This is a genomic window from Pseudomonas frederiksbergensis, from assembly GCF_900105495.1.
GTDB classification, from domain to species: domain Bacteria; phylum Pseudomonadota; class Gammaproteobacteria; order Pseudomonadales; family Pseudomonadaceae; genus Aquipseudomonas; species Aquipseudomonas frederiksbergensis.
The window spans coordinates 689,396-801,714 of the sequence record NZ_FNTF01000002.1 but is presented as its reverse complement, the minus strand read 5'-3'; the positions used below and the strand labels follow the sequence as shown (position 1 = coordinate 801,714).

General features: G+C 59.7%; 106 protein-coding genes, 1 other RNA gene and 2 pseudogenes (1 of these 109 cut by a window edge). 59 read left to right on the top strand and 50 right to left on the bottom strand.

The features are described from left to right. Window positions 1-330 precede the first annotated feature (330 nt). The gene (gene rpmB, locus BLW70_RS04365) at window positions 331-564 is read left to right on the top strand and encodes a 50S ribosomal protein L28 (protein ID WP_007894701.1); all 234 of its coding nucleotides are present in this window, start codon (window positions 331-333) and stop codon (window positions 562-564) included. 11 nt (window positions 565-575) lie between these two features. Continuing rightward, window positions 576-731, top strand: a complete 156-nt coding sequence (gene rpmG, locus BLW70_RS04360) for a 50S ribosomal protein L33 (RefSeq protein WP_008150173.1) — start codon at window positions 576-578, stop codon at window positions 729-731. Between the two features lie 84 nt (window positions 732-815). On the opposite strand, the gene BLW70_RS04355 is transcribed toward rpmG, so the two are convergent. Beyond that, window positions 816-1,100 (bottom strand): hypothetical protein, encoded by a 285-nt coding sequence (locus BLW70_RS04355; protein WP_074871946.1) that lies wholly within the window; start codon window positions 1,098-1,100, stop codon window positions 816-818. A 185-nt stretch (window positions 1,101-1,285) separates the two neighbouring features. Continuing rightward, entirely contained in the window at window positions 1,286-1,648 is a 363-nt protein-coding gene (locus BLW70_RS04350) for a cupin domain-containing protein (RefSeq protein ID WP_074871944.1), read from the bottom strand. Window positions 1,649-1,885: 237 nt separating this feature from the next. Between BLW70_RS04350 and BLW70_RS04345 the strand changes: the two genes are divergently transcribed. Together BLW70_RS04345 and BLW70_RS04340 are read left to right on the top strand one after the other, a co-directional pair. After that, window positions 1,886-3,379 (top strand): aldehyde dehydrogenase, encoded by a 1,494-nt coding sequence (locus BLW70_RS04345; protein ID WP_074871942.1) that lies wholly within the window; start codon window positions 1,886-1,888, stop codon window positions 3,377-3,379. Window positions 3,380-3,539: 160 nt separating this feature from the next. After that, window positions 3,540-4,685, top strand: coding sequence for an MFS transporter (locus BLW70_RS04340; protein WP_074871940.1), 1,146 nt, complete (start codon window positions 3,540-3,542; stop codon window positions 4,683-4,685). A 130-nt stretch (window positions 4,686-4,815) separates the two neighbouring features. On the opposite strand, the gene BLW70_RS04335 is transcribed toward BLW70_RS04340, so the two are convergent. Then, window positions 4,816-6,384 (bottom strand): phospholipase D family protein, encoded by a 1,569-nt coding sequence (locus BLW70_RS04335; protein WP_074871938.1) that lies wholly within the window; start codon window positions 6,382-6,384, stop codon window positions 4,816-4,818. Window positions 6,385-6,444: 60 nt separating this feature from the next. Then, window positions 6,445-7,878 (bottom strand): aminotransferase-like domain-containing protein, encoded by a 1,434-nt coding sequence (locus tag BLW70_RS04330; protein ID WP_074871937.1) that lies wholly within the window; start codon window positions 7,876-7,878, stop codon window positions 6,445-6,447. A 179-nt stretch (window positions 7,879-8,057) separates the two neighbouring features. On the opposite strand from BLW70_RS04330, the gene BLW70_RS04325 reads away from it, so the two are divergent. Next, window positions 8,058-8,303: a DUF1127 domain-containing protein gene (locus tag BLW70_RS04325; RefSeq protein WP_074871935.1), complete on the top strand. Its 246-nt coding sequence runs from the start codon at window positions 8,058-8,060 to the stop codon at window positions 8,301-8,303. Window positions 8,304-8,486: 183 nt separating this feature from the next. Here the strand turns inward: BLW70_RS04325 and BLW70_RS04320 are convergent, their stop codons facing one another. Then, window positions 8,487-9,800 (bottom strand): NAD(P)/FAD-dependent oxidoreductase, encoded by a 1,314-nt coding sequence (locus tag BLW70_RS04320; protein ID WP_074871933.1) that lies wholly within the window; start codon window positions 9,798-9,800, stop codon window positions 8,487-8,489. 147 nt (window positions 9,801-9,947) lie between these two features. Between BLW70_RS04320 and BLW70_RS04315 the strand changes: the two genes are divergently transcribed. Then, window positions 9,948-10,301: a YkgJ family cysteine cluster protein gene (locus BLW70_RS04315; RefSeq protein ID WP_007947437.1), complete on the top strand. Its 354-nt coding sequence runs from the start codon at window positions 9,948-9,950 to the stop codon at window positions 10,299-10,301. A 52-nt stretch (window positions 10,302-10,353) separates the two neighbouring features. Here the strand turns inward: BLW70_RS04315 and BLW70_RS04310 are convergent, their stop codons facing one another. Next, window positions 10,354-10,842 carry an Lrp/AsnC ligand binding domain-containing protein gene (locus BLW70_RS04310; RefSeq protein ID WP_003176896.1) on the bottom strand — a complete coding sequence of 163 codons (489 nt, stop codon included), beginning with the start codon at window positions 10,840-10,842 and terminating at the stop codon, window positions 10,354-10,356. 157 nt (window positions 10,843-10,999) lie between these two features. Between BLW70_RS04310 and dadA the strand changes: the two genes are divergently transcribed. The 6 genes from dadA (at window position 11,000) to BLW70_RS04280 (ending at window position 17,123) form a co-directional block, all read left to right on the top strand. Next, window positions 11,000-12,304: a D-amino acid dehydrogenase gene (dadA, locus tag BLW70_RS04305; protein ID WP_074880408.1), complete on the top strand. Its 1,305-nt coding sequence runs from the start codon at window positions 11,000-11,002 to the stop codon at window positions 12,302-12,304. After that, entirely contained in the window at window positions 12,276-12,629 is a 354-nt protein-coding gene (locus BLW70_RS04300; protein ID WP_008150191.1) for a RidA family protein, read from the top strand. Before dadA ends, BLW70_RS04300 begins: the two co-directional genes overlap by 29 nt. Before the next feature lie 95 nt (window positions 12,630-12,724). Next, a complete protein-coding gene (gene alr / locus BLW70_RS04295) occupies window positions 12,725-13,798 on the top strand; it encodes an alanine racemase (protein ID WP_074871932.1) in 1,074 nt (357 codons plus the stop codon). 125 nt (window positions 13,799-13,923) lie between these two features. Next, window positions 13,924-14,472 (top strand): cupin domain-containing protein, encoded by a 549-nt coding sequence (locus tag BLW70_RS04290; protein ID WP_064680419.1) that lies wholly within the window; start codon window positions 13,924-13,926, stop codon window positions 14,470-14,472. A gap of 168 nt (window positions 14,473-14,640) precedes the next feature. Beyond that, complete coding sequence (locus BLW70_RS04285) at window positions 14,641-15,066, top strand: c-type cytochrome (RefSeq protein ID WP_074871930.1); 426 nt, start codon at window positions 14,641-14,643, stop codon at window positions 15,064-15,066. Window positions 15,067-15,200: 134 nt separating this feature from the next. Next, on the top strand, window positions 15,201-17,123 hold the full coding sequence (locus BLW70_RS04280; RefSeq protein ID WP_074871928.1) for an acetyl-CoA hydrolase/transferase C-terminal domain-containing protein: 1,923 nt from the start codon (window positions 15,201-15,203) through the stop codon (window positions 17,121-17,123). Between the two features lie 127 nt (window positions 17,124-17,250). Here BLW70_RS04280 and BLW70_RS04275 read toward each other — a convergent pair whose 3' ends face one another. Further along, a complete protein-coding gene (locus tag BLW70_RS04275) occupies window positions 17,251-17,823 on the bottom strand; it encodes a xanthine phosphoribosyltransferase (protein WP_008150200.1) in 573 nt (190 codons plus the stop codon). Window positions 17,824-17,879: 56 nt separating this feature from the next. Then, window positions 17,880-19,889: a DNA helicase Rep gene (gene rep, locus BLW70_RS04270; RefSeq protein WP_074871927.1), complete on the bottom strand. Its 2,010-nt coding sequence runs from the start codon at window positions 19,887-19,889 to the stop codon at window positions 17,880-17,882. 263 nt (window positions 19,890-20,152) lie between these two features. On the opposite strand from rep, the gene BLW70_RS04265 reads away from it, so the two are divergent. Beyond that, complete coding sequence (locus BLW70_RS04265) at window positions 20,153-21,826, top strand: putative bifunctional diguanylate cyclase/phosphodiesterase (protein WP_074871925.1); 1,674 nt, start codon at window positions 20,153-20,155, stop codon at window positions 21,824-21,826. A 127-nt stretch (window positions 21,827-21,953) separates the two neighbouring features. Here the strand turns inward: BLW70_RS04265 and BLW70_RS04260 are convergent, their stop codons facing one another. Beyond that, the gene (locus BLW70_RS04260; RefSeq protein WP_074880405.1) at window positions 21,954-23,351 is read right to left on the bottom strand and encodes a NorM family multidrug efflux MATE transporter; all 1,398 of its coding nucleotides are present in this window, start codon (window positions 23,349-23,351) and stop codon (window positions 21,954-21,956) included. A gap of 158 nt (window positions 23,352-23,509) precedes the next feature. Here BLW70_RS04260 and BLW70_RS04255 point away from each other — a divergent pair, with 158 nt between their 5' ends. Further along, window positions 23,510-24,430: a LysR substrate-binding domain-containing protein gene (locus BLW70_RS04255; protein WP_046045061.1), complete on the top strand. Its 921-nt coding sequence runs from the start codon at window positions 23,510-23,512 to the stop codon at window positions 24,428-24,430. A gap of 82 nt (window positions 24,431-24,512) precedes the next feature. Here the strand turns inward: BLW70_RS04255 and BLW70_RS04250 are convergent, their stop codons facing one another. The 4 genes from BLW70_RS04250 to BLW70_RS04235 form a co-directional block, all read right to left on the bottom strand. Then, a complete protein-coding gene (locus BLW70_RS04250) occupies window positions 24,513-25,073 on the bottom strand; it encodes a lipid-binding SYLF domain-containing protein (protein WP_074871923.1) in 561 nt (186 codons plus the stop codon). Between the two features lie 258 nt (window positions 25,074-25,331). Further along, a complete protein-coding gene (locus BLW70_RS04245) occupies window positions 25,332-27,137 on the bottom strand; it encodes a DAHL domain-containing protein (protein WP_074871921.1) in 1,806 nt (601 codons plus the stop codon). Window positions 27,138-27,365: 228 nt separating this feature from the next. Beyond that, window positions 27,366-29,192, bottom strand: a complete 1,827-nt coding sequence (ftsH, locus tag BLW70_RS04240) for an ATP-dependent zinc metalloprotease FtsH (RefSeq protein WP_074871919.1) — start codon at window positions 29,190-29,192, stop codon at window positions 27,366-27,368. Between the two features lie 236 nt (window positions 29,193-29,428). Then, entirely contained in the window at window positions 29,429-29,977 is a 549-nt protein-coding gene (locus tag BLW70_RS04235) for an Hsp20/alpha crystallin family protein (protein ID WP_074871917.1), read from the bottom strand. 385 nt (window positions 29,978-30,362) lie between these two features. Between BLW70_RS04235 and BLW70_RS04225 the strand changes: the two genes are divergently transcribed. Together BLW70_RS04225 and BLW70_RS04220 are read left to right on the top strand one after the other, a co-directional pair. Further along, window positions 30,363-32,339, top strand: coding sequence for a methyl-accepting chemotaxis protein (locus tag BLW70_RS04225; RefSeq protein ID WP_074871915.1), 1,977 nt, complete (start codon window positions 30,363-30,365; stop codon window positions 32,337-32,339). Between the two features lie 267 nt (window positions 32,340-32,606). Continuing rightward, window positions 32,607-33,821 carry an aldose 1-epimerase family protein gene (locus tag BLW70_RS04220; RefSeq protein ID WP_038980773.1) on the top strand — a complete coding sequence of 405 codons (1,215 nt, stop codon included), beginning with the start codon at window positions 32,607-32,609 and terminating at the stop codon, window positions 33,819-33,821. A 6-nt stretch (window positions 33,822-33,827) separates the two neighbouring features. Here the strand turns inward: BLW70_RS04220 and BLW70_RS04215 are convergent, their stop codons facing one another. Further along, a complete protein-coding gene (locus BLW70_RS04215) occupies window positions 33,828-35,321 on the bottom strand; it encodes a YifB family Mg chelatase-like AAA ATPase (protein WP_074871913.1) in 1,494 nt (497 codons plus the stop codon). Window positions 35,322-35,768: 447 nt separating this feature from the next. On the opposite strand from BLW70_RS04215, the gene BLW70_RS04210 reads away from it, so the two are divergent. Next, window positions 35,769-36,032, top strand: coding sequence for a HigA family addiction module antitoxin (locus BLW70_RS04210; RefSeq protein ID WP_074871912.1), 264 nt, complete (start codon window positions 35,769-35,771; stop codon window positions 36,030-36,032). Between the two features lie 11 nt (window positions 36,033-36,043). Here the strand turns inward: BLW70_RS04210 and BLW70_RS04205 are convergent, their stop codons facing one another. Next, entirely contained in the window at window positions 36,044-36,565 is a 522-nt protein-coding gene (locus BLW70_RS04205) for a BRO-N domain-containing protein (RefSeq protein WP_074880402.1), read from the bottom strand. 433 nt (window positions 36,566-36,998) lie between these two features. Next, window positions 36,999-37,265: an accessory factor UbiK family protein gene (locus BLW70_RS04200; RefSeq protein ID WP_007894783.1), complete on the bottom strand. Its 267-nt coding sequence runs from the start codon at window positions 37,263-37,265 to the stop codon at window positions 36,999-37,001. A gap of 421 nt (window positions 37,266-37,686) precedes the next feature. On the opposite strand from BLW70_RS04200, the gene glnK reads away from it, so the two are divergent. The 4 genes from glnK to sutA all read left to right on the top strand — a co-directional run bounded on the left by glnK (window position 37,687) and on the right by sutA (window position 40,464). Then, window positions 37,687-38,025 carry a P-II family nitrogen regulator gene (glnK, locus tag BLW70_RS04195; RefSeq protein WP_002555808.1) on the top strand — a complete coding sequence of 113 codons (339 nt, stop codon included), beginning with the start codon at window positions 37,687-37,689 and terminating at the stop codon, window positions 38,023-38,025. A 35-nt stretch (window positions 38,026-38,060) separates the two neighbouring features. After that, complete coding sequence (locus tag BLW70_RS04190) at window positions 38,061-39,398, top strand: ammonium transporter (RefSeq protein WP_074871910.1); 1,338 nt, start codon at window positions 38,061-38,063, stop codon at window positions 39,396-39,398. A gap of 214 nt (window positions 39,399-39,612) precedes the next feature. Beyond that, window positions 39,613-40,062, top strand: coding sequence for a secondary thiamine-phosphate synthase enzyme YjbQ (locus BLW70_RS04185; RefSeq protein WP_074871909.1), 450 nt, complete (start codon window positions 39,613-39,615; stop codon window positions 40,060-40,062). Between the two features lie 78 nt (window positions 40,063-40,140). Beyond that, complete coding sequence (gene sutA, locus BLW70_RS04180; RefSeq protein WP_046045079.1) at window positions 40,141-40,464, top strand: transcriptional regulator SutA; 324 nt, start codon at window positions 40,141-40,143, stop codon at window positions 40,462-40,464. A 201-nt stretch (window positions 40,465-40,665) separates the two neighbouring features. Here sutA and BLW70_RS04175 read toward each other — a convergent pair whose 3' ends face one another. From BLW70_RS04175 to lptM, 6 genes are read right to left on the bottom strand one after another with little or no spacing between them, the layout of a single operon-like run. Continuing rightward, window positions 40,666-41,370, bottom strand: coding sequence for an HAD family hydrolase (locus tag BLW70_RS04175; RefSeq protein ID WP_074871907.1), 705 nt, complete (start codon window positions 41,368-41,370; stop codon window positions 40,666-40,668). Beyond that, window positions 41,367-42,266 (bottom strand): tyrosine recombinase XerC, encoded by a 900-nt coding sequence (gene xerC, locus BLW70_RS04170; protein ID WP_008150257.1) that lies wholly within the window; start codon window positions 42,264-42,266, stop codon window positions 41,367-41,369. The genes BLW70_RS04175 and xerC overlap by 4 nt, the downstream gene beginning before the upstream one ends. Before the next feature lie 2 nt (window positions 42,267-42,268). Continuing rightward, window positions 42,269-42,994, bottom strand: a complete 726-nt coding sequence (locus tag BLW70_RS04165) for a DUF484 family protein (protein ID WP_074871905.1) — start codon at window positions 42,992-42,994, stop codon at window positions 42,269-42,271. Window positions 42,995-43,007: 13 nt separating this feature from the next. Continuing rightward, window positions 43,008-43,838, bottom strand: coding sequence for a diaminopimelate epimerase (gene dapF / locus BLW70_RS04160; protein ID WP_074871904.1), 831 nt, complete (start codon window positions 43,836-43,838; stop codon window positions 43,008-43,010). A 4-nt stretch (window positions 43,839-43,842) separates the two neighbouring features. After that, window positions 43,843-45,090 (bottom strand): diaminopimelate decarboxylase, encoded by a 1,248-nt coding sequence (gene lysA / locus BLW70_RS04155; RefSeq protein WP_074871902.1) that lies wholly within the window; start codon window positions 45,088-45,090, stop codon window positions 43,843-43,845. Between the two features lie 9 nt (window positions 45,091-45,099). Beyond that, window positions 45,100-45,270 carry an LPS translocon maturation chaperone LptM gene (lptM, locus tag BLW70_RS04150; protein WP_074871901.1) on the bottom strand — a complete coding sequence of 57 codons (171 nt, stop codon included), beginning with the start codon at window positions 45,268-45,270 and terminating at the stop codon, window positions 45,100-45,102. Between the two features lie 325 nt (window positions 45,271-45,595). On the opposite strand from lptM, the gene cyaY reads away from it, so the two are divergent. The 3 genes from cyaY (at window position 45,596) to rnk (ending at window position 46,856) form a co-directional block, all read left to right on the top strand. After that, a complete protein-coding gene (cyaY, locus tag BLW70_RS04145) occupies window positions 45,596-45,928 on the top strand; it encodes an iron donor protein CyaY (protein WP_046053810.1) in 333 nt (110 codons plus the stop codon). 4 nt (window positions 45,929-45,932) lie between these two features. Further along, on the top strand, window positions 45,933-46,151 hold the full coding sequence (locus BLW70_RS04140) for a DUF1289 domain-containing protein (RefSeq protein ID WP_074871899.1): 219 nt from the start codon (window positions 45,933-45,935) through the stop codon (window positions 46,149-46,151). Window positions 46,152-46,445: 294 nt separating this feature from the next. After that, the gene (gene rnk, locus BLW70_RS04130; RefSeq protein ID WP_074871896.1) at window positions 46,446-46,856 is read left to right on the top strand and encodes a nucleoside diphosphate kinase regulator; all 411 of its coding nucleotides are present in this window, start codon (window positions 46,446-46,448) and stop codon (window positions 46,854-46,856) included. A gap of 4 nt (window positions 46,857-46,860) precedes the next feature. On the opposite strand, the gene BLW70_RS04125 is transcribed toward rnk, so the two are convergent. The 3 genes from BLW70_RS04125 to BLW70_RS04115 all read right to left on the bottom strand — a co-directional run bounded on the left by BLW70_RS04125 (window position 46,861) and on the right by BLW70_RS04115 (window position 50,813). After that, the gene (locus BLW70_RS04125; protein ID WP_074871895.1) at window positions 46,861-49,707 is read right to left on the bottom strand and encodes a class I adenylate cyclase; all 2,847 of its coding nucleotides are present in this window, start codon (window positions 49,705-49,707) and stop codon (window positions 46,861-46,863) included. Window positions 49,708-49,912: 205 nt separating this feature from the next. After that, window positions 49,913-50,158 (bottom strand): TIGR02647 family protein, encoded by a 246-nt coding sequence (locus BLW70_RS04120; RefSeq protein WP_008150272.1) that lies wholly within the window; start codon window positions 50,156-50,158, stop codon window positions 49,913-49,915. 358 nt (window positions 50,159-50,516) lie between these two features. Then, window positions 50,517-50,813 (bottom strand): hypothetical protein, encoded by a 297-nt coding sequence (locus BLW70_RS04115; protein ID WP_074871893.1) that lies wholly within the window; start codon window positions 50,811-50,813, stop codon window positions 50,517-50,519. Window positions 50,814-50,937: 124 nt separating this feature from the next. On the opposite strand from BLW70_RS04115, the gene BLW70_RS04110 reads away from it, so the two are divergent. Next, window positions 50,938-51,597 (top strand): glutathione S-transferase family protein, encoded by a 660-nt coding sequence (locus tag BLW70_RS04110; protein WP_074871892.1) that lies wholly within the window; start codon window positions 50,938-50,940, stop codon window positions 51,595-51,597. A gap of 101 nt (window positions 51,598-51,698) precedes the next feature. Here the strand turns inward: BLW70_RS04110 and argH are convergent, their stop codons facing one another. Then, on the bottom strand, window positions 51,699-53,093 hold the full coding sequence (gene argH / locus BLW70_RS04105) for an argininosuccinate lyase (RefSeq protein ID WP_033060676.1): 1,395 nt from the start codon (window positions 53,091-53,093) through the stop codon (window positions 51,699-51,701). A 143-nt stretch (window positions 53,094-53,236) separates the two neighbouring features. Here argH and BLW70_RS31410 point away from each other — a divergent pair. From BLW70_RS31410 to BLW70_RS04070, 8 genes and pseudogenes are all read left to right on the top strand, one after another. Continuing rightward, window positions 53,237-53,556: pseudogene (locus BLW70_RS31410) on the top strand (sensor histidine kinase); the annotation flags it as partial. Continuing rightward, window positions 53,553-54,299, top strand: a complete 747-nt coding sequence (locus BLW70_RS04100) for a LytR/AlgR family response regulator transcription factor (protein WP_046045093.1) — start codon at window positions 53,553-53,555, stop codon at window positions 54,297-54,299. The pseudogene BLW70_RS31410 and the gene BLW70_RS04100, both read left to right, overlap by 4 nt. A 138-nt stretch (window positions 54,300-54,437) precedes the next feature. Further along, on the top strand, window positions 54,438-55,379 hold the full coding sequence (gene hemC / locus BLW70_RS04095) for a hydroxymethylbilane synthase (RefSeq protein ID WP_074871890.1): 942 nt from the start codon (window positions 54,438-54,440) through the stop codon (window positions 55,377-55,379). Next, a complete protein-coding gene (locus BLW70_RS04090) occupies window positions 55,376-56,143 on the top strand; it encodes a uroporphyrinogen-III synthase (protein WP_074871889.1) in 768 nt (255 codons plus the stop codon). The genes hemC and BLW70_RS04090 overlap by 4 nt, the downstream gene beginning before the upstream one ends. Window positions 56,144-56,159: 16 nt before the next feature. Then, window positions 56,160-57,314, top strand: coding sequence for a uroporphyrinogen-III C-methyltransferase (locus tag BLW70_RS04085; RefSeq protein WP_074871887.1), 1,155 nt, complete (start codon window positions 56,160-56,162; stop codon window positions 57,312-57,314). Then, on the top strand, window positions 57,311-58,549 hold the full coding sequence (locus BLW70_RS04080; RefSeq protein WP_074871886.1) for a heme biosynthesis protein HemY: 1,239 nt from the start codon (window positions 57,311-57,313) through the stop codon (window positions 58,547-58,549). Before BLW70_RS04085 ends, BLW70_RS04080 begins: the two co-directional genes overlap by 4 nt. A gap of 229 nt (window positions 58,550-58,778) precedes the next feature. Beyond that, the gene (locus tag BLW70_RS04075; protein ID WP_074871884.1) at window positions 58,779-59,330 is read left to right on the top strand and encodes a disulfide bond formation protein B; all 552 of its coding nucleotides are present in this window, start codon (window positions 58,779-58,781) and stop codon (window positions 59,328-59,330) included. Between the two features lie 178 nt (window positions 59,331-59,508). Next, window positions 59,509-59,967, top strand: coding sequence for an Rsd/AlgQ family anti-sigma factor (locus tag BLW70_RS04070; protein ID WP_033053386.1), 459 nt, complete (start codon window positions 59,509-59,511; stop codon window positions 59,965-59,967). Between the two features lie 63 nt (window positions 59,968-60,030). On the opposite strand, the gene BLW70_RS04065 is transcribed toward BLW70_RS04070, so the two are convergent. Next, a complete protein-coding gene (locus BLW70_RS04065; protein WP_074871882.1) occupies window positions 60,031-60,696 on the bottom strand; it encodes an FKBP-type peptidyl-prolyl cis-trans isomerase in 666 nt (221 codons plus the stop codon). A 192-nt stretch (window positions 60,697-60,888) separates the two neighbouring features. Between BLW70_RS04065 and BLW70_RS04060 the strand changes: the two genes are divergently transcribed. After that, entirely contained in the window at window positions 60,889-61,998 is a 1,110-nt protein-coding gene (locus tag BLW70_RS04060; protein WP_074871880.1) for an AlgP family protein, read from the top strand. On the opposite strand, the gene BLW70_RS04055 is transcribed toward BLW70_RS04060, so the two are convergent. Further along, entirely contained in the window at window positions 61,995-62,459 is a 465-nt protein-coding gene (locus BLW70_RS04055; RefSeq protein ID WP_074871878.1) for a TIGR02444 family protein, read from the bottom strand. The two genes, BLW70_RS04060 and BLW70_RS04055, sit on opposite strands and share 4 nt — an antisense overlap. A 50-nt stretch (window positions 62,460-62,509) precedes the next feature. On the opposite strand from BLW70_RS04055, the gene BLW70_RS04050 reads away from it, so the two are divergent. From BLW70_RS04050 to BLW70_RS04040, 3 genes are all read left to right on the top strand, one after another. After that, window positions 62,510-64,420 carry an ATP-binding cassette domain-containing protein gene (locus BLW70_RS04050; RefSeq protein WP_074871876.1) on the top strand — a complete coding sequence of 637 codons (1,911 nt, stop codon included), beginning with the start codon at window positions 62,510-62,512 and terminating at the stop codon, window positions 64,418-64,420. Beyond that, a complete protein-coding gene (locus BLW70_RS04045; RefSeq protein ID WP_007899338.1) occupies window positions 64,420-65,001 on the top strand; it encodes a mechanosensitive ion channel family protein in 582 nt (193 codons plus the stop codon). The genes BLW70_RS04050 and BLW70_RS04045 overlap by 1 nt, the downstream gene beginning before the upstream one ends. Before the next feature lie 232 nt (window positions 65,002-65,233). Continuing rightward, window positions 65,234-65,866 carry a LysE family transporter gene (locus tag BLW70_RS04040; RefSeq protein WP_074871874.1) on the top strand — a complete coding sequence of 211 codons (633 nt, stop codon included), beginning with the start codon at window positions 65,234-65,236 and terminating at the stop codon, window positions 65,864-65,866. A 54-nt stretch (window positions 65,867-65,920) separates the two neighbouring features. Here BLW70_RS04040 and BLW70_RS04035 read toward each other — a convergent pair whose 3' ends face one another. The 4 genes from BLW70_RS04035 to BLW70_RS04020 are packed head-to-tail and all read right to left on the bottom strand — an operon-like array spanning window position 65,921 to window position 69,076. After that, a complete protein-coding gene (locus BLW70_RS04035) occupies window positions 65,921-66,664 on the bottom strand; it encodes a penicillin-binding protein activator LpoB (RefSeq protein ID WP_074871872.1) in 744 nt (247 codons plus the stop codon). Between the two features lie 3 nt (window positions 66,665-66,667). Continuing rightward, entirely contained in the window at window positions 66,668-67,255 is a 588-nt protein-coding gene (gene lpoB, locus BLW70_RS04030; protein ID WP_074871871.1) for a penicillin-binding protein activator LpoB, read from the bottom strand. 39 nt (window positions 67,256-67,294) lie between these two features. Then, window positions 67,295-67,666, bottom strand: a complete 372-nt coding sequence (locus BLW70_RS04025; RefSeq protein WP_074871869.1) for a YcfL family putative periplasmic lipoprotein — start codon at window positions 67,664-67,666, stop codon at window positions 67,295-67,297. Window positions 67,667-67,681: 15 nt separating this feature from the next. Further along, window positions 67,682-69,076: a COG3014 family protein gene (locus BLW70_RS04020; protein ID WP_074871867.1), complete on the bottom strand. Its 1,395-nt coding sequence runs from the start codon at window positions 69,074-69,076 to the stop codon at window positions 67,682-67,684. Between the two features lie 317 nt (window positions 69,077-69,393). Between BLW70_RS04020 and BLW70_RS04015 the strand changes: the two genes are divergently transcribed. Next, window positions 69,394-71,292 (top strand): FTR1 family protein, encoded by a 1,899-nt coding sequence (locus tag BLW70_RS04015; RefSeq protein WP_074871865.1) that lies wholly within the window; start codon window positions 69,394-69,396, stop codon window positions 71,290-71,292. A 110-nt stretch (window positions 71,293-71,402) separates the two neighbouring features. After that, window positions 71,403-71,858, top strand: a complete 456-nt coding sequence (locus BLW70_RS04010; RefSeq protein ID WP_074871863.1) for a YaiI/YqxD family protein — start codon at window positions 71,403-71,405, stop codon at window positions 71,856-71,858. A gap of 107 nt (window positions 71,859-71,965) precedes the next feature. Here the strand turns inward: BLW70_RS04010 and elbB are convergent, their stop codons facing one another. Beyond that, a complete protein-coding gene (gene elbB / locus BLW70_RS04005; protein ID WP_074871861.1) occupies window positions 71,966-72,634 on the bottom strand; it encodes an isoprenoid biosynthesis glyoxalase ElbB in 669 nt (222 codons plus the stop codon). Window positions 72,635-72,749: 115 nt separating this feature from the next. On the opposite strand from elbB, the gene BLW70_RS04000 reads away from it, so the two are divergent. Next, a complete protein-coding gene (locus tag BLW70_RS04000; protein WP_074871859.1) occupies window positions 72,750-73,985 on the top strand; it encodes a sterol desaturase family protein in 1,236 nt (411 codons plus the stop codon). On the opposite strand, the gene BLW70_RS03995 is transcribed toward BLW70_RS04000, so the two are convergent. Continuing rightward, a complete protein-coding gene (locus BLW70_RS03995; protein ID WP_074871857.1) occupies window positions 73,966-74,589 on the bottom strand; it encodes a DedA family protein in 624 nt (207 codons plus the stop codon). The two genes, BLW70_RS04000 and BLW70_RS03995, sit on opposite strands and share 20 nt — an antisense overlap. 208 nt (window positions 74,590-74,797) lie before the next feature. Between BLW70_RS03995 and hemB the strand changes: the two genes are divergently transcribed. Both hemB and ppk1 read left to right on the top strand, forming a co-directional pair. Beyond that, the gene (hemB, locus tag BLW70_RS03990; RefSeq protein ID WP_007899362.1) at window positions 74,798-75,811 is read left to right on the top strand and encodes a porphobilinogen synthase; all 1,014 of its coding nucleotides are present in this window, start codon (window positions 74,798-74,800) and stop codon (window positions 75,809-75,811) included. A gap of 18 nt (window positions 75,812-75,829) precedes the next feature. Beyond that, window positions 75,830-78,052, top strand: coding sequence for a polyphosphate kinase 1 (gene ppk1, locus BLW70_RS03985; protein WP_074871855.1), 2,223 nt, complete (start codon window positions 75,830-75,832; stop codon window positions 78,050-78,052). 245 nt (window positions 78,053-78,297) lie between these two features. On the opposite strand, the gene ppx is transcribed toward ppk1, so the two are convergent. From ppx to BLW70_RS03960, 5 genes are all read right to left on the bottom strand, one after another. Then, window positions 78,298-79,800: an exopolyphosphatase gene (gene ppx, locus BLW70_RS03980; protein ID WP_074871853.1), complete on the bottom strand. Its 1,503-nt coding sequence runs from the start codon at window positions 79,798-79,800 to the stop codon at window positions 78,298-78,300. 243 nt (window positions 79,801-80,043) lie between these two features. Next, on the bottom strand, window positions 80,044-80,781 hold the full coding sequence (locus BLW70_RS03975; protein ID WP_056738775.1) for an amino acid ABC transporter ATP-binding protein: 738 nt from the start codon (window positions 80,779-80,781) through the stop codon (window positions 80,044-80,046). Beyond that, complete coding sequence (locus BLW70_RS03970) at window positions 80,768-81,418, bottom strand: amino acid ABC transporter permease (RefSeq protein ID WP_033060645.1); 651 nt, start codon at window positions 81,416-81,418, stop codon at window positions 80,768-80,770. Before BLW70_RS03970 ends, BLW70_RS03975 begins: the two co-directional genes overlap by 14 nt. Continuing rightward, window positions 81,415-82,083 (bottom strand): amino acid ABC transporter permease, encoded by a 669-nt coding sequence (locus BLW70_RS03965; protein ID WP_074871851.1) that lies wholly within the window; start codon window positions 82,081-82,083, stop codon window positions 81,415-81,417. The genes BLW70_RS03970 and BLW70_RS03965 overlap by 4 nt, the downstream gene beginning before the upstream one ends. 21 nt (window positions 82,084-82,104) lie before the next feature. Continuing rightward, a complete protein-coding gene (locus tag BLW70_RS03960) occupies window positions 82,105-82,890 on the bottom strand; it encodes a transporter substrate-binding domain-containing protein (protein WP_033060641.1) in 786 nt (261 codons plus the stop codon). A gap of 256 nt (window positions 82,891-83,146) precedes the next feature. Here BLW70_RS03960 and BLW70_RS03955 point away from each other — a divergent pair, with 256 nt between their 5' ends. The 6 genes from BLW70_RS03955 to BLW70_RS03930 all read left to right on the top strand — a co-directional run bounded on the left by BLW70_RS03955 (window position 83,147) and on the right by BLW70_RS03930 (window position 89,277). After that, window positions 83,147-83,854 (top strand): FadR/GntR family transcriptional regulator, encoded by a 708-nt coding sequence (locus BLW70_RS03955; RefSeq protein ID WP_074871849.1) that lies wholly within the window; start codon window positions 83,147-83,149, stop codon window positions 83,852-83,854. Window positions 83,855-83,974: 120 nt separating this feature from the next. Further along, the gene (trxA, locus tag BLW70_RS03950) at window positions 83,975-84,304 is read left to right on the top strand and encodes a thioredoxin TrxA (RefSeq protein WP_008150340.1); all 330 of its coding nucleotides are present in this window, start codon (window positions 83,975-83,977) and stop codon (window positions 84,302-84,304) included. Window positions 84,305-84,552: 248 nt separating this feature from the next. After that, window positions 84,553-85,812, top strand: coding sequence for a transcription termination factor Rho (gene rho / locus BLW70_RS03945; protein ID WP_007942421.1), 1,260 nt, complete (start codon window positions 84,553-84,555; stop codon window positions 85,810-85,812). Window positions 85,813-85,951: 139 nt separating this feature from the next. Next, window positions 85,952-87,418, top strand: coding sequence for a 4-hydroxy-3-polyprenylbenzoate decarboxylase (ubiD, locus tag BLW70_RS03940; RefSeq protein WP_074871848.1), 1,467 nt, complete (start codon window positions 85,952-85,954; stop codon window positions 87,416-87,418). Beyond that, a complete protein-coding gene (locus BLW70_RS03935; protein ID WP_074871847.1) occupies window positions 87,418-88,386 on the top strand; it encodes a CDP-6-deoxy-delta-3,4-glucoseen reductase in 969 nt (322 codons plus the stop codon). The genes ubiD and BLW70_RS03935 overlap by 1 nt, the downstream gene beginning before the upstream one ends. Before the next feature lie 222 nt (window positions 88,387-88,608). Further along, entirely contained in the window at window positions 88,609-89,277 is a 669-nt protein-coding gene (locus BLW70_RS03930) for a gamma-glutamylcyclotransferase (RefSeq protein ID WP_074871845.1), read from the top strand. Here BLW70_RS03930 and glpT read toward each other — a convergent pair. Both glpT and BLW70_RS03920 read right to left on the bottom strand, forming a co-directional pair. Beyond that, window positions 89,253-90,602, bottom strand: a complete 1,350-nt coding sequence (gene glpT, locus BLW70_RS03925; RefSeq protein WP_074871843.1) for a glycerol-3-phosphate transporter — start codon at window positions 90,600-90,602, stop codon at window positions 89,253-89,255. The genes BLW70_RS03930 and glpT overlap by 25 nt on opposite strands. Window positions 90,603-90,921: 319 nt before the next feature. Then, a complete protein-coding gene (locus BLW70_RS03920; protein WP_074871841.1) occupies window positions 90,922-91,899 on the bottom strand; it encodes an NADPH:quinone oxidoreductase family protein in 978 nt (325 codons plus the stop codon). Window positions 91,900-92,049: 150 nt separating this feature from the next. On the opposite strand from BLW70_RS03920, the gene BLW70_RS03915 reads away from it, so the two are divergent. Continuing rightward, window positions 92,050-92,457 (top strand): flagellar basal body-associated protein FliL, encoded by a 408-nt coding sequence (locus BLW70_RS03915; RefSeq protein ID WP_074871839.1) that lies wholly within the window; start codon window positions 92,050-92,052, stop codon window positions 92,455-92,457. A gap of 78 nt (window positions 92,458-92,535) precedes the next feature. Here BLW70_RS03915 and BLW70_RS03910 read toward each other — a convergent pair whose 3' ends face one another. From BLW70_RS03910 to BLW70_RS03895, 4 genes are all read right to left on the bottom strand, one after another. Then, window positions 92,536-93,654, bottom strand: a complete 1,119-nt coding sequence (locus tag BLW70_RS03910; RefSeq protein ID WP_074871837.1) for an ABC transporter permease — start codon at window positions 93,652-93,654, stop codon at window positions 92,536-92,538. Continuing rightward, a complete protein-coding gene (gene rbbA, locus BLW70_RS03905) occupies window positions 93,654-96,377 on the bottom strand; it encodes a ribosome-associated ATPase/putative transporter RbbA (protein ID WP_074871835.1) in 2,724 nt (907 codons plus the stop codon). Before rbbA ends, BLW70_RS03910 begins: the two co-directional genes overlap by 1 nt. After that, a complete protein-coding gene (locus BLW70_RS03900; RefSeq protein ID WP_074871834.1) occupies window positions 96,374-97,339 on the bottom strand; it encodes an HlyD family secretion protein in 966 nt (321 codons plus the stop codon). Before BLW70_RS03900 ends, rbbA begins: the two co-directional genes overlap by 4 nt. 132 nt (window positions 97,340-97,471) lie before the next feature. Next, entirely contained in the window at window positions 97,472-97,921 is a 450-nt protein-coding gene (locus tag BLW70_RS03895; RefSeq protein WP_074871832.1) for an EVE domain-containing protein, read from the bottom strand. A gap of 200 nt (window positions 97,922-98,121) precedes the next feature. On the opposite strand from BLW70_RS03895, the gene BLW70_RS30770 reads away from it, so the two are divergent. After that, the gene (locus BLW70_RS30770) at window positions 98,122-98,274 is read left to right on the top strand and encodes a hypothetical protein (RefSeq protein ID WP_008024268.1); all 153 of its coding nucleotides are present in this window, start codon (window positions 98,122-98,124) and stop codon (window positions 98,272-98,274) included. Window positions 98,275-98,308: 34 nt separating this feature from the next. Here BLW70_RS30770 and BLW70_RS03890 read toward each other — a convergent pair whose 3' ends face one another. The 4 genes from BLW70_RS03890 to BLW70_RS03875 form a co-directional block, all read right to left on the bottom strand. Further along, window positions 98,309-98,914 carry a 5-formyltetrahydrofolate cyclo-ligase gene (locus BLW70_RS03890; protein WP_074871830.1) on the bottom strand — a complete coding sequence of 202 codons (606 nt, stop codon included), beginning with the start codon at window positions 98,912-98,914 and terminating at the stop codon, window positions 98,309-98,311. 85 nt (window positions 98,915-98,999) lie between these two features. Next, window positions 99,000-99,178: non-coding RNA, 6S RNA (gene ssrS / locus BLW70_RS03885), on the bottom strand. A gap of 30 nt (window positions 99,179-99,208) precedes the next feature. After that, window positions 99,209-99,526 (bottom strand): cell division protein ZapA, encoded by a 318-nt coding sequence (locus BLW70_RS03880; protein WP_007942435.1) that lies wholly within the window; start codon window positions 99,524-99,526, stop codon window positions 99,209-99,211. Beyond that, window positions 99,523-99,732, bottom strand: a complete 210-nt coding sequence (locus BLW70_RS03875) for a TIGR02449 family protein (RefSeq protein ID WP_007942437.1) — start codon at window positions 99,730-99,732, stop codon at window positions 99,523-99,525. The genes BLW70_RS03880 and BLW70_RS03875 overlap by 4 nt, the downstream gene beginning before the upstream one ends. Before the next feature lie 128 nt (window positions 99,733-99,860). Here BLW70_RS03875 and BLW70_RS03870 point away from each other — a divergent pair, with 128 nt between their 5' ends. From BLW70_RS03870 to gcvP, 9 genes and pseudogenes are all read left to right on the top strand, one after another. After that, window positions 99,861-100,421 carry a YecA/YgfB family protein gene (locus BLW70_RS03870; RefSeq protein WP_074871828.1) on the top strand — a complete coding sequence of 187 codons (561 nt, stop codon included), beginning with the start codon at window positions 99,861-99,863 and terminating at the stop codon, window positions 100,419-100,421. A gap of 27 nt (window positions 100,422-100,448) precedes the next feature. Continuing rightward, complete coding sequence (pepP, locus tag BLW70_RS03865; protein WP_074871826.1) at window positions 100,449-101,783, top strand: Xaa-Pro aminopeptidase; 1,335 nt, start codon at window positions 100,449-100,451, stop codon at window positions 101,781-101,783. After that, complete coding sequence (ubiH, locus tag BLW70_RS03860) at window positions 101,780-102,967, top strand: 2-octaprenyl-6-methoxyphenyl hydroxylase (RefSeq protein ID WP_074871825.1); 1,188 nt, start codon at window positions 101,780-101,782, stop codon at window positions 102,965-102,967. The genes pepP and ubiH overlap by 4 nt, the downstream gene beginning before the upstream one ends. A 97-nt stretch (window positions 102,968-103,064) precedes the next feature. Continuing rightward, complete coding sequence (locus tag BLW70_RS03855) at window positions 103,065-104,282, top strand: 2-octaprenyl-3-methyl-6-methoxy-1,4-benzoquinol hydroxylase (RefSeq protein WP_162842867.1); 1,218 nt, start codon at window positions 103,065-103,067, stop codon at window positions 104,280-104,282. Window positions 104,283-104,516: 234 nt separating this feature from the next. After that, window positions 104,517-105,521 (top strand): extracellular solute-binding protein, encoded by a 1,005-nt coding sequence (locus BLW70_RS03850; protein WP_074871821.1) that lies wholly within the window; start codon window positions 104,517-104,519, stop codon window positions 105,519-105,521. A 213-nt stretch (window positions 105,522-105,734) separates the two neighbouring features. Beyond that, window positions 105,735-107,350 (top strand): annotated as a pseudogene (locus BLW70_RS03845) (ABC transporter permease). Window positions 107,351-107,506: 156 nt separating this feature from the next. Further along, complete coding sequence (gcvT, locus tag BLW70_RS03840; RefSeq protein WP_074871819.1) at window positions 107,507-108,589, top strand: glycine cleavage system aminomethyltransferase GcvT; 1,083 nt, start codon at window positions 107,507-107,509, stop codon at window positions 108,587-108,589. A 50-nt stretch (window positions 108,590-108,639) separates the two neighbouring features. Beyond that, window positions 108,640-109,023, top strand: a complete 384-nt coding sequence (gene gcvH, locus BLW70_RS03835; RefSeq protein ID WP_074871817.1) for a glycine cleavage system protein GcvH — start codon at window positions 108,640-108,642, stop codon at window positions 109,021-109,023. A 236-nt stretch (window positions 109,024-109,259) separates the two neighbouring features. Further along, the gene (gcvP, locus tag BLW70_RS03830) at window positions 109,260-112,133 is read left to right on the top strand and encodes an aminomethyl-transferring glycine dehydrogenase (RefSeq protein ID WP_074871815.1); all 2,874 of its coding nucleotides are present in this window, start codon (window positions 109,260-109,262) and stop codon (window positions 112,131-112,133) included. Between the two features lie 177 nt (window positions 112,134-112,310). Here gcvP and BLW70_RS03825 read toward each other — a convergent pair whose 3' ends face one another. Next, a protein-coding gene (locus tag BLW70_RS03825) for a DUF2388 domain-containing protein (protein ID WP_074871813.1) crosses the window boundary here: on the bottom strand, window positions 112,311-112,319 show its final stretch. 309 nt of this gene lie beyond the right edge of the window; 9 of the gene's 318 nt are visible here — the last part of the coding sequence; its start codon lies beyond the right edge, outside the window; it ends in the stop codon at window positions 112,311-112,313.

The window sequence follows — 112,319 nt, the reverse complement described above, 5'->3', positions numbered from 1 at the left end:
GCGCTTGTTTTCGGTGATGCGGGCCGAGGAAAACCCGGAATCGGTCGGTTGGCCGATTCTCTGCGACGAGCGGTCTTAATCGACGACAGCCTTTATCCAAGGCGCTCTGCGCGTGAAAAATGGGGAATTTACCAAGTCCGCGCACACGGAATGTTGTTGCTCTCCAGTCTTTCTGGTATAAAGCAGCGCTCTTTTCTAGGGGCCCGGTTCCTTCACTGTAGGTGTAGCCGGTAAGACCTCTAAAGAAACGCGGCGCCTGGCGCCAAATGACTGAGAGATTAAGCGGCCAACCCATGCCGGGTTGGGCATGTGGTTTTAGAGGGCTGAGGCATGTCGAGAGTATGTCAAGTTACCGGTAAGGGTCCGGTGACTGGGAATAACATTTCCCACGCAAACAACAAAACCCGTCGTCGTTTCCTGCCGAACCTGCAGCATCACCGCTTCTGGGTTGAAGAAGAGAAACGTTTCGTGCGTCTGCGCGTATCTGCCAAAGGCATGCGTATCATCGACAAGCGTGGCATTACTGTCGTGCTGGCCGAAATTCGCAAAGCTGGCAAGATCTAAGGGAGCTAATCATGCGTGAATTGATTCGAATGATTTCTAGCGCCGGTACTGGTCACTTCTACACTACCGACAAGAACAAGCGTACTACTCCGGACAAGCTCGAAAAGCGCATGTTCGATCCGCGCGTTCGCAAGCACGTGATGTACAAAGAAGGCAAAATCAAGTAATTGATTTTTCCCTCTTACGAAAAAGGCCCGTATCGCGAGATACGGGCCTTTTTTGTTGCCCCCAATAGTGGGGCCTGCGAATGATCAACCGCAGTAAATGGCAATAATATCCAGGTTTATATCGGTCCTGATTTGCAGGCGATTGTTGTCAGGGTCCAGGTCGCGAGAGTTGACTTTAATGCTGGTCGCCCGTGACTCCCTGAAGGCCTCATCGCGAACGGACCGAGACAGGTATTCGCCGATGAGGTACGTGACCCTCCGTGCATCGCATCGCTGCGCTGACTGTTCCGGTTCGTTCGCATGCGCCGACGTCAGCGTGACGGCCAGGAAAAGACCTGCCAGCAGGCCAGTGGTGAGAAAATTTTTCATGTTGATTCACTTCCTTGTGAGTGATGACGGTGAGGCTCCTTTATTCGGGAGCGAGAACAGCATCCGGCAAGATCAGTGATTGAGTGCGGTAATTACCTATTTCACTTGGCATCTGGCCGTGCAGCCAAGCAAAAAAAAGGCCCATATCTTGCGATATGGGCCTTTTTGATGCCTTAACAAATTGCTCAGGTCTTTTGTTCAAACGCCACATAGATCTTGCGGCACGTCTCCAGCACTTCCCAGGTGCCTCGGAACCCGGCCGGGATGACGAAGCGGTCGCCCGCCCGAACGGTCTTGCTGTTGCCGTCATTGTCGCGTAGCACGGACACGCCCTGGACTATTTCGCAGTATTCATGCTCGGTAAAGTTCACCAGCCACTGACCAATCGCACCTTCCCACACGCCGGCGTTCAACTGACCGCAAGGGCTGTTGTAGTGGTTGTACACTGCTTGCTCGGGGTTGCCCTTGAGGATTTTCGCCTGGTCTGGCCGATAGCGTTCGGGCTGGGTGGTGGCCTGGCTGAAATCGACGATGTCCTGGATGCTCATTGTTGTAATCCCCCGTAATTGCGGCGCAAGTGACTGGAAAGCCCAAAGTCTATGTTTATTAAAATGAACATCGCAAGGCCGTTTGCCAGCCTTTTGTCAAATATATTGAAACTTCACCTGCCGCTGGTTTAGGGTGGCAGTTGCCTCGGGCCGAAAAAACAGGCTGGCTGGGCAGAATTCCTGAGACCGTCCGCGAAGACCGCGGGCGCTCGTATTCAATAAGAGGAGGACACTCGTATGACCACCCTGACTCGTGCCGATTGGGAACAACGGGCTCGCGATTTGAAGATCGAAGGCCGCGCCTACCTCAATGGCGAATATACCGATGCCGTCTCCAGCGAGACCTTCGAGTGCATCAGCCCGGTCGATGGCCGTCTGCTGGGCAAGATCGCCAGCTGTGACGCCGCCGATGCCCAACGTGCTGTTGAAAACGCCCGCGCCACTTTCAATTCCGGCGTCTGGTCGCGCCTGGCGCCGACCAAACGTAAAGCCACCATGATCCGTTTCGCCGGCCTGCTGAAACAGCACGCCGAAGAGTTGGCCCTGCTTGAAACCCTGGACATGGGCAAGCCGATCAGCGATTCCCTGTACATCGACGTTCCTGGCGCGGCGCAAGCCCTGAGCTGGAGCGGTGAAGCCATCGACAAGATCTACGACGAAGTGGCCGCGACGCCCCATGACCAGTTGGGTCTGGTAACCCGCGAGCCGGTCGGCGTCGTCGCCGCGATCGTGCCGTGGAACTTCCCGTTGATGATGGCCTGCTGGAAACTCGGGCCGGCGCTGTCCACCGGTAACTCGGTGATCCTCAAGCCGTCCGAAAAATCCCCGCTGACCGCCATCCGCATCGCTGCGCTGGCCGTTGAAGCCGGTATTCCGAAAGGCGTGCTGAACGTATTGCCAGGCTACGGCCACACCGTCGGCAAGGCCCTGGCCCTGCATAACGACGTGGACACCCTGGTGTTCACCGGCTCGACCAAAATCGCCAAGCAACTGCTGATCTACTCCGGCGAATCGAACATGAAACGCGTCTGGCTCGAAGCCGGCGGCAAGAGCCCGAACATCGTGTTCGCCGATGCGCCGGACCTGCAAGCTGCCGCTGAATCGGCGGCTGGCGCCATCGCCTTCAACCAGGGCGAAGTCTGCACGGCCGGCTCGCGCCTGCTGGTGGAGCGTTCGATCAAGGACAAGTTCCTGCCGCTGGTGATCGAGGCGCTGAAAACCTGGAAACCGGGCAACCCACTGGACCCGGCGACCAACGTCGGCGCGTTGGTGGATACCCAGCAGATGAACACGGTGCTGTCCTACATCGAGTCCGGCCACACCGACGGCGCCAAACTGGTGGCGGGCGGCAAACGCATTCTTCAGGAAACTGGTGGCACTTACGTCGAGCCAACGATTTTTGACGGTGTCAGCAACGCGATGAAAATCGCTCAGGAAGAAATCTTCGGCCCAGTGCTGTCGGTGATCACGTTCGATACCGCCGAAGAAGCCATTGCGATTGCCAACGACACCCCTTACGGCTTGGCCGCGGCGGTGTGGACCAAGGATATTTCCAAGGCCCACCTGACCGCCAAGGCACTTCGCGCGGGTAGCGTGTGGGTCAACCAGTATGACGGCGGCGACATGACGGCACCGTTCGGTGGCTTCAAACAGTCCGGCAACGGTCGCGACAAGTCGCTGCATGCGTTCGACAAGTACACCGAGCTGAAGGCGACCTGGATCAAGTTGTAAGTACCACACAACGACGATCCCCTGTGGGAGCGGGCTTGCTCGCGAAGGCGCCGTGACAGCCAACGATGATGTTGGATGTGATGGCCTCTTCGCGAGCAAGCCCGCTCCCACATTTGTTTTGTGCGGTGTCTGAAAAATAATATCCACAGGAGCGTGGGAAATGCGTTGGGCGACTTATTTCGCCGTGTTGGCGTCTGTCTTGAGTGTCGGCCTGGCCTTGGGCGTCAGCATGCCGCTGGTGTCGTTTCGTCTGGAAGGCTGGGGTTACGGCTCGTTCGCCATCGGTGTGATGGCAGCGATGCCCGCCATAGGCGTGCTGTTGGGTGCGAAGGTCTCCAGCCATCTGGCCGCGCGTCTGGGCACGGCCAATCTGATGCGTTTGTGCCTGTGGGCCGGGGCGTTGTCCATCGGTTTGCTGGCGCTGTTGCCGAGCTATCCGATCTGGCTGGCGTTGCGCTTGATGATCGGGGTGATCCTGACCCTCGTGTTCATCCTCGGCGAAAGCTGGATCAACCAGCTTGTGGTGGAAGAGTGGCGCGGACGATTGGTGGCGTTGTATGGCAGCAGCTACGCGCTGAGTCAGCTGGCCGGGCCGTTGCTGCTTGGCGTACTGGGCACTGAGCACGATTACGGATTCTGGGTCGGCGTCGGTTTGCTGATGGCGGCACCGCTCCTGTTGCTGGGCCGCAGCGGCGCGCCGACCAGTGAAGCCTGCAGCGTGACCTTCAGCGACTTGCTGGGTTTCTGCCGTGGCCTGCCGGCGATTGCCTGGGCGGTGTCGCTGTTCGCTGCGTTCGAAGCGATGATCCTGACGTTGTTGCCGGTTTATTGCCTGCGTCAGGGCTTTACGACCGAAATTGCGTTGGCGATGGTCAGCACGGTGGTAGTGGGTGATGCCTTGCTGCAGTTGCCGATTGGCGCGCTGGCCGATCGCTTGTCACGACGTACGCTGTTCACCGGGTGTGCGGTGGTCCTGCTGATATCGAGCCTGGCCATCCCGTTGTTGATCGACACATTGCTGATCTGGCCGTTGTGGGTGTTGTTCGGTGCCAGTGCCGGCGGCTTGTTCACCTTGTCACTGATCCTGATCGGCGAGCGCTACCGCGATGATGCACTGGTGCGCGCCAATGCGCATATCGCGCAACTGTGGGGGATCGGTTGTCTGGTCGGACCATTGGCGGCCGGCGCCGGCAGCCAGTGGATCAGCGGACATGCGTTGCCGCTGCTGATGGCGGCGGGTGCGCTGGGGTTGGTGATTCTGCTGTCGCGGCAAGGCGCGTTCGGCACGGTTGTCGAGCCTGCCTGACGCCAACCAGGTAGCCACATCCCTGTGGGAGTGAGCCTGCTCGCGATAGCGTCATGCCAGCCAGTACAAAGGGTGACTGACACACCGCCTTCGCGAGCAGGCTCACTCCCACAGGGCTCTTTATCGCCTGCTAAAGCATCCGCTCCAGGCCGACCGCCGTGCTGAACCAGGAATTGAACCGGCGCCACAAGCTGCCCGGTTCCTTGGTCAACACATGCATCTTGCCGTCGTCTTCCGTCTCCCAGACGATCCGGTCATTTTCCAGTTTCACCTGATAACTCAAGGGCGGCGCCATACCTTCCATGGCCGCTTTGCGCACATGCGCGGCGAGTTCGGGGCTGTCCACCAGCACCCCGACTTCGGTGTTCCACAGCACCGAGCGCGGATCGAAATTGAACGAGCCGATGAAGGATTTCTGCTGGTCGAAGATCATCGCTTTGCTGTGCAAACTGGAATCAGAACCCCGGTAGGACTTGCTGTAGAAAATATGCGGCCCGCTGCCACCACCTTCACCGGGCTGGCGGCGCAATTCGTACAGCTTCACACCATGTTCCAGCAGCGCTCGCCGATAAGGTGCGTAACCGCCATGCACGGCCGGCACGTCCGTGGCTTCCAGGGCGTTGGTCAACAAACTCACTGATACCCCGGCGTCAGCCCGGCCGGTGAGGTACACCAGTCCCGGCTGCCCCGGCACGAAGTAAGCCGAAATCATGATTAATTCTTTACTGACGCCCGTGAGCTCGGGCTCCAGTTGCGTGGTCAGCAGCAAGTGCGGGTCAGGCTCGCCGTCTGACAGGACCTTGCTCGGGGCGTCCCACAAGGCCTGGTTCCAGGCCCAGATCAGCTCCCGGCGCCAGATGTCCAGGCGTGGCTTGGTGGTGTAGATCATCAACTGCTGATACAGCGCGTGATTCTGCTTGCGGGTCTCTTCCAGCGATTCTTCCAGTCGGGTCCGGGTGTTTTCCAGGTCCATGGCCGTCGGTTTGCTCGAGAGGAACTCGTCGATCGGCTTGCTCAGCGCACTGTTCCAGTATTGGTCGAAACTGTGCCCCAACTGTTCGGCGACCGGGCCGACGCCGAGCATGTCGATGTCGGTGAAGTTCAGGTTGGGTTCGGCATCGAAGTACTCATCCCCCAGATTGCGTCCACCGACGATGGCCATGCTGTTGTCGGCCAGCCATAGCTTGTTGTGCATGCGCCGGTGTTGCTGCGACAGGTTGAGCAAACGTCCCGCGGTTCGAGTCACGCCGGTACTGCGGCCAAGGTGCAATGGGTTGAATACGCGGATCTGGATCTGCGGATGTGCCGCCAGTGTGGCGATGATGCGGTCCAGGCCATCGCTGGTGGTGTCGTCGAGCAGAATGCGCACGCGTACGCCACGGTCGGCAGCCTTGAGCAGTTCGTCCACCAGCATCCGTGTGCTGATGCCGTCGTGAACGATGTAGTACTGCAAATCCACGCTGCTTTGGGCGTTGCGGATCAGCTCGGCGCGGGCCGTGAAGGCTTCGGTGCTGTCGGACAGCAGGCGAAAGCCGGATTGCCCTCCGTGGGGGGCCGCCTGAGCCTGGACCGAGCGACCGAACGCCGAGTCACTGGCGGGCAGCGCCTGGCTCGGTTCGCGCGGAACGTTGAATGTCGCACAGCCGTTGAGGAACGAGGCGAGAAACAGTAGAGCGAGCAGGGGCTGTCTGACTCTCACGTAGGATCGTTCCGATTGGCGGCAGGTGTCGGCATATGGACGCTGGATTCCCGAGAAAGGTCAGTCGGTGGCGCAGTCACTTTGCGCGAGCAGTTTGATTGCCGCGGCACCGACCTTGCGCACCGCTTCTTCAATTTGCGGCGTTGGCTTGGCAGCGTAGTTCATCCGCAGGCAATTGCGGTATTTGCCCGAGGCGGAAAAGATACTGCCGACGGCAATCTGTACGCCTTGGTCGTGCAGCGCACGATTCAGTTTCAGGGTGTCGAAACCCTCCGGCAGCTCGACCCAAAGCATAAAGCTGCCCTGAGGGCGACTGGCGCGGGTGCCGGCCGGAAAATAGCGGCTGACCCAGTCGATCATCACGTCGCGATTGCGTTGGTATTGGCTGCGCATCCGCCGCAAATGCGGTTCGAAATGTCCGGCCTTGAGAAATTCGGCAATCGCGATCTGCGGTTGCGGCGCGGTAGAGCCGGTGCTGATGTATTTCATGTGCAGCACCCGTTCCAGATACCGTCCTGGCGCCACCCAACCGATACGCAACCCCGGCGCCAGGGTCTTGGAAAAGGAACTGCATAGGAGGACGCGGCCGTCTTCGTCGAAGGATTTGATCGTGCGCGGGCGCGGGTAGGTGTAGGCCAGTTCGCCATACACATCGTCCTCGATGATCGCCACGTCGAAGCGCTGTGCGAGTGTCAACAACGCGCGTTTGCGCGACTCCGGCATGATGTAGCCCAGCGGGTTGTTGCAGTTGGGGGTCAACTGTATGGCCTTGATCGGCCATTGTTCCAAGGCCAGTTCCAACGCATCGAGGCTGATCCCGGTGAGCGGATCGGTGGGGATTTCCAGGGCTTTCATGCCCAGGCCCTTGAGGGTCTGCATGGCGCCGTGAAAGCTGGGCGAGTCCACGGCCACAATGTCGCCCGGCTCGCAGATGGAGCGGATGCTGGTGGACAGCGCTTCGTGACAACCGGTGGTGATCACCAGGTCGTGAGCCGTCAACTGGCAACCGGAATCGAGCAGCAGGCGGGCGATCTGTTCGCGCAGTTCGAGGGTGCCGTAGATGTTGTCGTAATACAGGCCGGGCATGTCCTGTCGCCGGCTGATTCGCGCCAGGTTGCGCAGCAGCGGTTTCATGGTCGGCGTGGTGATGTCCGGCATGCCGCGACCCAGTTGCACCACGTCCTTGCGTGGCACCGCGCGGATCAGTTCCAGCACCTGATCCCACTGGGAAATTTCCACCGGCCGCTGCGCCGGGCGGCCAATGGCCGGAAGCTCCGGCAGTTCACGACCCACCGGTACAAAGTAGCCCGACTTGGGTTTGGGGGTGGCCAGGCCGCTGTCTTCCAGCACGCGATACGCCTGCTGCACCGTGCTCAGGCTGACGCCATGTTCAACACTCAACGCCCGCACCGACGGCAGCCGGTCACCGGGGCGATAGAAGCCCTGTTCGATACGCGTGCCGAGCAGTTCGGCGAGGTTGACGTAAAGGGTCATGGTGCAGTCTCGGTGTGGGTGATTCGGTTGACCAGTACAGATGGGGCGAAAATAGGGGATTCAGACGCTGAAATGCAAAATCTGTATGGAGTTAATACAGTCTCGTTGAATCTGTAATGCTTTTGGCCGTCGACGCATCATGAAAGCTCTGGCTACCCAAGTAAACAGGAGCAATCAAAATGAACGGCTTGAGCGATGTGCGGCTGACGTTACACAGTCAGGAACTGGCGGCAGGGCAAAACCACGGCGCACGCGAGGCGGTCATGCGCAACGCACCGTCCGGCCTGAGTCGCTGGGGCCTGTTCTGGCATCGCCGGCACACGCGCAAGGCATTGCTGGAACTCACGACCGAGCAGCTCAAGGACATCGGGTTGAGTCCGGAGCAGGCGCGGGAGGAGGGGCTTAAACCGTTCTGGCGGATTTGAGATGAAATGCGATTCCTTGTAGCAGCTGCCGAAGGCTGCGTCCGACTGCGAAGCAGTCGTAAATCAGACACCGCGGTTTGCCTGAAAGAGCGCGGTTGCAGGATTTGCGACGGCTTCGCCGCCGAACGCTGCCTCGCGGTGCTCGTCAGCTGCTACAAGGGTGGATATGTCGCTTAATCAGGTTCAGACCAACTCTTTAAGCCGATGCCACAACATCCCCAACGCCAACAACGGCGAGCGCAAATGCTTACCGCCAGGAAAGGTGATATGCGGCACCTTGGCGAACAGATCGAACCCTCCGCTGTGCTGACCACTGATAGCCTCAGCCAACAATTTCCCAGCCAGGTGCGTGGCATTCACGCCATGACCGGAATAAGCCTGGGCGTAATACACGTTCGGCTGATCCTTTAACCGCCCGATCTGCGGCAGGCGATTAGCGCCGATGCCAATCATCCCGCCCCATTGATAGTCGATCTTGACCCCGGCCAGTTGCGGGAAAACTTCCAGCATCTTCGGCCGCATGTACGCGGCGATGTCCTTCGGGTCGCGACCTGAATAGTGACAGGCGCCGCCAAACAGCAAGCGTCGGTCCGCCGAGAGCCGGTAGTAATCCAGCGCGACCCGCTGATCACAGACCGCCATGTTCTGCGGCAGTAGCGCGTGAGCCAGTTCTTCGCTCAAGGGTTCGGTGGCGATGATATAGCTGCCGGCGGGCAGCACCTTGCCGCTGAGTTCGGGATTGAGTTCATTGAGGTAGGCGTTGCAGCCCAGCACCAGCGTTTTGGCGCGGACCGAACCTTGGGCGGTGTAGACCTTGACCTCGGGGCCATAATCGATGCGGGTGACTGCCGATCGTTCGAACAGCTTCACCCCCAACTGTTGGGCGGCGGCCGCTTCACCCAGCGCCAGGTTCAGCGGATGCATGTGCCCCGAGCCCATGTCGATCAAACCGCCGACGTAACGGTCGGAACCCACTACCGAATGCATTTCACTGGCTTGCAGCAGACGGGTTTCGTAACGATAACCGAGGCTGCGCAGCTCTTCGGCGTCTTCGGCAAAACCTTCGAGGTCTCGGGGTTTGTTGGCCAGGTCGCAATAACCCCACGTCAGGTCGCAAGGAATCTGAAAACGCTCGACGCGCTGTCGGACGATTTCCACCGCTTCCAGGCCCATGAGTTTCATCTGACGCACGCCGTCCGCACCGACCACGTTGGCGAACTGATCGAGGCCATGGCCGACGCCACGAATCAACTGTCCACCGTTGCGTCCGCTGGCGCCCCAACCGATTTTGTGGGCTTCGAGCAGAATTACACTCAAGCCGCGATCGGCCAGTTCGAGTGCCGTGTTCAACCCGGAGAACCCGCCACCGACCACGCACACGTCAGCCACCAGATCGCCTGTGAGCACCGGATGATCGGGCTGCGGCAGGCTGCTGGCGGCGTAGTAAGAAGCAGGGTGCTGGTGGTTCGGGGCCGGTTGCTGGGCACGGGCATTCATGTGCGTGTTCCTGATTCTTGCGTTTAGAAAATTTGACGGAGCATAAGCCGGACCTTCGGACACGGGCAACACTGGTCGGTTGGTGCTGTCTGGATCGGGGCATTTGCGTCAGAATCGCGCTCTATTTCGCTTTTGGTCACCGCTTCGATGAGCTGCAACAGTCAGAAAATTCGTACGCTACGGCAGCAAATTCCCTCGTTCGAGTGCGTGCCCGGCTGCCATGACTGTTGTGGGCCGGTGACCACCTCACCGGAAGAAATGTCCCGCCTGCCACGCAAGACCCGGGCCGAGCAGGATGCGGCAATGGATGAACTCAATTGTGTACACCTCGGACCCAACGGCTGCACCGTGTATGACGAGCGGCCACTGATTTGCCGGTTGTTCGGCACCACCAAGACCTTGCCATGCCCGAATGGGCGGGGGCCGGTGGAGCTGATTCATCCGCGGGTCGAGAAGCAGATTCATGAGTACATGGCCAGCACCCGGCAAGTTCTCGTTTGATTGATCGTTCCCACGCGGAGTGTGGGAACGATCTGTGACGATCTGTGTGGGCTCAATCCGGTATCGGCAGGTTCAAGCTCTCTTTCACTTCTTCCATCACGATGTAGCTCTTGGATTCGCGCACATGCGGCAGCTTGAGCAGGATGTCGCCCAGCAACTTGCGGTACGAGGCCATCTCGGAAATCCGCGCTTTCACCAGATAGTCGAAATCCCCTGACACCAAATGGCACTCCAGCACGTGGGGAAGCTTCAGGACCGCGCGTCGGAACTCTTCGAAAGTATCGCCGGACTTGTAGTCGAGGCTGATCTCGACGAATACCAGAAGACTGCCCTTGAGGTGCTGCGGATTGAGCCGGGCGTTGTAGCCCATGATGATCCCTTCGCGCTCCAGCCGCCGGACCCGCTCCGTACAAGGCGTGGTCGAGAGCCCGACCTTTTCACCCAGTTCGGTGAAAGAGATGCGCCCGTCCGTTTGTAGGATCCGCAGGATGTTGCGGTCGATCTTGTCCAGCTCACGTTTGGTCTGAGTGTTGGTACGCATAGGGGATGCGCCTCCGTGAAAAGCGTTTTTGCCGAGAATTCTCGCCAAATATAGGCACTTATATAGTGAAAAGCACTGCCTGATCTTTTTTACACTGCGCACATCAATGCTCGACAACTACAAACGTCAGCGGCAAGCCGCGATGAGGGATATGAAAATGCGCGTTATGGTCTTGGGTAGCGGCGTCATCGGTACCACCAGTGCTTACTACCTGGCGCGTGCCGGGTTTGAAGTGGTGGTGGTGGACCGTCAGCCGGCCGCTGCCATGGAGACCAGCTTCGCCAACGCCGGGCAGGTTTCGCCGGGTTATGCCTCGCCGTGGGCTGCGCCGGGCGTTCCGCTCAAGGCCATCAAGTGGCTGTTGCAGCGCCACGCACCGCTGGCGATCAAGGCCACCGCCGACATCGACCAATACTTGTGGATGGCGCAAATGCTGCGCAACTGCACCGCCAGCCGTTATGCGGTGAACAAGGAGCGCATGGTCCGCCTGTCCGAGTACAGCCGTGACTGCCTCGATGAATTGCGCGCCGAAACCGGCATTGCCTACGAAGGCCGCAGCCTCGGCACTACCCAACTGTTCCGCACCCAGGCCCAACTCGACGGCGCCTGGAAAGACATCGCCGTGCTGAAAGAATCTGGCGTGCCATTCGAACTGCTCGACCGCGCCGGCATTGCCCGCGTTGAGCCGGCGCTGGCCAGCGTCACCGACATCCTCGCCGGTGCCCTGCGCCTGCCGAATGACCAGACGGGCGACTGCCAGATGTTCACCACCCGCCTGGTCGAAATGGCGACCAAACTGGGTGTGGAATTCCGCTTCGACCAGGACATTCAGCGCCTCGATTACGCCGGTGACCGCATCAACGGCGTATGGATCGACGGCAAGCTGGAAACTGCTGATCGCTACGTGCTGGCCCTGGGCAGCTACTCGCCGCAACTGCTCAAGCCGCTGGGGATCAAGGCGCCGGTGTATCCGCTCAAGGGTTATTCCTTGACTGTGCCGATCACCAACCCGGCGATGGCCCCGACTTCGACTATTCTCGACGAGACCTACAAGGTCGCGATCACCCGTTTCGACAACCGCATCCGCGTCGGTGGCATGGCTGAAATTGCCGGTTTTGACCTGTCGCTGAATCCGCGTCGGCGCGAAACCCTGGAGATGATCGTCAACGACCTCTATCCTCAGGGCGGCGACCTGGCCCAGGCGAGTTTCTGGACCGGCCTGCGTCCGACCACCCCGGACGGTACGCCGATCGTGGGTGCTACGCCGTTCAGCAATCTGTTTTTGAACACGGGTCACGGCACGCTTGGTTGGACCATGGCGTGCGGTTCCGGTCGCTTGCTGGCCGATTTGATGGCGAAGAAAACGCCGCAGATCAGCGCCGAAGGCCTCGATATTTCCCGTTATGGAAAAAAACTTCAGGAGTCTGCAAAACATGTCAATCCAGCGCCAGCTCACCAATGAGCGCATGAGCCAGATCGTAGTCCACAGCGGTACCGTGTATCTGGCAGGGCAGGTCGGCGACGATATGAACGCCGGGATTGAACAGCAGACCCGTGAAACGCTTGCCAACATCGAGCGTTTGCTGGATCTGGCCGGGACCGACAAGAGCCGTTTGCTGTCGGTAACGATTTACTTGAAAGACATTGATGCACACTTCGAAGGCATGAACGCGGTCTGGGACAAGTGGCTGCCAAAAGGCGTCGCACCGGCCCGTGCCACCGTTGAATCGAAGTTGTGCGAGCCGGAAATCTTGGTTGAGCTGTCGGTTGTCGCCGCTCTGCCATAACCCGTCTGAAAAATCCCTCTCCCGGTGCTAGTGGTGGTGTATGCCGTCAGCCAGCACCGGTTTTTCTTCCCATGACCGCCTAGAAGTCTGCCGCCATGCGTCCAGCCCGTGCCCTGATCGACCTTCAAGCCCTGCGTCACAACTACCAAATCGCCCGTGAAGTCACGGGGGCCAAGGCCCTCGCGGTGATCAAGGCCGATGCCTACGGCCATGGCGCGGTGCGTTGCGCCCAGGCGCTGGAAGCCGAAGCAGACGGTTTCGCCGTAGCCTGTATCGAAGAAGCGTTGGAGCTGCGAGCCGCGGGCATTCGTGCGCCGGTGTTGTTGCTGGAAGGTTTTTTCGAGGCCGATGAACTGTCGCTGATCGTCGAGCATGACTTCTGGTGTGTGGTGCATTCGCTGTGGCAGCTCGAAGCCATCGAGAACGCTGCACTGAGCAAGCCGATCACGGTCTGGCTCAAGCTCGATTCGGGCATGCATCGGGTGGGCTTGCATCCAAAGGATTATCAGGCGGGCTATCAACGGCTGCTGGCCAGCGGCAAGGTGGCGAAGATTGTTCTGATGAGCCACTTCGCCCGGGCCGATGAGCTGCACAGTCAGGCCAGTATCGAGCAGGTCGCGGTGTTCGAAGCGGCGCGTCAGGGCTTGTCGGCCGAGATCAGCCTGGGCAATTCGCCGGCAGTACTCGGTTGGCCGCAGATTCCAAGTGACTGGGTTCGCCCGGGCATCATGCTCTACGGCGCGACTCCGTTTGAAGAAGCCAACGCCGTGGCATCGCGCCTGCAACCGGTGATGACGCTCGAATCGAAAGTGATTTGCGTGCGTGAACTGCCGGCCGGCGAACCGATCGGCTACGGCGCCAAATTCATCACCCAGAAACCGATGCGCGTGGGCGTGGTGGCCATGGGTTATGCCGACGGCTACCCGCGTCAGGCACCGACCGGTACGCCGGTGCTGGTTGCCGGACAGCGCAGCCAGTTGATTGGCCGGGTGTCGATGGACATGCTCTGCATCGACCTGACCGATGTGCCGCAAGCCGGCCTCGGTTCGACTGTCGAGTTGTGGGGCAAAAATATCCTCGCCAGTGACGTAGCGGCCGCCGCGGGCACGATTCCCTACCAGATCTTCTGCAACCTGCGCCGGGTGCCAATGCTCTATTCCGGGGCTTAGGTTAAAGCGCCCCGACCGAAAGTCGCTTCACCGAACAGGATTCAGGCCCAAGTGTTGTAAATACTGAACGCTGTCGCCATGATAACGCTCATATTCCAACAACCTGAATCCCGGAGGCTCCAGCATTGGACGTCGGTGAACGACTGCAATCGATCCGTAAGCTCAAAGGACTTTCCCAGCGTGAACTCGCCAAACGCGCGGGCGTCACCAACAGCACCATTTCGATGATCGAGAAGAACAGCGTCAGCCCCTCGATCAGTTCGCTGAGGAAGGTACTGGGCGGGATTCCCATGTCCATGGTCGAGTTCTTTTCCGAAGAGATCCTGCAGGAAAAACCGACTCAGATCGTCTACAAAGCCAACGAGCTGATCGATATTTCCGATGGTGCAGTGACCATGAAGCTGGTCGGCAGGGCTCACCCAAGCCGGGCCATCGCGTTCCTTAACGAAATCTACCCGCCAGGCGCCGACACCGGCGAAGAGATGCTCACCCATGAGGGCGAGGAAACCGGGATTTTGCTCGAAGGTCGACTCGAACTGGTGGTAGGGCTTGAAACTTTTGTGCTCGAAGCAGGCGACAGCTACTACTTTGAAAGTACAAAACCGCACCGTTTCCGTAATCCGTTCGATGCGCCAGCGCGACTAATCAGCGCAGCTACTCCAGCGAATTTCTAAGAAAGAGGCGTCCGGCAAGCATTGCGCAGGGGCCCGAGTCGTTTTTCCGCCACGTATAAGACCCCTCCGACTTTAGGGTTGTTTCAGTGTGGCGGGCTTATCGTTATACTTGCGCCCGCCTGCGAACCGTGGCCGTGGGCGTGACTAGCCACCATTGAGGGTGAACGCGTGAATCTAATTATGAAAATGCTGGCCGTACCAGCAACCGTATTGGCCCTTTGGGCAGTCAGCGCACAAGCTGCGACCAACGACGATATTGCCAAACGCCTTGAGCCAGTCGGCCAGGTTTGCGTTCAGGGTAAAGAGTGCAAGGGGATGGAAGTTGCTGCGTCTGCGGGTGGTGGAGATGCCAAGACCCCTGACTCAGTGATTGCAAAACATTGCAACGCTTGCCACAGCACTGGCCTGTTGGGCGCGCCGAAAATCGGTGATGCCGCAGCGTGGGGCGAGCGCGCCAAGAAAGAAGGCGGCCTCGATGGTCTGCTGGCGAAAGCCATCTCCGGCATCAATGCAATGCCTCCAAAAGGCACCTGCGCCGATTGCTCTGATGCCGACCTCAAGGGCGCCATCCAGAAGATGTCCGGCCTGAAATAAGCCTTCATCTTCATCAAAAAGCCGCTTTCGAGCGGCTTTTTTGTAGCTGCGATTTACGCCCGAGGCTGTTCATTGCAGCAAAGACCCGGCAAGCTCGGTCCAACCCCAATTCACGGAATGTAAGGGAGGATCAGATGGTGCAGCTGTGTTCTATCGAGCAAGCGGTCGATGATGTCTTGGCACGGTTGCCGGCGCATATCCACATGGGCCTGCCCCTCGGTCTGGGCAAACCCAACCACTTCGTCAACGCGCTGTTCCAACGCATCGCGCAATTGCCCGAGCGGCAGCTGACGATCTACACAGCCCTGTGCCTGGGCCGTCCTCCCTTGGGCGACGGTTTGCAAAAGCGCTTTCTCGAACCCTTCATCGAGCGGGTTTTTGGCGATTATCCTGAACTGGACTTCCTCGCCGACCTGCATCGTGACAGCCTGCCGCCCAACATTCATATTCAGCAATTCTTCATGCAGCCCGGCAGCCTGCTCCACAGCGCCCAGGCCCAGCAGGATTACGTGAGCAGCAATTACAGCCACGCTGCTCGGGATATCAACGCCGCCGGGTTGAACCTGGTGGCGCAATTGGTCGCCAGCCACAGTGAGCACCCCGACCGCCTGAGCCTGAGCTGCAACCCGGACATCACCCTCGACCTGTTCCCCATGATCGCCAAGCGTCGGGCGGCGGGGGAGACAATCCTGTTGGTGGGCCAGGTGCACAACGATTTGCCGTACATGCCGGGCGATGCCGAAATCGCTATCGACACGTTCGACCTGCTGATCGACAAGAAGGACAGCACCACGCTGTTCTCCACGCCGAACATGCCGGTGGGGTTTCAGGATCACTTCATTGGGCTGCACGCCAGCACGTTGGTGCGCGACGGCGGCACCTTGCAGATCGGCATCGGCGCCATGGGTGATGCCCTGACCGCTGCGTTGCTGGCGCGGCAGGCCGACAATGACGGTTACAAGGCGTTGCTGGCGGAGGTGAATCTCAGTCAGTGGGCGCAACTCATCGACCGCGAAGGCGGCGTCGAGCCTTTCGCCAAGGGCCTTTACGGTTGCAGCGAAATGTTCGTCAACGGCTTGCTGGTGCTGGCTGACGCCGGGATCGTGCGGCGCAAGGTCTACCCCGATGTACCGACCCAGCAACAGGCGAATGCCGGCACGCTGGATGAAGCCGCGCAGACTGACGGCATTTCGGTGCATGGCGGTTTCTTCCTTGGGCCGCGCAGTTTCTATGAACGCCTGCGCGAGTTGCCGCAGAGCAAGCGGCTCGAATTCAACATGACCCGTATCAGCTACATCAACGAGCTTTTCGGCCAGGAAGAACTCAAACGCCTGCAGCGCCTCGATGCGCGTTTCATCAACACCGTGTTCACCATGACCCTGCTGGGTGCCGGCGTCGCCGATCAGCTCGAAGACGGGCGAGTACTCAGCGGTGTCGGCGGGCAGTACAACTTCGTTGCGCAAGGCCATGCACTGGAAGGGGCGCGCTCGGTGTTGCTGCTGCGCAGTTGGCGCGAATCGGGCGGTGAGGTCAGTTCGAACATCGTCTGGGAGTACGGCCATTGCACGATCCCGCGACACCTGCGAGACATTGTGGTCACCGAGTACGGCATCGCCGACCTGCGGGGCAAGACCGATGCGGCGGTGATCGAGGCGTTGCTGAATATCAGTGACTCACGTTTCCAGCCGGGATTGATCGAACAGGCTCAGGCAGTCGGCAAGTTGCCGAAGAATTTCCGCCTTGATCCACGCTTTGCTGACAACAGCCCGCAGCGCTTGCAGGCCATTCAGGCGCGGCATCCGCAGTTGTTCCCGGAATATCCGTTGGGCTGTGATTTCACCGCTGAGGAGAAGGATCTGTTGCGGGCGCTGAACTGGCTGAAGAGCAAGTTCAAGCTCACGGAAATTCTGGAACTGGGCAAGGCAGCGCTGGATGCGCCGGAGCCTTCATCGTTTCCCGAACATCTGGAGCGCATGCAGCTGACCAACCCGCAAGGGCTGAAAGAGGATTTGTTTCAACGGCTACTGCTCACCGGCCTGAAGGCCACTGCGCAGTAACAGTCACCACAAAAAACTGTGGGAGCGGGCTTGCCCGCGATGGCGGTGGAACAGCCAACATCAATGTTGAATGTTATGACCTCATCGCGGGCAAGCCCGCTCCCACAGGTTCGGTGATGCAGAGGGCTTATTCGATGAAGGTCACGACGCCGCCAGCCAGCGACTGAACGCGGGCCAGGGATTCAACGCGATAACCCTGGGCATCCAGTTCCGCACGGCCGCCCTGGAACGACTTCTCGATCACGATACCCAAACCAGCAACCGTCGCGCCGGCCTGTTTGATGATCGAGATCAGCGCTTGCGACGCCTTACCGTTGGCCAAAAAGTCATCAATGATCAGCACGCGGTCGCTGCTGGTCAGGTGGCGCGGGGAGATCGCCACGGTGCTTTCGGTCTGCTTGGTGAACGAGTAAACGGTCGCCGACAGCAGGTTTTCGGTCAGGGTCAGGGATTGATGCTTGCGCGCAAAAATCACCGGCACGCCAAGGTTCAGACCGGTCATGATTGCCGGCGCGATGCCCGAGGCTTCGATGGTGACGATCTTGGTGATGCCCGAATCCTTGAACAGCGAGGCGAATTCGTCGCCGATCAGCTTCATCAGGGCCGGGTCGATCTGGTGGTTCAGAAAGGCGTCGACTTTCAGGACTTGGTCGGAAAGCACGATGCCTTCTTCGCGAATTTTCTTGTGCAGTGCTTCCATGAAGCTTTCCTCTAAGGACGGCTATGCGCCTAAGGCTGGTTAAAAAGTAGTCGATTTTAGCGCTTTAACATCGCGCGTATGTCCGCCAATGCGGTATTGCCGCGAACGGCTTTGACTTCAACGGGTGTGTCGTCGGTGCCTTCCCAGGCCAGGTCGTCCGGTGGCAGCTCATCGAGGAAGCGGCTCGGCGCGCAATCGATGATCTCGCCGTATTGCTTACGCTTGGCGGCGAAGGTGAAGGCCAGCGTCTGACGCGCCCGGGTAATTCCGACGTAGGCCAGGCGGCGTTCTTCTTCGATGGTGTCGGCTTCGATGCTGGAGCGGTGCGGAAGGATTTCCTCTTCCATGCCCATGATGAACACGTAGGGGAATTCCAGGCCCTTGGAGGCGTGAAGGGTCATCATCTGCACACCTTCGGCGCCGTCTTCCTCTTCCTGCTGACGTTCCAGCATGTCGCGCAGGACGAGTTTGCCGATGGCGTCTTCGACGGTCATCTCGCCTTCTTCGTCTTTTTCGAGGGTGTTCTTCAGCGCCTCGATCAGGAACCAGACGTTACCCATGCGGTAATCGGCGGCCTTGTCGCTGGAGCTGTTGGTGCGCAGCCAGTTCTCGTAGTCGATGTCCATGACCATGCTGCGTAGCGCCGAGATCGGGTCTTCGCCGGCGCATTGCTCGCGGACCTTGTCCATGAAGCGCTTGAAGCGCGACAGGCGATCGGTGAAGCGCGTGTCCAGATGCTCGCCCAGACCGATTTCGTCGGTGGCGGCGTACATCGAGATTTTGCGTTCGGTGGCGTAGTTGCCCAGCTTTTCCAAGGTGGTCGAACCGATCTCCCGGCGTGGGACGTTGATCACCCGCAGGAAGGCGTTGTCGTCGTCCGGGTTCACGATCAGGCGGAAGTAGGCCATCAGGTCTTTCACTTCCTGACGTCCGAAAAAGCTGTTGCCGCCGGACAGGCGATACGGAATCTGGTGGTGTTGCAGCTTCAGCTCGATCAGCTTGGCCTGGTAGTTGCCGCGATACAGGATCGCGAAATCACTGTAAGGCCGGTCCGTGCGCAAGTGCAGGGTCAGCAATTCCACGGCCACACGCTCGGCTTCGGCGTCTTCGTTGCGGCAACGGATTACGCGAATCTCGTCGCCGTGGCCCATCTCGCTCCACAACTGCTTTTCGAATTCGTGCGGGTTGTTCGAGATCAACACGTTGGCACAGCGCAAAATGCGGCTGGTGGAGCGGTAGTTTTGCTCCAGCATCACCACTTTCAGGGACGGGTAATCGTCCTTGAGCAGCATCAGGTTTTCCGGTCGCGCGCCGCGCCAGGCGTAGATCGACTGGTCGTCATCGCCGACCACGGTGAACTGGTTGCGCGTACCGATCAGCAACTTCACCAGCAAATACTGGCTGGCGTTCGTGTCCTGGTATTCGTCCACCAGCAGGTAGCGGACTTTGTTCTGCCATTTTTCGAGGATGTCGGCGTGTTCCTGGAACAGCTTCACCGGCAGCAGGATCAGGTCGTCGAAGTCCACCGCGTTGAACGCCTTGAGCGTGCGCTGATAGTGGGTGTAGACGATGGCGGCGGTCTGTTCCTTGGGGTTGCGCGCGTTTTCCAGGGCTTCGGGCGGCAGGATCAGGTCGTTTTTCCACGAGCCGATCATGTTCTTGATCTCGTCGACGCCGTCGTCGCCCGAGTATTCCTTCTGCATGATGTCGGTCATCAAGGCTTTGACATCGGTCTCGTCGAAGATCGAGAACCCCGGCTTGTAGCCCAGCCGCACGTGTTCCTTGCGGATGATGTTCAGGCCCAGATTGTGGAAGGTGCAGACCGTCAGGCCGCGGCCTTCGCCGCCCTTGAGCAAGGTGCCGACCCGTTCCTTCATTTCGCGCGCAGCCTTGTTGGTAAAGGTCATGGCGACGATGTACTGGGCGCGGATGCCGCAATTCTGGATCAAGTGGGCGATCTTGCGGGTGATCACGCTGGTCTTGCCGGAGCCTGCACCGGCGAGCACCAAAAGAGGGCCGCCGACGTAGTTCACGGCTTCTTGCTGCCGGGGATTGAGTCGGGACATACGAAATCAGGGAGTCGTTTGCGAAATGGGCCGGCATTTTAACAGGCTCAGCGAATTGTGCTGCTCTCTCCGACTTGTGACGCAGCACGCTATCTATATTTGCCGGTTTTGATACTTTCACGCAGGATGCGCGTTGAATGTGCGTCTATTGTTCGTTATTCAAGATACAAAGCCGCGTTTGATAACCGGGGTCATTTGGTCATTGGTTACCGGCGCTGCATAATGCCCGCCGCCTACATCTTTGCAGAGTCTAGGGAGCTAGCTTGTCTACGCCTGTCGAACCCTTGCGTTTGCTGCTACTGGCCGAAGAGCCAGCGTGGGCAGCGTTGTTGCGCGAGTGTCTGGCTCCGATGGGGAGCTCGACCGTGCTCATCAGCGCTCCGGGCTGGGAGTCAGTCAGCAGTCTGTTCGATGACAACCGCAACGCGGTGTTGTTGACGATTCCAGCGCTTCAACCTTTACCTGGCCGTTGCAGCCTGCCGACGGTATTGCTACTCGAACATGAGCCGCTGTTGCCGCCCGATGGTGTGAGTGACTGGCTGGTGCGCGATTTGCTCGATCCCGGCATGTTGCGCCGGTGCCTGCGGCATGTGCGCGAACGTGGCCTGCTGGAAAACACCCTGCAGCGCCTGGCCGAGCAAGACCCGCTGACCGGCATCGCCAACCGCCAGGGTTTCCAGACCTTGCTGGCGGCACGCCTGGCGGAAAACGACGGTCGCGGCCTGGCCCTCGGTCACCTCGACCTCGACAACTTTCGCCACGCCAACGACGCCCTCGGCCACCAGGCCGGTGACCGGCTGATCCTGCAAGTGGTCGCGCGGCTGAAAAGCCAGCTTGAGGCCAGCGATCAGTTGGCCCGACTGGGCAGCGATGAGTTCGCCCTGCTGATCGACACCCGTCGCGCGCCTCAGCGCGCCGAATGGATGGCCGAACGGATCACCGAAGCGCTGGCCGAGCCTTACTGGGTCGACGGCGAAAGCCTGTTGATCGGCTCCAGCCTCGGCATTGCCCACGCCCGAGCCCAGGCCGGCGCCGACCCGCTGATGTGGCACGCACACATCGCCATGCAACAGGCCAAAAGCACTCAAGGCTGTACCTTTCACATCTTCAACGAACGCATCAATCGCAATGCCCGCAGCATGGCCGACCTCGAAAGCGAGCTGCGCCGGGCGTTGCGCCGGGATGAGCTGGAACTGCATTACCAGCCTCGCCTGAACCTTGATGACGGGCAGATCGTCGGCCTCGAAGCCTTGGTGCGCTGGCGTCATGGCGAGCGCGGCTTGCTGCCACCCAGCGAGTTCGTGCCGCTGGCCGAGCAAAGCGGCTTGATTGTGCCGCTGGGTTACTGGGTTATTTCCCGGGCCTTGCGCGACATGCAAGCGTTGCGCGAACGGGGTTTGCCGGCGTTGCACATGGCGATCAACCTGTCGTTCCGGCAGTTTCAGGACAGCCAGTTACTCTCGACACTGAGTCGGCTGATTGCCGAGCGCGGTGTCGAGGCGCAATGGCTGGAGTTCGAATTGACCGAAACCGCGGTGATGCGCCGCAGCGATCTGGTGAAGCAGACCATGGATGCGTTGGGACGTCTGGGTGTGCGCTTCTCCCTCGACGACTTCGGCACCGGGTTCTCTTCGTTCGTGCACCTCAACAGCCTGCCGATTACCTTGCTGAAGATCGACAAGAGCTTTGTCGGCGGCATGGAACAGCGTGAAGAGAATCGCAAACTGGTCCACGCAATGATCAATCTGGCGCACAACCTCAATCTTGAAGTGGTCGCCGAAGGCGTGGAAACGCCGGAGCAACTGGATCTGTTGCGCGGGTTTGGCTGCGATCAGGTGCAGGGATATCTGATCAGCAAGCCGTTGCCGCTGGCGGAGCTGGTTGAGTACCTGACGTTCGGTAGCAATCAGCAAACCGCCCTGGAAGTCGTGAACTAACCCAATACCCCTGTAGGAGTGAGCCTGCTCGCGATAGCGGTGTATCAGTCAACATCGTTGTTAACTGACACACCGCTATCGCGAGCAGGCTCACTCCCACAGGGGATCTCGGTTTCCACAGGGGTTCTCAGTCAGGCTGGGCGACCGGGAAACTATTCCGCAGCGCAGGTTCCTGCCTGATCATCCGCTTCATCTTCCACTCAAACGCCCACGTCAGGCTCACCGCCGCGCACGCCAATCCCAGCGCCAATCCCCACCAGACGCCTGTCGGTCCCCAATTCAAATGGAAGGCCATCCACCAGGCAGCCGGCGCGCCAATCAGCCAATAGCAGCCCAAACCCACGAGAAACGTGGTCTTGGCATCCTTGAGCCCGCGAATGCAGCCCATGGCGATGGTTTGCGTGCCGTCGAACAGCTCGAACCACGCGGCGACCGCCAACAGGCTCACGGCCAGGTTGATGACGTCACGGAACGCCGGATCGTTGTGGTCCAGGAACAAACCGATCAACTGATTCGGCAGCAACCAGAAGACCATGGCGAAGGCAATCATCGCCGCCGCGCCAAAAGCAATGCCGACCCGCCCGGCCAGCCGTGCGCTTAACAACTGCCCGGCGCCGTAGTGCTGCCCGATGCGCATGGTGATCGCATAGGAAATCCCCGCCGGAACCATGAACGCCACCGAGACGATTTGCAGGGCGATCTGGTGTGCGCCCATTTGCGTACTGCCCATGGTGCCCATGCACAGCGCGGCGAACGCAAACAGTCCGACTTCCACTGCGTAGGTGCCGCCAATCGGCAAGCCCAAGCGCCACAGTTCCTTCAGATACTGACGGTCAGGCCGCGACAAGCCCTGACGCAAGGGATAAGCGTCGTAAGCCGGATGCCGATGGATGTGCCAGGCCAGCGCCAGCGCCATGCAGTTGGCGACGATAGCGGTGACCAGCCCGATGCCCATCAGCCCCAGTTTCGGCAGGCCGAACATGCCGGTAATCAATGCGTAATTGAGCAGGAAGTTGGCCACTGTGCCGCCGAGGCTGATGACCATCACCGGTGTTGCCCGGCCGATGGCGCTGGTGAAGCCGCGCAAGGCCATGAAGCTCAGGTAGCCGGGCAGGGCGAACGGCAGGATCAACAGGAACTGCCCGGCCGCGTGGACGTTGGTTTCGGTCTGGCCGAACAGCAGCAACACCGGTTTGAGGTTCCACAGCAGCAGCCCGGCCACCAGCGCCATCAACCACGCCAGCCATAACCCGGCCTGGGTCAGCCTGGCGGCGCCGACGATGTCGCCGGCACCCTGACGGATCGCCACGAGGGTGCCGACCGCGGCGATCACGCCAATGCAGAAGATCGACACGAACGAGTAAGTCGCTGCGCCCAGGCCGCCACCGGCCAGCGCTTCGGGACTCAGGCGCGCCATCATCAAGGTGTCGGTGAGGACCATCAGCATGTGCGCCAACTGCGAGGCAATCAACGGCCCCGCCAGCCGCAGGATGGCCCAGAGTTCGGTACGTGCTGGATGCTGCATGGTCATCACGCTCGATAATTGAAGAGGGACAGAAAGCGTCGATTCTCGGCGCTCTACGGGGTTTGCACAAAGGGATAAAAAGGATGGGTGGCATGATTCAAACTCATGCTGGAGAGTTTCTGCTAGGGTGATCGAATCCCGCTATAGGAGCTTTCCGAATGTCCCGTCGTCTTCCTCCCTTGTATGCCCTGCGCGCATTCGAAGCGGCGGCGCGGCACAGTTCGTTTACCCGTGCGGCCGAAGAACTGTCGATCACCCAAAGCGCGGTTAGCCGACACATTCGTACGCTCGAAGAGCATTTTGCCTGTCGGCTGTTTCACCGTAGCGGACGCAATCTGCAACTGACCGAGTCGGCGCGGCTGATCCTGCCCGGCATTCGCGAAGGCTTCACCGCCCTGGAGCGGGCCTGCAATACCTTGCGCGCCGAAGATGACATCCTGCGCATGAAAGCGCCGTCGACCCTGACCATGCGCTGGTTGCTGGCACGGCTCAGCCGCTTTCGGCACTTGCAACCGGGCAACGAGGTGCAATTGACCAGCGCGTGGATGGACGTCGATTCGGTGGACTTCAACCATGAGCCGTTCGACTGCGCCGTCATCCTCAGCAACGGAAATTTCCCACCGGACTGGGAGGCGAGTTTCCTGTTCCCGGAAGAGCTTATTCCAGTCGGTGCGCCGAATCTTCTGCAGGATCAACCGTGGGATGTCGCACGGCTGGCCAATGCCGAACTGCTGCACCCGACTCCGGATCGCCGCGACTGGCGCAGTTGGCTGGAACGCATGGGGCTGGCGGATCAGGTATCGCTCAAGGGCGGGCAGGTGTTCGACACGCTGGAACTGGGCATGATCGCCGCTGCCCGAGGGTATGGCGTGTCCATGGGCGATCTGCTGATGGTGGCGGAAGATGTGGCTCAGGGACGTCTGAGCCTGCCGTGGCCGACGGCCGTCGCCAGCGGTGAGAAATATTACCTGGTCTGGCCGAAAACCCGCCCCGGAGGTGAACGTTTACGCAGGCTCAGCGACTTCCTGCAAGGCGAAGCCCGAGCAATGGAATTGCCCGACGTTCAACATTTGGGCTGAATAGATGGCCGCTGCAATGACGGCCTCGAGCTCTATGCCCGCACTTTTGGTACTGGCGCGTCCATGCGCCAGACGACCGTTTTCAGCGCTTGATCAGGGAAATCTTGGTGCCCTCGATGCTGATCCCGGCCATTAACCCCTGTTGGTCGAAAATGAATGCGTAGGCATCGTCCTTCACTGTCGTGCTGGACAGATTCTTCGCCACCCCTTCATCAACCAATACAACGGTGGGCCCTACGCCGACTTCCCAACCCTTGGTTTGACGCAGATAGTCCACGGCTTTGTCGGTCATCAGGAAAACCGCATAGCCATACGACTGGGCGCCTGCCTGCAGTCCCCAGGACCCGGTTACGGAGTTGTAATAGTTCTCTACTTGCGAGCCTTTCATCAGCACGCCTTCACCATAGCTGCCACCAAACACAAGGCCGGCCTTGATGATTTTCGGGAAGACAAGAATCGCTTTGGCATTCTGCGAAATGTTTTTGGCAACGGGTGAGGCCTTGTAAAGCGTTTGCAACGCTTGCTTGGAATCGGCATTCAGGTCCTCGGCGGTTGCCGCACCTGCAGTGTTGAGGAGGCTCGCTGATGCCAATGATGCTGTCGCGAGGAAGATCGATAGGAAGAAGCGCATTGACTGAGTCATGTTAGTACTCCGATACGGGAGCATTGGATGTCAGCAGTCAGCACTTGCCCCTCGGAACGATCCGAGCCTGCTGAAACTATCCGGCGCACCCTAAAGTATGTGAGCTACTGACTTCGCCCTTGAATGAGGCCTTTGAACATTGGCGACGTCATCACCTGCTTTGACCTCTGGGTATCAGCCGGGTTCGTTGTCACCCACGACGATGGAATCAGATTTCGGATTGGACCCTCTTCGCGAGCAAGCCCACACGGACTGCGCTTAACTGACTGGCACATCAACAGTCTGCGACGCATGCGCCGTCTCCAGCGGAATCTCCAGGGTGAAAACCGCTCCGTGGCCTGGCCCATCGCTATGCACGCGAAGATGCCCGTTCATTTCTACCGCCGCCAGCGCACAACTGTGCAGGCCAAAACCATGGCCTTCCTTACGTGTGGTGAAGCCGTGATTAAAGATGCGGGTGATGTTCTCGGCAGCGATCCCTTCGCCCTGGTCTTCCACGCTGAGGCGCAGTGTTGCGTTATCGACAATCTTGACGCCCAGTATCATCTGGCGCTGACGATCGCTGATCTTGGACATTGCATATTTGGCATTGCTGATCAGGTTGATCAGGATCAACAGCAGTCGGTGTTTGTCGCCGATGATCGTCGGCGTGTCCTGGTAGTTCTTGGTGACAACGACATGATGGCGACTCAACGCACCGGAATTCATGCGTAGCGCGTCCTCGAACAGATCGACGACGTTCAACGGCTCGACCAGCCTGGCGGCGCCGGCATAGGCCTGTTGGGTGGAAACAATGTCCTTGATGTGATCGATGCTTTTGGTGAGTTGTGATAGTTCGTCAACGATGCTCGATTGTTCGGTCGCGATGGAGTCGACCAGTTGATTGAAGTAACCGCGCAGCAGTTTGCCTTTTTCATCGAAGGTCATGAATTGCCCCAGGTCGTCGGCATGCTCGTTCATCATGTTTACCGCTTTACCCAGGCCCAGGGTTTTGCTGACCGCTATTTTTCGGGTGATTAAATCTGCCGATACGTTAACGCTGTTCAGCACATTGCCGACGTTGTGCAACACATTGGTGGCGATCTCAGCCATGCCGGCCATTCGCGCGGCATCGACCAATTCGCGCTCGGCTTCGATCAACTCGCGGGTGCGTTCCTCGACGCGTTGCTCCAATCGCTCGTTTGCCGTTTGCAATTCATTGTTCATTTTGTTGATCAGGGCATAACTGCGAATCAGGCGGCCGGCCAGATACAACAACAGCAGCGCCATGATGCCGGCGCATATTCCGAGATAAAGGTGATATTGGCGGTCTGTCGCGCCGGTGCGCCGTTGTGTCTCGTTCAATAATTCGTTGATGCTGTCCAGTTGCTGCGCGACCGGAATCACACTGATGCGATCAAGCAGATCATTGACGATAGGCTGCTCTCGAACGATGGCGTTTACATGCTCGACAAATGCAGTAAAAGGCTGGCGCCGATCAAGTGGCAGCTGGTCGATGAATTCGTTGAGTTCGTTCAGTTGATGGGCGATTTCGTCGGCTTTGTCACGGGATACATAGAGGGCGTACTCGAGGGTTGCCAGTGTGAGATCGAATACGGTTGAGGCGGCAGTTACATCCTGAGCGTTGTCGTCCAGTAATGCCTGAATGTCATCTTCCTGTTCAGGCAGGGCATCCAGTGAAGTGCGCAATACCGTGTTGTGTTGTTTGAATTGCTCGACCAATCGGGTTTTGTTTTCCACCGCATCCAGATAACCCTGGCGTCGGGATTGCCAAAGGGTCGAAAGCGGGCCCGTAGCGTTGAGGTCGTCGAGCTTCTGCCATCGTTGCTCTGCTTCAGGATGCGCTACCAGAAGCAGATTGTTGTTCATGCCGATCTTTGCTCTCAGGATCTTCACGTTCCAGTTGGCATCGAACTGTTTGAGTTGGCGAACGAAGTCGCGCGACTCGAAGTAGGTCGATGTGTCGTAGGTATAGGATTTGATCAGCAAAAATATCAGTACGCTGAAAAGGGTCAGCGTAATGGCGCCCAGGGCAGTCCATTTGTAATGATTGGAAAGCTTCATTGCGGCAGTTCTCCCTGGGCCTTCTTGAAAGAGAGGGATTGCCGACGGTTAATGATTTCCATTTTTGCGCTCCCTGCAAAATGGCGATAGTCACCACAATGTTTGTAAGCCTAGCGTTGTTGGCGGACATCGTTGATAAATACACCGAATGCACTATCGCTATCTGCACCGCTATCGTGTCAATCAGGCTCGTCGCGCTTGTTGCGCCGTCCACGATTGATCGGCGCGTCACGGTCGCGGTAATGCCGGGGCTGGCTTTAACGGCAGCAGAGGCGGGAATTCCTCCGGCGTGAGGGTTTCCTTTTCCAGCAACAGGCGGGCCCCCTCATCCAGGTCGGCCCGGCGACTCTCCAGCAATGCCTTGGCCCGTTGGTAGGCTTCATCGAGCAGGGCGCGGATACCCAGGTCGATTTCCCGGGCGGTCTGTTCCGAATAATCCTTCTCGCCCACCGTGGCCATGCGGTCTCCCAGGTACGTTGCGTTTTGCCGCTCCAGCACCGATTGTCCGAGTTCAGTGCTCATGCCGAACCGGGTGATCAATTGGCGGGCGATATCGGTCGCGCGGACCAGATCATCGGCGGCCCCGGTGGAGATCTGGCCATAGACCAGATCTTCGGCGGCGCGCCCGGCCATCAGCACGACAATCCGGTCCTTGAGGGTCTGGCAACTGATCAGGAAGTGATCCTCGGTCGGTCGTTGCAGGGTATAGCCGAGCGAGCCGATGGCACGGGGCACAATCGACACTTTATGCACAGGGTCCATTGCCGGCAGCGTGCTGGCGGCCAGGGCATGCCCCATTTCGTGATAGGCCACCACTCGGCGCTCGTCGGCATCGAGCAGGCTGCTCTTGCGTTCGAGCCCCGCGATGAGACGTTCTACCGCGGCGGTGAAATCGTTCAGGCTGACCGCTTCAGCGCCACGTCGGGTGGCGACGATGGCCGCCTCGTTAACCAGATTGGCCAGGTCGGCGCCGGTGAAACCGGTGGTGATCTCGGCGATACGTGCGCCATCGAGCCCTGACTCCACGATGACTTTCTTGAGATGAACCTTGAGGATTGCTTCCCGGCCTTTGCGGTCGGGGCGGTCGATCAGAATCTGCCGATCGAAGCGCCCGGCCCGCAACAACGCCGGATCAAGGACCTCCGGACGGTTGGTCGCGGCCAGCAACACCACGCCCTCGCGGGGATCGAAGCCATCCAGCTCGGCCAGTAACTGGTTGAGGGTCTGTTCTTTTTCGTCATTGCCGCCCAGCGTACCGACGCCGCGCATCTTGCCCAGCGCATCGAGTTCATCGATGAAGATGATGCAGGGTGCTGCCTGTCGTGCCTGTTCGAAGAGGTCGCGGACCCGGGCGGCACCGACCCCGACGAACATCTCGACGAACTCGGAGCCGGAGATCGAGAAAAACGGCACACCGGCTTCACCGGCGATGGCTTTGGCCACCAGCGTCTTGCCGGTGCCGGGCGGGCCGACCAGCAAGGTGCCCTTGGGAATGTGTGCGCCCAGGCGTTCGTATCGGGCCGTGTCCTTGAGAAACGAGACGATTTCCACCAGCTCGGCCTTGGCTTCGTCGATGCCTGCGACATCGGCGAAGGTCACGCCAGTGTCGCGTTCGACAAACACCTTGGCCCGGGATTTACCGACATTCATCAAACCGCCAAGACCTTGTTTGTCCACCATCCCGCGAAACAGAAAATTCCAGAACACCATGATCAGGACAAAGGGCAACAGCCAGCCCAACAGGCTGCTCATAAAGGTGTTTTCGATGATTCCGGTAAAACTGGCGCCTGATTGAGAGAGTTCTGTCGCCAGCGCCGGATCGACCCGCACGGTGGAGAACCGATCGCGTCCGTTGATGGGCTCTTGCAACTTGCCGCTGATCTGATCCTTGTTGACCTGCAAATCACTGACTTTTTGCTCGTTCAGTAATTGCAGAAACTGGCTGTACGGGAGGGGCTGCACTGCCTGACGCTCGCCAAAGAAAATCTGCATGAGGCTCAGCACGATAAAAGCGATCGCGAAGTAGGACAGATTCCACTGCTCATTCTTTTTCATGGCCTTGGCTCAGCATCAGCATGAGAACGCAGGGTCGTCAAAAACGAGCCACGCACGCCTGATGCTGGTTTAACACTTGAACCTGTGGGAGCGAGCAGGCTCGCTCCCACAGGTTTATGCACATCAACTGACTGGCATTAAACCGCGCCCGCCCGGTTATTTTTAGACCCCATCAAAAAAGCCCCGTGCCGGCTTCCCGACAAGGGGCTTTTCTGGCGTGAAGGGTTGTCTCGAATTCAACCGGATTTGATTTGCACCTTTTTGTCCGCTTTCATCGCTTCGGGCTTTTTCGGCAGCGAAATACTCAGTACGCCATTGCTGAATGTGGCTTCGATCTTGTCGCCGTCGACACCTTTTGGCAGGCTGAATGCTCGCTCGAAGGCGCCATAGTGACGCTCTGACAGGTGATAGCCCTTTCTTTTTTCTTCCTTGTCCTCCTTCTTTTCACCCTTGATGATCAAATTGCCGTTGGACAATTTGATGTCGATATTTTCCTGGTCCATGCCTGGCAATTCAGCGGTGATTTCGAAGCTTTCATCTTTCTCGGTAATGTCCACCGCAGGCAGGCTGCGGCCGATAAATTCCCGACTCCAGAACGGTTCGACATCGAACAGCCCTCGCCGGAAAGGCGTCAGCCCCGAGCCACGATTGAAGTCTTCGAACAGGTGATCGACCTGCTGGCGCAGTTTTTCCAGAGGACGCCAAGGGTCTGATGTAGCCGTCGGTTGCTGACTGGTTTTTTCATCGTCGGTCTGTACCGGCATTTTCTTCTCGAAATTGGCCATTTTTCATTCCTCCTATCGAGTACTGCGGTGGGCCGGGAACAACTCGGAGGCCGGTCCACCACGACAAATTCAGGCCTTGCCCTGAAAGATTAGTATTCCTGCGACCGCCAGACCGACCAACAGTCGGTTTCTGACGGTGAGCCGTCTATTCGAGAACTGACGCGCACCGATGACTGGTGAGAATTCTGTTTGTAATTCGATAGCGCTATTTGAAGAAAACCCCTCGGTAATAAGGTTCTGCAGGCACCAATACTCAAGTAATCCGATTGCCCGCCGAAAATGCAGGTGGAACCTTCGTGCAGGTTCGACGCAATTCCCATTATTAGAATTTTGCTGAGTGTGCAGCCAGATCAAGGAAGATCCGGTCGCTCGGCCAGGAGCTGTCATGTCTCAACCTCGTGCCCGGATCGCCTCACAGCTTGGTCTTGCGCTTGCCGTGATACTGGCGATCGTCATCAGCGGCAGTACCGTGTTCGCCCTGCGTTCGCTGGACACCGCCAACCTCGCCACCCGCGAAGAGCACCTGGCCAGTGAAGCCCGGTTGCTGGCCGATCAACTGAGCACCTTTCACGGCACGTTGCGTGAAAGTACCCAGCGCTTGGCAGGCCTGTTCGAGAAACGCTTCAACGCGGGCCTGAGCGTGCATCCGGACGAGCCGGTAGTCGTGGCAGGCGTGCAGACTCCGGGCCTGCATCTGGGTAGCGAAGTGTTGAACAACAACTTCAAGGAAGTCGACGAGTTCAAGCAAATGACAGCGGGGGTCGCCACGGTGTTCGTGCGTAGCGGCGACGACTTCATTCGGGTCAGCACCAATGTGAGTAAACAGGACGGCAACCGGGCTATCGGCACCGTGCTTGATCACGCGAACCCGGCATACACCCGTTTGATGGCGGGGCAGAGCTTCGTCGGTCGGTCGTTGCTTTTCGAACGCTTCTACATGTCGCAGTACACCCCCGTACGGGACACCAGCGGTAAGGTCATTGCCGTGTTGTACGTAGGATTCGACTACACCGACGCGCAGAACGCGCAGTTCGCCAACCTCAAGCGCTTCCGCATCGGCCAGACCGGCTCTCTGGCGTTGCTCGATGAGCAGAACAAATGGCTGGTGCCGATCGCCGGCGTGCAAGTACTGGAGCGGGCTGTCCCCGCGATCAACAGCCTGGTGAAGACCCCGGGCAAGGGCGAGTTCTGGAGCGACAAGGCCGAAGATTTCTACAGCATTGCCGTACCGTTTGAAGACGGTCCATGGTCGGTCGTGGCGAGCATGCCGAAAACCGAAATCCGTGCCGTGACGTGGAGTGTCGGCATTCAATTGGCGATTGGCAGTCTGCTGGCGATGTTGATCGCTGTGGGCTCGGCAGTCTGGTTGCTACGCAGCAAGCTCGCCCCCTTGGGTGATCTGGTGCGACAGGCCGAAGCCTTGGGCGCCGGTGATTTGAGCGTGCGGCTGAACGTATCGAGCAACGACGAAATCGGCCAGTTGGCCCGTGCGTTCAACCAGATGAGCCAGGCGCTGTCGACCATGGTCGAGCACATCCGCAAGGCCTCGCAAGAGGTCAACAGCCGTGCCCAGGCCTTGTCCGGTCTCTCCGGTGGCGCCTATGAAGGGATGGAGCAGCAGTCGGGCGAAATCACCAGCATGGCCGGCGCGGTGGAAGAGTTCAGCGCCACGTCTTTGAACATTGCCGACAACATGGGCAGCACTCAGCGTCTGGCTCAAGAAAACGCACAACAAACCCAGATCGGTCGTACTTCGATGGACGAAGCGTCCTCGTCCCTGGAGCAAATCGCTGGCGCGCTGAACAGCACGGCGACGGTGATCAATACCTTGGGCCAGCGCTCCCAGGAAATCGGCGGCATTGTCGGGGTGATCACCTCGATCGCCGAGCAAACCAACTTGCTGGCGCTCAACGCCGCCATCGAAGCCGCGCGCGCCGGCGAACAGGGGCGTGGTTTTGCCGTCGTGGCTGATGAAGTTCGTAACCTGGCGTCGCGCACTCGCCAGGCGACGGACGAGATTTCCGGGATGATCCAGAGCATTCAGCTGGAAACCGGGAATGCCATCAGCACCATGGAGCAGGGCAACTTGCTGATGCAGGAAGGCCTGTCGCGCAACGCCAACGTCGCTTCGGCGCTGGCGCGGATTGACGAACAAAGCCGTTCGGCCGGGCAGCAATTCGCCGCCATCACCACCGCGACCCAGGAACAAAGCAGCACCGCGACCTTGCTCAGCAGCAATCTGCAAAGCATCGCCTTGGCGAACAGTGAACAGCGAGAAGTCGTGTCGAACCTGGCTGTGACGGCCAAAGAGCTGGAGAAGCTCGCGGCGGACTTGCGCCATGAGGTTGACCGGTTTCGTTGAGTCGCCTCTGAAATCGCCATCGCGAGCAGGCTCACTCCCACATTGGATCTCGGTTGTTCACAAATTCTGTGTTCACCGTCGATCCAATGTGGGAGTGAGCCTGCTCGCGATGGCATCGACTCAATTGCCGATTTGTCGCAAATCTGCGAATCAATTCCTCTCTAGTCGTCTTCCTTGGCATTTAGCACCAATGTCTCTGTTTTTGTGCTTGCTGAAACGTTTCTTCAAGTCTATAAAAATGGCACAACTCCAAGAAAGGCTGCTGCCATGACCCCGCTCAAACTCTTCGTTGCCCTCAGCGCACTGTCCGCTGCTTCCCAAGCCATGGCCTGGGACTATGTTTTGCTCGACACCGACAAAGCCGCCCAGAACTGGCAAATCACCAGCCAGCAACTCGGCGTAAAAACCGACAAACCCTTCAGCGTCACCCTGCGCACCTTGCACGGTGGTCGGCAGGAGGGCGTCAGCATCGTCGACATCGATAACGGCACAATGAAACTCTCGGTGGTGCCGACTCGAGGCATGAACGTCCTGCAGGCCTCGGTCGGCGATGTGCGCATGGGCTGGGATTCGCCGGTCAAGGAAGTGGTCAATCCATCCTTCATCGAACTCAACGGTCGTGGTGGCCTGGGCTGGCTGGAAGGTTTCAACGAACTGGTCACCCGCTGCGGCTACGAATGGGTCGGCCACCCTGGCATGGACAATGGTGAACTGCTGACCCTGCACGGTCGCGCCGCCAACATCCCCGCGAACAAAGTCACCCTGCACATCGATGAAAAACCGCCGTATGCCATAACCCTGCGCGGTGAGCTGAAAGAACAGGCGTTCAAGAAAGTCGATTTCTCCGTCGCGACCGAACTGGTCACCGAGCCCGGCAGCGTAGCGTTCGCCCTCAACGACACCCTGACCAACAACGGCGACTATCCGAAGGAATACCAGGCGCTGTACCACAGCAACTTCAGCACCCCGTTCCTGGAACAGGGCGCCCGCTTCGCCGCGCCGGTGAAACAGGTGTCGCCGTTCAACGACAAGGCCAAAGGTGATCTGCCGGACTGGCAAACCTACCGCGCACCGACCAAGGACTACGACGAAACGGTTTACAACGTGGTGCCATATGCCGATGCCAAGGGCGATACGCTGACCGTGCTGCATAACAAGGCCGGCAGCCTGGGGGTTTCGGTCGGCTTCAATACTCAAACACTGCCCGTGTTCTCCCTGTGGAAAAACACCGATACCCAAGGGCAGGGCTATGTCACGGGGCTGGAACCGGGAACGAGTTTTTCCTACAACCGCCGGTATCAGCGGCCACTGAACCTGGTGCCGACGATTGGGCCGAAGGAACAGAAGCAGTTCGGGATCAGCTACAGCTTGTTGGCGGATAAGGCGGCTGTGGATAAGGCGTTGAAGCGGGTGAGCGAGATTCAGGGTGGGCGGGAGACTGAGGTGCGGCAGACGCCGTTGGTTGATCTGACCAAGGGGTGACGCCGGCTAGAGTGTTGTTGGCCGATATTGCAGCGCTTCGGCCAAGTGTTCACGGGTAATGCCTTCGACTTGCTCAAGGTCCGCCAAGGTGCGAGCCACCTTGAGCAGTCGATGGGCCGCGCGCAGTGATAGGGTCAGTCGTTCACACGCCGTTTCCAGCCAGGTTTCGTCAACGGTGGATAACTTGCAGTGTCTGCGCAGGCCCGGCAAATCGAGGAACGCATTGGCGCAACCTTGACGCGTTTGTTGGCGTTCTCGCGCATCGGCCACCAACTCGGCGGCGGTGGCAGTGTCGTCGCCGGGTTTCAACGCAGGATTCAATGCCGTGGCTTCGCGAGCGACGGTCAGGTGCAGATCGATGCGGTCCAGCAGTGGCCCCGACAGCTTGTTGCGGTAACGCTGGACCATGTCCGGCGTACAACTGCATTTACCACTGGGCTCGCCAAGATATCCACAGGGGCAGGGATTCATCGCCGCGACCAGTTGAAAGCGTGCCGGGAAGCGTACGCGGTCCTTGGCGCGGGAAATCACGATGTGGCCGGATTCCAGTGGCTCTCTCAATACCTCCAATACCTTGCGATCAAATTCCGGAAGCTCATCGAGGAACAGCACGCCATGATGGGCGAGGGTGATTTCGCCGGGTTGTGGTTTCGAGCCACCGCCCACCAGTGCCGGGCCTGAAGCGGAGTGGTGCGGCTGTCGGAAGGGACGCTGTGGCCAATGACTCAACGGCACACAACTGGCGACAGATTGAATCGCCGCGACTTCCAGCGCTTCGCACTCGGCCAATGGCGGTAACAGCCCTGGAAGACGACTCGCCAACAACGTTTTCCCCGTCCCCGGTGGACCGCTGAACAGCAAGTTATGAGCACCCGCCGCCGCAATCAGCAAGGCTCGCTTGGCCGCAAGTTGCCCCTGCACTTCGTTCAAGTCTGGATAGGGTTTGCTGGCGTAGAGCAAACCGTTGGAAGCATAGGGGGCGATGGGCGTGTGGCCATTGAAATGCGCGACCGCTTCCAGCAAATGATCCACTGCAATCACCTTCAACCCCGAAGCCAGGCAGGCCTCCTCGGCATTCGCCCGCGGCACTACCAGCGTGCGCCCGGCCTTGCGCGCCGCCAGCGCTGCCGGCAACACCCCACGAACCGCCCGCACCGCGCCCGACAGCGCCAGCTCTCCCAGGCACTCCACGTCATCCAGCGTCAACGTCGGTACCTGCACACTGGCCGAGAGAATTCCCAAGGCAATCGCCAGATCGAATCGCCCGCCGTCCTTTGGTAAGTCGGCCGGGGCGAGATTCAAGGTGATGCGCCGCGCCGGAAATTGCAGGCCGGAATTGATGATCGCGCTGCGTACCCGGTCCTTGCTTTCCTTCACCGCCGCCTCGGGCAGCCCGACCATGGTCAGCGACGGCAAGCCGTTGGCCAGGTGCACTTCTACGGTGACGGCGGGTGCTTCTACGCCAACCTGGGCGCGGCTGTGGACGATGGAGAGGGACATGGTCGTTCCTTGAGCTGACGAGGACCGCTTCCTGCGGTTTTTTGAAGGGTAGTCGTGGGCGGATGATTTAGCGTGGCGGCGGAGTAACCAAACTTTCGCAGGATGTTGCTGGGGGAGCTGATTCCAGTCAGTTAAGCCGTAACGCAATCCGTAGCAGCTGGCGGAGCCTGCGTTCGACTGCGCAGCAGTCGTAAATTCAAGTTGTGCGGTCTGCCTGATGCACCGCGTGATCTGATTTCACGACTGCTTCGCAGCCGAACGCAGCCTTCGGCAGCTGCTACAAAGGTTATGTAGCGGCTGGTATTTAAGCGTAATCAGCGGCGGCAGCTATTTTTTTGTAGGATCGGTCTTGGATAAATGAAGGACTTCGGTGAAAGCTCAAGGACGCACTTGTCGGATCGACGTGGCTGCTTATGATCACAGCTGATCGAGCCCTCAGGAGGGGAAATGAGCAATTCTGGAATGCGGCCGATTCATCCTGGCGAAATCCTTGAAAAGGAGTTTTTAGTGCCTCTGGGCATTACGGCGGCTGGGCTAGCTAGCTTGTTGAATGAAGGCGCGGGTGGCGTGAGAGCTCTTGTGATGCAGGAGGGTAGTATCAGTCCTGAGCTCGCAAAGAAGCTCTCGCTCTACCTGAAAACCACGCCCGAGTTCTGGCTAAACCTGCAATCGACCTACGATCAGCGCAGAGCCGAAATCGAGCGCGGGTGAGCTTCGGGCAACTAAAAAGACTGCAGCACCCGCGAAGCACGCTTCCACCACGACGCATTGACCGGACTTCGCGGTCGTTCCTCATTCGGCAGCAGCTGCGGAACATCCTGCAACCGAATCCACGGCTGGTTATTCCAGTGCAGCAAACTCAACGACATCTGCGGCCAATTCAGCAGGCTCAGTATCGGGCGTTCGGTTGAGGTGGGTTGTTGGGCGTCTCTGAGGGCTGGCACTACTTCGTGGGTCAGCCATTCGCGCAGGCCTCGGTATTCGGGGCAGTAGTGGTAGATCAGTAACGCGTAGACGCCGGATTCGCTGATCAGCAGAGTGTTTTCGATGGCTCCGTGGATGAGCATTTGTACGGTTTGGTGTTGGTCGGGATCGAGTTTGCGTAGCGCTCGTTCGTCGAGGAAGAGGCGGAGCAATCGGCCGAGGTCGCGGGCGCTGAACCAGGGTTGGTTTTCCAGGAGGAGGGCGTGGAGGTGGAGTTTGTGGCGGGTGAAGACGTGGGGGGTTAGATAGTTTTCATCCATGGTGCAGTACCCAAATTTCGCTTGATAAATAACTGCCATTTATCGTCGCCAAACAATAAGGGTGGCAGCTGTGTGCGGGTTGGCGAACCGGCCAAGCGAATACCGGCAGACCCTAAGGTCTCCCACACACAGCCGCCATAATTCGGATCGAGGAAGAAATACCTGATATCGAACAAGGTTGCGGTGCATAGCTTGGTATCCAGGTCGCCAAACCTAGTGCTGAACATTCAGCATTGGGTGAGCTTAGAAACCGGGGCTTTGCGGCGCAATCGGACGGCGGTGGTTTTCTTGTAGGACTCAGCCTGGAATTAGCGCTGAATGATCGTTCCCACGCTCTGCGTGGGAATGCATCCCGTGACGCTCTGCGTCACATCTGGAGCGGAACGCGGAGCGTCCCTGGCGGCATTCCCACGCAGAGCGTGGGAACGATCAGTTACTCGGCGTCAGCAGGTGGATTGAGCTTCGCTTCAAGCTCCGCCACTTTCGCCTCAAGGCTCTCCAACCGTGCGCGGGTGCGTGCCAGTACGACCATCTGGCTGTCGAACTCTTCCCGGCTCACCAGATCCAGCTTGCTGAAGCCGCTCTGCAACAGAGCCTTGAACTGGCTTTCGATTTCGCTTTTTGGCAGTGGGGTGTCGCCGCTGAAGAGGCGGGAGGCGGTGCCGCTCAGGGCGTCGAGGAAGTCTTTGGGCGCGAGCATGGGTAATGTCCTGTCAAACAATGGCGGGCAGTGTATCACGCAGTGTCTATAGTCAATCCCGACAGGAAGTCATGCACGCTTTTCGCGCATGCGGACGGATGGCATCGCACTGTTGTTGTGCGTAACGCAGCGGGAGTAGCGGTGAAGTGGCAGGGATCAGGGGCTAAAGGCCTGAAAACAGGGAGCTTTGTGGAGATGGCAAGCTTTCTGCTTAGCACCTAGTGACCCATGCACTGATGCAGTCACTGTGACGAAATGCAGTGCGCCAATCGGAACGGGGGAAGTGTTTCGTGCGGAGTGGTTAGCAGGCGTCGGACGGGCAGGTAAGGCCGACGATGCGTTACAAAGCCAGGCACTGCGCTTAGACTTGAGTCGGGTTTGTTTTCCTGGGGCAAGTCCACCAATTCGGGAGAGAGTTTTCATGAAGCTAGTCACTGCCATCATCAAGCCGTTCAAACTGGACGACGTACGCGAGTCGCTGTCCGAGATCGGCGTGCAGGGCATTACCGTTACTGAAGTCAAAGGCTTCGGTCGGCAGAAGGGTCACACCGAGCTGTATCGCGGCGCGGAGTACGTGGTCGATTTCCTGCCCAAGGTGAAAATCGATGTCGCCATTGACGACAAGGATCTGGACCGGGTTATCGAGGCGATAACCAAGGCTGCCAACACCGGCAAGATCGGTGACGGCAAGATCTTCGTGGTCAATCTGGAACAGGCGATTCGCATCCGTACCGGCGAAACCGATACCGACGCAATCTAAGCCGCCACAAACCCAACGCCCCAGGAGAAAACAATATGACTCTGCGTAAATTCGCAGGGCTAGGAGCCCTGTTGTCCCTCGTAATGCCCAGCCTGGCTATGGCGGCAGACGAAGTGGCGGCCCCAGTCCTCAACTCCGGCGACACCGCCTGGATGATGACCTCGACAGCCCTTGTGCTGTTCATGACCATTCCCGGCCTCGCGCTGTTCTACGGCGGCATGGTTCGCTCCAAAAACATTCTTTCCGTGATGATGCAATGCTTCGCCATTACCGGCCTGATCAGCATCCTGTGGGTCATTTATGGCTACAGCATCGCGTTCGACACCACTGGCATGGAACAGGGCGTCGTCAACTTCAATTCATTCTTCGGCGGCATGGGCAAGGCGTTTCTTGCCGGTGTCACGCCTTCGAGCCTGACCGGGCCGGCGGCGCTGTTCCCTGAAGCGGTGTTCATCACCTTTCAAATGACCTTCGCCATCATCACTCCAGCGCTGATCGTCGGTGCCTTCGCCGAGCGGATGAAGTTTTCCGCCATGCTGATCTTCATGGGCGTCTGGTTCACCCTGGTTTATGCACCGATTGCGCACATGGTCTGGTCCGGTAACGGCGGCCTGATGTGGGACTGGGGCGTGCTGGACTTCGCTGGCGGCACCGTGGTGCACATTAACGCCGGTGTGGCTGGTCTGATTGCCTGCCTGGTATTGGGCAAGCGCAAAGGCTTCCCGACCACCCCGATGGCGCCGCACAACCTCGGTTACACCCTGATGGGCGCCGCGATGCTGTGGGTCGGCTGGTTTGGCTTCAACGCCGGTTCCGCTGCCGCCGCCAACGGCACTGCCGGTATGGCGATGCTGGTGACCCAGATCGCAACCGCCGCCGCTGCATTGGGCTGGATGTTCGCCGAGTGGATCACACACGGCAAACCAAGTGCTTTGGGTATTGCATCGGGTGTTGTGGCCGGTCTGGTTGCGATTACGCCAGCCGCTGGCACCGTGGGCCCGATGGGCGCATTGGTCATCGGTCTGGCAGCCGGCGTGGTGTGCTTCTTCTGCGCCACCACCCTGAAACGCAAACTCGGTTATGACGACTCCCTGGATGCCTTCGGCGTGCACGGCATTGGCGGTATTCTCGGCGCAATCCTGACGGGTGTGTTCGCGGCACCGGCCCTTGGTGGCTTCGGTACCGTGACCGACATTGGTGCACAAGTCTGGATTCAGTGTAAAGGCGTGGGCTTCACGGTGATCTACACCGCGATCGTCACGTTCATCATCCTCAAGGTCCTGGACGCCGTCATGGGGCTGCGTATTACCGAAGAAGAAGAGGCTGTCGGCATCGATCTGGCACTCCACAACGAACGCGGCTACAACTTGTAAGCACGCGCATAAAAAATTTGCCCGGCTTGCCGGGCATTTTTTTGTCTGAAGTTTGTCAGTGAAGGAACTGCTGAAAGGTTTTTTCGTACACGTTTAGAGGCGTTTACGACGAGCGTTTTTCTGCGGCCAATGGCTTACATGATAGAAGGAATATTAGGGCCTTTGTTTTTTCCCAGAGCGCGCTAGAATGCGCCCCGAACGTGCGGAGAACTGTATGTGGCAACAGACTCTGATTACCCTGCGGGCGAGGCCCCGGGGCTTTCATCTGGTAACGGACGAGTTACTCGCCGGCTTGCCTGAACTCAAGGCATGTCGGGTCGGTCTGTTGCATTTGTGGCTGCAGCATACCTCGGCCTCGTTGACCATCAACGAGAACGCCGATCCGGCGGTACGTCGCGACTTCGAACGATTTTTCAATCGTCTGATCCCACAAGGAACAGACGGCTATGAGCATAACGACGAAGGCCTGGACGACCTCCCGGCGCACTTCAAGGCCAGCGTACTTGGCTGTCAGCTCAGTTTGCCGATTTCGGCAGGCCGACTGGCGCTGGGGACCTGGCAAGGCGTTTATCTGGGCGAGCACCGTGATTTTGGCGGTGCCCGTAAAGTCCTCGCCACCGTGCACGGTGAAGAGGCATCAACCGCTGGTTACCAGCGTTTGTAGAATTTTTTCCGGCGGCCTTCGACAGACGGCGAAGCTGGGCTATAACTAATCTGCTTTTCGCAAGTCATGAGGTAGAACATGAGCGACGATGATCTGGAAAACGACGACCTCGAAGTAGGCGACGACGACGAAACCGAAGAAGGTCTGGAAACAGCAGCGGAAGACGTTGCTGACGACGATGGCGGTGAAGCGCCCGTTCCGACCGCCAAAGGCAAAGCCAAGGCAGCGGTGTCGGTCGATGAGCTGCCGAGCGTCGAAGCGAAAAACAAGGAGCGTGATGCTCTGGCGCGGGCCATGGAAGAGTTCCTGGCCAAGGGCGGCAAGGTGCAGGAAGTGGAGGCCAATGTGGTCGCCGATCCTCCCAAGAAGCCTGACAACAAGTACGGCAGCCGGCCTATCTGAGGCCGCCGCTTGCTTGCTGAAAAAGCCCGCCGTCGCTGCGGGCTTTTTCATGGGTAAAACAAAACTTTTGAGCCTGCGTCGATTCCCTGTGGGAGTGAGCCTGCTCGCGATAGTGGTGTGTCAGGCAATACAAATACTGAATGTCACTCCGCTATCGCGAGCAGGCTCACTCCCACAAGGGGAATATCGGTGATCTCAAGGTTAGTGTTGGGCGTTCCAGAGGGCCAATAACCCCGGCAACTCGGTCAAGCTGCGAATCTCGGCATCCGGTGCCTTCTCGGCTTCCCAAACCTTGCCGGCCGGGTTAAACCAGATCGCCCGCAATCCCGCCTGCTGGGCGCCGGCAATGTCATCGCCGGGATGATCGCCGATATGTACCGCTGTTTCGGCAGTCGCGCCGCCCCGCAGCAACGCTTCATGAAACAGTCGCGCATCCGGTTTGCCGATGCCGATGTCTTCGGCGCACAGGGCAAACTTGAAGTAGTCCGCCAGCCCGAGCCGGCGTACATCGGCGTTGCCATTGGTGACCACGCCGAGGGCATAGTGATTGGCCAGCGCCTCCAGGGTCGGTTGCACCTCCGGGAAGATTTCCAGCTGATGCCGCGCATGCAGAAACACTTCAAAACTCTGATCGGCCAGGTCTGAAGCCTGACCCTGGTCGTAACCGGCCTCTTCCAGCGCGTGGAACAAGACTCGGCGACGCAGGGCGCTGATGCGGTGCTTGAGGCTTGGTTCGCTGTTGAGGATCCGCTCGCGAATCGACCACAAATGCTCCACCGGCACGGCGCCCAGGTTCGGTGCATGCTCGGTCAGCCATTCACGTAATACGGCTTCGGCGCTGACGATCACCGGGGCGGTATCCCACAGGGTGTCGTCGAGGTCGAAGGTGATCAATTGAATTCTCATGACTCATCGCCTTTGATGCGTTTGGCCCGTGGATGGGCGCTGTCGTAAACCGTCGCCAGGTGCTGGAAGTCCAGGTGGGTGTAGATCTGGGTGGTTTTGATGTCCGAATGGCCGAGCAATTCCTGAACCGCCCGCAGGTCCTGGGAGGACTCCAGTAAATGGCTGGCGAAGGAGTGCCGCAGCATGTGCGGATGCAGGTTTTGTCCCAGTTCGCGCTCGCCAGCGGCTTTAACTCGTACTTGAATCGCCCGTGGACCGAGGCGCCGGCCTTGCTGGCTGACAAACACCGCGTCATCCGCCGGGTTGGTCATGGCCCGTAGCGGCAGCCACAACTCCAGCGCTTCGCGAGCTTTTTTGCCGACCGGCAGCAGTCGGGTCTTGCTGCCCTTGCCCAGCACTTGAACCATGCCGTCGGCCAGGTCCAACTGGTCCAGATTGAGCCCGGTCAGCTCCGACAGCCGCAAACCTGAGGAATAGAACAGCTCCAGGATCGCCTGATCCCGACGCGCCAGAAAATCATCTTCCACCGCGCCCTCAAGCAGTTGCAACGCACGGTCGGTGTCGAGGGTTTTCGGCAGCCGGCGTTCGCCCTTCGGCGGTGCCAGGCCGTTGGCCGGGTCGTGATCGCACAGACCTTCGCGGTTCAGATAGTGATAAAGCCCGCGCACCGCCGACAGCAGCCGCGCCAGGCTGCGGGACGATTGGCCTTGTGAATGCAAGCGTGCGATCAAGCTGCGCAGGCGTTGAATGTCCAGGGCCGCCCAGCTGCTGATGTTCTGTTTGACGCACCAGCCCAGCACTTTGTCGAGGTCGCGACGGTAGGCATACAGCGTGTGGGGCGACACCTGCCGCTCACTGCGCAAGTGTTCGCAGTAAGCGTCCAGTTGTCGTTCCATGGTCAGCGTACCGAGCGCAGGGAGGTGTTGACCCGTGGCAGCACGCGGCCCATGACTTCGGCGATGTAACTGAGGAACAGCGTGCCCACCGAGCTCTTGTAGTGCTGCGGGTCGCGGCTGGCGATGGCCAGCACGCCATGGATGCCCTGATGGCTGATGGCGACGACGGCGGTGGAACCGATCTGCTTGCGCTGTTCTTCGCCAAACAAAAAGTCCAGTTCATGCTCACGCAAGCTGCCGCTGACGCTTTTGTCTTCCGAGAGCAAACCACCGATGGCCGTTTGCGCGTCGGCATGAGTCACCCAGCGGCCGACCGGCATCGGGTTGTCACCCAGCAGGATCAGGCTGACGAAGGGCACCTGGAAGTCCTGGCGCAGACTGTCTTCGACGCTGATTACCACGTCTTCCAGGCTGGTGGCGTCCATTAGCGCGAGAATCAGCCGGCGGGTCTTGTCGAAGAGGCGGTCGTTGTCGCGGGCAACGTCCATCAAGTGCGAGAGGCGATGACGCAACTCGATGTTGCGGTCGCGCAGGATCGTCATCTGGCGTTCGACCAGCGAGATGGTGTCGCCGCGCTGGTGCGGAATACGCAAGGTTGCGAGCAGGTCTTCATGCTCGACGAAGAAATCCGGATGAGCCTCCAGGTACGCGGCAATCGCCGCCGCCTCAAGGCTTTCGGAAGGGGATTCGTCGGGCTGTAGGGCGGGAACCTGGGGCTTATCTTTCATGGATTCGACTCTCTCAAAGACGCACTTGTCCTTCATAAACGCGCACTGCCGGGCCGGTCATCATGACCGGTTGGCCAGGGCCTGCCCATTCAATGGACAAACGCCCGCCAGGCAGGTCGATCAATAGCGGCGAATCCATCCACCCCTGGCTGATCGCGGCCACTGCGGCAGCGCAGGCGCCGGTTCCGCACGCCTGGGTTTCCCCGGCCCCGCGTTCCCAGACGCGCAATTGCGCGCGGTTTCGGTCGATGACCTGGAGAAAGCCGACATTGACCCGCGCCGGAAAGCGCGGATGGTTCTCGATTTTCGGTCCCAGCTCATGCACCGGTGCATTGTTGATGTCGCTGACTCGCAGCACGGCATGGGGGTTGCCCATGGAGATGGCGGCCAGTTCGATCGCCGTGCCATCGACGTCGACCTTATAACTCAGGGCCTGTTCCGGCGCGTCGAACGGAATGTCGGCTGGCACCAGGCGCGGTGCGCCCATGTTGACACCGATCTGCCCGTCGTTGCGGACATCCAGTTCGATGATGCCGCTTTTGGTCTCGACACGGATCTGCCGCTTCGCCGTCAGACGCTTGTCGAGCACGAAGCGTGCGAAACAACGCGCACCGTTGCCGCACTGTTCCACTTCGGAGCCGTCGGCGTTGAAGATCCGGTAACGGAAATCCACGTCCGGGTTGCTCGGCGCTTCGACGATCAGCAACTGGTCGAAACCGATCCCCGTGTGCCGATCGCCCCATTGCTTGGCGTGTTTGGGCAGGATGTGCGCATGCTGGCTGACCAGGTCAAGGACCATGAAGTCATTGCCCAGGCCGTGCATCTTGGTAAAACGCAGCAGCATGGGTTTACTCCGGCAGCAGGCTTTCGCCAGCAAACAACTCGGCTACCGTCTCACGGCGACGCACTTCAAATGCCTGATCACCGTCCACCAACACTTCAGCGGCACGGCCGCGGGTGTTGTAGTTGGAACTCATGACAAACCCGTAGGCACCAGCCGAATGCACGGCCAGCAGGTCGCCTTCTTCCAGGGCCAACTCACGATCCTTGGCCAGGAAGTCGCCGGTTTCGCAGATCGGGCCGACGATGTCGTAGGCGCGAGCGGCGCTGTTGCGCGGGCGCACGGCGGTGACGTCCATCCAGGCTTGATACAGCGCCGGGCGGATCAGGTCGTTCATGGCCGCGTCGACGATGGCGAAGTCTTTGTGTTCGGTGTGCTTGAGGTACTCGACCTGGGTCAGCAGCACGCCGGCGTTGGCGACGATAAAGCGACCCGGCTCGAACACCAGCGCCAGGTCACGACCGTCGAGACGCTCGCGCACGGCCTTGATGTAGTCAGCAGCCAATGGCGGCTCTTCATCGCGATAACGCACGCCCAAACCACCACCGAGATCGATGTGGCGCAGGTAAATGCCGCAATCGCCGAGGCGGTCGACCAGGCCCAGCAGGCGGTCGAGGGCATCGATGAACGGCGGCAGGGTGGTCAGTTGCGAACCGATGTGGCAATCGACGCCGACTACTTCCAGGTTTGGCAGTTGGGCGGCGCGGATGTAGACGTCTTCGGCGTCGGCGATGGCGATACCGAACTTGTTCTCTTTAAGACCGGTGGAAATGTACGGGTGAGTGCCGGCGTCGACATCCGGGTTCACGCGCAGCGAGATCGGCGCGCGAACGCCCAGCTCGGCGGCGACGACTTGCAGACGTTCCAGCTCATCGGTGGATTCGACGTTGAAGCAATGCACGCCAACTTCCAGGGCACGACGCATGTCGTCACGGGTCTTGCCGACACCGGAGAACACGATCTTGTCAGCAGTGCCGCCAGCGGCCAGTACGCGCTCCAGTTCACCACGGGAAACGATGTCGAAACCGGCGCCCAGACGCGCCAGGACATTCAGTACACCCAGGTTGGAGTTGGCCTTGACCGCAAAGCAGACCAGATGCGGCATGCCGGCCAGCGCATCGGCGTAAGCCAGGTATTGAGCTTCGATGTGCGCACGGGAGTAAACGTAGGTCGGTGTACCAAAGCGCTCGGCGATGGCGGACAGGGCAACCCCTTCCGCGAACAGCTCACCGTCACGGTAGTTAAAAGCGTCCATGGCGTTCCCTTAGTAGACGTCGTGCTTGTGGGCTTTCGACGGAGTCTGCTGCGACGATTTGGCTTGCTCTGCAGGGTCCTGATTTTCATCAGGCAGGTACAGGGGGCCTTTTTGACCACAGGCCGACACAAGGCAAGCAACCGCGACGAGCGCAGCAAGGGAAGAGATCAGGCGCTTCATGGCGAAATCCTTGAAAATGCGTTAATTGCGCCGGAGTATACCGGCCACCCGGCAGCTTGCCTATGCAACGGGGCTCCCGTCCGGCGGGGCTTCGCACGATGCCTGCCAGTTATGTGCAATCCATTGTGGGAGCGAGCCTGCTCGCGATGGCGGAGTGTCAGTCAACGAAGATGTTGAATATGATGGCCCCATCGCGAGCAGGCTCGCTCCCACAGGTTTGCAGGTCTGTAGGAAAGGCCCTTGGTCGTTATCCTTTGCAATCACCGGGGCTCGCCCGTATCTTGCGGCGCTTGAGCGTGAGTAGACACTTTTTGAGGTTCCCGCAATGAGTTTGACTGAAGCCCGTTTCCACGACCTGGTCGATGCCACCCAGCAGGCGCTGGAGGATATTTTTGACGAGTGTGACCTGGATATCGATCTGGAGAGCTCGGCCGGTGTGCTCACCGTCAAGTTCGAAAACGGCAGCCAATTGATCTTCAGTCGTCAGGAACCGCTGCGGCAGCTGTGGCTGGCGGCCGTGTCCGGCGGGTTCCACTTCGATTACGACGAAGAGAGCAAGCGTTGGATGTGTGACAAGAGCGACGAACAACTCGGCGAGATGCTTGAGCGCATCGTCAAGCAGCAAGCTGACGCCGAGCTCGATTTCGAAGGTCTGTGAGATCGTGACCCAGCCTGCGCCCGTTCGTGCGCCAAAACCGCTCTACAGCAATGTCAGCCCGGCGGTGGCTTCACCGTGCAGCGGCGTGTGTCGGCTGGATGAGCAGAAGGTCTGCCTTGGGTGTTTTCGCCATGTCGAAGATATCCGCGAATGGCGTTCGGCCGATGATGAGCGGCGGCGTGTCATCTGCGCCCAGGCGGCGCAGCGCAAGACCGCCACCTGACGCCTTCACGCGACCTGTAGCAGCTGGCGAAGCCTGCGTTCGGCTGCGCAGCAGTCGTAAAACCTGAATGTTCGGTACTCCTGATGCACCGTTCGCCTGATCCCACGACTGCTACGCAGCCGAACGCAGGCTTCGCCAGCTGCTACAAAAGTGTGTCGTCGCCCCTCACTTGTATATTTATTGAGCTGTGATAGTGTCGAGAAACGCCTCAACCCATCGAGGCTCGTGAAAACCCCGCCTTTTTCTGGCGGGGTTTTGCTTTTTCTGTGCAGAAGAAAGGAGTCTGCCCAAATCATGACCGCACCTTCAATCACCCTTACCCGTCTGGACGTGCAACGTCTGGAGCGCCTGATCGACAGCCTGGATGACACGCTGCCGGGCGTTATCGCGCTGCAAACCGAACTGGATCGCGCCGATAGCGTGGTCGGTCACGATGAAGTGCCCGCCGATGTCGTGACCATGAATTCCCGTGTGCATTGCCGTGAAGAAGGCAGCGGCAAGGACTATCACCTGACGCTGGTTTATCCGAAGGATGCCAATGCCGACGAAGGCAAGATTTCCATTCTGGCGCCGGTCGGCAGCGCGTTGCTGGGGCTTAAGGTTGGTCAGCACATCGACTGGCCGGCTCCGGGCGGCAAGACGCTGAAACTGACCCTGCTGGAAGTCGAATCGCAGCCGGCCGAGGGCGGCCACTTCCCCGAGTAAATCCTCAGACCTGCTCGAGCGCCTCGTTCAATGCGCGCTCCAGGTCAGCCTTGTAGCGCAAATACAAAATGCTTGAACTCTGACCATCACCGAGCAGGCCTGACAGGTCCAGGTCGGTGATGTAGCAGCGATAGCGTTCGGTTTCACGGCGCTGCTCGACGATTTCCCGGGCGACCACGCTGAACAGTCGTTCGCCATGTTCCAACTCTGAAAATTCCCGCTGATTGCAATACAACGTGACCTGCACCTGCCCCGGTGCGGCTTTGCCGACAATCGCCTGCACGTCGTAGAACGGTTTGTTGACCGGGGTTTGCGGCGCTGGCCGGGATTCGACCCGACGCGCCCTTACGGGGCCGGAGGGCAGCAGTTGGTAATACAGGATGTCCAGACTCTGGGGCTGGGCGACTTCCATCGGCAGTAAGGCGTCGCGTCGGTACTGGATCGATTGCAGGAAACGTTGCAGCGGCACCAGCAGGCTTTGCTCGTCGTGGTAAGGCAAGCGCTGCTGCCACAGGACATTGAGTTCATCCAGCACGTACAGGTCGGCGTGGTATTCGTTGATCCGGTAGAACACCTGAATGCAATCGGGCTGCCCCATTGGCAGGACCAGCGCCAGGTCGTGGTCTTCCAGTACCATCGGGTCCAGGTGCAGCGGGCTGTAGCTTGCCCGCTCTTCGCCCAGGTAATCGATCAGCGCTGGCAGCGTGTCCAGGGCGATATGTTTGACCTGGCCGGGCAGCAGTTCCAGCACGTGGTAGTGCTGCTGGACTTGAATCAGGTAGCGATGATTGAGCTGGCTCAACAGCAGGTTCTGCGCGGTGTCGAGGATCTCTTCGACCCGCCGGGCGATGAATTGCGCGCGGTTGTGGCAGAAGCATCGAACCCGCAACGTGGGTTGTTGTAGCCCGCCGGGCAGGTTGTTGAGGTAATCGCGCACGCAGTCGAGCAGCGCGTGAGGGCCGTCGAAGCGGCTGACCAGCACTTCGTTCCAACTGTTGAGCGTGACCTGATCGAGGGTCAACACCAGGTTTTCCCGGACGCCGGCGTAACTCAGGGAGTCGGTGCGCTCGGTGGTCATCAGGATGTTCAGGTCGCGGTGGTGCTTGAGTGGATCGACGCCGACATTCACCAGAATCAGCACTTCGCTCGGCACACTCGCGCGCAGTAACGGTTCTTCGGCGACGGTTGTCAGCGGCAGCGCGATGCTCTGTTGCAGGCTGCCGAGCAGGTTGAACAGTTCGAACTCGCTCAGGTCGCTGGTGCCGGGATGCAAGGCCAGGCGAGTGCTGCTGTCGATCACGCCGTTGCGGTGACACCAGGTCAGCAGTTCCAGCAGTTGGCGGCTGCGCTTGATCGGTGCGAAATGCTCCCATTCGAGGGCTGTCAGGCTACCGTTGTACAAACCCCACTGAGTTTGCCCCGATTCTTTCTTGTTCGGCGCGTGTACCAGCGTGAGGGTGTCTTCGGCCAGATCCGGGGCGATGCCAGGGTTGATGAACTCGATCTTGTCGGCCTTGCGCTCGAACGCTGCGTACAGCCGTCGACCCAGTACGTTGAGGTCGCGCTTGTTGATCAGGCTGACAGTCTGTTCGTTGCGGGCGAATTGGGTCAGGAAACGGTAGCTGTAATTGAGCTCCTTGACCAAGGCCCTGCGTTCAGAGCCGACCTGACGGACCTTCCACTGGCTGCGACTGTCGAGCAGGGCCAGTTGACGATGATCCCACTGCCATTCGTGGGCCAGGCGTTCGAGCAACGAGCGCTGCCAGCTCTGCGTGCGGCTGTTGCTGCCGGTGAGTTTGCGATTGACCTTCAGGTACAACGCCCGGCGCACCAGCTCCAGGCGTTCCGGTTCGCCACGGGCGGTGAGGTATTCCTCGATGCGCCGGTAAACCACGATGTACGGGTCCAGCTCATCGAGATCGAGCCGATTGGCAAACACCGCTTGCTTGAAGCGCAGGCTCAGGCAATGAACCTTGGGATGTTCGCTGGCGTACACCTCGATCAGCAGCAGTTTGAGTACCGATTTGTAGGGCGACTCGATGCCCTTGAACAACTGCCAGAGCCCGGCGCCGATAAATTCGCCGGGCGGGATATTGGCCAGATGGCCCAGGTCGAGGGTTTCATCGGCACGGATGAAGCGCTTGGACATCAGCGTGTGGGTGTAACGGTCGTAGCTCGCTTCTTCGTAGACGGGCACCAGCCACCAGATGGGCGTGCGTCCGGCCAGCCAGATCGCGGTGCGATAAAACTCGTCCAGCAGCAGATAGTGCTGGGTGGTGCCGCAGTCTTCCGAACTCAGTTGCGTATCACGTTCGCCGCGTACGAAACGGGTCGGGTCGATCAGGAAGAAATGCGCCTCGGCACCCTGACTGGCAGCCCAGGTTTCGAGGAGCTGGCATTTTTTGCGCAGTTCAGCGAGCTCGCTTTCGCTCAAGTCCGGCCCGTGACAGACCCACACGTCCATGTCGCTCTGGTCGGCCTGGGCGAGAGTGCCGAGGCTGCCCATCAGGAACAGGCCGTGAATCGGTCGCGGCGGATTGCTGCCATGGCGGGGTTTATAAGAAAACGAGCGGGTCAGGCGTTGGGCTTCGGCCAGGGTGTTGGCGTCGGGTTCGTAGTTCGACAGCCCGGCCGGCGTGCTGCCCGAAACGTACCCCGGCAACAGCGGATGATTGACGTGGAAAAACAGCGGCAACAAGGTCAGAACGGCTTGCTGGCGGGTCGACAACCCTTCCATGGCGCGGGCCATGCGGCCTTCGTTGAGCTTCAGAAAGCGTGCGCGCAGTTGACTGAGAACCTTGCGGTCGATTCCCTCGTCCAGATCGGGGCGGATTTCATGGGGGCGGGTCATGTCAGCTCAAACCGGCTCGCGGGGCTCAGACGTGATTGTCTGCGGATGAGGGGCAGTTTAGCGCCTCGGCTCCAGGACTTTTAAGCTGATTTTGTTTTTCTGGCGTCAGATTTTTACGCGGGGCGACGGCAGGTAACAGGGCAGGTAACGAAATGTGCCCGCGGAAATCCCGTAACAGGGGTTTCCGTGGGCGCGACGGTAATGCTCAGGCAGTTTCCCGCACGTTGAGAATGGTCAGAACGGTTTGCACATTTTGCGCGGCGTCACGACCCAGACTGGTCAGATAACCACCATCTGGCTGGGTGATCAGTTCTTTGTCGAACAGTCTTTGGGCGGCGGCAATGGCTTTCGGGGCAGCGGTCTGATGAATTTTCAAACCTTCCTGGGAACTGTCCAGGTTGAAGAGTGCGAGGATTTCCAGTTCGGCAACCAACTCAGGGGTAAGCGACATAAGGACTCCAGACTTTCTAGGAATTGGACGACAGCGCCCCTAAGGTGATCCCACTCGGGCGGCATGTCCAGTGCTCGCGACAGGGTTTTTTCGCCTTGGGAAGCATTCCCCGGTGGGTGGTGCGGCAGCGGGGTGGGTTCAGTGTAGTCAGGGTCTGGGGGAGGGCGGGACTGATGGGTGACAATTTGTGTGGAAACGGACTTTTGTGGTTGTGGAGGTTGCCTGTGGCGAGGGGGCTTGTCGGATCGCCGCACCGTCCCGTTGGGTCGCGAAGCGGCCCCAAAAAGCTCACGACTGCTGCGCAGCCGAACGGGGGCAAGCCCCCTCGCCACAGAAGCCAGCGTCCAACAAGTAGCGGTTATTTCTTTTCGGGCGGCAACTCTGGCAATGCACGCAGCGCAGCTTCGTACCACTCGGTGTTGAACGCGCGGTCTTCTTCGAGGATCGCGTCGATTTCCACGGCCAAAACGTGGGCCATCAGATTGAGGATTTCTTCACGTTCGTAACCCACCAGGGTCAGCTTGTTGAAGGTGGCCTTGGCGGCTGGCGGATTGTCGCTTTCGATCTGGTTTTCGATGGCTTCGACCAGGGTGTTTTCGGCGAACTCTTCTTCGTCGATCTCGTCGTTGTTGATGCCGGGGGTTGGCTCGCTCATGGCAGGCTCCTCAAGTTAAGGCGGCCAGTTTACCTGCATTCAGCGCTGTGATGCTGCTGGCAAGAAACGTCGCGGCATTCTATAAAAGGCACCTGCCAACCCCGCACGGCCTGGAGGCGATGTGATGCTCAAGCTTTATGGATTTTCCGTCAGCAACTACTACAACATGGTCAAGCTGGCGCTGCTCGAGAAGGGACTGCCATTTGAAGAGGTCCTGTTTTACCCGGGGACGAGCCCGGAGGCATTAGCCATCAGCCCTCGCGGGAAGGTGCCGGTGCTGGGTGTCGAACAGGGTTTCATCAACGAAACCAGCGTGATTCTCGAATACCTCGAACAAAGCCAGAAAGGTACGCCGCTGTTGCCGAGCGATCCCTTTGAGCGTTCGCAGGTGCTGGCACTGGCCAAGGAAATCGAGCTGTACATCGAATTGCCGGGGCGTGCCTGCTACGCCGAAGCATTTTTCGGCATGACGGTGCCGGATGCAATCAAGGACAAGACCAAGGCCGAGTTGCTGCTGGGGTTTGCCTCACTGGGCAGGCACGGCAAGTTCACCCCTTATGTGGCAGGTGACAGCCTGAGCATTGCGGATTTGTATTTCCTCTACAGCGTGCCGTTGGCCTGTGCGGTGGCGCAGAAGCTGTTTGACCTGGATTTGCTGGCGGAGATGCCGGCGGCCAAGGCGCTGCTGGAGCGTCTGGGGGAAAAGCCGAATGTGCAGCGGATTGCAAAGGACAAGGACGCGGCAATGCCAGCGTTTTTGGCGATGGTCGCCGGCAAGAAGTAGGTTTTACCGCGTCTTCAAGACCGCTTTGCGAGCAGGCTCGCTCCCACAGGGGAACGCATTCCAAATGTGGGAGCGAGCCTGCTCGCGAAGCTTTTAGCGGTTTAGCGGCTGGCGAGTAACGCCTGGCCGCGAGCCACGGCCTTTTTCACCTGTGCCGGCGCAGTTCCGCCGATGTGGTCACGGGCATTCACTGAGCCTTCCAGGGTCAGCACGGCGAACACGTCCTGATCGATCTGGTCGCTGAACTTGCGCAGCTCTTCCAGGCTCATTTCCGCCAGGTCTTTACCGCTTTCCACGCCGTACTTCACGGCATGGCCAACGATTTCGTGGCAGTCACGGAACGGCAGGCCGCGGCGAACCAGGTAGTCGGCCAGATCGGTGGCGGTGGAGAAGCCGCGCAGGGCTGCTTCACGCATCATCGCGTGCTTGGGTTTGATCGCCGGAATCATGTCGGCAAAGGCCCGCAGCGAGTCGCGCAACGTGTCGGCGGCGTCGAACAGCGGCTCTTTATCTTCCTGGTTGTCCTTGTTGTAGGCCAGTGGCTGGCCTTTCATCAGGGTCAGCAGGCCCATCAGTGCGCCGAATACGCGACCGGTCTTGCCACGCACCAGCTCCGGGACGTCCGGGTTTTTCTTTTGCGGCATGATCGAGCTGCCGGTGCAGAAACGGTCCGGCAGATCGATGAACTGGAACTGCGCGCTGGTCCACAGCACCAGCTCTTCGGAGAAACGCGACAAGTGCATCATCGCGATGCTCGCAGCCGAACAGAACTCGATGGCGAAGTCGCGATCGGACACGTTGTCCAGCGAGTTGCCGCCCACGGCGTCGAAACCCAGCAGTTGAGCGGTGTATTCGCGGTCGATCGGGTAGGTGGTGCCCGCCAGTGCGGCGCTGCCCAGCGGCATGCGGTTGGTACGTTTGCGGCAGTCGACCAGGCGTTCGTAGTCGCGGCTGAGCATTTCGAACCAGGCCAGCATGTGGTGTCCGAAAGTTACCGGCTGCGCGGTTTGCAGGTGAGTGAAGCCCGGCATGATGCTGCCGGCTTCACGCTCGGCCTGTTCCAGCAAGCCTTTTTGCAGGCGGGTGATTTCGCTCAGGATCAGGTCGATCTCGTCGCGCAGCCACAGGCGGATGTCGGTAGCGACCTGGTCGTTACGGCTGCGACCGGTGTGCAGCTTTTTACCGGTGACGCCGATGCGGTCGGTCAGGCGCGCTTCGATGTTCATGTGCACGTCTTCGAGGTCGATGCGCCAGTCGAACTGGCCGGCCTCGATTTCACCCTGGATGGTCTTCAGGCCATCAGTGATGCTGTCGCGCTCGGCATCGGTCAGCACGCCGACCTTGGCCAGCATCGTGGCGTGAGCGATCGAGCCCATGATGTCGTGGCGATACAGGCGCTGGTCGAAAGTGACGGAGGCGGTGAAGCGGGCGACGAAGGCGTCGACGGGTTCACTGAAGCGGCCGCCCCAGGACTGATTGGTCTTGTCAGTGCTCATGAATTCGCTCGTGTCGGCTGAAGAAAGATGGCGTAGAAAGCTGTCGCGGATAATAACAGGGTTGCCAATCCTGTCGGTGACACTGGTCGATACGTTTTTTTCTCAGGTGGCGGTCCATACTCGAATCAACGCCGAGGTGATTTGCGCAACGATATTTTTCAATTGAGCAATATCGTGCCGGCAACCGTCTACAGTTGGACAGTAGGATCAGCGCACTTCCAGACGCTGCAGCTGACCATAAGAAGAGGGGGTGTTCATATTGTGTATCAACAAACCCTACGGTGAAGCCTCGCCAATGCGGGCCAGGACCGCCAAACGCACGACAGATGAAAATTTAGCCGTCGGTCGGGCGGCACTTTTTGGCCCTCGCGCTAGTCTTAGCGTGGATCGCGGTGACGGACGTCACTTCACCTGTCTACGCTATCCTTGTGCGAGACTCACGCAGGAATCCAGCGCAATATGAATGTCCTGATCGTTGATGACGAACCCCTTGCCCGCGAGCGCCTGAGCCGAATGGTTGGCGAACTCGAGGGATACAGTGTCCTGGAGCCTAGCGCCACGAACGGCGATGAAGCGTTGGCTCTGATCGACAGCCACAAACCCGATATCGTGCTGCTCGATATCGGCATGCCGGGCCTCGATGGCTTGCAAGTGGCTGCACGATTGTGCGAACGCGAAACCCCGCCCGCCGTGGTGTTTTGCACAGGCCCCGATGAATTTGCCGTGGAAGCCTTACAGGCCAGCGCCGTAGGCTATCTGGTGAAACCTGTGCGTACAGAACAATTACATGAAGCGTTGAAAAAAGCCGAGCGGCCCAATCGCGTCCAGCTCGCGGCCCTGACCCGTCCCGCCGCCGAAAGTGGCAGCGGCCCACGCAGCCACATCAGCGCTCGAACCCGTAAAGGCATCGAGCTGATCCCGTTGGGTCAGGTGGTCTATTTCATTGCGGATCACAAATACGTGACCTTGCGCCACGAAGGCGGCGAAGTGCTGCTGGATGAGCCGCTCAAGGCCCTTGAAGATGAATTTGGCGACCGCTTCGTGCGAATCCACCGCAACGCGCTGGTCGCCCGCGAACGCATCGAACGCCTGCAACGCACGCCGCTGGGGCATTTTCAGCTGTTCCTCAAAGGCTTGAACGGCGACGCCCTGATCGTCAGCCGGCGGCATGTGGCGGGCGTGCGCAAAATGATGCAACAGCTTTAATCCGCCATTTACGGGCGGGTTTCATCCCGATTGCTGGATGCCTGAGGCCAGGGAGGCCACGCGGTTTTCTGATACAAGTCAAAGTGGATTTGGCTGAGCTGTTATTATCCGCCGTATCTATTCAGTACGGATTGATCCATGTCCTCTCGCGAAATCCGCATCGCCACCCGTAAAAGTGCACTCGCCCTGTGGCAGGCCGAATACGTCAAAGCCCGTCTGGAAGAGGCCCATCCGGGTCTGCTCGTGACGTTGGTGCCCATGGTCAGTCGCGGTGACAAGTTGCTCGACTCGCCACTGTCGAAAATCGGCGGCAAGGGCCTGTTCGTCAAAGAACTGGAAACCGCGCTGCTGGAAAACGAAGCCGACATCGCGGTGCACTCCATGAAAGACGTGCCGATGGACTTCCCTGAAGGCCTCGGTCTGTTTTGCATCTGCGAGCGCGAAGACCCGCGCGATGCATTCGTCTCCAACACCTACACCAGCCTGGACGAATTGCCGCCAGGCAGCATCGTCGGCACCTCCAGCCTGCGCCGTCAGGCCCAGTTGCTGACCCGTCGCCCAGACCTGGAGATTCGTTTCCTGCGCGGCAACGTCAACACGCGCCTGGCCAAGCTCGATGCCGGCGAATACGACGCGATTATCCTCGCTGCTGCCGGCCTGCTTCGTCTGGGCTTTGAAGATCGCATCACCTCGGCCATCAGCGTCGACGACAGTCTGCCGGCCGGTGGCCAAGGTGCGGTGGGTATCGAATGCCGCAGCATCGACAGCGAAATTCACGCGCTGTTGGCACCGCTGCACCATCAGGACACCGCCACCCGCGTGACCGCCGAACGTGCTCTCAACAAACATTTGAATGGCGGCTGCCAAGTGCCGATCGCCTGCTATGCCGTGCTTGAAGGCGAACAAATCTGGTTGCGCGGTCTTGTCGGAGATCCGAACGGCGGCCTGCTGCTTAGCGCCGAGGCTCGTGCGCCACGTAGCGATGCCGAAGCCCTGGGTGTGCAAGTGGCTGAAGACCTGCTGAGTCAAGGCGCCAACGACATCCTGAAAGCAGTCTACGGCGAGGCAGGTCACGAGTGACGGGTTGGCGCCTGCTGCTGACGCGTCCCGCGGATGAGTCGGCGGCGCTGAGCGGTTTTTTGGCCGAAAAGGGGATTTTCAGCAGCAGTTTGCCGCTTTTGGAGATCGAGCCGATTCCAGCCTCTGACACAATGCGCGAGATGATTCAGGGGCTGGATCGCTATTGCGCAGTGATAGTCGTCAGCAAGCCGGCTGCCAGAATTGCCGTGGATCTGCTCGACAGGTATCGGCTGCAACCCCCTCGTTTGAAGTGGTTTAGCGTAGGCGCAGCCACCGCGCAGATCCTCGAGGATCGCGGGTTGGACATCAGCTTTCCGGTGGGGGGCGATGACAGCGAAGCCTTGCTTGAACTTCCGCAGTTGCGCGAGGCCATTGCGCGGCCCGATCCGCGTGTGCTGATCATGCGCGGGGAGGGCGGGCGCGAGTTGCTGGCTGAGCGTTTGCGCGAGCTTGGTGCTAGTGTCGAGTATCTGGAGTTGTACCGCCGCGACCTGCCGCAGTACCCGCCGGCAGCGCTGCCTGACCGGATCGAAGCGGAACGCTTGAACGGGCTGGTGGTCAGCAGTGGACAGGGTTTTGAGCACCTGCATCAATTGGCCGGCGATGCCTGGCCGCAGTTGGCGCGGTTGCCGTTGTTTGTTCCAAGCCCCAGGGTCGCCGAGCTGGCACGTTCCGCCGGGGCCCAAACAGTTGTGGATTGTCGTGGCGCCAGTGCCGCGGCATTGCTGACGGCGTTACGGGAGCATCCCGGACCCGTTCTCTAATGCAAAGGATGGATACGTGAGCGAAACAGCCTTGCCTAAAGATGACGTCAAGCCAGTGCTCGATGCACCGGTTGAAGCACCGGTTGAAACCGGGCCACCTGCTGCAGTGCAGCGCCGAGGCAATGGGCTGGCAATCGTCGCGCTGCTGCTGGGCGCTGCCGGTGTTGCCGTGGGCGGTTGGGGTGTCTGGCAGGTGCGTCACCTGCAAGCCAACACTCAACTGCAGTTGAGCCAGGTCCAGGCATTGAACGATCAGGCGCAGGAGCTGAAGCTCAATGAACAACGCCTGACGGCTCGCCTGGAACAAATGCCGGCCGCCGACGAGCTCGACGCGCGCAGTCGTTTGGTCACTCAGCTTCAAGGTGATCAGCAACGCTTGAACCAACGTCTGGAAACGGTTCTGGGCGCCAGCCGCAAGGATTGGCGCCTGGCCGAGGCCGAGCATCTGCTGCGTCTGGCCAGCCTGCGTCTTTCCGCGTTGCAGGACATCAGCAGTGCCCAGGCTTTGGTCCAGGGCGCCGATGAAATTTTGCGCGAACAGAACGACCCGGGTTCGTTTGCCGCTCGCGAGCAAGTAGCCAAGACACTGGTGGCATTGCGTAGCACCCAGCAGCCGGATCGCACCGGTCTGTTCCTGCGATTGGGGGCGTTGCGCGATCAGGTGATCAGCCTTACCGAGCTGGCACCCGAGTACAAGGACCGTGGCGAATCCCTGTTGGGTCTCACTGCTGATGGCGACGGCGCCAGTCGTTGGGCGCAATGGTGGGATCAGGTCTCGCGCTACATCCGCATCGACTTCAACGCCGACAAGAATGTGCGTCCGTTGCTGGCCGGGCAGAGCCTGAGCCAGGTGCGCCTGGCCCTGAGCCTGGCGCTGGAGCAGGCGCAATGGGCCGCGCTCAACGGCCAGGCCGCGGTTTATACCCAGGCGCTGGCCGAAGCGCGGGACGTACTTAAAGGTAACTTCAACCCGGACAACCCTCAGAGCAAAGTGATGCTTGAGCAGGTTGGCGAGTTGAGCAAGCAACCGGTCGCCGTGGTCACGCCAGACCTGACCGGCACGCTGAGTGCAGTTCAGGGTTATCTGGAACGGCGCAACGTCAACGCCGAGGACTCGATCAAGCCGATGGCCAAACCTGCCACGGACACCGTTCAGGAGGCGACGCCATGAAACGCCTCTATGTAATCGTGTTCCTGGTGATCGCCGCTGCCGCCGCGCTGGGGCTGGCGATCGCCGAGCATTCCGGTTACGTGCTGATCGCCTACAAAAGCTTCCGTTACGAATCGAGCCTGTGGGCAACCCTGGCGTTGGTCGCCGTGCTCTGGCTGGTGTTCTGGGGCATCAAGGCGTTGATCGAATTGGTGATGACCTCCAGCGGCGTGGTCAATCCCTGGTCTCGGCGCAATCGCAGCCGCCGTGTGCAGGTGGCGATTGAACACGGTCAGCTGGATCTGGCCGAAGGTCGCTGGGCCAGTGCGCAGCGTCATCTGCACCGGGCTGCGGAAGCCGAGCGCCAGCCGCTGCTTTATTACCTCGGCGCTGCCCGGGCCGCGAACGAACAAGGGCAATACGAGGAAAGCGACAATCTGCTCGAGCGCGCTCTGGAGCGACAGCCCCAGGCAGAGTTGGCCATTGCCCTGAGTCACGCGCAACTCCAGACCGACCGCGGCGATACCGATGGCGCCCTGGTGACCTTGCAAGCCATGCACGAGCGTCATCCTCATAACGTCCAGACCTTGCGCCAGTTGCAGCGCTTGCACCAACAGCGCGGCGACTGGTCGGCCGTGATTCGCCTGCTGCCGGAGCTACGCAAGGACAAGGTCCTGCCAGCGTCCGAGCTGGCCGAACTGGAGCGCCGGGCCTGGGGGGAGAACCTGTCCCTGGCGGCGCATCAAGAAGCAGACGGAACGGTCGGCTTGCAATCGCTCAATCGCGCCTGGCAGCAACTGACCTCAGCTCAGCGTCAGGAGCCGCAACTGGTGCTCGCTTATGCCGAGCAACTTCGGCAACTGGGGGCTCAGGTCGAGGCCGAAGAGATCCTGCGAACAGCGCTCAAGCGCAACTACGACAGTCATCTGGCGCGCCTCTACGGACTCGTTCGCGGCAGCGATCCGGCCCGTCAACTGCACACCGCCGAAGGCTGGCTCAAGGATCATCCGGCCGACCCGAGCCTGCTGCTGACCCTGGGGCGCTTGTGTCTGCAAAGCAGCCTTTGGGGCAAGGCCCGGGATTATCTGGAAAGCAGCCTGCGCGTGCAGCGCAACCCGGAAGCCTGTGCGGAACTGGCGCGGCTGCTGGCGCAGCTGGGTGACACTGAACGCAGCAATCAGTTGTTCCAGGAAGGCCTGGGTTTGCTGGACGAGCGCCTGCTGGCGGCACCGTTGCCGGTTCCTGTTCACGCTTGAAGAGCGGATGACGGGTCGCTCCAAGGAGCGACCCAGCCGCCTGCAAATTGTCGGGATTTTCCCTTTGTAGTCCGTAAACGGCAAAGTCCTACAAAGGACTACATCTGATCCTCTCGTTCCTGTCGGGAATTCCCTACACTTCTGTTGAAGTGTCCCCGCTGGCCCGCCTTGAAAGCCTGCGGCGCTTTCCTCTACCGTAACCGCCTGTCTCTACTGTTACGGAAATGCCATGTCTTTGGCCTGCTCACGCTCCTTGTTTTTCATGGCTTTCATTGCAGGTGCCCTGGCTCTGGGCGTGTCCTATTACCTGGAATATGCGGTCGGCCTCAAGCCTTGCGGGTTGTGCCTGTTGCAGCGCTTTTGCCTCGCGTTGCTCACGGGTGTCTGCCTGGTGGCTTCGGTGCATGGGCCCGGCCGCTTTGGGTCTTTCCTGTATTGGGTACTCGGACTGTTTTGCAGTCTGGCGGGTACGATCACGGCATGGCGCCAGGTTTTGCTGCAGAGCGATCCCACGCATCAGCTGTTGACGTGTCCGCCTGATCTGGCGGTTCCGTACGAGGACATGCCCTGGTTTTGCCAGGTGACACAGATGTTCAAAGGGGTGGCCGAGTGCGCGGAGATATCCTGGACACTGTTCGACCTGAGCATTCCCGAATGGAGTCTGCTGCTCTTCATGGCGATGACGATTTTAGGTATTTATCAGTTGCTGCGTCTTGCCTGGAAAGCGTGTCAGCGACCGCTCAGCGGCGGTTCGTCGCATCGGGCGCTGGCGGGTGATTAAACACTTGTATGAACTTTATCTCCTGCGTACCTTGAAGCCATTGTCGCGCGGGCATAATCTGGCCCGCACGTGTCATTGGAATTATGTTGCTCGAATGACGCTCTGCCTGGCCGATACTTGATTTTCAAGTGTGCGACGGGTGTAGGGCAGCATGACCCACAAGGGAAGAGAGATCACCATGCTCGAAAGTTGTCAGAATGCTCAGGAACGTTGGGGTGGAGTGCATCTGCTGATCGATCGCTGGTTGCAGGAGCGTCACGAACTGGTTCGGGCCTATGATGCTCTCGGCGCCAAGCCTGAGGCGCTGGGTGAGAACCGTAAGCCGTTGCAGGAATTCTGCGGCGTACTGGTCGATTACGTGTCTGCCGGGCACTTCGAGATCTACGAACAGCTGACCGGTGAAGCCAAGGCGTTTGGTGACACTCGCGGGCTTGAGTTGGCCGAAACCATCTACCCTCGCATCGATGTCATCACCGAGAAGCTGCTGGCGTTCAATGACCTGTGTGATGCAGGTCAATGCGTGGCAGAGAAATTCAAAGAGCTGGGTGGCCTGTTGCACGAGCGCTTCGAACTGGAAGACTGCCTGATCGAAGTGTTGCACACCGCTCACAAGGAAGAAGACCCGGTTCAGGCCTGAACCTCCTTCCTGCAAGACCTGCAAAAACGGTGCGCCATGCGCGCCGTTTTTCGTTTCCGGTATTCAGCCTGTGGCACCGCGCAGTTCAACTTCGAATACCAGCGGTGTGAACGGCGCAATCAGGTCGCCGGCACCCTCGGCGCCATAGGCTTCGGCCGATGGAATCACCAAGCGCCATTTCGCACCGACCGGCATTTGCTGTAACGCGCTGCGCCATCCGCTGATCACGCTGTCGAGACTGAACCACTGCGGCTGACTGTTCTGATCGAACACCGTGCCGTCGGGAAGTCGGCCGATATACAGCACCTGGACTTTGCCGTTGGGGCCGGCTTTGGCACCCGTGCCTGGCGCCAACTCGGTGAGTAATATCCCATCGGCCAACTCACGAACGCCCGGTCTGGTTTTTTCCTCGGCGAGAAAAGCCTGCTCTTTTTCGAGGGCGATTTCGCTTTGCGGCATGCTCGGTTGCAAGGCGACCTGGGCTTCGTGCTCGGCAAGAATCTGTTCGATCTGCTCATCTTTCAGTGCCAGGGGTTTGCCTTGATAGGCTTGTTGCAAGCCTTGGATCAGCGCCTGCAGTTGCAGATCAGGAACCTCCTGGCGCAGGCGTTCGCCGAGACTTGCACCCAAGCTGTAAGAGAGATCATGAGTGTCATTTTCCTGGGTTTTTTCGGCGGCCTGGGCCACTGAAAAAAACACGCACAGAGATAAAAAAAGGTAGCGCGACATGGGCACTCTCCGACCTGAGATGCGGGGGATTATGCCAGTGTGAATGCGCCCGACGGTGAACTGGTTTTGCGCAAGCGCAGAAGAATTTCAATCCGTTGCAACGCAGCGCTTTGGATACTGTCAACATGCCCTAGCGGCGGTAGCAGCAGAGGTCTAGTATGAGCCGCACCCACGTCAGCCAGGAGGTAAACCATGTCGGCCACCAAGAAGCCTGTAAATACCCCGTTGCACTTACTCCAACAACTCTCGAGCAGCTTGCTCGAGCATCTGGAAAACGCTTGTTCCCAAGCCTTGGCTGATGCTGAAAAACTGCTCGCCAAACTGGAAAAGCAACGCGGAAAAGCGCAAGAAAAACTGCACAAATCCCGTACCAAATTGCAGGACGCTGCGGCGGCCGGCAAGGCCAAGGCACAAGCCAAGGCCAAAGGCGCGGTGAAGGAGCTTGAGGACTTGCTCGATGCCCTCAAGGATCGTCAATCCGAAACTCGCAGCTACATTCTGCAACTCAAGCGCGATGCTCAAGAAAGCCTGAAACTGGCCCAGGGCGTCGGTCGTGTGCAAGAGGCTGTCGGCAAGGCGTTGTCCCTGCGTTCGGCCAAGCCTGCTTCGGCTCCTGCCAAGAAAGCCGCTGCCAAACCGGCTGCTGCAAAAGCACCGGCCAAGCCTGCTGCCAAACCGGCCGCCAAAGCACCGGTGAAAGCCGCAGCAAAACCAGCAGCAAAACCTGCGGCGAAAAAACCAGTCGCTGCCAGCGCTGCGAAACCGGCGGCTAAAACAGCCGCTGCCAAACCTGCCGCCAAGCCAGCCGCTGCCAAAACAGCTGCCGCTAAACCGGCTGCAAGAACCGCTGCTGCTAAATCCGCGGTGGCGAAAACTGCAGCGACGAAAACAGCTGCCAAACCGGCTGCAAAAACTGCCGCTGCGAAACCTGCTGCCAAGCCTGCCGCGAAATCAGTCGCGACTAAAACTGCGGCCAAGCCAGCTGCAAAACCAGCTGCAAAAGCTGCAGCCAAACCGGCTGCCAAAACTGCTGCTGCAAAACCTGCTGCAGCCAAGCCAGCCACTGCTGCAAAACCTGCCGCAGCGAAACCAGCAGCCAAACCTGCCGCTGCCAAACCGGCTGCAAAACCAGCGGTGAAAAAACCGGTTGCCGCCAAGCCGGCCGCCGCGCCAGTTGCCAAGCCAGCCAATCCGGTTCCGGCGGCAACGTCTGCTTTAGCAGCGGCCACTTCGACAACGCCGCCAGCACCAACGCCGGCCGCCGCATCGATCGCAGCAACCACCCCAACCAGCGCTTCCTAAGTGCCGGTTACCGCGACGCGCAGCTGATGCAGCGCGTCGCGGTCCAGGTGGGCGGCACCCGCCGCCACACCTTCCAGCCAGGCCGATAGATCGGTCGCCTCATCCTGCGGCCAACTCAACGCCAATCGTTCCAGTCGCACCAACAGATGTCGCTCGGCTTGCAGCTCGAGTGCCTTCACTTGTTCGCGTAACGCATTCAGTTCGCTATCGTCAGTGGCAACGACTTTCCAATTCACCCGCAAGGCTCGCAGCGGTTGCACCACGTCTGCGTCCCACGGCTCGGCCACGCTACGCAATTGCTGCAATCGGTGCTCGTTACAGGTGACGCCACGTTCTCCCAGCCACAGCCCGCACAGCAGCAAGCACACATTGATACCCGCCGACTGCAATTGCAGGCACGCGGGTTCAACGCCGGGACGGGCGTAAGTACTAAGGGAAAAGCTCCACAGGTCAGAGGACATAGTGCTACTCGCGCCAGTTGCGAGCGAAGCTGGTAGACTCCGCCGCCATTATGATTCGACTTCAGAACCTGACTTTACAGCGTGGCCCGCAACGTCTGCTAGAAGACGCCGAGCTGACCCTGCACGCCGGCCACAAAGCCGGCCTCATCGGTGCCAACGGCGCCGGCAAATCGAGCCTGTTCGCCCTGCTTCTGGGTGACCTGCACCCGGACTCGGGTGATTGCTTCTTGCCGGCGGACTGGCGCATCGCCCACATGCGCCAGGAGATCGACACTCTCGATCGGGTGGCGGTCGACTATGTGCTCGATGGCGACCTGCGCCTGCGCGAGGTGCAACGTGACCTCGCGGCAGCCGAAGCGGCCCATGACGGTACCGCTCAGGCCCGCCTGCACTCGGAACTCGACAGCGCCGACGGTTACACCGCCGATGCCCGGGCCCGCAAGTTGCTGGCCGGCCTTGGGTTCACCAATGAACAGATGGATCGCCAGGTAGGAGATTTCTCTGGCGGTTGGCGGATGCGTCTGAACCTGGCGCAGGCTTTGATGTGCCCCTCGGACCTTCTGCTGCTCGACGAACCGACCAACCACTTGGACCTCGACGCCATCATCTGGCTCGAAGAATGGCTCAAAAGCTATCCCGGCACCTTGATGTTGATTTCCCACGACCGGGATTTCCTCGATGCCGTGGTCGATCACGTGGCCCACGTCGATCAGCGCAAGATCACCTTGTATCGCGGTGGTTACAGCGCCTTCGAACGCGCTCGCGCCGAACGTCTGGCCCAGCAACAGCAGGCCTACGAGAAGCAGCAGGCGCAACGGGCGCACATGGAAAGCTACATCGCCCGTTTCAAGGCCCAGGCCACCAAGGCCCGTCAGGCCCAGAGCCGGATCAAGGCGCTGGAGCGGATGGAAGAGCTGTCCGCCGCCCACGTCGATTCGCCATTCGATTTTGTTTTCCGCGAATCGGTGAAAATCTCCAGCCCGTTGATTGACCTCTCCGACGCCCGACTGGGTTACGGCGAGCGCGCCGTGCTGGAGAAGGTCAAATTGCAATTGATCCCCGGTGCGCGGATCGGTTTGCTTGGCCCGAACGGTGCCGGTAAGTCGACTCTGATCAAAAACCTTGCCGGTGAACTCGAGCCGTTGTCCGGCCGACTGACCCGTGGCGAGAACACCGTTGTTGGCTACTTCGCCCAGCATCAGCTGGACTCCCTCGACTCCAAGGCCAGCCCGTTGCTGCACATGCAGCGCCTGGCGCCGACCGAGCGCGAGCAGACGCTGCGCGACTTCCTCGGTGGTTTCGATTTCCGCGGTGCGCGGATCGATGAGCCGGTGCTGAACTTCTCCGGTGGCGAAAAGGCCCGTCTGGCGCTAGCGTTGATCGCCTGGGGCCGGCCGAACCTGTTGCTGCTCGACGAACCGACCAACCACCTGGACCTGGAAATGCGCCTGGCGCTGACCATGGCCCTGCAGGAATTCAGTGGCGCGGTACTGGTGGTCTCCCACGATCGCCATTTGCTCAAAAGCACCACTGACAATTTCTATCTGGTGGCGGACGGCAAGGTCGAGGAGTTCGACGGCGACCTGGAAGACTACACCCGTTGGCTGGTGGACTACCGTCAGCGCAACGCCCCGGTCAGTAACACGCCGGTCAATCCGGACAAGACCGACAAGAAGGCCCAGCGCCAGGCGGCGGCCGCGTTGCGTCAGCAACTGGCACCGCACAAGCGCGAGGCTGACAAGCTCGAAGCCGAGCTGGGCAAGCTGCACGAGAAACTGGCGAAGATCGATGCCAGCCTCGGCGATAGCGACATTTACGAGCCGGCGCGCAAAAACGATTTGCGTGATCTGCTGGCCGAACAGGCCAAGCTGAAGGTCCGTGAAGCCGAACTGGAAGAAGCCTGGATGGAAGCGCTGGAGTTGCTTGAAAGCATGCAGGCGGAGCTGGAGGCTCTGTCCTGATGGAAGCCTTCAAGTTGCCGCTGCCGGCTGGGTGGGGCGAGCCGCTCTGGCTGGTCGTGCAAATTCTGCTGATCCTGCTGGCCGGTTATATTGCCCAGCGGGTTGTCGCTAAATGCCTGACACGCCTGGGCGAACGCTATCCGTTTCCGCCGCAATTTTTCATGCCGCTACGCGGTGGTTTGCGCTGGCTGATCATGGGCAGCGCGCTGATCTTCGTGCTGGAACGCCTCGGCGTTTCGGCGACGGTGCTCTGGACCGCGTTGTCCGGTTTCGTTGCGGTGGCCGCCGTAGCGTTTTTCGCCATGTGGAGCGTGCTCTCCAATTTGCTGTGCGCGATCCTGATCTTCACCGTCGGCCCGTTTCGTATCGGCGATGTGGTCGAGTTGGTGGATACCACCGACAAGCCTGGCGTCAAAGGCCGGGTGGTGGCGATCAATCTGCTCTATACCACGCTGATCGAAGCCGAAGAACTCGGTACTGGCAGCGCCATGGTGCAAGTGCCCAACAGCCTGTTCTTCCAGCGCTCGGTTCGACGCTGGCGCGGTACGGATGTGTTTCCGTCCAATGGGTTCGAAAAATAGTCGTTACCTCTTGCATAGAGGTTGTCTGATAAATCGCCATCGCGAGCAGGCTCGCTCCCACATGGGATTTGTGAGCGCCGAAAAACCAATGTGGGAGCGAGCCTGCTCGCGATGAGGCCTTACAGCCATAAACGCTGGTCGGCAGTCCACCCTGTCCTGCAAAAATCGGTAGTCATCAGCCCAAAGCCGCATTAGCTTAGACGTCTGTCACGAGTCTGAATCGAGGTGTGCGATGGTGCTTCAAACATGGCTGGCATTTTTTGCCGCCTGCTGGGTGATCAGTCTGTCTCCCGGTGCCGGCGCCATTGCGTCGATGTCCAGCGGTCTGCGATACGGATTCTGGCGCGGTTACTGGAACGCCCTGGGCCTGCAACTGGGTCTGGCGTTGCAGATTGCGATTGTCGCCGCCGGTGTCGGTGCGATCCTCGCGGCTTCGGCCACTGCTTTCTACGCGATCAAATGGTTTGGCGTGGCTTATCTGGTTTACCTGGCGGTCAAGCAATGGTGCGCGCTGCCCAATGACATGAGCGACGATGCGGCAGTCCGGCAAATCGGCAAGCCGATGGCGCTGGTGTTCCGCGGTTTCCTGGTGAACGTCAGCAATCCCAAGGCGTTGGTGTTCATGCTCGCGGTGCTGCCGCAATTCATCGATCCACATGCACCGCTGGTGGCGCAGTACCTGATCCTCGGTATCACCATGATCTGCGTCGACCTGATCGTCATGGCCGGTTACACCGGGCTGGCAGCGAAGGTGCTGCGGATGTTGCGCACGCCCAAGCAGCAGAGACGCATGAATCGCACATTTGCCGGGCTGTTCATTGGCGCGGCGGCGTTCATGGCGACGCTTCGCAAAGCGGCGGCATAAAACCGTCAGGCACAAAAAAGGCGACCTTTGGGGTCGCCTTTTCAGTTTCAGGGTTCAGCGCAGAATGACCGGCGCTATGTCCGCTGGCAGGTTGTTACGCCGCGGCGTTTGTCCCGGCTGCTCGTAACCACCGCCGCCGAGCTGTTGGCTCAGTTGCCCTGCCACGTCCTCTCCCAAGGACTTGGACACGTCACGCACCACCCGCGGACGGTTCAGCGAGACACGGATGTCCCGATGGTTCATCAGTTTGGTGTCCTGACCTTCGCCCATCGCCGTGAAGGCCGAGGTGATTTCGAAGGTCTTGGTGTTGATCAGGCTGAAATCCGCCACCAGGGTCAACGCCAGCACCGCCGAATAGCTGTCGGTGTTGGCGAGCTCGTTGATGTCCTTGTTGAAGTCGATGTCCGACACGGTGCCGAACAACACGTAGTCCGCGCCTTTGAAGTTGCCGGCCTTGATTCGCTTGATCACGTCATAGACGTCACCCTTGGACGCCGAAGTGTAAGGCGTGCCCTGGATCAGCTGGAACATGCCGGTACGAAGAATCTCGCCCTTGATGTCGCCGGTGAATTTGCGCAATTCACCCTGTTCGATGTAGCTGCTGGTGGCTTCGATTTCGTTGTAGCTCGAAGAGCCGCTGGCGCCGTAGTAACTCTGGCTGTGGTTGCTCTGTGCCGAAACGATGTGGATGTACTGCTCCACTCGCTCCTGATACGCGAGGTCCGTCACCGCGACTTTCGGGGCCGCTTGCACGCTGAATGCGCAAGTCAGGGCCATCATGCCAATCCATGCGCGCATTGATTAACGCTCCGTGGTCTTGCGGATCTCTTTCTCGTCCATCCACTCGGCCAGACCGCTTTCAACGTCAATCAATTGCAGGCTGAATTTGTAGAAGACGTCCTTGTAATCGGCGCTGCGCTTGACGATCGAGCTGATCGAACCTTCGATACGGTATTTGGCGGCGATCATGTTGCCGGTCTTGGCTACCGTGCTCTTCTTGTACAGGCCGCTCTGGTTTTGCAGCTTGAGCTGGTCAACCTGGCTCTGCATTGCGTTGTTATCGCTGGCGAAGCGCGCGACACCGGTTTTCATCAGCTGGGTCTTGATGCTGGTGGTGATTTCACGGGTGTCGATGTACTCGCTGGTCTTGTTCTTCACGTCGTAGACCTGAACCACCGGACGACCCTGCATGATGCCGGACTGGGCCAGGGAACGGGTCATGGACTCGGCGATCATCTGCAGGTCCGTGGAACCGAACTCGTTGGTCACGGTTTCCACAGCCTTGGTGTCGCCGTAGCTGATGCTTTTACTGCCCAGGGTCGGCGAAGTGTTGGCGCAGCCGCTGGCCAGGAGGGCGAAGACGGCGATGAACGAAAAACGTGCAAACATGGGAATGCTCTCTGGAACTGAACGAATAGGGTGTCGGGCTTAAGGCGTTTTGATTTCGAGACGGAAATCCACGGCCTTGGCGGTTGGCGCGATCGCTTGGATGAAGCTGGTCTGCTCGCCGTACATCATCTGGCTTTTCCAGGTTTCTTCTTCGGCGACGGGGAAGCCTTCAGGGCCGAGCCAGGCAAAACGGTAGTAGAAGGTCTTGTTGTTGAAGCTGGTGTTGCTCATCTGCGCATTGACCGTCATGAAGCCGTTTTCCCGGGCGACGCGCATGGCACCGACCACGATGTTCTTGAGCTTGCCCATGGCCACGACCTTGCTGGCGGCGCTGCCAGGTTCCGGCGGTGGCGGGGTGGCGCACCCGGCCAGCAAGGCCAGGGCGACAACAGCGATGAATTTGAAACGCATGCAAAGACTCCGTTCTTAAGGTTTGAGGCTGGCCACGGCGGTCGGGTTGGCTTTCGGGATCACCTGCGCGGCCAGGCCGCTGGCGAACACCTGATTGCCCACGGCGCGCAGGCTGATGACCTGGTAGCGCTGATCGACGGTGACCTTGACCACCGAACCGCCCACGGCGTTCGGCAGGGTGACTTGGTGCTCACCTTTCTTCAGGCGCAGACGCACCACTTGCGTGTAGTCCGGCAGGGTGCGCCACGTACGGGTATCGGCACCTTCGAGCACGGCTGAAGAAATACCCACCGCCAGGCCCGCCAGCGGGTTGGTTTCGTTGATCTGCTTCTGCGCCACGCCTTTGGTCACGGCACGCACGGTGGTGCGCAGGATGATGCCCGGCATGTCGTCACGCAGGGCGCGGCGGGACATGGCAGTGGTGCTGTTGAGTTGCGTCAGGTTCAGTTGCTGTCCGTCCACACCAATCTGGCTGAGCGTGGCGGTGGAGGTGTCCGCCTTGATGATCGGGAACGACAGGGGCGTGATCACCAATTGGTTGCTGATCGGCAAGGGCAACGGGATGCGGATCGAATCGCGCGACGGCGCCAGGCCGCTTTGCACGACGATCAGGATGTCACTGTCATCGTTCTTGCCGCCTGGCTTGTCGAGATTGACCAGCGCCTGTTCGAGCAGCGGGGTGTTCGGACGCAGTTCGGCGGCTTTGCGGTAGCCCGGCGCAGCCAGGTCTTTTTCACCCAGGGCTTCGTAGACGAAGCCGGCCAGGTAATGGCTGAACGCACTCTGGTAGCTGTTTTTCAAGCTGACCACTTCCGGTGCGTCGAGGCTGGCGACCGGGTAACCCTGCAAGTCCTTGTACTGGGTCTTGACGCCTTCTTTCTCGGCTTCCTCTTCGCTCTTGAGGTATTCCTTGTCGCGCAGATCGGCGATTACGGCTTCGCGTTCGTGGGTCTTTTTGATCGACATGCGCGCGCCGTCGAAGTCGTTGACTGCCAGCAGGTTGAGGGCCATCTGCGTGGTCAGCATGACTTTTTCGTAGTCGTAGCCTTCGTAGCGACGGACCTTGTCGTTCACCACGAAACTGCCGAACTGGGCCAGGTATTTGCCGGTATCAAGCTTGACCGAATCTTCCCACTTGCCCACCACCTGATCGGCGCTGGACCAGGCGTTCTGGCTCCCGGACAAGTCGCCCTTGGCGCGCAGCAGTTCACCTTTCTCGAAGTAATAAAGCAGGTCTTTGTCTTTGCTGGTGTTGTTCTTTTCCAACAGGGTCAAGGCGGCATCGACGTTGCCGGAGGCCAGTTGCTGGTTGGTTTGTGCAAGTTCCGAATCGTAGTTACGAAAGGCCGAGCAGCCGCCAAGCAAGGTGACAGCGCTGAGCGCGATCGAGGTAAGGGCGCGGGATGCCATGGGGTGCTTCTTCCCTGAATGTAAGCAGCCGCAAATGCTGGTCGGGCTGATGGGACCTATTGGCGGGAAGGTTGGCATCCTGCCAATTCCTCATAAAAAGAGGAGCTTAAATGCCGTTTAGCAATAACGACGGCGCGGCATTATAAGCAAGGATGCTGGCTATGTAATGGCTTTTTAATTTCATATTTCCGAAATGTGCCATTAGTTATTTCAGGCCGCACGCCCTATGGCTGTCTCAGGAAACTCCAACAAAGCTTGAGTGAAACTCATTGAGAGTGAACAATGTGTTACTTCGTATTTCCATTTGAGAGTTATTCATGATTGCCTCCTCTCGTTTTCTGGCGTGGCTCGTGCTGCCAATGATCGCGTTCTGCAGCTTCAATGCGCTGGCCGAAACCGCGGAAGGTGCGCCCAAGGCCCTGCATCTGCTCGATTACATCGGCGCCGATTACCCGGCGACGGTGGAGGCGGGCAACGTCATCGATGAGTCTGAATACCGCGAACAGCAGGAATTTTTGAAAGTACTGCAAGGTTTGATCGCCGATTTGCCGGCCAGACCCGAACGCGCAGAGCTGGAGCAGGGCGTCGACAGCCTTGGCGCTGCCATTGCTGCTCGCAAGGATGGCGCGGATGTTGCCCGTCAGGCACGTCAGCTGGGGGCCAGACTGGCGGTGACCTATGAAGTCAGCCAGGCTCCGGTCATCACCCCGGACCCGACTCGCGGCGCGCCGCTGTATGCCCAGCAATGTTCGGTGTGTCATGGCGATACGGGCGCCGGTGACGGCCCGGCGGGTGTCGGCATGACGCCGCCGCCAGCCAATCTGCGCGATGCTGCGCGACTGGACCGACTGAGCCTCTACGCGATCTACAACACCTTGGGAATGGGGGTTGAAGGCACCGACATGCCAGCCTTCGCCGATCAACTGGATGATCGTCAACGTTGGGATCTGGCGACCTACATCGCGAGCTTCAGTGCCGACCCGACCGCGGCAAAGTCCGAGAAAACCTACAACATCGCCGACCTCGCCCGTCAGACGCCAGCCGAAGTGCAGGCTGCTGAAGGTCCTCAGGCGGCTGCCACCTTCCGTGCCCAGCGAGCGCAACCGCCGCTGGTCAAGCGTGGTCCGGGGCAGTTGCTTGATTACACGGCGGCCACCCTGGACAAGAGCATCGCCGCCTACCGCGCTGGCGATCACGATCAGGCTTATGACTTATCGGTAGCGGCGTACCTGGAAGGCTTTGAGTTGGTCGAAAGCTCGCTGGACAACGTCGACGCCAACGTGCGTAAAGACACCGAAAAATCCCTGATGGCGTACCGTCAGTCGTTGCAGGACGGTTTGCCGGTGGCTCAGGTCCAGCAGCGTCTGGACGCAGCCAAGGCCAAATTGAAGGAAGCTGCCGGCCTGTTGGGCAGCGATGGCTTGAGCTGGTCCCTGAGCTACATCTCCGGTTTGTTGATTCTGTTGCGCGAAGGCCTGGAAGCGATTCTGGTGCTGGCGGCGATCCTCGCGTTCCTGCGCAATACCGGCCAGCAATCGGCGGTGCGCAGCGTCAACGTCGGTTGGGGCTTGGCGCTGCTGGCAGGTCTGGCGACCTGGGCGCTGGCGGCGTACGTGATCGATGTCAGCGGCTCGCAACGCGAACTGCTGGAAGGTGCCACGGCGTTGTTCGCCGCTGTCATGGTGCTTTGGCTTGGCGTGTGGATGCACGACCGTCGTCACGCGGCGGCCTGGCAGGATTACATCAAGAGCAGCCTGGTGGGCGGCGGTGGGCGTTTCGGGTTTGCGACGCTGGCGTTCTTCTCGGTGTATCGCGAACTGTTTGAAGTGATTCTGTTCTACGAGACCCTTTGGTTGCAGGCAGGTCCGGCGGGCCATAACGCGGTCCTGGCGGGTGGTGCGACGGCGTTGGTTTTGTTGGTGGGGCTGGCCTGGGTGATCCTGCGCGGTTCGGCGAAACTGCCGCTGTCGTTGTTCTTCAGCATCAACGCCGGTCTGTTGTGCGCGTTGTCGGTGGTGTTTGCCGGGCATGGCGTGAAGGCATTGCAGGAAGCCGGGATTTTCGGCACCCGGCCGGTGCCGTTCTTTGACTTCGACTGGCTGGGGATCCACGCTGACGCGTATTCGCTGAGTGCGCAGGCGGTGGCGATTATCGCGATCATCGTGCTGTATAGCCGTAGCCGGATGGCTGAGAAGCGGCGGGTGCAGGTTTCTTAACAACAGCATTCGCTTCGCTCACAATCGCGAGCAGGCTCGCTCCCACAGGAATTGCGTATAACCTGTGGGAGCGAGCCTGCTCGCGATTTTTTTTGGAAGAGGAAAACACAATGCGCGTGTGGATCGATGCCGACGCCTGCCCCCGGGCGGCCAAGGATCTGGTGGTGAAGTTCGCCCTCAAGCGCCAGTTCGAAGTGGTGCTGGTGGCCGGACAGCCGCAGATCAAGCCGGGCTTGGCGCTGGTGAAGTTGATCGTAGTGCCCAGCGGCCCGGATGCGGCCGACGACTATCTGGTGGAGCACGCGGTCCCTGGCGAATTGGTGATCTGCAGCGATGTGCCGCTGGCCGACCGTCTGGTGAAAAAGGGCGTTGCGGCGCTGGATCCACGGGGCAAAGAGTTCGATACGCAGAACATGGGCGACCGGTTGGCGGTGCGGAACCTGTTTACCGATCTACGTGAACAAGGGCAAATGAGCGGCGGGCCAGCACCCTTTGGCGAGCGCGAGAAGCAGGCGTTTGCCAATGCGCTGGACCGGATCCTCACGCGGCTTACCCGTTCACACTGATCGTTCCCACGCTCTGCGTGGGAATGCCTAACTGGACGCTCTGCGTCCGCTTTGGGACGCGGAGCGTCCCGGGCTGCTTTTCCACGCAGAGCGTGGGAACGATCAGGTCAGGCGTCGTTTTCGTGGGTCAGTTCGAGCACGCGGTCGACCAGTTTGTTGATGCCCGACGCCGCTTCGCTGATGCTCTGCGCCAGCATGTACGCCGGGGTGCTGACCAGTTTGCGCGCCTTGTCTTCAACGATGTCGGTTACCGCGCAGTCGGCGTGGGTGGCGCCCATCTTGTTCATGGCGGCGGCGGTATCGGCGTCATTGCCGATGGTGCAGGTCACGCCCGGTCCATAGATTTTCGCCGCGAGCGCCGGCGAGATGCAGATCAGCCCGACCGGCTTGCCGGCCTCGGCGAACGCTTCGGTCAACGCCAGGACGTCAGGCTGAACGCTGCATCCGGCGCCTTCGACGGCAAAGTTCGACAGGTTCTTGGCCGATCCAAATCCGCCGGGAACGATCAGCGCATCGAAGTCTTCGACGCTGGCTTCGCGGATATCCTTGATGTTGCCCCGGGCGATCCGCGCCGATTCCACCAGCACATTGCGCGACTCGGGCATTTCTTCGCCGGTCAGGTGATTGATCACGTGCAACTGCGCGATGTTCGGCGCGAAACACTGCACCTGAGCCCCCCGCTGGTCCAGGCGCAGCAGGGTGATCACACTTTCGTGGATCTCGGCGCCGTCGTATACGCCACAGCCGGACAGGATCACTGCAATTTTTTTGCTCATGGGCTTTTCTCCAGATTCATGGCGTTAAATGTCCACTAATTTGTCACTCGTTGCCATAGGGTTAATTCGCGGCTACACCTAGGATCTGTCCTCAAGATTCCGATCAGGGCGCGTCATGGACTTCATTCTGTATGCGGTGCCGTTTTTCTTTGTGCTGATTGCCGTCGAACTGCTGGCCGACCGTTGGCGCGGGGTGAGCAATTATCGCGTGGCGGATGCGATCAACAGCATAAGCACCGGCGTGCTGTCGACCACCACCGGCCTGTTGACCAAAGGCGTCGGCTTGGTGACGTATGCGTTTGCCCTCAAGCACCTGGCGCTGTTCGAACTCTCGGCCGACAGCGTTTGGGTCTGGGTATTCGCCTTCGTCCTCTACGACTTCTGCTACTACTGGCTGCATCGCATGGGCCACGAACGCAACATTCTCTGGGCGGCGCATTCGGTGCATCACCAGAGCGAGGACTACAACCTGTCCACGGCGTTGCGCCAGACCAGTACCGGCTTCCTGTTGAGCTGGATTTTCTACCTGCCGATGGCTGTGCTCGGCGTGCCGCTGCTGGTGTTCATCAGCGTCGCCTCGCTGAACCTGCTGTACCAATTCTGGGTGCATACCAAACACATTCCCAAGCTCGGCTGGTTCGAGTGGTTCTTCGTCACGCCGTCCAATCATCGGGCCCACCATGCACAGAACGCTCTCTACATGGATCGCAACTACGGCGGGGTGTTCATTATTTGGGACCGTCTATTTGGCTCGTTCCAGGAAGAGGACGATAACGAACCGGTGATTTTCGGCGTGACCACGCCACTGGCGAGCTGGAACCCGTTGTGGGCGAACGTGCAGTTCTACGCGCAGCTGTGGGATGACGCGCGGCGTGCGCAAAGCAAATGGGACAAGGTGCGCATCTGGTTCATGCGCACCGGTTGGCGGCCGGCGGATGTGGCGGCCAGATACCCGATGAACAAGCCTGACCTGAGTCAGTTCCGTAAATTCGAGGTGCCGCTGGACGGACGTCAGCAGCTGTACGTCGTGTTGCAGTTCTGCGTCTACATCGCGCTGGGCAGCTACTTGATGAACCTGGAGCAGGGTTTGCCAACCGCCGCGCTGGTGCTCGGCTGGAGTGCCGTGGCGCTGGGGTTGTTTACGTTGGGCGTGGCCCTGGAGAATCGCCCGTGGGCGCTGAAGCTGGAGCTGCTGCGCCTGGCGTCGAATGTGCCGCTGGTGTGGCTGGCGCCGGTCGTTGGGCTGTGGCCGGCCAGCGCGGCAGGCTGGGTCGGCCTGCTGAGCTACAGCCTGCTCAGTGGTATCGGTCTCTACTGTTGCAGAAACCGTTTCACTCGGCTGGCGTCTTAGTCTCGGCAGATTTGGCCAGTGCGGCCTGCTCGTCGGCGTAGATCTTCTTCGCCAGACGGGCGTTCTTGAGGCGTCGGCGCAACCAAAGGCAAAAGCCCAGTACCAACAGGGCGCCAAGCACCCACAGCTCGTACTTCTTGACGCTGCCGAGCATGCCTTCGAGTACCGCGCCGAAGTGATAGGCGGCGGCAGCCAGCGCGGTGGCCCAGATCGCGGCACCAATCCCGTTGAGCAGCAGATAACGTCCTGGCGGATAGCCCGACAGGCCGATCGCCACCGGCATCACCGTGCGCAGGCCATAGACAAAGCGGAAGCTCAGTACCCAGATGTCCGGGTGCCGGCGGATGTGTTCCAGTGCCCGGTCGCCCATCAATTGCCAGCGCGGTTTGCGTGCCAGCAACTTGCGGCCGTGCTTGCGCCCCAGGAAATACCACAGCTGATCACCGGCATAACTGCCGAGGAACGCCACGATCATCACCACTTTGAGGTCCATGTATCCGCGGAACGCAAGGAAGCCGGCGAGCACCAGAATGGTTTCGCCTTCGAAAAACGTGCCGAGAAAGAGGGCGAAGTAGCCGAATTCCTGAAGAAATTGTTGGAGCATTGTCTGGATGCTGGCGAAATGAACGCGCAGCCTAACCCTTCGGCAACATTCATGAAAGTGTCCAAATGTGTCTCGACGTGAACATTTCCTACAAGGACAATGGAATGCGGCTACGTGTCACAGGGCTAAGCACAACTGTCATGTGTTCGTCATAATGGCCGCTTATAACTGTCACGCTCGCCCGCCAGCGCGGGCTCAGGAGTCTGCCGTGAGCTTTACCCCCGCCAACCGTTTGTTCCCAGCAACCCGCCTGCGTCGCAATCGCCGTGATGATTTCTCGCGTCGACTGGTCCGTGAAAACGTTTTGACCGTCGATGATTTAATCCTGCCGGTGTTCGTGCTGGACGGTGAAAACCGTCGCGAAGCGGTGGCGTCGATGCCGGGCGTCGAGCGCCTGACCATCGATCTGTTGCTTGAAGAAGCGGCCAAGTGGGTCGAGCTGGGGATTCCGGCACTGGCGCTGTTCCCGGTGACGCCGCCAGAGCTCAAGTCTCTGGACGCCGCCGAAGCCTGGAACCCCAACGGCATCGCCCAGCGCGCCACCCGCGCCCTGCGTGACCGGTTCCCGGAGTTGGGTGTGATCACTGACGTCGCCCTGGACCCGTTCACCACTCATGGCCAGGATGGCATCCTCGACGAAGAAGGCTACGTGCAGAACGACATTACCGTCGACGCACTGGTTAAACAGGCCCTGTCCCACGCCGAAGCCGGCGCTCAGGTGGTGGCGCCTTCGGACATGATGGACGGTCGCATTCAGGCGATCCGCGAAGCGCTGGAGCTGGCCGATCACGTCAACGTGCGGATCATGGCTTACTCGGCCAAATACGCCAGCGCCTATTACGGCCCGTTCCGCGATGCGGTCGGTTCGGCGCTGAACCTGGGCAAGGCCAACAAGGCCTCCTATCAGATGGACCCGGCCAACAGCAACGAAGCCCTGCACGAAGTGGCGGCGGACTTGTCAGAAGGCGCGGACATGGTCATGGTCAAGCCAGGCATGCCGTATCTGGACATCCTTTACCGGGTAAAAGAAGAATTTAAAGTGCCGACCTTTGTCTATCAGGTCAGCGGTGAATATGCCATGCACATGGCGGCGATCCAGAATGGCTGGTTGAGCGAAGGGGTTATCCTCGAATCCCTGACCGCTTTTAAACGTGCAGGCGCTGATGGCATCCTGACGTACTTTGCCGTCCGTGCTGCTCAATTGTTACGAGAGCAAAAATAGCCCTCCCAGGAACATTCGATGAATACCGAAGTGCTCACTGAAGTTGCCGTAAAAGACGCTCAACCTGTGGTGGAGCCAATCGCCGAAACCCCGCCGGAGCTGGAGCCTGCTCCACCCGCGGTGGTGGCCGAGCCCGTTGTAGCGGCGCCAGCGATTGCCATTCCCGGCCTGGATGACAGCAGCCTGTACATCCATCGCGAGCTCTCGCAACTGCAGTTCAACATCCGCGTGCTGGAGCAGGCGCTGGATGAGTCCTATCCGTTGCTGGAGCGGCTGAAGTTTCTGCTGATCTTCTCCAGCAACCTGGACGAGTTCTTCGAAATCCGTGTGGCCGGCCTGAAGAAGCAGATCACCTTCGCCCGTGAACAGGCCGGTGCCGATGGCCTGCAACCGCATCAGGCCCTGGCCCGCATCAGCGAGCTGGTACACGGTCACGTCGACCGCCAGTACGCGATCCTCAACGACATTCTGTTGCCGGAGCTGGAAAAACATCAGGTCCGCTTCATCCGTCGGCGTCACTGGACCACCAAGATCAAAACCTGGGTGCGCCGCTATTTCCGCGACGAGATCGCGCCGATCATCACCCCGATCGGCCTCGACCCGACGCACCCGTTCCCGTTGCTGGTGAACAAGAGCCTGAACTTCATCGTCGAGCTCGAAGGCATCGACGCCTTCGGCCGCGATTCCGGTCTGGCGATCATTCCGGCGCCACGTCTGCTGCCGCGGGTCATCAAGTTGCCGGAAGAAGTGGGCGGCGCTGGCGACAATTACGTGTTCCTGTCGTCGATGATCCATGCGCATGCCGATGACCTGTTCCAGGGCATGAAGGTCAAGGGCTGCTACCAGTTCCGGCTGACCCGAAACGCCGACCTCGCCGTCGACACCGAAGATGTAGAAGACCTGGCCCGCGCCCTGCGCGGCGAGTTGTTCTCGCGTCGCTACGGTGACGCGGTGCGTCTGGAAGTGGCCGACACGTGCCCGAAACACCTGTCCGACTACTTGCTCAAGCAGTTCAACCTGCACGAGACCGAGCTGTATCAGGTCAACGGGCCGGTCAACCTGACCCGTCTGTTCAGCATCACCGGTCTGGACAGTCAGCGAGCGCTGCAATACACGCCGTTTACCCCGCAGATCCCGAAACTGCTGCAAAACAGCGAGAACATCTTCAGCGTGATCAGCAAGCAGGACATCCTGTTGCTGCACCCGTTCGAGTCCTTCACTCCGGTGGTCGACCTGCTGCGCCAGGCTGCCAAGGACCCGCATGTATTGGCGGTCCGCCAGACCCTGTATCGCTCCGGCGCCAACTCGGAAATCGTCGATGCGCTGGTCGATGCGGCGCGTAACGGCAAGGAAGTCACTGCGGTGATCGAATTGCGTGCGCGGTTCGACGAAGAGTCCAACCTGCAACTGGCCAGCCGTCTGCAAGCGGCCGGTGCGGTGGTGATTTACGGCGTGGTCGGCTTCAAGACCCACGCCAAGATGATGCTGATCTTGCGTCGCGAGGCCGGCGAGATTGTCCGTTACGCCCACTTGGGCACCGGCAACTACCACGCGGCCAACGCCCGTCTGTACACCGACTACAGCTTGCTGACCTCGGATGACGCCTTGTGTGAAGACGTCGGCAAACTGTTCAGCCAACTGATCGGCATGGGCAAGACTCTGCGCATGAAAAAGTTGCTGCATGCGCCGTTCACGTTGAAGAAGGGCATGCTCGACATGATTGCCCGGGAGACCCAGTTCGCCCTCGACGGCAAACCGGCGCACATCATCGCCAAGTTCAACTCGCTGACCGATCCGAAGATCATCCGTGCGTTGTACAAGGCCAGTCAGTCCGGGGTGCGTATCGATCTGGTGGTGCGCGGCATGTGCTGCCTGCGTCCGGGCATCGCCGGGGTTTCGCACAACATCCACGTGCGCTCGATCATCGGGCGTTTCCTGGAGCACACCCGGGTCTTCTACTTCCTCAATGGCGGCGAAGAGCAGATGTTCCTGTCCAGCGCCGACTGGATGGAGCGCAACCTCGACAAGCGCGTCGAGACTTGCTTCCCGGTCGAGGGCAAGAAGCTGATCATGCGGGTCAAGAAAGAGCTGGAGCTGTATCTCACCGATAACACTCACAGCTGGAGCCTGCAGGCGGACGGCCGTTACATCCGCAATACGCCGACCGGCAACCAGAACCCGCGCAGCGCGCAGGCGACGTTGCTGGAGCGTTTGGGTAGCCCGATTCTGGCGGTCCGTTAACGCGCAAACCCTGTGTGGCGAGGGGGCTTGCCCCCGTTCGGCTGCGTAGCAGTCGTAGAACATTGCACGCGGTGTACCTGATACACCACGACCGCAGATTCTGGGGCCGCTTCGCGACCCAACGGGGGCAAGCCCCCTCGCCACATAAGCCCCCTCGCCACATAAGCTCGCTCCCACATGGGTTTGCGTCGTTTGCTGAATTGCGGACACAAAAAAAGGCCTTCCGAAGAAGGCCTTTTTCATTTTCAGCGAACGTTAAGCACAAAGCCGACCCGGGTCAGCCACTCCGCTTCAAGGGCGAAGTCGGCCTGGGTCAGCTGGTTTTCGTCCAGCCAGTTCTCCGGGAACTGCACATCAAGACTGTCGCCGTTGGCGTGCAGCACGACCTGGGGCATTTCCTGGGTGCCACGGATGTGATGGAACAGAATCGCAAAGCGCAGCAGCACGCACAGGCGAATCAGCTTGATGCCTTCATCGCCGAAATCGGCAAACCTGTCCCGGGGAATATTGCGGCGGTGGCCGCGCACCAGCAGCGCGAGCATCAACTGGTCTTCGCGGGAGAACCCGGCCAGGTCCGAGTGCTCGATCAGGTAGGAGCCGTGCTTGTGATACTGATAGTGGGCGATGTCCAGGCCCACTTCATGGACCTTGGCCGCCCAACCCAGCAGTTCGCGCCAGACGCCGTCATCCAGCTCCCAATCCTCGGCCACTTGATCGAAGGCATGCAGCGCCTTGCGCTCAACGCGCGCCGCTTGTTCCAGATCGACGTGATAACGCTCCATCAACGAGCTGAGGGTGCGTTCACGGACGTCTTCGTGATGATGACGGCCCAACAGGTCATAGAGCACGCCTTCGCGCAGGGCACCTTCACAGTGGTCCATGCGTTTCAGCTCGAGCGCGTCGAAGATCGCTTCAAGAATTGCCAGGCCCGCCGGGAAGATCGCCCGGCGGTCGGGCTTGATGCCTTCGAAATCGATCTTGTCGACATCGCCCAGTTTGAACAGCTTGCGCTTGAGCCAGGCCAGGCCTTCGGCGTTGACCTCGCCAGTGCCATGACCGCCGGCCTTCAGCGCCAGGCCAATGGCACGGATGGTGCCCGAGGAGCCGATGGCTTCATCCCAGGTCAGGCGATGCAGGGCGTGTTCGATGCTCATGATCTCCAGCCGCGCCGCGGTGTACGCCTGGGCGTAGCGGGCCGGGGTGATCTTGCCATCCTTGAAATAGCGCTGGGTGTAGCTGACGCAGCCCATTTGCAGGCTTTCGCGCAGCAGCGGTTCGAAGCGCTGGCCGATGATGAATTCGGTACTGCCACCGCCGATGTCGGCCACCAGGCGTTTGCCCGGGGTGTCGGCGAGGGTGTGGGAAACGCCGAGGTAGATCAGGCGCGCTTCTTCACGGCCGGAGATGACTTCCACCGGGTGGCCGAGAATTTCTTCGGCGCGGTGGATGAACTCGGCACGGTTACGGGCTTCACGCAGCGCGTTGGTGCCGACGATCCGCACGGCGCCGGTCGGCATACCGTTGATCAGTTGGGCGAAACGCTTCAGGCAATCGAGCCCGCGTTGCATGGACTCTTCACTGAGCTGGCGCTCATCGTCGATGCCGGCGGCCAGCTGAACCTTCTCCCCGAGACGCTCGAGAATTCGGATTTCGCCGTTCTGGGCCTTGGCCACGACCATGTGAAAGCTGTTGGAGCCCAGGTCGATTGCGGCGATCAGGGACAGATTCTTGGCTTGGGATTGCGGCATGGTCAGGGGGTCTCGGTCGATAACCCCGACATCGTGCCACGATCAAACGCTGACGCCAACGCGTAGGAGCTGCCGAAGGCTGCGATCTTTTACCGCGGGGCATCCGAGGTGTTGCGAATGGCCTCTTCGCGGGCAAGCCCGCTCCCACAGGTTTTTGCGTCGAACACACCATCGCGTTCCAGCAGAGAACCCTGTGGGAGCGGGCTTGCCCGCGAAGGCGGCCTTGCAGGCGCCGAAGATCCCTCAGCCCGCCGCCTCAACCGTCCCAATGAAATTCGCCAGCTCCGCCGTTTGCGGATTGGCAAACAACATCTTCGGATCCCCCACCTCATGCACCTTGCCCTGATGCATGAACACCAACTTATCCCCAACCTCCCGGGCAAAGCGCATCTCATGGGTAACCATGATCAACGTCATCCCTTCCTTGGCCAGTTGCCGGACCACGCTCAGCACTTCATTGACCAATTCCGGGTCCAGCGCCGAGGTAATCTCATCGCACAGCAAGACCTTCGGCGACATCGCCAGCGCCCGGGCGATCGCCACCCGCTGTTGCTGCCCGCCAGACAATCGATCCGGGAAGGCATCGAATTTTTCCCCCAATCCGACCCGCTCCAGCATCTCCCGCGCCAGTTCGGCCGCTTTGGCCTTTGGCACTTTTTGCACAACCTGCGGCGCGAGCATCACGTTCTCGCCGACCGTCAGGTGTGGGAACAGGTTGAACTGCTGAAACACCATCCCGACTTTCTGTCGCAAGCTGCGCAGATCGGCACGGGCGGCGTCGAGGTATTCGCCGTCGACTTCGATCACGCCGTCGTTGATCGATTCCAGGCCATTAAGGGTGCGCAACAAAGTGGATTTGCCCGAACCGCTGCGGCCGATGATCGCCACCACCTGGCCTTCCTCGACGCTCAGGTCGATGCCTTTGAGTACATGGTGGTCGCCGTAATATTTATGCAGGGCGGAAATTCTAAGCAGAGGCATGCAGTCTCCTTTCCAGATAGCGCGCACTGAGGGACAAGGGGTAGCAGAGCAGGAAGTAACCGAGCGCCACCAAGCCGTAGACCATGAACGGTTCGAAGGTCGCGTTGGCGAGCATGCCGCCGGTCTTGGTCAGTTCGGTGAAGCCGATGATCGAGGTGACGGCGGTGCCTTTGACCACTTGCACCGAGAAGCCCACGGTCGGCGCTACGGCGATCCGCAGCGCTTGCGGCAGGATCACGTAGCGCAGTTGCTCCAGCGGGTTCAGCGCCAGGCTCGACGAGGCTTCCCACTGGCCGTTAGGGATCGATTCGACGCAACCACGCCAGATCTCCGCCAGGTAGGCGCTGGTGAACAGCGTCAGGGCAATCGCCGCGGCCATCCACGGCGAAATCTCCACCCCGGCCAGCGCCACGCCGAAGAACACCAGAAACAGCTGCATCAACAGCGGCGTGCCCTGGAACAGTTCGATATAGGTGCGGGCAAAGCTGCGCGGCAGGGACTTTTTCGAGATCCGCATGACCATGATCAGCAAGCCGATCAGTCCGCCACCGATAAACGCTACCAGCGACAGCGCCAAGGTCCATTGCAGGCCTGTGAGCAGGTTGCGTACGACGTCCCAGAAAGTGAAATCGCTCATTGGCTGCTCCTCGCAATGAATCGGCGGCCAATCCAGTTCAACAACTGGCGGATCAGCAGCGCCATGCACAGGTAGAGCAACGTGGTCAGTGCGTAAGTCTCAAAGGCGCGGAAGTTGCGCGACTGAATGAAATTGGCGGCGAAGCTCAGCTCTTCGGTGGCGATCTGCGAGCAGACCGCCGAACCCAGCATGACGATGATGATCTGGCTGCTCAACGCAGGCCAAACCTTGCCCAGTGCCGGCAGCAGCACCACATGGCGAAAGGCTTCGAACCGAGTCATCGCCAACGCGGCGGCCGCTTCCAGCTGTCCTCGGGGGATCGCCTGGATACCGGCGCGGATGATCTCGGTGGAATAGGCGCCCAGGTTGATCACCATCGCCAGCACCGCCGCCTGCCATTCCGAGATCTGCACGCCCAGTGACGGCAGGCCGAAGAAGATGAAAAACAATTGCACCAGAAAGGGCGTGTTGCGGATCAACTCGACGTAGACCGCAAAAATGCCGGCGAACGGACGGATGTTCCACGCCCGCACCAGCGCCCCGACGATGCCCAGACTCACCCCGAGCACCGCGCCGATGGCTGTCAGTTCAAGGGTGAACAGCGCACCGCGCAGCAGCAGGTCGGTGTTGTGTACCACCGGTAGAAAGTCGAACTGATAAGCCATGTTCAGTCTCCGCAACGACGATCAGAGATCGGCCGGCAGCGGCTCTTTGAGCCAGGTCCGGGAGTTCTTCTCCAGCGCGCCGTCGGTCTTGGCAGTGGCGAGGATCTGGTTGACCTTGTCCAGCAGCGCCGGCTCGTTTTTATTCACGCCGACATAGACTGGCGAATCCTTGAGCTTCACTTTCAGCGCCGGAATGCGCTTCGGGTTGCGCTCGCTGATGGTCACCATCACCACGTTGCCGCTGGCGATCAGGTCAACTTGCCCGGCGAGGTAGGCGGCGATGGTCGAGTTGTTGTCTTCGAAGCGCTTGATGGTCACGCCTTCGGGCGCGACTTTGGTCAGCTCGATGTCTTCGATAGCGCCACGGGTGACACTGATGGTTTTGCCCTTGAGATCGTCCAGGCTTTTGATGCTGGCGTCTGGCGGACCGAACACGGCGAGGTAGAACGGTGCGTAGGCACGGGAGAAATCGATGACTTTCTCGCGCTCGGGGTTCTTGCCGAGGCTGGAGATCACCAGATCGACCTTGCCGGTGGTCAGGAACGGAATGCGGTTGGTGCTGTTGACTGGCGTCAGCTCGAGTTTGACCTTGAGTTGGTCGGCCAGCAGTTTTGCAGTATCGATATCAAGGCCGCGCGGCTTCATGTCCGGGCCGACCGAGCCGAAGGGCGGGAAATCCTGAGGCACGGCCACCTTGAGGACGCCGCGCTTGACCACATCCTCCAGACCGTCGGCGTGGGCGGGCGCCTGGCTCAGCATCAGGCTGGCAAACAGGGCGGCGAGGAGGGCGCTGTAACGCTGGGTCATGGCAAATCTCCGAATCGGCGAGAAGTGAATTCTGCGGATCGACAGAGCATGGGCCGTGCCAAGAGTCGGTTTTGGATGCCGCAGGCCGCGGTTTTGCTGGATTCGTTCGGTCTTACTGGTCTGAACAGTTTGGCGGCGTTTCGCACCCCGATAGCGCATTGCCGGATTTCTCCGAACCCCCATGGGGCACGACTTGCCGGGCGTCGTGAATAGCTTTACAACTGACCGCTCATTGGCCTGGTTCGTCTGAAAAACCATGAACTCGATCTCTCGCGCCGTACCTGAAGTGGCGCTGCAAGCCATCCGTAAACTGATCACCGAGCAAGGTTTCGGGCCGGGCGATGCCTTGCCCTCGCAACGGGATTTGGCGGTGCAATTGGGCGTCAGCCGCGCGTCGCTGCGCGAAGCGTTGTCGTCATTGAGCGCGTTAGGGGTGATCAGCATCCAGCCGGGCAAAGGCGTGTTCGTGCAGTCACCGGTTGATTTGCCGCGAGGTGATGCGGGGTTGAGTTGGCCGTTCGCGGCCCAGGCCTCGCCGCTGGACATCTTCCAGTTGCGCTATGCCCTGGAAGGTTTTGCCGCCGGTTTGGCGGCGGTGACCCTGAGCACTCACGAGCTCGATGCGCTGGAAGATAACGTCGCCGCCATGCGCCTCGAATTGAAGGCCGGCGACTTCGAGGCAGCGGCGCGGCTGGATTTCGAGTTTCACCGACGCATCCTGCTGGCGAGCGGCAATCAGGCGATGCTGAGCATCCTGACCGCCAGCGCCGACATCTTTCTAGAGAGCCAAAAGCTACCGTTCATCCGGGCCGAGCGGGCCATGGAAACCTGGCAGGAGCACCGCAAAATCCTCCGCGCACTGACCCGGCGGGCCTCCGGCGCAGCGCAGAAGGCCATGCACGAACATGTACGTAACGCGGCACTGCGCACTGGAATTGCCTTCGTCGCTCCCGCCACCTCGTGACTTGAGCTATACCCAAACTCATGCGGCACCATAGCGAGACTCAATCATCTGCACCTTCCTGAACGAGGGAAGGGCGGCTATGATGGGCCACGTTTTTTTGCTTACAACCTGGAGACTTCCATGAGCAGCGATCTTATCAAACACGTCACCGACGCTAGCTTCGACGTCGACGTCCTCAAGGCCGAAGGCGCTGTACTGGTCGACTACTGGGCTGAATGGTGCGGCCCTTGCAAAATGATCGCTCCTGTTCTGGACGAAATTGCTGAAACCTACAAAGGCAAGCTGACCGTTGCCAAACTGAACATCGACGAAAACCAGGAAACTCCGGCCAAGCATGGCGTGCGTGGTATCCCGACCCTGATGTTGTTCAAGAACGGCAACGTTGAAGCGACCAAGGTCGGCGCACTGTCGAAGTCGCAACTGGCTGCTTTCCTCGACGCCAACATCTAAGCGTCGTTTAAGCGTCATCAAAAAGGCCCCGCACATCGCGGGGCCTTTTCGTTATTGAGGGCTAGACGCTCCGAAACTCAGGTGGTACATTCGGCCCCGCACTGGTTTCTCCATTGCCCCCTGCTAGCCGTCGCCGACGCACTCCTTTTCGAATAAGTACGCGATCCTGTCGCCTTCTCTGCGGCGCGGCCTCATTAAGCCCAAAAGCTTAATTTCCCCCCCTCCATAAATGATTACGTCATTCCTATATGAATCTGACTGAACTCAAGCAAAAGCCGATTACCGAACTGCTCGAATTGGCCGAACAGATGGGCATAGAAAATATGGCCCGTTCGCGCAAGCAGGACGTGATTTTCTCCCTGCTCAAAAAGCACGCTAAAAGCGGCGAGGAAATTTCCGGTGATGGCGTGCTGGAGATTCTCCAGGACGGCTTCGGCTTCCTTCGCTCCGCTGACGCTTCCTATCTTGCCGGCCCAGACGATATCTACGTCTCGCCGAGTCAGATCCGTCGCTTCAACTTGCGCACCGGTGACACCATCGTTGGCAAGATCCGTCCACCAAAGGAAGGCGAGCGTTATTTCGCGCTGCTCAAGGTCGACACGATCAACTACGATCGTCCCGAGAATGCGAAAAACAAGATTCTCTTCGAGAACCTGACCCCGCTGTTCCCGACTGTGCGCATGAAGATGGAAGCCGGCAACGGTTCCACCGAAGACTTGACCGGTCGTGTCATCGACCTGTGCGCCCCGATCGGTAAAGGCCAGCGCGGTCTGATCGTTGCACCGCCGAAAGCCGGTAAAACCATCATGCTGCAGAACATCGCGGCAAACATCGCACGTAACAATCCTGAAGTTCATTTGATCGTATTGCTGATCGACGAACGTCCAGAAGAAGTGACCGAAATGCAGCGCACCGTGCGCGGCGAAGTGGTTGCCTCGACGTTCGATGAGCCGCCAACCCGCCACGTGCAGGTTGCCGAAATGGTGATCGAGAAGGCCAAGCGCCTGGTCGAACACAAGAAGGACGTGGTGATCCTGCTCGACTCCATCACCCGTCTGGCTCGCGCCTACAACACCGTGATCCCGAGCTCCGGCAAGGTACTCACCGGTGGTGTCGATGCCCACGCCCTGGAGAAACCGAAACGTTTCTTCGGCGCCGCACGGAACATCGAAGAAGGCGGTTCGCTGACCATCATCGCCACCGCGCTGGTTGAAACCGGCTCGAAGATGGACGAAGTGATCTACGAAGAATTCAAAGGCACGGGCAACATGGAACTGCCGCTGGATCGCCGCATCGCTGAAAAACGCGTGTTCCCGGCCATCAACATCAACCGTTCCGGCACCCGCCGCGAAGAGTTGCTGACCGCCGACGACGAGTTGCAGCGCATGTGGATTCTTCGCAAGCTCCTGCACCCGATGGACGAAATCGCTGCCATCGAGTTCCTGGTCGACAAGCTGAAAACGACCAAGACCAACGATGAGTTCTTCCTGTCGATGAAACGCAAGTAAGTCGATAAGGCCAAGAAGCCGGGGAAACCCGGCTTTTTGCTATCTGATTTTTGATGAACCGGCAGTTCGTGGTTCTGAACAGAGGGGTTCGGCGCTAAACTGCCACCCCCGAACGGCACGGCCAATACGAGGCTCACGCATGCAGTATCGCGACTTGCGCGACTTTATCAGCGGTCTGGAAAAGCGCGGCGAACTCAAGCGCATCCAGGTTCCGGTGTCCCCAGTGCTCGAAATGACCGAGGTCTGCGACCGCACCCTGCGTGCCAAAGGTCCGGCCCTGCTTTTCGAAAAGCCCACGGGATATGACATCCCGGTGCTAGGCAACCTGTTCGGCACCCCTGAGCGCGTGGCGCTGGGCATGGGCGCAGAAGCGGTCAGCGAATTGCGCGAGATCGGCAAGCTGCTGGCGTTCCTCAAGGAGCCCGAACCGCCGAAAGGCCTGAAAGATGCCTGGTCCAAGCTGCCGATCTTCCGCAAGATCATCGCCATGGCGCCGAAAGTCGTCAAAGACGCGGTGTGCCAGGAAATCGTCATCGAAGGCGACGACGTCGACCTCGCGATGCTGCCGGTGCAGACCTGCTGGCCGGGCGACGTCGGCCCGCTGATCACCTGGGGCCTGACCGTCACCAAAGGCCCGAACAAGGACCGCCAGAACCTCGGTATCTACCGTCAACAAGTGATCGGCCGCAACAAGGTCATCATGCGTTGGCTCAGTCATCGTGGCGGCGCGCTGGATTACCGCGAGTGGTGCGAGAAGCACCCTGGCCAGCCGTTCCCGGTGTCCGTGGCATTGGGCGCTGACCCGGCAACGATTCTCGGCGCTGTAACACCTGTACCGGACAGCCTTTCCGAATACGCTTTCGCTGGCTTGTTGCGTGGCAACCGCACCGAACTGGTGAAGTGCCGTGGCAACGACCTGCAAGTGCCGGCCACCGCGGAGATCATCCTTGAAGGCGTAATCCATCCGGGCGAGATGGCCGATGAAGGCCCGTACGGCGACCACACCGGTTACTACAACGAAGTCGACAGCTTCCCGGTGTTCACGGTCGAGCGCATCACCCACCGGATCAAACCGATTTACCACAGTACCTATACGGGTCGTCCGCCGGATGAGCCGGCGATTCTCGGTGTGGCACTGAACGAAGTGTTCGTGCCGATCCTGCAGAAGCAGTTCCCCGAAATCACTGACTTCTACCTGCCGCCCGAAGGCTGCTCGTATCGCATGGCCATCGTGACCATGAAGAAGTCGTATCCTGGCCATGCCAAGCGGGTAATGCTCGGTGTCTGGTCGTTTTTGCGACAGTTCATGTACACCAAGTTCGTTATCGTCTGTGATGACGACATCAACGCACGCGACTGGAACGACGTGATCTGGGCCATCACCACGCGCATGGACCCCAAGCGCGACACGGTGATGATCGACAACACGCCGATCGATTACCTGGACTTCGCCTCGCCGGTTTCCGGCCTGGGTTCGAAGATGGGGCTCGATGCCACGAATAAATGGCCGGGCGAAACCACTCGCGAGTGGGGCCGGGTGATCGTCAAGGACGAAGCCGTTACCCAGCGGATCGATGCCATCTGGAATCAGTTAGGAATAGATTGATGCGTGTAACCTTGCAGCCCTCCGGAGCAGTGCTAGAGATTCTGCCCGGCGAGCGGATTCTCGACGGCGCACGGCGTCTGGGCTATGAATGCCCGCAAAGCTGTCGAAACGGCAATTGCCACGTGTGCGCCGCGCTGTTGGTGGAAGGGCGGGTCGAACAGGAAGGCGGTGTGCGCGACCATGGCGAGTTCTACACTTGCATTGCAGAGCCGCTGGAAGACTGCATCGTGCTGTGGGATGGCGTGCTCGCGCTGGGAGAATTGCCGGTGCGCAGCTTGTCATGTCAGGTCATTGAGTGCAGGGACGTCGGCGGCGATACCTGGCGTGTACGTCTGCGAGCTCCGGCTGGCAAGCCACCGCGTTATCACGCCGGCCAGTACTTGATGATCGAGCGCGAGAATGGGGAGAAATCCGCATTCTCCCTGGCATCGGCACCGCATGGCGGGCGTGATCTGGAAATTCATGTACTGGCGCGCGAAAGCAGTGCGCTGAGCCTGATCGACCAGTTGCAACGCAACCCAATGGTGCGGATCGAAATGCCATTCGGCGACACCCATCTGGCGGAACTGCCGGACGGTCCACTGGTGCTGATTGCCGCGGGCACCGGCATGGGCCAGATCCATAGCCTGATCGAACATTGCCGCGCCAAGGGCTTCAAGCATCCGGTGCATCTGTATTGGGGCGTGCGTCGTCCTGAAGACTTTTATGCCATCGAACATTGGGACGAATGGCTGAAACTGCCCAACCTGTTCCTGCATAAAGTCGTCAGCGATCAATGCAGCTGGCAGGGGCGCTGCGGGATGCTGCATGAGGCGGTGTGCGAGGACTTCCCCGATCTGAAACCCTTGCATGTCTACGCCAGCGGCTCTCCGGCCATGGTCTACGGCACGCTGGATGCTTTGGTCGAAGCTGGGATGGATGCCCATCAAATGCGCGCAGATGTATTTGCGTACGCGCCGCGATCTTGATCCGCGATTTTGATCCCCCGCTCTTAATCGTTATAACTCTCTATATAGCCGATCGGTATTTATAAAATTATATAAATGCCGGTAGGTTATATGTCATTCAGGCAATTATTTAAGAACTGTGCCGTGGCACTTAAATTGCCTTAAAACTTATGTGCCTTATTGTTACAGCGGTGCGTTCTATTAAGTAATTCTTCACCCGCGGGGAGCTGAACGCTAATCGCCATGAGCGCCATTGAATCTGCTTTTTTGAATCTGGCTTACCCTCCGCAGCTCGATCTGGGGCCGCAGCTCACGCACGAACAATTAGTCAGCTCAATGCAGTCGACCATGGCGCGCCACAAGGGCGGGCCGGTGTGGCTGTTCGCTTACGGTTCGCTGATCTGGCGTCCTGAATGTGCAGCGGTGGAGCGAGTGCGGGGTCGTGTGCATGGCTACCATCGCGGTTTGTATTTGTGGTCCCACGAACATCGCGGCACACCCGAAGTGCCTGGGCTGGTATTCGGCCTGGATCGCGGTGGTTCTTGCAGCGGCTTCGCCTATCGCTTGCCGGAAGAACAACTTGAAGCCTCTCTTTACGCACTTTGGCAGCGCGAAATGCCATTCCCGTCCTATCGCCCACACTGGCTCAACTGCCGTCTTGAAGACGGAAGTCAGGTTCAGGCGTTGGGGTTCGTGTTGGAGCGGCATCTGCCCAGCTATGCGGGCAACTTGCCGGATCACGTGCTGAGTCATGTGTTCGAAAACGCTTGCGGGCGTTACGGCACGACTCGCGATTATGTCGAGCAGACCGCCCACGCCCTGCGTAGCCACGCCATGCCAGACCGGAATCTGGAGGCGCGGCTCAAGCGCTGCAAATCAAAGACCGATCAGGCGATTGCTTCGCGGCTCTGACTGGCGACTTGTTTGTGCCACAGCGTCGGCGCCAGGAACGCCATCGCCAGCAGGCACGCGCCGATCAGTAAGACGAAACCGCCATCCCAACCGAAGTGGTCCACGGTGTAGCCCATCGCTGCACTGGCCGCGACCGAACCCCCCAGATAACCGAACAGACCCGTGAAGCCCGCTGCCGTACCGGCGGCTTTCTTCGGCGCCAATTCCAGCGCTTGCAGGCCGATCAGCATCACCGGGCCGTAAATCAGGAAGCCGATCGAGACGAGCGCGATCATGTCGACTGTCGGGTTGCCGGCCGGGTTCAGCCAGTACACAAGGGTCGCCACGGTCACCAACGCCATGAACACCATGCCGGTCAGGCCACGGTTGCCACGGAAGATCTTGTCCGACATCCAGCCACAGAGCAGCGTGCCCGGAATACCTGCCCATTCGTAGAAGAAGTAGGCCCACGAGGTTTTATCCACGGTGAAACCCTTGGCTTCCTTGAGGTAGGTCGGTGCCCAGTCCAGCACGCCGTAGCGCAACAGGTAGACGAAGACGTTGGCCAGGGCGATGTACCAGAGCATTTTGTTGCGCAGCACGTACTTGACGAAGATTTCCTTGGCGCTGAATTCTTCTTCGTGGCTGGCGTCGTAGCCTTCCGGATAGTCGTTCTTGTACTTCTCGATCGGCGGCAGGCCCACCGATTGCGGGGTGTCGCGCATGGTGACGAAGGCAAACACCGCCACCGCCATGGCGACCGCCGCTGGCACGTAAAACGCTGCATGCCAGTCATTGAACAGGCCCATGCCGAGCAGGAACAGCGGGCCGATCAGGCCGCCACCGACGTTATGCGCCACGTTCCACAAGGACACTACGCCACCGCGTTCCTTCTGCGACCACCAGTGCACCATCGTCCGCCCACTCGGCGGCCAACCCATGCCCTGGGCCCAGCCATTGATAAAGAGCAGGATGAACATGATGGTCACGCTGGACGTCGCCCAGGGCGCGAAGCCGAAAATGAACATCACACCGGCCGATACCAGCAGGCCGAAGGGCAGGAAGAAGCGCGGATTGGAACGGTCGGACACAATGCCCATCAGGAACTTGGACAGGCCATAGGCAATGGCAATGGCCGACAGCGCCAGGCCCAACTCGCCGCGTGTATAGCCCTCTTCGATCAGATAGGGCATGGCCAGGGAGAAGTTTTTGCGCAGCAGGTAATAGCCGGCGTAGCCGATAAAAATACCGGCGAAGATCTGCCAGCGAAGGCGTCGGTAGGTGTTGTCTATTTTTTCTTCAGGCAATGGAGCCTGATGTGCGGCAGGACGAAAGAAAGCAAACATTCAAGAGCTCCAGATTTCTTGTTTTGACTGCGGATGCGAATGTTACAGTTTCGTTACCGAAAATAGCACCGGTTCGCATCGGCCAAATAGCGGAAATGCTGGAGATTGCATGTTCTTTTATGAACATGTCGCTCAGGTATAAATGTAGGGCGTTGTGGGAAAGGTTACTTGCAGATCTACGTGCAGCATTTCGGTCCAGGGTAGGACGAGGCTTTGGGAAATGTCCTTCGTGTGTATGGGAAGTCGTGGCGTTTTGTTCCCAGGACAATAAAAAGCGGTCTGAACAACTTCATTTGAAGTCCAGACCGCTGCATTGGGCTCAGCGAACCTGAACCACCACTTTCCCGACCGCTTTGCGCTGGCCAAGATCATTGATCGCCTGCCCCGCATTGCTCAGTGGATACACTTGCGACACCAACGGCTTCAACTTGCCCTCGGCGAACCAGCCAAACAATTGCTGGAAGTTCGCCGCGTTGTCTTGAGGCTGGCGCTGGGCGAATGAGCCCCAGAACACGCCGATCACCGCTGCGCCTTTGAGCAGCGCGAGGTTCACGGGGAGTTCGGGGATGCGTCCGCTGGCGAAGCCGACAACCAGCAGGCGGCCATTCCACGCGATGGCGCGGATGGCCTGGTCGAACAGATCGCCGCCGACCGGGTCGTAGATCACGTCGGCGCCTTGGCCATCGGTCAGGCGCTTGATTTCGTCCTTGAGACTGGTTTCGCTGTAGTTGATCAACTCATCGGCACCGGCGGCCTTGGCTACTGCGAGTTTTTCGGCGCTGCTGGCGGCGGCGATCACGCGGGCGCCCATGGCTTTGCCGATTTCCACGGCGGCCAGGCCGACACCCCCGGACGCGCCGAGTACCAGCAAGGTTTCACCCGGTTGCAGGTTTCCCCGTTGCTTGAGCGCGTGCATCGAAGTGCCATAAGTCATGCTGAACGCGGCGGCGGTGTTGAAATCCATCGATGGCGGAATGGGCAGCACGTTGTAGCCCGGCACCGCGACCTGTTCGGCGAAACTGCCCCAACCGGTCAGCGCCATGACCCGGTCGCCGACCTTGAGGTGACTGACCTTTTCGCCTACTTGGCTGACTACGCCAGCGGCTTCGCCACCCGGGGAAAACGGGAAGGGCGGTTTGAACTGGTATTTGCCCTCGATGATCAGCGTGTCCGGGAAATTCACCCCGGCGGCGTGCACGTCCAGCAGGATTTCATTCTTCTTCGCGACAGGACTGGCGACGTCTTCCAGCACCAGCGATTCGGCAGGGCCGAAGGCTTTGCACAGCACGGCTTTCATCAGGGCTATTCCTTTGGGAGTGATGGCCGATAAGTGTAGGTGTGTGAGTCGATGGGTCAACGAGCATGCCCGGCCCTGATAGTCAGCCATAAGCTTGTGCTTGAGCGGCGGGTCGTTATGCTAGGCCGCAAACCGGATAAGGAGCGAATTGTGAAAGCGTGGATCATGTTGTTGCTGGCCCTGTCTCTGCCTGTGGCAGCGATGGCCGAAGAAGCCAAAGAAGGTGCAGCGCCGAAGGTCAATTACATCACCCTGAGCCCGCCGTTCGTGGGCAACTACGGGCTGGACGGGACGCCGAAACTCAAGGTCTACAAGGCCGATGTGGCGTTGCGAGTGACCGGTGATGAGGCGACCAAACTGGTGAAAGCCAACGAACCGTTGATTCGTAATCAACTGGTGGCGTTGTTTGCCCAGCAGACCACTGAAGCGATGAACAACGTCGAGGCCAAGGAAAAGCTGCGTCAGGAAGCCCTCAAGCAGACCCAGCAAATCATGAGCGACGAAACCGGCAACCCGGTGGTTGAGGATCTGTTGTTCAACAACCTGATCATCCAGTAATGCTGGATCCGTAGGAGCAAAGCTTGCTCGCGATAGCGCCCACCTGACCGCCATCGCCGGCAAGCCGTGTTCCTGCATTCAGGACGCCAGACTCTTGCGAAACCGCATCAGCGCAATTGCAAAGAACAGCAGCCCAATGACCGTGAGTGCCAGCAAGTCCGGCCAGACCACGCTCAGCCCGGCGTCGCGAAACAGTATCGCGGCACTGAGGCTGACGAAGTGCGTCGATGGCGAACCCTGCATCACCCATTGCAGCCATTGCGGCATGCTGTCGAGTGGCGTACTGCCACCAGATAGCAGCAACATCGGGATAATTACCGGAATCGCCAACAAGCCGAACTGCGGTGTCGAGCGGGCGAGGGTCGCGAGGAATATCCCCAGGGCTGTGCTGGCGAACAGATAAACGGCAGTCACCAGTAAAAATAAGGTTATCGAGCCGGCCAGCGGCACGCCGAGCGCACCTTTGACGATCACTTCCAGCGACAGCCAGGTGCACAGCACCACCACCAGCATGTTGCTCCAGATTTTCGCCAGCATGATTTCCAGCGCTGTCAGCGGCAGCACCAGCAAATGGTCGAGGGTGCCGTGTTCGCGCTCACGCAGCAGCGCCGTGCCGGTCAGGATGATGGCGAGGATGGTGATGTTATTGACGATCTGAATCACCGCCAGGAACCAGCCTCCCTCCAGATTCGTATTGAACAGCGAGCGAGTGGTCAGCAGGACTGGCGCTTTACTCGCCACATCGCTCTGGCCGCTGTAATTCAACAATTCGCGCTGGAAAATCCGCCCTATGTAACCCGCCCCCATGAACGCCTGGCTCATGGCCGTGGCGTCGACATTCACTTGCACGGCAGGCTGGCGACCGGCCAACAAATCCGTCTGAAAGTTCGCCGGCACATTGATCACAAACGTGTACTGGCCGCTGTCCATGACCTGATCGAGTTGCCCATAGGGCAGCAAGACCGGGCGTTGAAACTCCGGCGGTTGCAGCGCCTGCGCCAGTTGTCGCGACACTAGGCTGTGATCTTCGTCCACGATAGCCACGCTGGCGTTATGCACGCCGATCACCGAGCCGGCAGCCGGCATATAGATCGCCACCGTGAAGGCGTAGAAGAGGAACAGCAGCAGGACGCTGTCATGCCGCAGGCTGGTGAGTTCCTTGAGACCCAGGCGCAGGATGTGCGCGAGCTTGTGCATCAAACCTCCTGCTTTTTCAGCATGGCCAGGCTGAGCCCGGTGAACCCGAGAAAGAACCCGAACAGTGCCAGGCATTGTGGCCAAAGCTGTCGTATATCCAGGGCCTTGGTGAAAGTGCCGACCGCGATATCGAGAAAGTGACCTGCGGGGAACAGCATGCCCATCACGGATGCCGCACCCTCCAGGGACGAGCGCGGCACGATCAGCCCGGAGAACTGGATGGTCGGCAAGCTGGTGATGATCATGGTGCCGAGGACGGCCGCGATCTGGGTTCGGGTGAACGCCGAGATCAACAGGCCCATGCTGGTAGTTGCCAGCACATAAAGCAGTCCACCAAAGGTCAGGGTCAGGAAGCTGCCCTTGAACGGTACACCGAACAACCACCGGTTCATCGCGGCTAGCACCGCGAGGTTGATCAGACTGATTGCCAGATACGGTGCCTGTTTGCCCAGCAGGAATTCGAGTCGGGTCAGCGGCGTGGCGTAGAAGTTGGTGATCGAACCCAGTTCTTTCTCCCGTACGATGCCCAGCGCTGTCAGCATGGCCGGAATGAACGCCAGGATCAGCGCCATGACGCCGGGGCCGATGGCGTTGACGCTGACCACGTCCTGGTTGTAGCGGAAGCGGGTTTCCAGTCGGGCGGCTGCTTGGCGGTTCAGCGCGGGGCTGCTCTGTTCGGCCAGCTGTTCAATATTGGCCAGGTGCACGGCCTCGACGTAGTTGCGGCTGGTCTCGGCGCGAAACGGCATGCCACCATCGAGCCAGGCAGCCACGACCGGTTGACGCCCGGCGTACAAGTCCCGGCCAAAACCCGGCGCAATCTCAAGTGCCAGTTTGATTTCAGAACGCTGAAGGCGGCGATGCAGCTCTTTGGCATCGCGGATAGAGGGTTGTTCGTCGAAATACCGAGAGCCGCGAAAGGCTTCCAGATACGCGCGGCTCTGCGGCGTCTGATCCTGATCGTAGACGGCGAAGGCGAGTTTCTCTACGTCCAGGGAAATGCCGTAGCCGAAGATCACCATCATGAAAATTGCCCCGAGCAGGGCAAAGGCCATCCGCACTTTGTCGCGCAGCAGTTCCTTACCCTCACGACTTGCTACCGCCATCAGGCGCCCGAGACTGAAGCCGCGATCTTTCTTGGGCATGGCCGGCATGACGGGCGCATTCGCAGGCTCTGGAGGTTTCGCTGGTTCAGGCGTGTTTTGGGCCTGCTCCAGGCATGTGACAAATGCAGCTTCCAGTGTTTCGCCTTTGAACTGTTGTTGCAGTGCTGGCGGCGTATCGCAAGCCAGCACCTTACCGGCATGCATCAACGAGATGCGATCGCAACGTTGGGCTTCGTTCATGAAATGGGTGGAGAGGAAGATGGTCACACCTTGTTCACGGGACAACTCGATCAGCAGTCGCCAAAAGTCGTCCCGCGCCGCCGGGTCGACGCCGGAAGTCGGTTCGTCGAGGATCAATACTTCCGGGCGATGCAACACCGCCACCGCCAGGGACAGGCGTTGGCGCAAGCCCAAAGGCAGCGCCCCGGACTGCTGATCGCAAACGCTGCCCAGGTTGAAGCGCTGGATCAGCTCATCGATGCGTTGTGTGCTTTGGGTTGTGGGCAAGTCGAACAGGCGTGCGTGCAAATCCAGGTTCTGCCGCACGCTGAGTTCGCCATACAGCGAAAAGCTCTGGGACATGAACCCGACCCGTTTGCGGGTGGCCAGGTCCTTGGCATTCACCGGATTGCCCAGCAGCGTGGCACTGCCTTCACTGGCGGGTATCAGCCCGGTGAGGACTTTCATTGTGGTGGTTTTGCCACAGCCGTTGGAACCGAGAAAGCCAAAGATTTCGCCACGACCGATGGCAAAACTGACCTTGTCTACAGCAGTGAAGTCGCCGAAGCGCAGGGTCAGAGCGTGGGCTTCGATAGCGATATCGGTGGTGGTGCCGGTTCGAGGCGGGATCACCAGAGGCTGATGGTCGTGGCTGCTGTCGCCCTGATAGTGGGTGAAGGCTTCGTCGAGTTTGCCGCTGGTTGTGACTGCCCGTAATTCCTTGCTTAACCCGGTGGCAATCAGCTTGCCGCCATCGAGCATCAGGCAATGCTCGAACTGCTCGGCCTCCTCCATATACGCGGTGGCAACCAGCAGTGTCAGTTGTGGACGCTGGCGCCGCACATCGTCAATCAGTTCCCAGAAGTGCCGACGGGACAGGGGATCGACGCCGGTTGTCGGTTCATCAAGGATCAGCAGATCCGGCTCGTGGATCAACGCACAGCACAGGCCCAGCTTCTGTTTCATGCCGCCGGACAGTTTGCCGGCCGGGCGCTCGGCAAAGCGCAACAGGTCGGTGGCCAATAACAGATTGTGCATGCGCTGATCGCATTCAGCTTTTGACAGGCCGAACAGGGTGGCGAAAAAGTGGATGTTCTCGCTGATCGACAACTCGGGGTAAAGGTTGCCCCCCAGGCCTTGGGGCATGAAGGCGATGCGCGCATAGAGGGTATTGCGATGGCGGCGATCCTGGATTGAGCCGCCGAGCACTTCCAAATGGCCCTGCTGCAGCGTTTTCACCCCGGCGATCAGCCCCAGCAGACTCGATTTTCCAGCGCCATCGGGGCCGATCAACCCGCAACGGGTTCCGGCGGGCAGGCTGAACGTGATGTCACTGAGCGCCTGTTGTTTGCCGTAGCGATGATTGATGCCGGTCGCTTGAACCGCCTGGCCGGTCATTGCAGATTGGCCGGCCAGGCAACGGAGGTGGTGCGCACATAGCCAGCACCGGGCATGCCGGGTTTGGCTTGCGGCATTGCCTTGGGATCCGTCAGGTGTAACTTGACGCGGAACACCAGTTTTTGCCGCTCATCGCGGGTCTCGACCTCTTTGGGGGTGAATTGCGACTTGGCAGCCACAAAGCTGATTTTTGCCGGCAGGGGACGGTCGGGCAGGGCATCGAGCAAAATCCGCGCTTCATCGCCCACCGCCAGGCGTCCAGTCACGGAGGCCGGGAGGTAGAGGTTCATGTATTGATCGTTGGGGTCGATCAGCAGTAATACGCGTCCCCCAGCCCCCAGCACCTCACCGGCTTCGGCCATGCGCAGCTGGATCACTCCGTCGATAGGGGCTCGCAAACTGCTGTCATCGATTTCGCTGGTCAACATCGCGACTTGGGCTTGTGCCGCACCAATCGCTGCGCCAACGGCTGACACCTGGGCTCTAGACGAGGCGACCGAAGCGATGCTGGTGTCGAGACGTGCCTGCTGTTGATCGATAATCTGGCCGCTGACGAAACCGTGTTTGAACAGTTCCTGAGAGCGCTTGAGTTCCTGCCGGGCCAGCAGTTGCTCGCTCTGACGCAATTGCACGTTGGCTTGTGCGGCGTTGAGGTTTTCCCGGGCGCGCAACACTTCAGCTTCGGCCTGGTGGCGTTGGGCTTCAAGGGTGCGGGTGTCCATGCGGGCCAGCAGTTGGCCCTTGGTGACCTTGTCGCCTTCATCGACAAGCACCTCTGCCAGTCGGCCCGATGTCTTGCTGGCGATCTGCACTTCGGTGGCTTCGAGACGGCCGTTGCCGACATACAAACCTTCGGGCAACCGGTCATGCATCGACTTCCAGTAGCCAAAACCACCGGCGGCCAGCAGCAGTACCATTAAAGCGCTGGTGAAAAAAATTGAAGAGCGGCTGTGCGTAGACATGCGGGCATCCTGCGGCTGTTGCGTCCTAGTCTGGTTGATCGAACGCCGAGGCGCGTTGATACCAGTCAACTGGGGGCCAAGCCTAACCCTGTTCGGTGCTGAAAAGAGGGTGACCGGGTGGTTCTGCTGTATTTAACGTAAATCGAGCACCGCAGCCCATTGCGCGTTTGTCACCGGCATCACCGACAGGCGCGAACCTTTCTGCACCAGCGGCATCTCGGCCAGCGCCGCCTGCTGTTTCAGGTAATCCAGCTTAAGCACCTTGGGAAACGTCTCGACATGCACGACATCGATCGCGCTCCAGGCGTTTTTCTCTGCCGTGGCTTTCGGATCGTAGTAAGGGCTTTCCGGCTCCAGCGCCGTCGGGTCCGGATATGCGGCTTCGACGATCTTTCCGATCCCGGCGATCCCCGGTTCGGGGCAGCTTGAGTGATAGAAGAAAAACTCGTCGCCTACGGCCATGGCCCGCAGAAAATTACGCGCCTGGTAGTTGCGAACCCCGTCCCAGCGCGCCTTGCCGAGCGTCTCCAGGTTCTTGATCGAGAGTTCGTCGGGCTCGGATTTCATCAGCCAATAAGCCATGGTTTTTGCTCCTTGCGAAGTGGTGGGCAAGTTGTCCGGGGATTTTATGACAAACCGACGGTCGGTTGACGCCAGTGTTTGCGTGTCGGTTCACGTTGTCGCAAAATGCCGGCCTTCTAAGCTTGACGCTGCTGCACGGCCTACACCTGAAACGGAAACCGCTGCTGTCATCGTGTTGATGTGCCTTTGGGGGGCAATCGATGAAACGCAAACCGGATTTACTATGGATTTTGGTTATTTTGTTCGGCCTCGGCGTCGTGACTACCGGCTATGCCCAAAGCCTGTGGAGCAACAAGACCGACGCACCGATCGAAATCGCGCAGCAACAACAGCCGTCGGCCTTCAAGCGCTGAACCTGTCTTCGGGCGCCGCTGATTCCAGTGGCGTCTAGCCGGCGAAATACCGCGCCTTGTCTGTCACCGTTCCCTGTAACGGCACATCCCAGCTCGCTTGAGCCAATCGTTCGACCTTCTGACATTCATGGGCCAGCCCCAATAGCGTCGGCTTGCGCCAGTTTTTACGTCGTGCCAGGTACGCCAGGCTTCGATCATAAAAACCACCGCCCATGCCCAGGCGTCCGCCGACATCGTCAAACCCCACCAATGGCAACAGCACCAGATCGAGCGCCCAGACTTTGCGTTGCCGGGCGAGGTTGTGCCGGGGTTCGAGAATACGGAAGCGGTTGGGTTTGAGTTTTTCGCCGGGGCGAATTCGCTGGAACACCATTTTGGTTCTTGGCCAGGCGCTGAGTACCGGCAGATACGTCGCCTTGCCCCGACGTTGAGCGGCACGCAGCAAAATGCGCGGGTCGATTTCACCGTCGGTGGGCAAATACAGGGAGATATGTTTAGCGCGGCGAAACAACGGCTGCTGGGCCAGTTGCTTGTACAGCCCGCGAGCGGCCTGGCGTTGCTGACTGGGTGTCAGTGCGCGGCGGGCCTTGCGCAGCATGCGTCGAAGTTGCGGGCGGGGCAGCAGCGCAGGTTCGGTCATGAATTCGGCTTCAGAAGGGCAAGTACGTAAAGCGTACCCGTAAAAAAGCCGATGCCGGTATTTAAACCGGCATCGGACTGGAATCAGGCTCCCCGGATGAACCGCTGCTGACTTAGCCCTTGAACCCGAAAGTTCAAGGTGGAAGATGCAGTAGGCTTTAAGGCTTTCCGTCTAGCGGACATGCACACCAGCCCAACGTGCAACTTCCAGGGTAGTGCGAATCGGCTCAGGGACGTGGTCAACTGGCAAGCACCCCAGGGAGTGATGCGAGTATACCCCAAGCGGTTTCGCGTTTCAGCCCTTGGTGACGTCCGGATCGGTTGCGAGCACCAGATCGACGCGATCCAGCAGGTCGCGAACCTGCTCGCGGGTCGAGCCGCTGGCCTGTACATCCGGGCGTTCTTCCTTGTGCAGAAGATCGTGGGTGATGTTCAGGGCGGCCATCACGGCGATGCGATCGGCGCCGATGACTTTGCCGCTGCTGCGGATTTCGCGCATCTTGCCGTCCAGGTAACGGGCGGCGCTCACCAGGTTGCTGCGCTCTTCCTGGGGGCAGATGATCGAATATTCTTTATCGAGGATCTGCACGGTAACGCTATTGCTTGAACTCATGAGTCTTGCTCCAGGGCCTTGAGGCGCGAAATCATTGATTCGACCTTACGCCGGGCGATTTCGTTCTTTTCAATGAGGTGAGCGCGTTCCTCGCGCCAGGTCTTTTCCTGAGCTAATAGGAGTCCGTTTTGACTCTTTAGTTGCTCGACGCGGCTAATTAGCAGTTCGAGTCTGGCCATCAGCGCTTGCAGGTCGGTGTCTTCCATTGTGTCCACTGAATTTGAGTCTGATGAGTGGTAGCTGGCGGACAGCCTTTAATAGTCTTGGCGAGTCTGTCGATGTAGGATACAAGGCCTTCATTCTAGACATAGCGCCGTCTGGCGCCTAGCTGCCCATGCCCATTCAGAATTCCCCGTACCAAGCCTTCGCCAAACTGCTGACTTCCAGCGGTCATAACGTCTCGCCTGCCGAATTGCATGGCCTGTTGCTCGGCCGCAGTTGCGCCGGTGCCGGTTTCGATGCCGAAGGCTGGCTGGTCGATGCCGCCGAACTGCTCGAGAGCGAGCCGCAGGATAACGTCCGCAACGCCTTGATCGGCTTGCAGGAGATGGTCAAGGGCGAGCTCACCGGCGACGACGTGACCGTCGTTCTGTTGCTGCCGACCGATGACGAGCCACTGGCCGACCGTGCCGCCGCACTGGGCCAATGGTGCCAGGGTTTCCTCAGCGGTTTTGGCCTGAACTGCCGTGACAGCAGCATGCTGAGCACCGAGGCCACCGAAGTGCTTCAGGACCTGGCGGCTATTTCACAGGTGCAAGACGCCCTGGAAGAGTCCGACGACGGCGAAAGCGATTACATGGAAGTGATGGAGTACCTGCGCGTCGCGCCGCTGCTGCTGTTCACCGAAAGCAAAAAGCCGGACGCGCCGGCTGCCGCCAAGCCGTCGTTGCATTAATCGCGTGCCAGGGAAAGCCATCTGCCCATGATTCATATCCCGAAATCGGAATACAGCCGTCGCCGCAAGGCCCTGATGGCGCAGATGGAACCCAACAGCATCGCCATCCTGCCCGCCGCCGCCGTTGCGATCCGCAACCGCGACGTCGAGCACGTTTACCGTCAGGACAGCGACTTCCAGTACCTCAGCGGTTTTCCCGAGCCTCAGGCGGTCATCGTTTTGATGCCTGGGCGTCTGCACGGCGAATACATTCTGTTCTGCCGTGAACGCAATGCCGAACGGGAGTTGTGGGACGGCCTGCGCGCCGGGCAGGAAGGCGCGATTCGCGACTTTGGCGCCGACGACGCCTTCCCCATCACCGACATCGACGACATCTTGCCGGGCCTGATCGAAGGTCGCGACCGGGTGTATTCGGCCATGGGCAGCAATCCGGAATTCGACCGGCACCTGATGGACTGGATCAACGTGATCCGCTCTAAAGCGCACCTCGGCGCCCAGCCGCCGAACGAATTCGTTGCCCTGGATCACCTGCTTCACGACATGCGCCTGTATAAATCGGCGGCAGAAGTGAAGGTGATGCGCGAAGCCGCACGGATTTCCGCCCAGGCGCACATCCGTGCGATGCAGGCCAGTCGTGTGGGGCTGCATGAGTTCAGCCTCGAAGCCGAACTCGACTACGAATTCCGCAAGGGCGGGGCGAAAATGCCGGCCTACGGCTCGATCGTCGCCGCTGGGCGCAACAGCTGCATCCTGCATTACCAGCAGAATGACGCGGTGCTCAAGGACGGCGATCTGGTATTGATCGACGCCGGTTGTGAGATCGACTGCTACGCCAGCGACATCACCCGCACCTGGCCGGTCAACGGCAAGTATTCAGCGGAACAGAAGGCAATCTACGAGTTGGTGCTGGCGTCGCAAGAAGCCGCGTTTGCGGAAATTGCCCCAGACAAACACTGGAATCAGGCCCACGAAGCTACAGTCCGGGTGATTACTGCCGGGTTAGTGAAGTTGGGCCTGTTGCAGGGCGAGGTCGATGAGTTGATCGCCAGCGAAGCCTATAAAGCGTTCTACATGCACCGCGCCGGCCACTGGCTGGGCATGGATGTGCATGATGTCGGCGAATACAAGGTCGGCGGGGAATGGCGTGTATTGGAAGTCGGCATGGCGCTGACCGTAGAGCCGGGCATCTACATTGCCCCGGGCAACCAGAACGTAGCGAAAAAATGGCGCGGCATTGGCGTGCGCATCGAGGACGACGTAGTGGTCACCAAAACCGGCTGTGAAATCCTGACCAAAGGCGTACCGAAAACGGTCGCCGAGATCGAGGCCTTGATGGCCGCCGCGCGGACACAAGCGGCATGAGTCGAGTCAATCTGGCAATCATCGGTGGTGGCCTGGTCGGCGCCAGTCTGGCGTTGGCGTTGCAGGCGGGGGCCAAGGCTCGTGGCTGGAAGATCGTGCTGATCGAACCGTTCGCCCCCGGCGATACTTATCAACCGAGCTACGACGCCCGTTCCTCGGCGTTGTCCTACGGTGCCAAGCAGATTTATCAACGGTTGGGCGTGTGGCAGGAAATCTCCCGCCGCGCCGAGCCGATCAAACAGATTCATGTCTCCGACCGTGGACGCTTTTCCACCGCGCGATTGTCAGCGATGGAAGAGGGCGTTCCGGCGCTGGGTTATGTGGTGGAAAACGCCTGGCTCGGCCAATGCCTCTGGCAGGGGCTGGACAAGGACGTGATCAGCTGGCGTTGCCCGGCGGAAGTCACGCGTATGGAGCCGCTGATCGATGGCTATCGCCTGACCCTCAACGACGAAACCACTCTGGAATGCGATCTTGCGGTGCTGGCTGATGGCGGTCGTTCCGGCCTGCGCGAGCAACTGGGGATCGGCATCAAAAAGCGCCCGTATAACCAGAGCGCGTTGATTGCCAACATCACGCCGAGTGAAGCGCACAACGGCATGGCCTTCGAGCGTTTCACCGATGACGGGCCGATGGCCTTGTTGCCTTTGCCGGAAAACCGCTGCGCACTGGTCTGGACCCGATTGGGGATGGACGCGCAACGGCTGGCGGCCCTCGATGAAAAGAGTTTCCTCAGCGAGCTGCAAGGCGTGTTCGGTTATCGCCTCGGCACGTTGAAACAGGTTGGCGCGCGGCATTTGTACCCGCTGACATTGATCGAGGCCGAAGAGCAGGTGCGTCCGCACCTGGCAATTCTCGGCAATGCTGCCCACAGTCTGCACCCGATAGCCGGGCAAGGTTTCAACCTGTCGTTGCGTGATGCTCAAGCGCTGGCCGATGCGTTGCTAAGCAGCGAAACATCTCCCGGCGACTTTGCGACCTTGCAGGTCTACCGCGAGCGTCAGCGTCTGGACCAGAACCTGACCGTGGGTTTCTCCGATCAGGTCACCCGTTTGTTCGGCAGCACTCAACCCTTGGTTTCCCTGGGCCGCAATATCGGCCTGCTCGGGCTGGACCTGTTGCCGCCGGCCAAACGCTGGTTCGCGCGTCAGGCCATGGGGCTGGGTACGCGTCCCGATGCTTGAGTGGTTCGGCAGCCCGCCGTACCTCGGCGCGGGCACTTTGGTTAAATCCCTTTTTAGGCGGCTCAAGCCGCAAGCGAGACAGGCTTAAAGCATGGAAATGCGCGCAGATCTGCTGATTGTCGGGGCCGGAATGGTCGGCAGCGCCCTGGCGCTGGCGTTGCAGGACAGCGGGCTGGAAGTCCTGCTGCTGGACGGCAGCCCCCTGAGCGTCAAACCCTTCGATGCTCAGGCTTCGTTCGAGCCGCGAGTCAGCGCCTTATCGATTGCCAGCCAGCGGATTCTTGATCGTCTGGGCGTCTGGGACGGCATCGCCAAACGGCGCAGCAGCCCCTACACCGACATGCAGGTTTGGGACGGCAGCGGCACCGGGCAAATCCATTTCTCGGCGGCCAGTGTGCATGCCGACGTGCTGGGGCATATCGTCGAGAACCGCGTGGTTCAGGACGCCTTGCTCGACCGCCTGCACGACTGCGATCTCGGCATGTTGGCCAATGCGCGCCTGGAGCAAATGCGTCGTTCCGGCGATGACTGGTTGCTGACCCTGGCCGATGGCCGCACCTTGCGCGCACCTTTGGTGATCGCAGCGGATGGCGCCAATTCCGCCGTTCGGCGTCTGACCGGCATGGCGACGCGCGAGTGGGACTACCTGCACCATGCGATTGTCACCAGCGTGCGCAGTGCCAAACCTCATCAACTGACCGCGTGGCAGCGCTTCACCGACAACGGTCCGCTGGCGTTCTTGCCGCTGGAGCGTGATGGTCAGCAGGATTGGTGTTCGATCGTCTGGTCGACCACCCCGAGCGAAGCCGAACGCCTGATGGCGCTGGATGACGACGGTTTCTGCAAAGAGCTGGAGCGGGCCTTCGAAGGCCGACTGGGCGAGGTGGTCAGCGCCGACCCGCGCCTGTGCGTACCGCTACGCCAGCGTCATGCCAAGCGTTATGTGGCTGAAGGTCTGGCGTTGATCGGGGATGCGGCGCACACCATTCACCCATTGGCCGGGCAGGGCGTGAACCTGGGTTTTCTCGATGCCGCCGTGCTGGCCGAAGTGCTGTTGCAAGCGGCCACGCGTGGCGAACGTCTGGCGGATGTGAAAGTGCTCAGCCGTTACGAACGTCGGCGCATGCCCCACAACCTGGCGTTGATGGCGGCGATGGAAGGCTTCGAGCGTCTCTTCCAGGCCGATCCGTTGCCGATTCGCTGGTTGCGCAATGCCGGGTTGAAGATGGTCGATCAGATGCCCGAAGCCAAGGCGCTGTTCGTGCGTGAGGCGCTGGGGTTGACCGGTGATTTGCCCGCGTTGGCCAAAGCCTGACCTGTGGCGAGGGGGCTTGCCCCCGTTGGGTTGCGAAGCAGCCCCGGCATATCTTCAGACAAACCTTGCATTTCGATTTGCGACCGCTTCGCGCTCGAACGGGGGCAAGCCCCCTCGCCACATTGTCCATGGTTCCGTGCAACATCTGGTAACGTCTCCACCAACTGTTCGATTGAGAAGGTAAATGTGAGTCCATATCATTTGGCTTCATTTTTTCAATCGAGGATCGCTCCCATGTTGGTACCGAAGCGTCTATTGACCGCGCTCGCCCTGACCCTGATTGGTAGCACTGCGGCCCAGGCCGCTGACGAGGTGGTGGTTTATTCCTCGCGTATCGACGAGCTGATCAAGCCGGTCTTCGATGCCTACACCGCAAAAACCGGTGTGCAGGTGAAGTTCATCACCGACAAGGAAGCGCCGCTGATGCAGCGGATCAAGGCCGAGGGCGAGAACGCTACCGCGGATCTGCTGCTGACCGTCGATGCCGGCAACCTCTGGCAGGCCGAGCAAATGGGCATCCTGCAACCGTTCACCTCCAAGGTGATCGACGCCAACATCCCGCTGCAATACCGCTCATCCGCCCATGCCTGGACTGGCCTGAGCCTGCGGGCGCGGACCATTGCTTACTCCACCGATCGGGTGAAACCCGGTGAGTTGACCACCTACGAGGCGCTGGCAGACAAGCAGTGGGAAGGCCGCCTGTGCCTGCGCACGTCGAAGAAGGTCTACAACCAGTCCCTGACCGCCACCATGATCGAAGTCCATGGCGCCGACAAAACCGAGAAAATTCTCAAGGGCTGGGTGAATAACCTGTCCACCGATGTGTTCTCCGATGACGTCGCGGTGCTGGAAGCCATCAACGCGGGTCAATGCGACGTCGGTATCGTCAATACCTATTACTACGGTCGTCTGCACAAGCAGAAGCCAGACCTGCCGGTGAAGCTGTTCTGGCCAAACCAGGGTGACCGTGGCGTGCACGTCAACCTGTCGGGCATCGGCCTGACCAAACACGCCCCGCATCCGGAAGCCGCCAAGGCGCTGGTAGAGTGGATGACCACGCCTGAAGCGCAGAAGATTTTCGCTGACGTGAACCAGGAATTCCCGGCCAACCCTGCGGTTCAACCTTCTGCAGAAGTGGCGGGCTGGGGCAAGTTTGTGGCTGATACGTTGCCTGTGGAAATTGCCGGCAAGCGTCAGGCTGAAGCGATTCGCATGATGGATCGGGCTGGCTGGAACTGACCCCCACCGTTATTGTGGCGAGCGGCTACCTGTGGCGAGGGAGCTTGCTCCCGCTGGGCTGCGAAGCGGCCCCGTTGGCATCGACAGGTCAGGATCGAGATGATCTGATAACCTCCTGCGGCTGCTTCGCACCCGAGCGGGAGCAAGCTCCCTCGCCACAAAATGGAGCCGACTTCAGGTTAGAGTTGGCCCAATATTTTCTAGAGAATCTCCTTGGCCCACCCCGCCCAACGCCGCTGGTACCCCTGGTCTTCGCCATCGCTGCGCTGGTCCTGTTGCCCCTCAGCGTTTTGCTGTTGTCATGGCAAACCGTCGATCTTCAAATCTGGTCCCACCTCTGGGATACCCAAATGCCGCGCTTGCTGGGCAATACCCTGACCCTGGTGCTCGGCGTTGGTATCGGTGTGACGCTCTTGGGTGTAAGCCTGGCCTGGCTCACCAGCCTCTGCGAATTCCCCGGTCGACGTTGGCTGGACTGGGCGCTGATGCTGCCATTCGCGATTCCCGCCTATGTGCTGGCGTTCGTCTTCGTCGGCCTGTTGGATTTCGCCGGGCCCGTGCAAACCCTGTTGCGCGAATGGTTCGGCACGGGGTTGAGGTTGCCGCGCGTGCGCTCCACCGGCGGAGTGATTCTGGTCCTGGTGCTGGTCTTTTATCCCTACGTTTACCTGTTGGCGCGAACCGCATTCCTGGCTCAGGGCAAAGGCTTGATGGAAGCGGCGCGAGTCCTGGGGCAATCCCCGTGGCAAGCGTTCTGGCGAGTCGCGTTGCCCATGGCGCGCCCGGCCATCGGCGCTGGCGTGGCGCTGGCGTTGATGGAAACCCTGGCGGATTTCGGCGCGGTGTCGGTGTTCAACTTCGACACGTTCACCACCGCCATTTACAAGACCTGGTACGGATTCTTCAGCCTCTCCACCGCTGCGCAACTGGCCAGCCTGTTGCTGCTGGTGGTGATGGTCGTGCTGTACGGCGAGCGCCGTGCACGCGGGGCCAACCGGGCGAGCAACGAACGACCGCGGGTCAAGGCGTTGTATCACCTGCGCGGTTTCAAGGCGCTGGCGGCCATGAGTTGGTGCGGCCTGGTGTTCGCCTGCGCTTTCGTCATTCCCGTGCTTCAACTGGTGGTGTGGTTCTGGCAGCGCGGGCGTTTCGACCTCGATGAGCGTTACGCGGGACTGATCGTCCATACCCTGTACCTGGGCGGCATGGCGGCGCTGATCACCGTCAGTGTGGCTTTAGTGCTGGCGTTTGCCCGGCGTCTGGCACCGACCCGAGCGATCCGCTCCGGCATCAGCCTGGCCAACCTCGGTTACGCCTTGCCGGGTTCGGTGCTGGCGGTGTCGATCATGTTGGCGTTCAGTTACCTGGACCGCGAACTGGTGATCCCGTTGTCGGGTTGGCTGGGCGGCGCCGGCAAGCCATTGCTGCTGGGCAGCCTGTCGGCGTTGTTGCTGGCCTACCTGGTGCGTTTCATCGCGGTGGCTTATGGGCCGCTGGAAAGCAGTCTGGCGCGAATACGGCCATCTTTGCCTGAAGCGGCACGTAGCCTTGGCGTCAGTGGGCCACGACTGTTTTTCAAAGTGTATCTGCCGTTATTGCTGCCTGGAACGTTGAGCGCCGCGTTGCTGGTGTTCGTCGATGTGCTCAAGGAAATGCCCGCGACCCTTCTGATGCGCCCGTTTGGCTGGGACACGCTGGCGGTACGCATCTTCGAAATGACCAGCGAAGGCGAGTGGGCGAGAGCCTCGTTGCCTGCCCTGACCCTGGTTTTGGTCGGGCTGTTACCGGTCATCGGATTGATTCGACGTTCAGCGCATCGAAACGCCTAGGTGCCAGTCCTACACCTTGAGGCTACAATGCGCGGCATTCGGTGCGGTCCGTCCTACGGACCAGGTAGCTGAAATCGGCTGAAAGCCTTCTGTTTCAAGGCTTTCACCCCGTGCAGTACCGGCCCGCACCTTCGCCACGCCCGGAAGGAGAAACCCATGGGACAGCGCACGCCTCTGTATGACCTTCATCTCGCCCTCGGCGCGAAGATGGTCGATTTTGGCGGTTGGGATATGCCTTTGCATTACGGCTCGCAGGTCGAGGAACACCATCAGGTGCGCCGCGATTGTGGGGTTTTCGATGTATCCCACATGACCGTGATCGATGTCAGCGGCCCTCAGGCCAAGGTTTGGCTCCAGCATTTGTTGGCCAATGATGTCGAACGTCTGCACAGCCCTGGCCGTGCCTTGTACAGCACCATGCTCAACGAGCGCGGCGGCATCGTCGACGACATGATCGTCTACCGTCTCGACGACGGGTATCGGCTGGTGGTCAACGCCTCCACCCGTAATCAGGACCTCGCCTGGATGCAGGCTCACCTCGAAGGTTTCAAGGTGCAGCTCAACGAGCGCTCCGAGTTGGCGATGCTGGCCATTCAGGGGCCCCACGCCCGGCACAAAATCTCGGAACTGGTGACCCAGTCCCGGGGCAACCTGATTCAGATGCTCAAGCCCTTCGAAGGCCAGGCCGATGGTGACTGGTTCATCGCACGCACGGGCTACACCGGCGAAGATGGCCTGGAAATCGTGCTGCCGGCCAATCAAGCGCCAGGATTTTTCAACGATCTGGTGGGCGCGGGCATTTCGCCGATCGGCCTCGGGGCACGCGATACGCTGCGGGTCGAAGCCGGTATGAACCTCTACGGTCAGGACATTCATCAAGACGTTTCACCACTGGCCTCCAACATGGCCTGGAGCATTGCGTGGGAACCGGCCACTCGCCAGTTCATCGGCCGCAGCGCTCTTGAAGCCGAACGGGCGGGTGGTGTGCAGCACAAACTGGTCGGTCTGGTCCTTGAGGAGCGTGGGGTTTTGCGCGCTCATCAAGTGGTCCGCATCGCCAATGTTGGCGAAGGGGAGATCACCAGTGGTAGTTTCTCTCCTACGCTTAGCAAGTCGATTGCCCTGGCGCGCGTGCCGATGGCGACAGCCGACCGCGCAGAAGTGGAAATCCGTGGCAAGTGGTACCCGGTCCGAGTGGTCAAACCGACCTTCGTACGCCATGGCAAAACCTTGATCTAACCTTTTCTGGCGGGCAACGACCGCTGACAATTCTCTTGAGGACACAGAACATGAGCGATATTCCTGCCGACCTGCGTTTTGCCGAAAGTCACGAGTGGGCCCGTCTCGAAGCCGATGGCAGCGTCACCGTGGGCATCAGCGATCACGCTCAGGAAGCCTTGGGCGACGTGGTGTTCGTTGAGCTGACCGAAGTCGGGACAGTCTTCGCTGCCGGTGATCAATCCGGTGTGGTGGAGTCGGTTAAAGCCGCTTCGGACATCTACTCCCCGGTTGCCGGTGAAGTGATTGCCATCAACGAAGAACTGAGCGCTAACCCTGAGTTGCTCAACTCCGACCCGTACGGTGCCTGGATCTTCAAGCTCAAGCCAAGCAACGCTGGCGATCTGGACAAGCTGCTCGATGCAGCAGGCTACAAGGCCGCCATCGGCGAGTAAGCCTTAAGCGTCACCCCCCAAAGCCCCGACTTGTCGGGGCTTTTTTATTCTCAAAATCAAAAGATCGCAGCCTCGTTTCACTCGACAGCTCCTACATTGGAATGCGATCCCTGTAGGAGCTGTCGAGTGAAACGAGGCTGCGATCTTTTGATCTTCAGGGACACAGGGACATCGACTGCTATGCTGGTTTGACCGTGTTGCATCGACGTTGAGCGCCAGTCAAGAGAGAGCCCGTCATGTCCCAGTTGCCGTCCTTGAGCCAGTTACGCGACCCCAATGCCTTTCTTCGCCGTCACCTCGGGCCCGATGCCGCCGAGCAACAGGCGATGCTCGACAGCCTCGGACTTGGCAGCCGAGTCGAGTTGATCGAGCAGACGGTGCCGCCAGGAATCCGTCTGAACAGGCCGCTCGACCTGCCACCCGCTCTCGACGAAGAAGCCGCGCTGGCCAAACTGCGCGGTTATGCCGAGCAAAACCAGGTGTGGACCAGCCTGATCGGCATGGGCTACCACGGCACCCTCACGCCACCCGTCATTGTGCGCAACGTGCTGGAAAATCCCGGTTGGTACACCGCGTACACGCCCTATCAACCAGAGATCGCCCAGGGCCGGCTCGAAGCGCTGCTGAACTTCCAGCAATTGACCATCGACCTCACAGGCCTGGAACTGGCCAACGCCTCGCTGCTGGACGAAGCCACGGCGGCGGCGGAGGCCATGGCACTGGCCAAGCGGGTCGCCAAGTCCAGAAGCAATCTGTTCTTCGTCGACGAAAACTGTCATCCGCAGACTATTTCCGTGGTGCAGACCCGAGCAGAAGGGTTCGGCTTCGAGCTGATCATCGACACTGTGGATAACTTGAAACAGCACCAGGTATTCGGCGCGCTCCTGCAATATCCCGATACCCACGGTGAAATCCGCGACCTTCGTCCCTTGATCGATCATCTGCATGCGCAGCAAGCCCTGGCGTGTGTCGCCACCGATCTGTTGAGTCTGCTGTTGCTGACCCCGCCGGGGGAGTTGGGCGCCGACGTGGTGTTCGGTTCCTCCCAGCGTTTTGGCGTGCCCATGGGTTACGGCGGCCCTCACGCGGCGTTTTTTGCCAGTCGCGATGAATACAAACGGGCGATTCCCGGGCGAATCATCGGCGTGTCGAAGGATGCTCGCGGCAACGTCGCTTTGCGCATGGCCCTGCAAACCCGCGAACAACATATCCGCCGGGAGAAAGCCAACTCGAACATCTGCACCGCTCAGGTACTGCTGGCCAACATTGCCAGTTTCTATGCGGTCTACCACGGTCCGGAAGGGCTCAAACGCATTGCCCAACGCGTCCATCGGCTGACCTGCATCCTCGCCGCTGGCCTGGAGCGCCACGGCATCACCCGCCTCAACACGCACTTTTTCGACACGCTGACGCTGGAAGTCGGGGGTACTCAGACCGCAATCATCGAAAGCGCCCAGGCTGCTCAGATCAACCTGCGCATTCTCGGGCGTGGGCAGTTGGGGCTGAGTCTCGATGAAACCTCTGACGAATCCACCGTCGCCAAGTTGTTTGATGTATTCCTCGGTTCCGATCATGGGCTCAACGTCGACGAACTGGACGCCGAAACCCTTGATTCCGGCATTCCTGCCGGTCTGCTGCGTACCTCGCCTTATCTGCGTCATCCGGTGTTCAGCGCCCATCACAGCGAAACCGAGATGCTGCGCTACCTCAAGCAGCTGGAGAACAAGGACCTGGCGCTCAATCAATCGATGATCCCGCTGGGCTCCTGCACCATGAAGCTCAACGCCACCAGCGAGATGATCCCGATCACGTGGCCGCAGTTCGCCAACCTGCACCCGTTTGTGCCGAAAGAGCAGGCGATCGGTTATTCGCTGATGATCGAAGAACTGGAGCGCTGGCTCTGCGCGATTACCGGTTTCGACGCGATCTGCATGCAACCCAACTCTGGCGCCCAAGGCGAGTACGCCGGGTTGCTGGCGATCCGCAAATATCACGAGAGTCGTCATGAGGGCGCGCGGGATATTTGCCTGATCCCGTCCTCGGCCCACGGCACCAACCCGGCGTCGGCGCAGATGGCCGGGATGCGGGTGGTGATCGTCGAGTGTGACGAGGCGGGCAACGTTGATCTGGATGACCTTAAAGGCAAAGCAGCCGAGGCGGGCGACAAACTCGCCTGCCTGATGGCGACGTATCCTTCGACCCACGGCGTATACGAGGAAGGCATCAGCGAAATCTGCGAAGTTATCCACAGCCACGGCGGCCAGGTGTACATGGATGGCGCCAACCTTAACGCGCAGGTCGGACTGGCGCGCCCGGCGGACATTGGTGCCGACGTGTCCCACATGAACCTGCACAAGACTTTCTGCATTCCCCATGGTGGCGGCGGGCCGGGCATGGGGCCGATTGGTGTGCGCGCGCATCTGGCGCCGTTCGTGGCCAACCACCCGGTGGTGCCGATCGAAGGGCCACTGGCGCAAAACGGCGCAGTCAGTGCGGCGCCTTGGGGCAGTGCGAGCATCCTGCCGATCAGCTGGATGTACATCGCGATGATGGGGCCGCAACTGGCGGATGCCAGTGAGGTGGCGATCCTCGCCGCGAATTACCTGGCGCAGCACTTGTCCGGGGCGTTTCCGGTGCTTTACACCGGGCGCAACGAGCGGGTGGCTCACGAATGCATTCTTGACCTGCGGCCACTCAAGACGCTGACCGGAATCAGCGAGGAGGACGTCGCCAAGCGGCTGATGGACTACGGCTTCCATGCGCCGACCATGTCGTTTCCTGTACCGGGGACGTTGATGGTGGAACCGACCGAAAGTGAATCCAAGGCAGAACTGGACCGGTTTATCGGGGCGATGCTGAGTATCCGCGCGGAAATCACCGAGGTGCAGAACGGCAACTGGCCAGCCGATGACAACCCGCTGAAACGTTCGCCGCATACCCTGGCGGATATCACCGGGGTTTGGGAACGGTCCTACAGCATCGAGCAGGCGGTGACACCGGATGCTCACACCAAGGCGCACAAGTACTGGCCGGTGGTGAACCGTGTCGATAACGTTTACGGCGATCGGAACCTGTTTTGCGCTTGCGTCCCGGTGGATGATTACCGCTGATCTCACGGGAGATACAAATCCACTGTGGGAGCGAGCCTGCTCGCGATAGCGGTGTGACAGTCGTGGATGATTTCGACTGATCTACCGCTATCGCGAGCAGGCTCGCTCCCACAGGGTTTTGTATCAGGCATAAAAAATGCCGCTCATGGGAGCGGCATTTTTGTTCAGCGGTAAATCTTAATTCGA

Excerpts from the sequence above, each read along its gene's own strand:
- rho (WP_007942421.1), top strand. The coding sequence starts at position 84,553 with ATGAATCTGACTGAACTCAAGCAAAAGCCGATTACCGAACTGCTCGAA.
- BLW70_RS04075 (WP_074871884.1), top strand. The coding sequence starts at position 58,779 with ATGTCTTTGGCCTGCTCACGCTCCTTGTTTTTCATGGCTTTCATTGCA.
- BLW70_RS04315 (WP_007947437.1), top strand. The coding sequence starts at position 9,948 with ATGAGCTGCAACAGTCAGAAAATTCGTACGCTACGGCAGCAAATTCCC.
- BLW70_RS03910 (WP_074871837.1), bottom strand. The coding sequence starts at position 93,654 with ATGCACAAGCTCGCGCACATCCTGCGCCTGGGTCTCAAGGAACTCACC.
- dapF (WP_074871904.1), bottom strand. The coding sequence starts at position 43,838 with ATGCTGCTGCGTTTTACCAAGATGCACGGCCTGGGCAATGACTTCATG.
- argH (WP_033060676.1), bottom strand. The coding sequence starts at position 53,093 with ATGAGCACTGACAAGACCAATCAGTCCTGGGGCGGCCGCTTCAGTGAA.
- BLW70_RS03880 (WP_007942435.1), bottom strand. The coding sequence starts at position 99,526 with ATGAGTTCAAGCAATAGCGTTACCGTGCAGATCCTCGATAAAGAATAT.
- BLW70_RS03975 (WP_056738775.1), bottom strand. The coding sequence starts at position 80,781 with ATGCCTCTGCTTAGAATTTCCGCCCTGCATAAATATTACGGCGACCAC.
- BLW70_RS04190 (WP_074871910.1), top strand. The coding sequence starts at position 38,061 with ATGACTCTGCGTAAATTCGCAGGGCTAGGAGCCCTGTTGTCCCTCGTA.
- BLW70_RS04310 (WP_003176896.1), bottom strand. The coding sequence starts at position 10,842 with ATGCGTACCAACACTCAGACCAAACGTGAGCTGGACAAGATCGACCGC.
- BLW70_RS03875 (WP_007942437.1), bottom strand. The coding sequence starts at position 99,732 with ATGGAAGACACCGACCTGCAAGCGCTGATGGCCAGACTCGAACTGCTA.
- BLW70_RS04235 (WP_074871917.1), bottom strand. The coding sequence starts at position 29,977 with ATGGCCAATTTCGAGAAGAAAATGCCGGTACAGACCGACGATGAAAAA.
- BLW70_RS04125 (WP_074871895.1), bottom strand. The coding sequence starts at position 49,707 with ATGACCCGCCCCCATGAAATCCGCCCCGATCTGGACGAGGGAATCGAC.
- BLW70_RS03960 (WP_033060641.1), bottom strand. The coding sequence starts at position 82,890 with ATGACCCAGCGTTACAGCGCCCTCCTCGCCGCCCTGTTTGCCAGCCTG.
- BLW70_RS04255 (WP_046045061.1), top strand. The coding sequence starts at position 23,510 with ATGTCCCGTCGTCTTCCTCCCTTGTATGCCCTGCGCGCATTCGAAGCG.
- BLW70_RS04175 (WP_074871907.1), bottom strand. The coding sequence starts at position 41,370 with ATGAGAATTCAATTGATCACCTTCGACCTCGACGACACCCTGTGGGAT.
- BLW70_RS03965 (WP_074871851.1), bottom strand. The coding sequence starts at position 82,083 with ATGGCTTATCAGTTCGACTTTCTACCGGTGGTACACAACACCGACCTG.
- BLW70_RS04350 (WP_074871944.1), bottom strand. The coding sequence starts at position 1,648 with ATGAGCATCCAGGACATCGTCGATTTCAGCCAGGCCACCACCCAGCCC.
- BLW70_RS04300 (WP_008150191.1), top strand. The coding sequence starts at position 12,276 with ATGTCAATCCAGCGCCAGCTCACCAATGAGCGCATGAGCCAGATCGTA.
- sutA (WP_046045079.1), top strand. The coding sequence starts at position 40,141 with ATGAGCGACGATGATCTGGAAAACGACGACCTCGAAGTAGGCGACGAC.
- gcvP (WP_074871815.1), top strand. The coding sequence starts at position 109,260 with ATGTCCCAGTTGCCGTCCTTGAGCCAGTTACGCGACCCCAATGCCTTT.
- BLW70_RS03935 (WP_074871847.1), top strand. The coding sequence starts at position 87,418 with ATGCGTGTAACCTTGCAGCCCTCCGGAGCAGTGCTAGAGATTCTGCCC.
- BLW70_RS30770 (WP_008024268.1), top strand. The coding sequence starts at position 98,122 with ATGAAACGCAAACCGGATTTACTATGGATTTTGGTTATTTTGTTCGGC.
- pepP (WP_074871826.1), top strand. The coding sequence starts at position 100,449 with ATGATTCATATCCCGAAATCGGAATACAGCCGTCGCCGCAAGGCCCTG.
- dadA (WP_074880408.1), top strand. The coding sequence starts at position 11,000 with ATGCGCGTTATGGTCTTGGGTAGCGGCGTCATCGGTACCACCAGTGCT.
- ubiD (WP_074871848.1), top strand. The coding sequence starts at position 85,952 with ATGCAGTATCGCGACTTGCGCGACTTTATCAGCGGTCTGGAAAAGCGC.
- lptM (WP_074871901.1), bottom strand. The coding sequence starts at position 45,270 with ATGAAGCGCCTGATCTCTTCCCTTGCTGCGCTCGTCGCGGTTGCTTGC.
- BLW70_RS04015 (WP_074871865.1), top strand. The coding sequence starts at position 69,394 with ATGATTGCCTCCTCTCGTTTTCTGGCGTGGCTCGTGCTGCCAATGATC.
- rpmG (WP_008150173.1), top strand. The coding sequence starts at position 576 with ATGCGTGAATTGATTCGAATGATTTCTAGCGCCGGTACTGGTCACTTC.
- BLW70_RS04020 (WP_074871867.1), bottom strand. The coding sequence starts at position 69,076 with ATGGCATCCCGCGCCCTTACCTCGATCGCGCTCAGCGCTGTCACCTTG.
- BLW70_RS03995 (WP_074871857.1), bottom strand. The coding sequence starts at position 74,589 with ATGCTCCAACAATTTCTTCAGGAATTCGGCTACTTCGCCCTCTTTCTC.
- BLW70_RS04100 (WP_046045093.1), top strand. The coding sequence starts at position 53,553 with ATGAATGTCCTGATCGTTGATGACGAACCCCTTGCCCGCGAGCGCCTG.
- BLW70_RS04035 (WP_074871872.1), bottom strand. The coding sequence starts at position 66,664 with ATGCGCGCATGGATTGGCATGATGGCCCTGACTTGCGCATTCAGCGTG.
- ftsH (WP_074871919.1), bottom strand. The coding sequence starts at position 29,192 with ATGAAAAAGAATGAGCAGTGGAATCTGTCCTACTTCGCGATCGCTTTT.
- BLW70_RS03855 (WP_162842867.1), top strand. The coding sequence starts at position 103,065 with ATGCGCGCAGATCTGCTGATTGTCGGGGCCGGAATGGTCGGCAGCGCC.
- BLW70_RS04275 (WP_008150200.1), bottom strand. The coding sequence starts at position 17,823 with ATGGAAGCACTGCACAAGAAAATTCGCGAAGAAGGCATCGTGCTTTCC.
- ppx (WP_074871853.1), bottom strand. The coding sequence starts at position 79,800 with ATGCCGCAATCCCAAGCCAAGAATCTGTCCCTGATCGCCGCAATCGAC.
- BLW70_RS04120 (WP_008150272.1), bottom strand. The coding sequence starts at position 50,158 with ATGTCGCTTACCCCTGAGTTGGTTGCCGAACTGGAAATCCTCGCACTC.
- BLW70_RS04045 (WP_007899338.1), top strand. The coding sequence starts at position 64,420 with ATGGAAGCCTTCAAGTTGCCGCTGCCGGCTGGGTGGGGCGAGCCGCTC.
- BLW70_RS03930 (WP_074871845.1), top strand. The coding sequence starts at position 88,609 with ATGAGCGCCATTGAATCTGCTTTTTTGAATCTGGCTTACCCTCCGCAG.
- BLW70_RS03970 (WP_033060645.1), bottom strand. The coding sequence starts at position 81,418 with ATGAGCGATTTCACTTTCTGGGACGTCGTACGCAACCTGCTCACAGGC.
- BLW70_RS04320 (WP_074871933.1), bottom strand. The coding sequence starts at position 9,800 with ATGAATGCCCGTGCCCAGCAACCGGCCCCGAACCACCAGCACCCTGCT.
- hemC (WP_074871890.1), top strand. The coding sequence starts at position 54,438 with ATGTCCTCTCGCGAAATCCGCATCGCCACCCGTAAAAGTGCACTCGCC.
- xerC (WP_008150257.1), bottom strand. The coding sequence starts at position 42,266 with ATGGAACGACAACTGGACGCTTACTGCGAACACTTGCGCAGTGAGCGG.
- BLW70_RS04225 (WP_074871915.1), top strand. The coding sequence starts at position 30,363 with ATGTCTCAACCTCGTGCCCGGATCGCCTCACAGCTTGGTCTTGCGCTT.
- rnk (WP_074871896.1), top strand. The coding sequence starts at position 46,446 with ATGACCGCACCTTCAATCACCCTTACCCGTCTGGACGTGCAACGTCTG.
- BLW70_RS03890 (WP_074871830.1), bottom strand. The coding sequence starts at position 98,914 with ATGACCGAACCTGCGCTGCTGCCCCGCCCGCAACTTCGACGCATGCTG.
- lysA (WP_074871902.1), bottom strand. The coding sequence starts at position 45,090 with ATGGACGCTTTTAACTACCGTGACGGTGAGCTGTTCGCGGAAGGGGTT.
- BLW70_RS04010 (WP_074871863.1), top strand. The coding sequence starts at position 71,403 with ATGCGCGTGTGGATCGATGCCGACGCCTGCCCCCGGGCGGCCAAGGAT.
- BLW70_RS04355 (WP_074871946.1), bottom strand. The coding sequence starts at position 1,100 with ATGAAAAATTTTCTCACCACTGGCCTGCTGGCAGGTCTTTTCCTGGCC.
- BLW70_RS04110 (WP_074871892.1), top strand. The coding sequence starts at position 50,938 with ATGCTCAAGCTTTATGGATTTTCCGTCAGCAACTACTACAACATGGTC.
- BLW70_RS04215 (WP_074871913.1), bottom strand. The coding sequence starts at position 35,321 with ATGTCCCTCTCCATCGTCCACAGCCGCGCCCAGGTTGGCGTAGAAGCA.
- BLW70_RS04185 (WP_074871909.1), top strand. The coding sequence starts at position 39,613 with ATGTGGCAACAGACTCTGATTACCCTGCGGGCGAGGCCCCGGGGCTTT.
- BLW70_RS04060 (WP_074871880.1), top strand. The coding sequence starts at position 60,889 with ATGTCGGCCACCAAGAAGCCTGTAAATACCCCGTTGCACTTACTCCAA.
- BLW70_RS03920 (WP_074871841.1), bottom strand. The coding sequence starts at position 91,899 with ATGAAAGCCGTGCTGTGCAAAGCCTTCGGCCCTGCCGAATCGCTGGTG.
- BLW70_RS04070 (WP_033053386.1), top strand. The coding sequence starts at position 59,509 with ATGCTCGAAAGTTGTCAGAATGCTCAGGAACGTTGGGGTGGAGTGCAT.
- lpoB (WP_074871871.1), bottom strand. The coding sequence starts at position 67,255 with ATGTTTGCACGTTTTTCGTTCATCGCCGTCTTCGCCCTCCTGGCCAGC.
- BLW70_RS03900 (WP_074871834.1), bottom strand. The coding sequence starts at position 97,339 with ATGTCTACGCACAGCCGCTCTTCAATTTTTTTCACCAGCGCTTTAATG.
- BLW70_RS04025 (WP_074871869.1), bottom strand. The coding sequence starts at position 67,666 with ATGCGTTTCAAATTCATCGCTGTTGTCGCCCTGGCCTTGCTGGCCGGG.
- elbB (WP_074871861.1), bottom strand. The coding sequence starts at position 72,634 with ATGAGCAAAAAAATTGCAGTGATCCTGTCCGGCTGTGGCGTATACGAC.
- rpmB (WP_007894701.1), top strand. The coding sequence starts at position 331 with ATGTCGAGAGTATGTCAAGTTACCGGTAAGGGTCCGGTGACTGGGAAT.
- gcvH (WP_074871817.1), top strand. The coding sequence starts at position 108,640 with ATGAGCGATATTCCTGCCGACCTGCGTTTTGCCGAAAGTCACGAGTGG.
- BLW70_RS04040 (WP_074871874.1), top strand. The coding sequence starts at position 65,234 with ATGGTGCTTCAAACATGGCTGGCATTTTTTGCCGCCTGCTGGGTGATC.
- BLW70_RS04260 (WP_074880405.1), bottom strand. The coding sequence starts at position 23,351 with ATGCAGCATCCAGCACGTACCGAACTCTGGGCCATCCTGCGGCTGGCG.
- glpT (WP_074871843.1), bottom strand. The coding sequence starts at position 90,602 with ATGTTTGCTTTCTTTCGTCCTGCCGCACATCAGGCTCCATTGCCTGAA.
- BLW70_RS04205 (WP_074880402.1), bottom strand. The coding sequence starts at position 36,565 with ATGGATGAAAACTATCTAACCCCCCACGTCTTCACCCGCCACAAACTC.
- gcvT (WP_074871819.1), top strand. The coding sequence starts at position 107,507 with ATGGGACAGCGCACGCCTCTGTATGACCTTCATCTCGCCCTCGGCGCG.
- BLW70_RS04200 (WP_007894783.1), bottom strand. The coding sequence starts at position 37,265 with ATGCTCGCGCCCAAAGACTTCCTCGACGCCCTGAGCGGCACCGCCTCC.
- BLW70_RS04055 (WP_074871878.1), bottom strand. The coding sequence starts at position 62,459 with ATGTCCTCTGACCTGTGGAGCTTTTCCCTTAGTACTTACGCCCGTCCC.
- BLW70_RS04280 (WP_074871928.1), top strand. The coding sequence starts at position 15,201 with ATGGTGCAGCTGTGTTCTATCGAGCAAGCGGTCGATGATGTCTTGGCA.
- BLW70_RS04115 (WP_074871893.1), bottom strand. The coding sequence starts at position 50,813 with ATGAGCGAGCCAACCCCCGGCATCAACAACGACGAGATCGACGAAGAA.
- BLW70_RS04050 (WP_074871876.1), top strand. The coding sequence starts at position 62,510 with ATGATTCGACTTCAGAACCTGACTTTACAGCGTGGCCCGCAACGTCTG.
- BLW70_RS04165 (WP_074871905.1), bottom strand. The coding sequence starts at position 42,994 with ATGAAAGATAAGCCCCAGGTTCCCGCCCTACAGCCCGACGAATCCCCT.
- cyaY (WP_046053810.1), top strand. The coding sequence starts at position 45,596 with ATGAGTTTGACTGAAGCCCGTTTCCACGACCTGGTCGATGCCACCCAG.
- BLW70_RS03850 (WP_074871821.1), top strand. The coding sequence starts at position 104,517 with ATGTTGGTACCGAAGCGTCTATTGACCGCGCTCGCCCTGACCCTGATT.
- trxA (WP_008150340.1), top strand. The coding sequence starts at position 83,975 with ATGAGCAGCGATCTTATCAAACACGTCACCGACGCTAGCTTCGACGTC.
- rep (WP_074871927.1), bottom strand. The coding sequence starts at position 19,889 with ATGTCCCGACTCAATCCCCGGCAGCAAGAAGCCGTGAACTACGTCGGC.
- BLW70_RS04345 (WP_074871942.1), top strand. The coding sequence starts at position 1,886 with ATGACCACCCTGACTCGTGCCGATTGGGAACAACGGGCTCGCGATTTG.
- alr (WP_074871932.1), top strand. The coding sequence starts at position 12,725 with ATGCGTCCAGCCCGTGCCCTGATCGACCTTCAAGCCCTGCGTCACAAC.
- BLW70_RS03870 (WP_074871828.1), top strand. The coding sequence starts at position 99,861 with ATGCCCATTCAGAATTCCCCGTACCAAGCCTTCGCCAAACTGCTGACT.
- BLW70_RS03955 (WP_074871849.1), top strand. The coding sequence starts at position 83,147 with ATGAACTCGATCTCTCGCGCCGTACCTGAAGTGGCGCTGCAAGCCATC.
- BLW70_RS04325 (WP_074871935.1), top strand. The coding sequence starts at position 8,058 with ATGAACGGCTTGAGCGATGTGCGGCTGACGTTACACAGTCAGGAACTG.
- BLW70_RS04330 (WP_074871937.1), bottom strand. The coding sequence starts at position 7,878 with ATGACCCTTTACGTCAACCTCGCCGAACTGCTCGGCACGCGTATCGAA.
- BLW70_RS04245 (WP_074871921.1), bottom strand. The coding sequence starts at position 27,137 with ATGAAGCTTTCCAATCATTACAAATGGACTGCCCTGGGCGCCATTACG.
- BLW70_RS04250 (WP_074871923.1), bottom strand. The coding sequence starts at position 25,073 with ATGACTCAGTCAATGCGCTTCTTCCTATCGATCTTCCTCGCGACAGCA.
- BLW70_RS03895 (WP_074871832.1), bottom strand. The coding sequence starts at position 97,921 with ATGGCTTATTGGCTGATGAAATCCGAGCCCGACGAACTCTCGATCAAG.
- glnK (WP_002555808.1), top strand. The coding sequence starts at position 37,687 with ATGAAGCTAGTCACTGCCATCATCAAGCCGTTCAAACTGGACGACGTA.
- BLW70_RS04210 (WP_074871912.1), top strand. The coding sequence starts at position 35,769 with ATGAGCAATTCTGGAATGCGGCCGATTCATCCTGGCGAAATCCTTGAA.
- BLW70_RS04220 (WP_038980773.1), top strand. The coding sequence starts at position 32,607 with ATGACCCCGCTCAAACTCTTCGTTGCCCTCAGCGCACTGTCCGCTGCT.
- BLW70_RS04080 (WP_074871886.1), top strand. The coding sequence starts at position 57,311 with ATGAAACGCCTCTATGTAATCGTGTTCCTGGTGATCGCCGCTGCCGCC.
- BLW70_RS04065 (WP_074871882.1), bottom strand. The coding sequence starts at position 60,696 with ATGTCGCGCTACCTTTTTTTATCTCTGTGCGTGTTTTTTTCAGTGGCC.
- ppk1 (WP_074871855.1), top strand. The coding sequence starts at position 75,830 with ATGAATACCGAAGTGCTCACTGAAGTTGCCGTAAAAGACGCTCAACCT.
- rbbA (WP_074871835.1), bottom strand. The coding sequence starts at position 96,377 with ATGACCGGCCAGGCGGTTCAAGCGACCGGCATCAATCATCGCTACGGC.
- BLW70_RS04340 (WP_074871940.1), top strand. The coding sequence starts at position 3,540 with ATGCGTTGGGCGACTTATTTCGCCGTGTTGGCGTCTGTCTTGAGTGTC.
- BLW70_RS04000 (WP_074871859.1), top strand. The coding sequence starts at position 72,750 with ATGGACTTCATTCTGTATGCGGTGCCGTTTTTCTTTGTGCTGATTGCC.
- ubiH (WP_074871825.1), top strand. The coding sequence starts at position 101,780 with ATGAGTCGAGTCAATCTGGCAATCATCGGTGGTGGCCTGGTCGGCGCC.